Raw genomic sequence first — 112,064 nt, forward strand, 5'->3', positions numbered from 1 at the left:
GAATCCCTTCCCCGTTTCGGAAACGAAATCGGGCCCCCTGGCGCGTCGTTCCGCGGAACGCCTTCCACGAGTCCCCCATATTTCTTTGACGCGCCGCACCTGCGCGATTCTGAGGGGGTGGGAAAATCTCCGCAAATTCGACTATCAGCCGACGGTGAGGGCCGTCCTGGCCATGCCGCCGTTCGCGCAGGAAACCGTCACGTTTCCGGACCTGGCCGACGGCTGCCGCCTGGTTTCGGCCACCCCGGTCAGCGGCTACACCGCCAAGATCGCCCGCGCCGACGGCTGGATCAGGGTGGACCTGGCCAAGGACGGGCACGGCACGGGCGTGTTCTGCATCGGGCACGAGCGGCGCACCGACACCTGGGAGTACTGACTGGCCGGCTACAGCGGACGAGGTAGCGGCGCCGCCTCCCTGAGGACGATTGCCGCGCTGCCGTCCGGTGCCACTGTGGAAGGATGGACGCACTCCGCAGAGCACTCGGCGCGCTCTCCTGCCTCTACGCGCTGATCTTCTTCTCTTTCGCGCTCTCGCACGCGGGGATCGGCCTGTTCCCGCTGGGCGAGCCCGTGATCGTCCCGGCCGCGATCGTGGAGACGCTGTGCGGCGGGGCGGTGCTGGCCGGGGCGTACGGCGCGCTGACCGGCCGCGAGTGGGCGTGGGACGGGCTGATCTACACCCACGCGGGCGCGCTGGCGGGCGTGCTGCTCGGCATCGTGGCGGTGGCGCTGGGGGCGGCGAACGAGGTGACGGGGCTGCTCATGTGGTACCACGGCATCATGGCGACGGCGCTGGCCGCTGGTCTGGCGGGCTCGTTCTACGTCTCCAGGGTGCGCAGATAGGCGGCGGCCTCGATGATCTGCTCCTCGGTGAAGACCCGGATGCCCTCGCCTTCCAGCAGCGCCGTGGTCACGCCCTGCCCGGCGACGCGCCGTCCCGCGAACGTGCCGTCGTAGACGGCCAGGGTGCCGCACGACGGGCTGCCCTCCTTCAGCACCGCCAGCCGGACGCCGGCCGCCCGTGCCGCGTCGAGCGCCGCCCGCGCGCCCGCCACGAACGCGGCGGTCACGTCGGAACCGTCGGCCGCCAGCACGCGGGCCGCTCCTGACAGCACGGCGGCCCCGCCCGCGCCGCCCTCGATCTCGGCGGCGGGCCGGGGGATCGGCAGCCCGCCCTCCACCTCGGGGCAGAACGGCACCAGCCGCCCCTCCTCGCGCCACCTGGCGAGGAGGGTGTCGGAGCTGGTCTTCGCGCCGCCGTCGTAACGCACTCTGCGGCCCATCAGGCAGGCGCTGACGAGGATTTTCTCCACGACTTCGATCCTATGAGCGCGATCGGCACCAGCGAGACGGAGGTCAGCACGATCGCGCACCAGAAGGCGTAGGTGAACGGCTGCGCCACGTCCGCCCTGGTGAACACCTGCAGCAGGACGGTCAGCGCCGCGACGCCGAGGGGCGCGGCCAGCCGTACCACGATCGTGCTCAACGTGGTCGCGCCGGGGATGGCGGCCGGCTCCAGCGTCTTGAACGCCGCGGCCATCACCGAGGCCGACACCAGCCCGTGCCCGAGCCCGAGCACGAAGATCGGCATGGGACCGCCGAACACCACGAACGCCACCACCCCCGCCACGGCGACCACCACGCCCGTCGCGCCCACGCCGCGCGGCCCCCTGCTGTCGGTGAGCTTGCCCGCGAGCGGCATGGTGATCGCCGCGCCGATCCCCATCGGGGCCAGCAGCAGCCCGGCGTCCAGGGCGCTGCCGCCCCGCGCGAGCTGGCTGTAGAGCGGCACCAGCACCGTGACGCCGAACGTCGCGGCCGAGTAGCACGCGAGCGCCGCCACCGCCGAGGCGAACGTGCGGTCGCCGAACAGCCGCAGGCCCACCAGCGCCCCCGGGACCCGTAGCGCCCGCACCGCGAAGGCGACGACCAGGACCACGCCGATCCACAGCGCCGGGTGCAGCAGGGAGGCCCCGTTTCCCACTTCGGTCAGGCCGTAGACCAGGGCGGCCAGTCCGGGCGAGAGCAGGGCCAGGCCCAGCACGTCGAGCCGCTGCGGCTGCGCGCCGCCCGTGCGGGGCAGCAGCAGGAGCGCCGCCAGCAGCGCCGCCGCGCACAACGGCACGTTGACCAGGAACATCCAGCGCCAGCCGAGGCCCTCCACGATCACGCCGCCGAGCGGCGGCCCGAGGACGGGCGCCAGCATCGCGGGGACCGAGATCATGCCCATCGCGCGGCCCATCCGCTCCTTGCCCGCGGCCTGGGCCAGCATCATCTGGCCCACGGGCAGGAGCAGGCCCCCGCCCAGGCCCTGCACCGCGCGGAAGGCGACGAGGCTCCCGACCGACCAGGCCGTGGCGCACAGCGCGGAGCCGGCGATGAACAGCACGAGCGAGACGAACCACACCTTCGCGCTGCCGAACCTGCCGACCGCCCACCCGGTGACCGGCACCGTCATCGACAGCGCCAGCAGGTAGCCGGTGACCACGCCCTGCATGCCGGCGGGCGTCGTGCGGAACTCGCGGGCCAGGGTGCCGAGCGCGACGTTGACGATCGTGGTGTCGAGCATCGTCATCACGACGCCCAGGAGGACGACCAGGCCGGTCGCCACAAGAGGATCTCGTACGCTGTATCGCATGTCGTACAACGTATCACTTTCGTACAGTGTCTAGAATTTTCTCGTGAGCTCGATCTGGAACCGCCCCGCGCCGCCCCGCCGTCCCGTGCTGACCAGGGAGGCGATCGTGGCCGCCGCCATTCAGGTCGCCGACGCGGAAGGGCTGGCCGCCGTCTCGATCAGGCGCGTGGCCGGCGAGCTCGGCGCGCGGGCCATGACGCTGTACTCCTACATCGAGCGCAAAGAGGACCTGCTCGCGCTGATGCTCGACGAGATCGCCACCGAAGTGCTCGTCGAAGGGCCGCTGCCGGACGACTGGCGGCAGGCGTTGCTGACGCTGGCCACGCATGAACGCGAGCTGGTGCGCCGCCACCCCTGGCGGGTCGAGCTGATCTCCCACCGCCTGGCCGTCGGGCCCAACGGGCTGCGGCACGTGGAACAGAAGCTGGCCGCCATCGACGGGCTGGGCGTCGACCGGCTGACGGCCTGGCGGTTCCTGGCCGCCTTCAACGACTACATGACCGGGTTCGTGATCAGGGAGTCGGCCGAGCGCGGGGCGCCCAGACAAGAGGGGATCAACGCGGCAGAACGGGCGGCCGTGGCGGAGCCGTACATCAAGGAACTGGTCGAGGGCGGCGAGTTCCCCCGGCTGGCGCCGATGATCGAGCAGGGCGTGCAGGGTGCCGACGACAACTTCGAACGCGGGCTGAACTGGGTGCTCGACGGGATCGCGGGCGAGCTGGCCGCCAGGAAGTCACCGTGAGGCATTCCGGAATCGGGGGCGACCCGGCCGGGCGGTAGCCTTACCCCCGATGAACACCGTCGTCTCCACGATCGTCATCGTCATCGCGCTGCTGCTGATGCTGGCGAGCCTGATCGTCGCCATCCGCGACCGGCCGATGGGCATGGTGCTGCTCGTCGGGTTCGCCGTGCTCGAGGTGGCCGTGCTGGTGCAGGCGGGTTTCGTGATCGCGGCCGTGGCCGGCGGCGCGGGGCCCGACGACAAGGTCACGCTGTTCGGCTACGTCGGGGGCGAGGTGCTGATCCCGCCCGCCGGGGTGTTCCTGGCGCTGGCCGAGCGGAGCAGGTGGGGCTCGGCGATCCTGGCCGTGGCCGGGTTCGCGATCGCCGTCATGACCGCCCGGCTGCTGCAGATCTGGCAGGGGATGCCGTGACCACCTCGATCGGCGCAGGTCCCGGGCGCGCGCTGATCGCCGTCTACGGGCTGTTCTCGCTGGCCGCGGGGGCCAGGGCGGCCGTGCAGATCGCGAGCAGGTTCGGTGAGGCGCCGCTGGCGTACTCGTTGTCGGCCTTCGCGGCGCTCGTCTACATCCTGCTCACCGTCGCGCTCTGGCGTGGCGCGCGCCGTCTCGCGCTGGTCGCGCTCGGCATCGAGCTGGCGGGCGTGCTGATCATCGGCACGCTCAGCCTCCTCGATTCCGCCGCCTTCCCCGACGCGACCGTCTGGTCCGCCTACGGCAAGGGTTACCTGTTCATCCCCCTCGTGCTGCCCTTCGTGGGTCTCTACTGGTTGCTGCGCCGGCGCTGACCCTCGGCTCCCATACCCAGGAATAAAGGGATATTTCGGTCCTGTTAAGGTGGTGATTCGTCCCATGATTTGATGAGTGGAGGATTTCCCCCGCATGAGTGTGCTCGCCCAAGAGTCCAGAGCAAGGACCGCGCCTCTCGCCTGGCTCCTCGTGCTGGGAATCGTCCTCGCCGCGCTGAACCTGCGTACCGCGGTCACCAGCGTCGGCCCGCTGCTCGACCAGCTCGCCGGCGCGCTCGGCATGTCGAGCGTCGGCACCGGCCTGCTCACCACGCTACCCGTGCTGGCCTTCGCCGGCGTGGGCGCGGTCACGCCCGCGCTGTCCCGGCGGGTCGGCGAGCACCGGCTGCTGCTGCTCGCCCTCATCACGCTGGGCCTGGGCATGCTGGTCAGGTCGCTGGTCGGCTCCGCGCCGGTGTTCCTGCTGAGCAGCGCGGTCGCGCTTTCCGGCGGGGCCGTCGGCAACGTGCTCATCCCGACGCTGATCAAGCGGCACTTCCCCGCCCGTACCGGGATCATGACCACCGTCTACACCACGGCCCTGGCGGTCGGCACCATGCTCGCCGCCGCCGCGACCGTGCCGATCGAGCGCGCCTCCGGCGACTGGCACATCGCGCTCGGCGTGTGGGCGGCGCTGGCCGCAGTCGCCGCCATTCCGTGGCTCGCGCTGCTGCGCAGCGAGCCGGAGCGGAACACGGCCGGACGGGGCACGGGCCTGCGCGCGATGGCCAGGAGCAAGCTGGCCTGGATGGTCGCGATCTACTTCGGCACGCAGTCGATGATCGCGTACATCATGTTCGGCTGGCTCGCCACCATCCTCACCGACAGCGGCTTCACCACCGCGCAGGCCGGGCTGGTGCTCGGCATCTTCACCGCGCTGAGCATCCCCGTCTCCATCCTCGTGCCCGTGGTCGCCTCCCGCTTCCGCGACCAGCGTCCCGTGGTGGTCGGGCTCGTCGCGTTCTACGCGATCGGCTTCCTCGGGCTCTGGGCGGGGCCGATCTCGCTGGCGCTGGTCTGGGTGGTGTTCGTGGCTGTGGGGATGGGCTCGTTCCCGCTGGCGCTGATGATGCTGGCGCTGCGCACGCGCACGCCGGAGTCCACGGCCGCGCTGTCGGCCTTCGGGCAGAGCGCCGGCTACCTCATCGCCGGCGCGGGCCCGCTGCTGGTCGGGGTGCTGCGCGAGCTGGCCGGCGGGTGGGCGCTGCCGTACGCCATGATCTTCGTGGTGCTGGCCGTGCAACTGCTGACCGGCCTGTACGCGGGCCGCGAACGCTACCTGGAGGACGAGACAATGACCAGGTGAAATCCACAGACGTCACCTTCCCCGGCGGCCGGACCAGCGGCCGCTCCCCGCTCGTCGGGGCCGTGCCGGTAGGGGACCTGCACGGCCTCGTCGTCGCCGAGACACCGTTCCACCCGCTCGACCACACCTGGCCCGACCAGCCCGCCGACAGAGGCGTGATCGGGGGCCTGCCGGTCGTCGACTGCGTGACAGGGGCCCAGTCGAACACCGGTGAGGTCTTCCTCGGCGACGCCATCCCGGTGCGGCGCGGCAGCGAGGGCTGGCAGTGGCTGGTCGTGCACGTGGCCGAGACGCCGCTGCCGGTGGGGGAGGAGGTGGACCTGGAGGTGGACGCCGCCTTCCGCGCGGCGCTCTCGGCAGGTCACACCTCCTGCCACCTGGCGGCGCTGGCGCTCAACGCGGCCCTGGCGCAGTGCTGGCGCAAGGAGGCGCCGCTCGACCGGCTCGGGCATCCCGACTTCGACCAGGCGGCGATCACGTCCTCGCGCATCTCGCCGCACGGCAGCGTGGACGTCTACCGGCTGGGCAAGTCGCTGCGCAAGAAGGGGTTCGCCGTCGACGCGCTGGACTGGGCGGAGGTCGCGGGGCGGGTGAACGAGCGGCTTGAGGCGTGGGTGGCCGCCGACGCGCCGGTCCGGCTGGACGTTCCCGGGCCGGGGCTGACCGCCCGCCGGACGTGGCACTGCTCGCTGCCCGAGGGCGAGGCGTCCATTCCGTGCGGGGGCACCCACGTAGGTCGTACGGGGGAGCTGGGGCGGGTCGAGGTGGAGTTCACGCTGGAGGAGGCGGCCCTGACCATGCGCACTGTCAGCATGTGTTGACAAGAGACGCCTCTGTCAGCATATGCTGACACCATGGAGGTCAACCAACTCGCCGAGGCGGCCGCCGGTCAGGACCCCGGCGTAGGGCTGCCGGCGGTGTCCGCGCTCAAGACCGTGCTGGAAGAACTCGAGGCCATGCACGTGTCGAACGCCCGCGCTCAGGGCTGGTCGTGGGAGCAGATCGCCGACGCGCTCGGGGTGCGGCGGCAGACCGTCCACCGCAAACACGCACGCAGGACGGGGAGGTAGTCACATGTTCGCCAGATTCACCCAGGACGCCCGCAGGGCCGTGGTCAAGGCCGGGATCCTCGCCCTCGACGCCGGCAAGCCCGCGCTCGACGCCGACCTGATGCTGCTGGGGCTGGCCGAGGTGCGGCCGTTCGCGCTGTCGTCGTTCACCGCCTCCGCCGTCGACGTGCGGGCCCGAGTGGACGTCGGCGACGCCCGCGCGCTGCTGGCCACGCTGGGCATCGACCTCGACCAGATCCACCGCCGCACCCGCGCGGGCACCGACGACCCCCGGCTGTGGCGCCTGCGCCGCTCGCGGCTGCGACCGTTGCGGGTCACCCTGTACGGGCCGCTGGGGCAGCTCCCGCTGGCCATGCACGCCAGGAAGACGATCGAGGTGGCGATGTGGCGTCCCGGGCCCGTCACGGGGGAGCGGCTGCTGTGGGGGCTGCTCGCCGACCACGCCAACGGCGCCGCACGGATCCTGCGCGAGGCCGGGGTGGACTTGAGCGCGCTGGTACGCGAAGCGGGCATCCCGTTCCGCCGCACCGCCTGATCGGACGGCTCACTCGTCGGGCCGTCTGTTTGGACGGCTCACTCGTCGGCCCGTCTGCTTGGACGGCTCACTCGTCGGCCCGTCGGGTCGGGCGACTCACTCGGCCGCCGTCCGGCCGGATGGCTTTCCTGGCCGCCGCCTGATCAGGTGGCTCACCTGGTTGGTGGCGACAGATGGGCGATCTTCTCCGGGTTGGCGACCAGGTAGATCGTGTCGATCCTGCCGTCCGAGATCAGCAGCGAGACCACCGTGACCACCCGCCCCTCCGCCGAGAAGATCACCGCGGGGGCGTTGTTCACGGCGCCCATCCCGAAGGACAGGCCCGCGCCCTCGGCCATGCCGATCGAGACCAGGAATCGGCCGAGGTTCTGCGGCGTGTTGATCGACAACAGATATCTGCCGACGTTCTCGGCGCCGGTGATCGTCCGCAGTGCCGCCCTGGCCTTGCCGCCGCCGTCGCTGACCATCGTGACCTCGCTGGACAACAGCTCGATCAGCCCGCCGAGGTCGCCTCTGGCGGAGGCGTTGACGAACCGCTCGGTGATCCGCCGCCGCTCGTCGCCGTCCACCTCGAAGCGCGGACGCTTCTCCCGTACGTGCTCGCGCGCCCGCCGCGCGAGCTGCCTGGTCGCCGGCTCGGCCCGCCCGATGATCTCCGCGATCTCCGAGAACGGCAGGTCGAACGCCTCCCGCAACACAAACACGGCCCGCTCCAGCGGCGACAGCGTCTCCAGGACCACCAGCAGCGCCATCTCCACCGAGTCGGCCAGCTCGGCGTGCTCGGCGACGTCGGGCTCGGTGCTGATCGGCTCAGGCAGCCAAGGACCCACGTACGACTCACGCCGCGACTTCGCCCACCGCAGCCGATCGATGGCCAGCCGCGAGGTAACCCTGACCAGGTACGCCTTGGGCTCCACGACAATCGACTCGTCCACCGCCGACCACCGCAACCACGCCTCCTGGACGACGTCCTCCGCGTCGGCCACACTGCCCAGGATCCGGTAGGCGACTCCGGTCAGCAGGCTTCGGTGCTCCTCAAAGGTCGGCATGAACCTATAGACGTATCACGGGGCCTTCGGCGTGACACGAGGGCTCCCGGACTCCGATACACTTGGTGATCGCAAGGGGCTATGGCGCAGTTGGTAGCGCGCCTCCATGGCATGGAGGAGGTCTGGGGTTCGAATCCCCATAGCTCCACTCCAATCAGGCGGCGGTGTCCTTCGGGCATCGCCGTTTCGCATGTCTGTGCATTGCGGACGTTCAGGAGTGAGGGCTATGGATTCGGTGGGCTCGTCTGAGGCCGGGCCGAATTGAGTCTGGGGTGGCTGCCCACGATGGCTGTGTCCTTCGCACGTGGCGATGCTGCGGCGGTAGGCGATCGCCGGCGTTCCCAATCTTGGAAATCAAGATCGGTATCCGATATGACGCAACAGAATCCGCAGCCGGCGCTCGATCTGTACAGCGGTCAGGTCTTCCGGATGCTGGAGCAGGACGGATCCGATTGAGCTGGCCAGGATGTCCATGATGACGCTCGGGTCGGTGTCCGCTGGGAGGTGACCGGCGTCGATGGCCTGCTGCGCGATTTGCGCCAGAGCGTTCAGCCGTGGCTGCAGGTAGCGCTCGGTGTAGGCGGTCACCAGTTTCGGGTAGTCGACTGAGGCGCCGATGACGCGCGCCATCAGCGTGCGGAAGCGAGGGCGGCTGAGAAGTTCGGCGATGGATGAGATCAGTTCATCGATCGACTCCCCGGCCGGGGCAGCGTCCATATCGGGGGCGCGGGCGTGTTCCAAGGCGGCCATCAGGAGGTCGTCTTTGGCCCGCCAGCGCCGGTACACGGTCAGTTTTGCCACGCCGGCGCGTTGGGCGACCGCTTCAATGCTGGTGCCCGCCGCGCCGCGTTCGATCAGCAGGTCCAACGCCGCCTCCAGGATGGCGGCATCGTTCTCTGGATCGCGTGGACGGCCGTGGCGTTCTATGCCGGCCACAGCACCTGATTCAGCCATGCCATCAGTTTGTCGGGTGCCGGATGGTCACGCCAACCGATGTGCCCGTCGGGGCGGATCAGCATCACGTTGGGCGAACTGGGCTCCACTGGCGTGAGCGCGACGATCAGGTCGGCGCCCAGTCGTGCTGCGGCGGCCTCGGCGTGGCGGGCGGCGACGTGCTGATCACCGGCGAGCACCGCCCAGCGTCCGGAGATCGCGGCGTGCAGCGTGGTCTGGCCGCCGTCAAGTTGTCGGCAGGTGAGGTCGGGCATCCGGTCGCCGGGGCGCAGCCCGGGCATCCACCGGTGCGCGGCAGAGGCCAGCGGTCCTCCCCGGTAGCTGATGCCGAGTTGGGAGGCGGCCAGCCACAGTCGGCGCTGTACTGCGGGCAGGCGGACGACCGGCAGGACGACGTTGTCGCGCAGCAGGCGTCTCCAGTGGGCGTGCGGCAGCATGATGCCCACGGCGGTGCTGGTGGCGCGCAAGACTTTGCGGGCCAGCGGCCGTCGTTCGCCTTCGTAGGTGTCAAGCAGTCGCTGGTCGGCGCGGCCACGGGTGACCAGCACCAGCTTCCAGGCCAGGTTTTCCGCGTCGCCCAGGCCGGTGTTCTGTCCCTGGCCGCCGGTGGGGCTCTGGATGTGTGCCGCATCGCCGGCCAGCAGGATCCGGCCGCGCCGGTAGGAGTCGGCCAACCGGCGGTGGATACGGAACTCCGAGGCCCAGGGGATGTCCGTGACCGTGTCGAGGGCGACGCCACTGCGGCGGGAGAACTCGCTCAGCACCCGGTCGCTGATCTCGCGTTCGGACAACTGGTCCGGCAGATCCGATGGTGGTTCGGTGAACACGCGCCAGGTGTCGTCCGGCAGTGCGGTGACCGACAGCATGTGACCGGCCTCCATCCAAGTCGTACTGCCGTTCTTGTCCAACGGCCACTGGGCCCGCACGTCGACCATCAGCAGGCGTTCGAGGAGTTTGCGGCCGGGAAAGCCGATGCCGGCGAGCTTGCGTACGGTGCTGTGCGCGCCGTCGCAGCCGATCAACCAGTGGGTCTCGATGTGGTGCTCGGCGCCATCGGCCGTCTGCACGGTGGCGGTGACGCCGGTGTCGTCCTGCCGAGCCGCGACCAGCCGGGTGTCCCACTCCACGTGGCCGCCCAGTTCGGCCAGGCGTTGCCGCATCGTGCCCTCGACCTCGGCCTGCGAGATCAGCAGCGTCTGTTTTGGCTGGTCAGCGACGGCTTGGCCGACGTGAAGGCGCAGCACGGTGCGCGATCCCTCGTTGTAGGACATGTTGAGCGAGGACTGGGAGCGCTGGGGCAGGTCGCCGAGCGCGCCGATGCGTTCCAGGACCTCGACGCCGCGTGGTTGCAGGCCGAGGGCGCGGGAGGTGGCGGCGGGGCCTGGGGCGGCGTCGATGACGCGGACGGGGATGTCGTGTAATGCCAGGTGGATGGCCAGGGCCAGCCCGGTGGGGCCGGCGCCCGCGATGAGTACGGTGTCAGTCACTTAGTAAACGATACGGTACCGATTACTAAGTCGGGAGTCGGGTATGTGTGATCACAGTCACCGCGCGTCGGTCGGAGGCTGCTCGGCGATACCGTGGAAATCCACCTGCGGCGCCGGGTTCGAGTAGGCGGTGACACCGGCCTGTCGCAGTGTGCGGGAAGTGGAGCGCCTGCTACAAGCCGGTCTGCTGAGTGGGCGCAGGGTTGGCAGGGCCCACCTGATCCGGGCCACGGTTCCTGGCCGCTATGCCCGGCCTCTCACGGAACTCCTGACGTTGGCCTTCGGGCGCACATTCTCATCGAACAGGAATTCGCCGCCCTTCCCGATGCGGGCGCGGTGGCGATCTTCGGCTTCTGGGCGAACCGATATCTGGGCGAGCCCGGCCCGCCTCCGAACGATATCGATGTCATGGTCATGGGCCGTCCGTCTCGAACCGATGTGTACGAGGCCGCTGAGCGAGTGGAGGCGAGGCTGGGTATCTCGGTCAACCCCGTTATCATCACTCGTGATCGTTGGACGCAAGCCACGGACCCCCTTGTCAAACAGATCCGGTCGTCACCGCTGATCTGGGTAAAGGGACACCCCGAGGAGGGCGCGTGATGCGCTGGAGTCGAGGCGAGGCGCTGGTGGAGCGTCTCCTCGCAGAGGGACGGCTCCAGAAGGTCACGGGTTCGGCTGCGGATGGCACTGACTGGGTGGAACGTGCCCGCCGCACCTTGCAGACCGCACAGGGGATCGCCGACGATCCCGACAGCGCTTTCATCCTTTCCTATGACGCCGCCCGGCACGCTTGTACGGCGGTTCTGGCGCATCAGGGCCTTCGACCTACCACGGCAGGCGGGCACTATGTTGTGGAGGAAGTGCTGCGAGCGCAGTTCGGTGCTGCCTTCAGGGAATTCGGCGCGCTGCGCCGTCGCCGTAACGAGATCGAATATCCGATGCGTCCTGGCGATGACGTCGAGCAGGCCGAGGCTGAGGCGGCGATCGCCACGACTGAGCGGCTGATCGACGCGGTCGTCGGCGTCAACCATGGAGCTCAATATCTGGGCTTGATCACCCGCACACCGTCTCCCTGGACGTGAACCCCACCCGGCACGACAGCCGGGCAGTCCCGCTGGCGTACAGCAAGAAAATCGGCCTCCAGCCGAACCTCGAAGCCGACCAGATCAAGATCGAAGCGAGCCTTGTGGCCCGCCCTCACCCGTCGATTTCCGGGACATCAGATATCGGTGACCAGCTTGATGGGCTGCCTCGTCACGACCGCTATGGTCATGAAGTCGCGATCGTCGCACAGCACCGTGAGGTTTTCCCGTTCCGCGGTGGCGGCAATGAGCAGGTCGGCTGGACCGGCCGACCTGTGCTGTCCAGTCTCGGTGAGTAGCTGCTGTACCTCGGCCGCGCGCTGCCAGGCGTGTTCGTTCATCGGTACCCAGCCGAACAGATCGTGGAGCAGACGCACCTTCTCCAGGCGGTCCGCAAGCGATCTCGCGGAGAAAAGGAACTCCAATTCGACGACCGGACAGGTTGCGATGACACCGGCGGCGAGCTGATCGGACCACGCCTGCCGCAGTTTGGGCTCCTGCAAGATCCGGAACATGCCGGAAGTGTCGATGAGATATAGGGCGGGTGTCACCGGCGGTAGGCTGCCTTGTTGCCGACGAAGTCATCGAAGTCTCCGCGGTCGGCCATCTCGCCAAGTGCGGTCAGGGCTCGCAGTCGCACCAACCGCTGCCCCACCTCGCGGAGAGCTGCGTTGACCGTGTCCTTCTTTGTCTTGGTGCCGAGAACTTCGGCGGCTATCGCCAGGGCCTCTTGGTCGATCTCGATCGGAGTCTTCACCATGGCCATTGGATCACCATCCTTCACGCACTAAGGATATCACGGATATCCGTTCTTGGTGTCTCGGATATCTCGACTTTGGATCAGTAGTTCGATCGCTCAGCCCACCCTCTCTAGTAGTGTCCATCGGGGCGCCGCCGTTTACGCACTGTCCGGCCGCCCAGACGGTCGAAGAGCTCGTGGGCCGGGCGTCCGGACCGTGGATGTCAGGAGCCGCGTGGGGTTACCAGGCCGGATTCGTAGGCGAGGACCACGAGTTGGGCGCGGTCACGGGCATGGAGCTTGGTCATGGCCCGGTTGATGTGGGTTTTCGCGGTCAGCGAGCTGATCACCATGCGCTCGGCGATCTGGTCGTTGGACAGGCCCTGCGCGACCAGGGCGACCGCCTCGCGTTCGCGGTTGGTCAGCCCCTTCAGCCCCGTGCCGGTGTGGAGCGGCTGGGTGACGTAGCGGTCGATCAGCTTGCGGGTGATCGACGGCGCCAGCAGGGCGTCACCGCGCGCGGCGACGCGTACGGCGTGCAGGAAGTCGTCCGGCACGATGTCCTTGACGAGGAATCCGGCCGCGCCGGCGCGTAGCGCGTTGAAGACGTACTCGTCCAAGCCGTAGTTGGTCAGGATGACGACGTGCACCCCGGCCAGGGCCGGGTCCGCGGCGATGCGGCGGGTGGCCTCGATGCCGTCGACGACCGGCATCTGGATGTCGATGAGCGCGACGTCGGGCAGGTGCTCCTTGACCAGAGCCAGGCCCTCCTGTCCGTCGGCGGCCTCGGCCACCACCTCGATGTCGTCTTCGAGGTCGAGGAGCGCGCGGAATCCGCTGCGAAGGAGCGGCTGGTCGTCGACCAGCAGGACACGGATCATGACGTTCGGTCCACGGGAAGTTCGGCTTGGACGGAGAAGCCGCCCTCGCCACGCGGTGCCGCCCGCAGGCGACCGCCGAGGGCGGTGACGCGTTCACGCATCCCGAGCAGCCCGACGCCGGGTACCGGGGCGGTGCCCGGTGTGGCCTTGCCGTCGTCGTCGACGCGCACCGCGAGGATGTCGGGACGGTAGTCGATCCGGACGGACGCCGTCGCGGCGGCGGCGTGACGGGCGATGTTGGTGAGGGACTCCTGGACGATCCGGTAGGCGGTCCTGTCCACCGCCGCCGGCACGTCATGACGTTGTCCCTCGATCGTCAGCGTCGCGTCCAGGCCGGTCGCCCGAGCCCGCTCGACCAGTTCCGCGACGTGGTCGAGCCCACGCGGCGGGGCCGTGTCGTCCTCGCGCAGCGCCTCCAGGGTCGCGCGTAGCTCCCTGGTCGCCTCACGTCCGGCCTCCTGGATCGCCAGCAGGGCGTCCGGCACCTGTTCGCCCCGCTTACGGGCCACGTGGACGGCGACTTCGGCCTGCACCTTGATGATCGAGATCTGGTGGGTGAGCGAATCGTGCAACTCCCGCGCGATGCGCAGCCGCTCCTCGTCGGCGCGGCGCCGCGCGGTCTCCTCCCGCGTGCGCTCGGCTTCCTCCGCCCGCCGCTCGGCCTGGCGCAGCGCTTCGCCGGCGGCGCCGGCCGCGACCAGCCAGGCCAGTTCGAGGGCGCCTCGGGCCTGCGCGAACGCCTCGCCCGTGTCGTGCAGGCCCGAGGCCAGGGCCGCGAGGGGGAGAAGGACCAGCATGGTCACGCTCGCCGCCACCGTGATGGCGCGGTGTCCCGCCCGCACGGCCGCGTACACCGCGAACAGGAACGCGACTGCGGGCACGTCGAAACCGGCCGCCTGGTAACCCACGGCGCACAGCCCGGTGACGGCCAGGACGGGTACCGGCGCGCGGCGGCGCGCGGCCAGCCCCAGGCCGCCGGCCGTCAGCAGCACGTAGCCGAGCAGGGCGGGGTACGTGGCGGGGTGTTGCCCGGACAGCCCGGTGACCAGCAGCGTCGCCGCCACACCGACGGCGATCGTCCAGTCGATGACGCTGATCCGTCCCCTGCTCATGCGCGCACTTTAACCGAACGCCCGCGCGGGCGACTCCTGCGCGCGGACGATCGGCCGGCTACCGCGGACGCGGTACTTTCGCGGCTCGTGCGGCGTCCGTGGCAGCCGGCTACGGGATCGGCGGCAGCGCGAAATTGTCCGCGTTCGGAAGACGACCGGCGGTGGGTCCACCGGACATCATCAGGCGACCGACCAGTCACAGGAAGACGAGGAGCGTCTCATGTCCGTCCGTCATCTGCTCGCCGCCGCAGTCGCCCAGGTCGGAGGGCTTGCCACTCCGGCGGTCGCGCACGTACTGGCGCCGCCGGACCCCGTCAGTGCCTACGCCTTGACCGCCGGGCGTCTCTGGTCCGTGGTGGCCGCGCTGCTGGGGCTGGCAGGCGTGGTCATCGGCGGGCTGGCTCTGGCCCGCCCCGCCGGCCGTCTCGGCACCGGCAACGGAAGGCGCGGGGCCATCGTGGCCCTGGCGGCGGGGCTGGTCGGCGCGGTCGTCGGCGGACTCGTCGTGGGCGCCGCCGAGGGCGGGCCCGGCACCGGCTACGGAATAGTCGGGGGCTACGTGGCCCTGGTGGTGGGGCTGATCGCCATGCTTCTGGGCGGGCTCGCCCTGGCCCGCGCCCGCCGCGTCTGACGGTCGTCACCCACGCTGCGCCACCAGCAATCGCTGCCCTGGCGCCCGCTGCGAGCACAGGCCCCCTTCCGGGGACGGCCATCGCTCACGGTCAACGGCGGTGTCCTTCGGGACACCGCCGTTTTCCATCCCATAGACGGCCGTTGGTTGTCGATCGTCCTCCCTCGACAAGAGGAATGACCAACCGGGATCGTCCCTTACGGGGTCAGATGGTGACCTTGCAGGTCGCCGTCGCCGTCTTGGCCGGGTCGCTCTCCGAGGTGGCGGTCAGCTTCACCGTGCCGTCGGCGGCGGCGCCCGAGGCGTGCTTGGCATAGACCTCGACGGTCGTTTGCTGGCCGGCCTTCGCGGTCGCGAGGGCGTTGGGCAGCCAGGCCGACCATCCCGTGCCGGACGCGGTCGCCGACAGCCGGTAGACGTCGGAGTCGCTGTAGGGTGCGGTCCCGCGCGTGCCGGTGTTGGCCAGTGGCAGGGTGCACTTGACCCACTTCGCCTGCGGTGCGGCCACGCCCTTACCGGAGGTCAACCGGACTCCGCGGCCCTGTGCTCCCGCGCCGTCCAGCGATCGGATCGCAACCGTGTACGACAGGATCCCCGTCGTGTCACGCTTGACGTTGAGAACATAGAAGTGCAGCCGGTTGGCCTGGTCGATGTATTCGTACTGGCTGCCGGAGTCGGTGCCGGCCTTGAAGAGCGCGTCGGAGAGTTGCCGGTAGTCACCGATGGTCATCTTCTGCGGGGTGCCGTTCGGCAGGACGAAATCGGTCTTGTCGATGTCCTGGGGGTTGGCGTCGATGGTCCAGATGAACGGGGCCGTGTCGGCGTTCTTGGTCTTGGCCAGCAGCACGCCGTTGTCCGGGGTGAAGGAGTCGGCCCCCATCCGGTCGACGACCTCGACGGTGTAGTTGTTGTAGCCGCCGCCGTCACAGTAGGGGTCGGTCGCGGTGTCGCAGGCAGGGCTCTGGTCGCTGTTCATGGCCAGGTTGATCCCCGCCAGTTCGCCTGTGCCCGGTTGGGCGGCGCGGGCCTTCACCTGGGCCACCACCACGCCCGAGCCGCTCAGGCCGTCGCGCGTCAGGCTGAGCACGTTCGCCTGGTCGACGATGCCCATCCTCAGCTTGTTCCTGAGCATGTGCTGCGCGCCCATCGAGCTCCCGGCGGTGCCGGGGATCAACCAGCGGCTGTGCGGGCCGCCGGGGCCGTTGAAGGAGCCCCGGGCCAGCATCTCCCAGGGCCCCGAGTAGTCGCGCCGCGGCGGGACCGAGTAGGGGTTGTTGTAGTTGTCGGCGATGCCCAGGATGTGGCTGAACTCGTGGGCGAAGACCGCCTGTCCGTTGCTCTCCGTCTGAATGGAGCTGCCCACAGTGGTTTCGGTGGGGAAGCGGGCACTCGGCCAGATCGTGGCCGTGGACCGCCAGGAGGTCCAGGGCACGTAGCGGGTGCGGTTCCAGTTGGGCAGCGCGGTGTCGGGCGGTCCCCACTCGTCGGGGACGTCCTCCTTGGTGTTGAACTTCATCTGTCCGAACTCCTGCCAGGTGGAGGTCTCGTCCTGACCGGGGGTGAGGTAGAAGATGAAGTCGAACTGCGCGGCGGCCTCCTCACCGATGTCGGCGGTCCACGCCGGCATCGCGTCGGTCCGGAGGTCACGGCTGCAGGTGTCGCCCGCCGGGCACCCCTCGCCGCCCTGCATGGTCGCTTCGATGCCGTACTCGTGGCTCTTGCCGGGCATCCGGTAGGTGCCGAACGCGGTCAGGTCGATGCCGTAGCGACCGCCCGAGTCCTCCATCCAGTACTCGTGGAGGGTGTGCCCGCGGTTGAGCTCGCCGGGTTTGTTGAGGAAGTCCTGGTAGAACTTGGCGACCTGGTCCGGTGGAATGTCACCGGCCGTGGTCGGGTTTCCGTAGATGGTGGAGTTCTTCGGCTGGGTCACGACGAAGGGCTGGTCGGGATAGTCCACCAGGACGACCGCGCCCTTGAAGTTCTTGATCGACCCCTTCTTCGCCGGGTCGTTCCAGCGGGTCCCCGGGACCGCCTTGTAGTCGTCCCAGGTCATCGTGTCCGGCAGTTCGTAGTCCTGCGCGTCGATGGGGGACGGCGCGTCGGCCGCCAGCGTGCGCGTGGCCTGCGCCTGCTGCCAGGGCTGGGTCTGTGGCCAGTGCCGCATCTGCCAGGGGTTGGCGGTGGGCGGCGGTGGGTCCGCCGGTGCCGCGACGGCGGGTGTGACGGGCAGCAGCACGGCCCCGGCCATGGGCAGCGCCCACAGCCTTCTCCACTTGCTTAACCTGCCCTTGGCGCGGATCCCGCGCGGGTCAGGGGTCTTGCCGGTATTGCCCATTCCAGGTCCTCGTCTTCAGGGGGTTCTGTGCGGCGGCAGGCAGGTGAGGCGTCCGGTGACGCCGCCACGGGGCCGGCGCACGACGGGCCCAGAGCGGTGATCAACGAAGCGCCCCTGAGAGTGGATGATCTCTGACAACCTGCTTTACCATCCCGCAACGACTGGTCGAAACTATACAAATGCAGCGGGCTGTTTCACCGTGATCGTGACGAAGATCATGATGTGGTGGCAGCCCCATTGGCGTGGACCGCTCCAGAAAACGTGCGGGATCGTGGGACATATGAACGACGACGTCTACTCGGGGCACCACTGGCGTTCCCTGTACGAGAGCGTTATCGGCCACGAGGGCGACGGGCTGACCGACATGCTGCTGGGGTGGCTGGATGAGCATCCGGCGCACGTGATGGAGCTGCGGGAGGCGGGCAGGCCGGAGAGCCACCTGATCCCTTTGGGGAAGCCTTCTCAAAGGGGTTACAGCTCGCTGTGGCGGTTGTACGCCGTGAACCGCATCCTCGACCTGCTCATCCTGAACTACCAGGATCCCCCTGACGATTCGGCGGCGATCACGGATGAGACCTATCCCCCGGTCGGTGTCTATCCTTCCTTCTGCGAGGCGCTTGGCGCGGACCGGATCGGTCGGCGCGGATTCCACCCGTTCTTCCACGAGATCGTCGAGGTGCGGCAGGCCGACGACCCTGATCAGCCACCCTCCATCGTCCAGGAGCGCTGGCCCGGTTACATGTTGGGCTCGATGCTGTTGATGCGGGCCGGGGTGGTTGTCACTGCCGGGGCGCGGCACCTGGTCGCGGGGGTGGCCGACCGGTCCATCCTGTACTGGACCTTCTGGCGCCGGTCACGATCCACCCACGACCTCTCGCACGACTGGGGGCATAACTCCCAGTGGAGGACTGACTTCCGCCGCGACTACCTCGTCGACGGCCGAATGCATTACAACGTGGACAAGGTCCTGGATCCGGACGATGAGGATGAGGACTGGGAAGGTGACGAGGAGGTCCTGGATCCGGCTTCGATGATCGAGGTTGTCCGGTACCGGTGCAGCACCGTTGTCGATCACGGTGGTGACCTCTTCCCCAACAACGATCACCATGTCGAGCCGGCCCCCGCGGACTGACCGCCGCATAGCTGGAGGCGGACTCCATCATTCACGTGTCGTACAGCGCCAGCTCCTCGTGCCCCGGAGGGTCGAAGAGCGTGGCTGCCCAATGGTCGAGCAGGTCCGGGCTGATCGGCACCGTACCCCATTCGCCGGTTGCGTTGCGGCGTTCCAGCCGGCGGTGCAGCTCTTCCAGCGGTGTGGCGAGGTAGCGCAGTTCGACGGCGGCGCCGAGGGCGCGGGCGGCCAGGCGCAGCTCGTCCCGCTCCGCGCGCGACCAGAAGCCGAACTCCAGGACCACGGTCAGGCCCAGTCCGAGCAGGTTCTGCGCGTGCCGCCAGAGCTGCTGCTCCAGGCGTTCGCGGGCGGGCTCGTCGTAGTGGTCGATGCCCAGGTCGGCGAGCCATTCGTCGGGGCAGAGCCGGACGGCCGGCAGGTCGGCGGCCAGCTGCCTGGCCAGGGTGGTCTTGCCCGACCCCGGCAGGCCGCACAGCAGGATCAGTCGTCCTCCGGTCACGCGCGTCAGGCTCCGAACATGTGGGCGAGTTGCTCGGGGAGCTCGTCGCGGTTGGCCGGGGTCACGGTGATCAGCTCGGCGTCGATGCGGGCCTTCAGCGTGGAGTGGCTGCGCTCGTGCACGGTGGCCACGAGCGGGATGCCGGCCGAGAAGAGCGCCTCGCAGCGCGGCATGAACGCCGGCGACAGCAGCTCCATGGGCCCGATCTCGTCGATGAGCGTGACCGCCCCCTTCGTGGTCAGCGCCCGGTCCATGGCGGGAAGGGCGATGTGTTCGAACGCGGGGACGTTGACTCCGTAACGCCCGATCCGGGCACCGGAAATCCAGGAGACGTGGGCCATGACCGCCTTGCGCCCGCCGAACTCCTCCACGGTGAAACCCGCCCGCCGGCCGCGCTCGCGTATCTCGTCGGTGAGGAACCCGCGGACAGGCACGTCCGCCGCCCGCAGCAGCTCGGCGAGGCGGCGGATGACGGTGGTCTTGCCGGTGCGCGGCGGAGCGGTGAGCAGGATGCGTGGCCTGGACACGGGTCCAGGATCGCAGACCCCGAGGCTTCTCCAAAGTGCTCATCGGCTGAGCGCTTAAGATGCGTTCCATGCGAGCCGATCGTCTTGTGGCCGTCCTGCTGCTGATGCAGGCTCGTGGCCGGGTGACGGCGGCGGAACTCGCCGAGGAACTGGAGGTCTCCCTGGCCACGGCGCGCCGTGACCTCGAAGCGCTGTCCGCGGCGGGCGTGCCCGTCTATCCGCAGCCGGGACGCGGGGGCGGCTGGTCGCTGCTGGGCGGCGCGCGTACCGACCTCAGCGGGCTGACCGCGAACGAGGCGCAGGCGCTGTTCCTGCTGGCGGGCCCGGCCGCGGCGGTCGCGCCCGAGGTCAGGTCGGCGCTGCGCAAGCTGGTGCGGGCCCTGCCGCAGACGTTCAGGGCCGACGCCGAGGCGGCCGCGGACGCGGTGGTGATCGACCCCGCGCGCTGGGGCGCGCGTGACGACGGCGAGCGGCCCGAACTGGTGCGCATCCTGCAGGACGCCACCGTACGCCGTCGCAAGGTCGGGCTCGTGTACGAGGACCGCACCCGCGAGCGCACCCACCGGCTGGTCGACCCCTGGGGCCTGGTGGACAAGGACGAGGTGTGGTACCTGGTGGCCGGGACCGAACGGGGGCAGCGCACGTTCCGGGTGGACCGGATCATCGAGGCCGAGGTGACGGAGCTGGCCTTCGAGCGGCCCGCCGGGTTCGAGCTGTCCGAGGCGTGGGGGCAGGTCGTGGCCGAGGTCGAGCGGCACCGTTCGCTGCTGTCGGCGACCGTGCTCATCGCCGAACGGTTCCTGCCGGTGCTGCGCGACCACTTCGGCCGCCACTGCCAGGTGGAAGGGCCTGCGGCGGACGGCAGGGCGAAGGTGCGGGTGGCCGCGCCGAACGCGCTGATGATCGCCCAGCAGCTCGCCGGGTGGGGCGCGCTCGTGGAGGTGGTCGAACCCGCCTCGGTCAGGGCCGAGCTGGTCAGGATCGGCACCGAGCTCGTGGCCCGTAACAGCCCATGAGGCCCTGACGTCAGTCCTGAGGTCCCAAGGCTTGGCGTCAGTGCTCCGGGTCGCCTGGGAGTGTGCGGGACAGGGCCGCGTGCTCCCATCGGATCTGCTCCCACGCCCGCTCCACGTGCCGCCGCTCGGTGGCCACGCCGCCGATGGCCATCCGCAGCTCGACCCGGCCGTCCACCCGGGTGTGCGTCAGGTACATGGACCCGCTCGTGTTGAGCAACTCCATCAGCCGCATCGTGGCCCGGTCGGCATCGGCGGCGTCCAACTCCTGCCACACGGGACGGAAGCACACGAGCCCGAGCGGATGCGGCTCGCGCACCTCGAAGCCGGGCTCGGCGGCGATCCACGACGCGAGCTCCTGCGCCAGTTCCACACCCTTGCGGATGTGGGCGCGCAGCCCCTCCGCGCCGTACCAGCGGAGCACCGTCCACAGTTTCAGCGCCCTGAACCGCCGGCCCAGCGGCACCTGCCAGTCGCGGTAGTCGATGACGGAGCCGACCGAGGTGGCGGTGTTCTTGAGGTACTCGGGCAGGATCGACAGCGCGCCGAGCAGCGGCGCCCGGTCGGCCGTCCAGAGCACGGTGCAGTCGAAGTTGGTGAGCAGCCATTTGTGCGGGTTGGTGACGTAGGAGTCGGCGTACTCGGCCACGCCGTCGTTCAGCCAGCGCAACTCAGGACAGAGCGCCGCCACCCCCGCGTAGGCGGCGTCCACGTGAAGCCAGACGCCGTGCTCGCGGCACACCTCGCCGATCGCGGCGACCGGGTCGACGGCGGTGGTCGAGGTGGTGCCCACCGTGGCGCAGACCATGGTGGGCACGGCGCCCGCCGCCGCGTCCTCGGCCAGCAGGGTCCGCAGGTGGCCGGGGTCCATGGCGAGCGTACGCGGATCGACCCGCACCGCCCGCACGCCGACCGACCCCAGCCCCGCGATCCGCGCCGCCTTCTCCAGCGACGAGTGCGTCTGGGACGACACGTACAGCGTGTACCGGCGGGTGACGCCCTCGTCCGCGACCCGCCCGTCGCCGGCCCGGTGCAGCGCGGCCAGCAGCGCGACCAGGCTCGCGCTCGACGCCGAGTCCTGGATGACGCCGCCGCCCGCGGCGTCGGTGCGGAAGCGGGCGGGCAGAGCGAGCAGTTCGGCGAGCCAGTCGACCACCAGCGTCTCCAGCTCTGTGCACGCCGGGCTGGTCACCCACGACATCCCCTGCACGCCGAGCCCGCTCGACAGCAGGTCACCGAGAATGGCCGGGCCGCTGGCGTTGGACGGGAAGTAGCCGAAGAAGCTCGGATGTTGCCAGTGCGTGACCCCCGGCATCAGGACGCGCCCCAGATCCGACAGCACCGCCTCGAACGGCTCGCCCCGCTCGGGCGGCCCCGACGGCAACGCCCGGCGGATCTCCCCGGGCTTCACCTGGGACATCACGGGATAGGACTCGACACAGGCGAGGTAGTCCGCGATCCAGTCGACGACCTGCTTGCCGTGGCGGCGGAACTCCTCCGGGCTCATGTGGACGCTCATGCGCTCACTGTGCAATCCAGCGCGGCGTTCGGAAAGGGGATGTTCTCCCCTTTCCGAACGGTCACCGATCGCGCAGGGTCTTGCGCCAGTGGAAGCCGCCGGGCAGGTTGACCGACAACGTCCGGCGGCCGTCGGCCGTGCGTGTCACCCGGAACAGCCGGTTGCCCCAGCTGTGTCCGACACCGCGGCGCGACAGGTTCAGCCGGAACGGGCCTAACTTGATCGACTTGCGGTAGCTCCAGCCCATCGCATTCCCTCCAAGAGATCGCGAAGGCGTTCAGCTACCCGGAAATCCCGGATTTAGTAATGTCCACGGTACTTGGGGCTTCCGAACGTCTTACCGACGTGGAAGCCGCCGGGCAGGCGCAGGGTCACATGACGGCGTCCGTCGGGGGTGGTCGAGACGTGGAACCGCCGGCCGCCCATGCCCGAACGGTGGCGCGAAAGGTTGATCCGGAACGGTCCCACCTTGACGGATCTGTTGTAGTGCCAGCCCAATGCCCCTCCTCTGCCGTCATGCGCTCTACGTTGGACAACGGCCGGCCCGTGGGCTGAGTTCCACCGGCGCACCAAGTGCCACCAGGTGAACACGTTCTCGACGGCGGCGGCCGGGTCACGACTCACTTCCGGGCGGTCACCGTTCGCGTAACCCGACCGTAATCAGCGGGGCCCTTGACGGGTCGGTTGTTAACGTTCACAGTCGGGCCAAGCCAGGAGAGGAGCACGCGTGAGATCCAGCCTGGGACGCCGCCTGCCGGTCATGGCCGACGTGGCCAAGGAGGCCGGGGTGTCGCATCAGACCGTTTCACGCGTGCTCAACGACCACCCGAACGTACGCAGCGAAACCCGCGCCCGGGTGCTCGAAGCGATCGACAAGCTCGGCTACCGCCGCAACCTCGTCGCCCGCGCCCTGGTGACCAAGCACTCCAGAACGCTCGGAGTGGTCAGCTTCGACACCACGCTGTACGGCCCGGCCAGCACGGTCTACGGGATCGAGCGGGCGGCCAGGTCGGCCGGCTATTTCGTCAGCATCGTCAGCCTCAGGTCCATCGACAGGGCCGGCGTCCGCGACGCCCTCGACTACCTGGCCGACCAGGGCGTGGATGGCATCGTCGTGGTCGCGCCGCAGCGTTCGGCGGCGCAGGCGCTGGCCGACCTGCCGCTGGGCATCCCCACCGTCGCCGTCGAGGGCGGCGAGGCGGGGGAGGTCTGCGTGGTCTGCGTCGACCAGGTCGCGGGCGGCAGGCTCGCCACCGAGCACCTGCTGTCGCTGGGCCACGAGACGGTCTGGCACGTCAGCGGCCCTTCCGACTGGCTGGAGGCAGAAGGGCGCGTGTCCGGGTGGCGGGCCGCGCTGGAGCAGGCGGGCCGCGAGGCCCCGCGCCCGCTCGCCGGGGACTGGAGCCCACGCTCGGGGTATGAGGCGGGGCGCAGCCTGGCGAGCATGAAGAACGTGACCGCGGTCTTCGTCGCCAACGACCAGATGGCGCTCGGCGTGCTGCGGGCGTTCACCGAGCAGGGGGTGAGGGTGCCCGAGCAGGTGAGCGTCGTCGGCTTCGACGACATCCCGGAATCGGAGTTCTTCTCGCCGCCGCTCACGACCATCAGACAGGACTTCGACGCGGTGGGCAGGCACGGCATCGAGGTGCTTGTACGGCAGCTCGAAGGCGGTCATCAGGAACGGGAGCGGCTCGTGGTGCCGCCGACGTTCGTGCATCGGGGCAGCACGGCACGGGCGTAGGCGCGGACGTCGCGGCCCGCGGTGGTCGCCGGACGCGGCGTGGATCGGACTGGACAGGAAGGCAGGAGGCGCTGACGCCCGCCCGGGAATGTTAGCGTTCACATCAGAAGGGAACCCCCCACGTGTTAAAGAGGATCTCGGCGTTGGTGGTCGCCGGGCTCACCGCGATGTCGGTGACAGCATGCGGCTCAGGCAGTGGCGGCAGCGGCGGCGGCGACTCGATCACCATGGGCTTCTCCCAGGTCGGCGCGGAGAGCGGCTGGCGGACCGCGAACACCAAGTCCGTCCAGGACTCGGCCAAGAACGCGGGCGTCACGCTCAAGTTCTCCGACGCCCAGCAGAAGCAGGAGAACCAGATCAAGGCCATCCGCTCCTACATCCAGCAGAAGGTGGACGTCATCGCCTTCTCGCCGGTGGTGGAGTCGGGCTGGGACACGGTGCTCAAGGAGGCCAAGGACGCGAAGATCCCGGTCATCCTGACCGACCGCGCCGTCGACTCCAAGGACACCTCCCTCTACAAGACCTTCCTCGGCTCGGACTTCGTCGAGGAGGGCAAGAAGGCCGGCCAGTGGCTGGTGGAGGAGTACAAGGACGCCAAGGACCCGGTCAAGATCGTCGAGCTGCAGGGCACGACCGGCTCGGCCCCGGCCAACGACCGCAAGTCGGGGTTCCAGGAGGTCATCGGGGCCGACGCCAAGTTCCAGATCATCGCCTCGCAGACCGGTGACTTCACCCGGGCCAAGGGCAAGGAGGTCATGGAGGCGTTCCTGAAGTCCAACCCCGACATCGACGTGCTGTATGCCCACAACGACGACATGGGCCTGGGCGCGATCGAGGCCATCGAGGGCGCGGGCAAGGCGCCCGGCAAGGACATCAAGATCATCACCGTGGACGCCGTCAAGGACGGCATGCAGGCGCTCGCCGACGGGAAGATCAACTTCATCGTCGAGTGCTCCCCGCTGCTCGGCCCGCAGCTCATGGACCTGGCCAAGAAGGTCGTCAAGGGCGAGCAGGTGCAGGCACGGGTGGTGACCGAGGAGACCACGTTCACCCAGGACCAGGCCAAGCAGGTCCTGTCCACCCGCCAGTACTGACCAGGCGACCGGGCCGGTCCGCGGGTCGGCCCGGTCTTCGACGGAAGGGAAGAGGCCGATGGCCGTACCCCCGCCGGTCCTGACGATGAGCGGGATCGGCAAGCAGTTCCCGGGCGTGCGGGCCCTGGACGGCGTGGACCTGCGACTGCTGCCGGGCGAGGTGCACGCGCTCATGGGAGAGAACGGCGCGGGCAAGTCCACCCTGATCAAGGTGCTCACCGGCGTCCACCCCGCCGACACGGGCACGATCGAGCTGGGCGGCGCGCCCGTCGCCTTCGGCAGCCCCCTGGAGGCGCAGCAGGCCGGTATCAGCACCGTCTACCAGGAGGTCAACCTCTGCGCGAACCTCTCGGTCGCCGAGAACATCTTCATCGGCCGCGAGCCGCGCCGCCTCGGGCGCATCGACTGGAAACGCATGCGGGCCAGGGCGGGCGAGCTGCTGTCGCGGCTGGAACTGAGCCTGGACGTCTCCGCGCCGCTGTCGTCCTACTCCCTGGCCATCCAGCAGATGGTGGCCATCGCGCGGGCCGTCGACGTCGACGCCCGCGTGCTCATCCTGGACGAGCCCACCTCCAGCCTCGACGCCGATGAGGTCGAGCAGCTCTTCAGGGTGATGCGCCGGCTGAAGGAGGAGGGCATCGCCATCCTGTTCGTCTCCCACTTCCTCGACCAGATCTACGAGATCTCGGACCGGATGACGGTGCTGCGCAACGGCCGGCTCGTCGGCGAGTACCCGACGCGGGAGCTCCCGCAGGTCGAGCTGGTGGCCAAGATGATCGGCCAGGAGCTGGCCGCGCTCGAACGCATCCACGGCGCGGCCAAGGTCTTCGACCGTCCGCTGGTCGAGGCGCGCGAGCTGGGCCGGGCCGGGGCCATCGAGCCGTTCACCATGACCGTCCACGAGGGCGAGGTCGTGGGCCTGGCCGGGCTGCTCGGCTCCGGGCGTACGGAGATCGCCCGGCTGCTGTTCGGCGCCGACCACGCAGGCACGGGCGAGATCACGATCGGCGGCGCGCCGGTCTCGCTGCGCACGCCGCGCGCGGCCATGAACCACAAGATCGCCTTCTGCTCGGAGAACCGCAAGGAGGACGGGCTCGTCCCCGACCTCACCGTGCGCGAGAACATCATCCTGGCCCTGCAGGCCACCAGGGGCTGGACCAGGCCGGTGCCGCGCGAGCAGCAGGACGAGCTGGTCGGCCGGTACATCAAGGCGTTGAAGATCAGCCCGCCCAACCCCGAGCACCTGGTACGCAACCTCAGCGGCGGCAACCAGCAGAAGGTCGTGCTGGCGAGGTGGCTGATCCTCGCGCCCCGGCTGCTGATCCTGGACGAACCCACCCGCGGCATCGACGTCGGCGCCAAGACCGAGATCCAGCGCCTGGTCGCGGAGCTGTCCGACGGCGGCATGGCGGTGCTGTTCATCTCCGCCGAGCTGGAGGAGGTGCTGCGGCTCAGCCACAAGATCGAGGTGCTGCGCGACCGGCGGCTGGTGGCCGAACTGCCCAACGACGACGAGCTGACGACGGACGTGCTCATGGAGACGATCGCGAGCGGAGGCCGGGCCTCATGAGACGGCTGCTCTGGCCGGTGGTGGTCCTGTTACTGCTGCTGGCGCTGAACGTGTTCTTCACGCCCGGCTTCTTCTCGATCCAGGTCAGGCAGGGCCACCTGTACGGCAGCCTGATCGACATCCTCCGCTTCGGCGCGCCGTTGATCCTCGTCTCGCTGGGGATGACGCTGGTCATCGCGACGGGCGGCATCGACCTGTCGGTCGGCTCGGTGGTGGCGATCTCGGGCGCGCTGGCGTGCCTGCAGATCAGCCAGGACGCCGGCGTGTTCACCGCCGTGGCCGCGGCGCTCGGGCTCTGCCTGCTGCTGGGGGCGTGGAACGGGTTCCTGGTCGCGGGCGTCGGCATCCAGCCGATCATCGCCACGCTCATCCTCATGGTGGGCGGACGCGGCCTGGCCCAGCTCATCACCGGCGGCCAGATCATCACCGTCAACAGCCCGGCGTACAAGGTGATCGGCGGCGGCTACCTGCTGACCGTGCCGTTCGGCATCCTGATCGTGATCGCCGTGCTGGCCGTCACCGCCTTCCTGACGCGGCGGCTGGCGCTGGGCATGCTGATCGAGTCGGTCGGCGGCAACGCCGAGGCGAGCCGGCTGGCGGGCATCAGGGCGCGCGGGATCATCATCATGGTGTACGCCTTCGCCGCCCTGTGCGCGGGCGTCGCCGGGCTCATGATCAGCTCGAACGTCTCCAGCGCCGACGGCAACAACGCCGGCCTGTGGATCGAGCTGGACGCCATCCTGGCCGTCGTGATCGGCGGCACCTCGTTGTCCGGCGGGCGGTTCTCGCTCGGCGGGACCGTGCTGGGGGCGCTCATCATCCAGACGCTCACCACGACGATCTACTCGATCGGGGTGCCGCCGGAGACGACGCTGCTGTTCAAGGCGCTGGTGGTGACGGCGGTCTGCCTGATCCAGTCGCCGTCGTTCCGCGAAAAGCTCTTCCGCCGGCGTCCGTCGCCCCCGAACCCACCGAGTCAGAAGAAAGTCCGAGAAGAGGCGGGAGCGGCTTGTGGTGACTGAGCGCGTGAGTGCGTTCACGGTGGGGCGGGTGCCGGCCAAGTACCTGCCGGTCCTGGTGACCGGGTGCCTGTTCGTGGCGATGTTCGTGGTCGGCGGGATCCGTTATGAGGGGTTCGCCAGCGGCCAGGTGATACTCAACGTCTTCATCGACAACGCCTTCCTGCTGGTCGTGGCGGTCGGGATGACGTTCGTGATCCTCACCGGGGGCATCGACCTGTCGGTGGGTTCGGTGGTGGCGCTGTCGACGATGATCTCGGCCGGCCTCATGGCGGGGCCGGGGTGGCCGCCGTACCTGGTGATCGCTCTGGTGCTGGTCATCGGGTCGGGGCTGGGGCTGGTGATGGGGTACATCGTCCACGCCTTCGACATCCAGCCGTTCATCGTGACGCTGGCGGGCATGTTCCTGGCCAGGGGGCTGTGTTACACGATCGGGACGGACTCGATCCCGATCGAGGATCCCATGTTCACGGCGTTCGCGCAGACGCGGATCGACCTGTTCGCCGATCTGTGGATATCACCGAGCGTGATCGTCGCCGTGGTGGTCGTCCTGGTGGCGGCGTACGTGCTGCACTACACGCGCCTGGGCCGGTCGGTCTACGCGACGGGCGGCAGCGAGCAGTCGGCGCTGCTGATGGGCCTGCCCGTGGGGCGGACGAAGATCACGGTCTACACGATCAGCGGGTTCTGTTCCGCGCTCGGTGGAGTGTTGCTCTCCTTCTACATGCTCTCGGGTTACGGGCTGCACGCCGTGGGAATGGAGTTGGACGCGATCGCGGCGGTGGTGATCGGCGGCACGCTGTTGACCGGCGGCAGCGGCTTCCTGTTCGGCACCGTGCTCGGGGTGCTCGTGCTCGGACTGATCCAGACGGTCATCAGCTTTGAAGGGACATTGTCCTCATGGTGGACCAAGATCTTCATCGGAATGTTGCTCTTCGTCTTCATCCTGCTACAGCGCCTGTTCTCGGCCCGATCGCGCCGCTGAGCTGGGCGAAAGTTACGTGAAAGTTTCCGGTCGGTTATCCGCGACCGTTGACATGGAAGTTGTTAGCGATAACAATCGGCGGAAGCGAACGCGAATCTTGTTCTAGTTCATCACGTTCAGTGATCGAATCCTTCGCTATCGGCAGCAGTTCGCGTCCACGCACTGCGAGCTGTCCGCTGCGCGTTAGCGCGATCCCCATCGCAAGGAGATTGACATGAGGTTGGGACGAATCGGGGGCGTGGTGTCCGCCCTCGCGCTCGCCGCGACGATGACGGCCTGTGGTTCGAGCACGAAAACCGTCGACGCCGAGGCCTCCTCCTCGGCCGCCGCCGGTAACGCGGGCGCCCTGATCGGCGTCACCATGCCCACCAAGTCGTCGGAGCGCTGGATCCACGACGGCGACAACGTCAAGCAGCAGCTCGAGAAGCTCGGCTACAAGGTCGACCTCCAGTACGCCGAGAACGACATCCCGACGCAGGCCAACCAGATCGAGAACCAGATCACCAAGGGCGCCAAGCTCCTGATCATCGCCTCGATCGACGGCACGGCCATCACCTCCCAGCTCCAGCAGGCGGCCGACGCCAAGATCCCGGTCATCGCCTACGACCGGCTGATCCGCAAGAGCCCGAACGTCGACTACTACGCCACGTTCGACAACTTCAAGGTCGGCGTGCAGCAGGCGACCTCGCTGGTCAAGGGCCTCGGCGTCGAGGAGGGCAAGAAGGGCCCGTTCAACGTCGAGCTGTTCGGCGGCTCGCCCGACGACAACAACGCCACGTTCTTCTGGGAAGGCGCCATGTCGGTGCTGAAGCCGAAGATCGACGACGGCACCCTGGTCGTCAAGAGCGGCCAGACCGACTTCAAGACCGCCGCCATCCTTCGGTGGGACCCGGCCACCGCGCAGAAGCGCATGGAGGACATCCTCACCAAGACCTACACCGGCGGCACCAAGGTGGACGGCGTGCTCTCCCCGTACGACGGCCTGTCCATCGGCATCCTGTCGGCGCTGAAGAGCTCCGGCTACGGCACCAGCGGCCAGCCCTACCCGGTCGTGACCGGCCAGGACGCCGAGCTCGCCTCGGTCAAGTCGATCATCGCCGACGAGCAGTACTCCACGATCTTCAAGGACACCCGCAAGCTCGCCGAGCAGACCGTGAAGATGGCCGACGCCGTCCTCAAGGGCGGCCAGCCCGAGGTGAACAACACCAAGGACTACGACAACGGCAACAAGGTCGTCCCGTCGTACCTGCTCGACCCGGTGATCGTCGACAAGGGCAACTACAAGGACGTCATCATCGGCGGCAACTACTACACCGAGGACCAGCTCAAGTAACGGCACCGGCCCCGGGGATCGCCGGTCCCCGGGACTCCCGGGCAAGCACGTTCCCGGGGCCGCCGCCGGAAACCCGCGCCTGATCCGCGGATTTCTTCTTTATGAGCGAGGGGCACATGACCGAGCACATCCTGCGGATGAGCGGGATCACCAAGACCTTCCCCGGCGTCAAGGCGCTGCAGGACGTCAACCTGTCCGTACGCCGGGGCGAGATCCACGCGATCTGCGGCGAGAACGGCGCGGGCAAGTCGACGCTGATGAAGGTGCTGTCCGGGGTCTACCCGCACGGCGACTACGAGGGCGAGATCACCTTCGAGGGCAGGATCTGCGAGTTCGGCGGCATCCGCGACAGCGAGCACGCCGGCATCGTCATCATCCACCAGGAGCTGGCGCTCAGCCCGCAACTGTCGATCGCCGAGAACATCTTCCTGGGCAACGAGCGCGCCAGGCGCGGCTTCATCGACTGGAACCGCACCAACTTCGAGGCCGCCGAGCTGATGAAGCGGGTCGGCCTGCGCGAGAACCCGACCACCCCGATCGCGGACATCGGCGTGGGCAAGCAGCAGCTCGTGGAGATCGCCAAGGCGCTGTCGAAGGAGGTGCGGCTGCTCATCCTCGACGAGCCGACCGCCGCGCTCAACGACGACGACTCCGCCCACCTGCTCGACCTGCTGCGCGGGCTGCGTGACGAGGGCATCACCTGCGTGATCATCTCGCACAAGCTGAACGAGGTCATCGCGATCGCCGACTCCGTCACGATCATCCGCGACGGCCGGACGATCGAAACCCTCGATATGGCGGCCGACGCCGTCACCGAGGACCGCATCATCTCCGGCATGGTCGGGCGGGCCCTCGACAACCGTTTCCCGCCGCACGAGCCGACGATCGGTGAGGAGGTGCTGCGGATCGAGGACTGGACGGTCTACAGCCCCAGCCAGCCCGGCAGGAAGGTGGTCGACAACGCCGCGCTCTCGCTGCGCCGAGGGGAGATCGTGGGCCTGGCGGGCCTGATGGGCGCCGGGCGTACCGAGCTGGCGATGAGCGTGTTCGGGCGCACGTACGGCGTGCACATCTCCGGCAAGATCTTCAAGGACGGCAAGCCGGTCGAGATCCGCAACGTGCAGGACGCGATCAGGCACGGCATCGCCTACGCCACCGAGGACCGCAAGAGGTACGGGCTCAACCTCATCGAGGACGTCAAGCGCAACATCAGCGCGGCCGGGCTGAAGGGCCTGTCGAGCCGGGGCTGGGTCAACGAGCACGAGGAGTACCGGGTCGCCGAGCGCTTCCACAAGAGCATGAACATCAAGGCGCCCAGCGTGTCGAGCATCGTCGGCAAGCTCAGCGGCGGCAACCAGCAGAAGGTCGTGCTGTCCAAGTGGATCCTGACCGAGCCGGACGTGCTCATCCTCGACGAGCCCACCCGCGGCATCGACGTCGGCGCCAAGTACGAGATCTACACGATCATCAACCGCCTGGCCGACCAGGGCAAGGCGGTTCTGGTGATCTCCTCTGAGTTGCCTGAGCTGCTGGGCCTGTGCGACCGCATCTACACACTCTCCGAAGGTCGCATCACCGGCGAGGTGCCTCGCCGGGACGCCACGCAGGAGAACCTCATGCACCTCATGACCAAGGGACAGGAGTAGCTCTGATGAGCAGCATCACGCCCGCCGACGTGGAGGTCGGCGCCCAGGGCGACGGGGGAGCGCCACGGCAGCCGGGCCGGGTGTCGCTCGGCGGCATATCGCTCAACCTGCGATCCAGCGGCATCTACATCGCCTTCGCGCTGATCGTCGCGCTGTTCTCGGTGCTGACCGACGGCGCGATGCTCCAGCCGCAGAACATCTCGAACATCATCGTCCAGAACTCCTACGTCCTGATCCTCGCGATCGGGATGATCCTGATCATCATCGCCGGGCACATCGACCTGTCCGTCGGCTCGGTGGTCGCGGTCACGGGAGCGCTGGCCGCGGTGCTCATGGTGAACATGGGCCTGCCCTGGCCGCTCGCCCTGCTGATCACGCTGGTCGCCGGGGCGCTCATCGGGGCCTGGCAGGGGTACTGGATCGCCTACTTCGGCATCCCCGCGTTCATCGTGACGCTGGCGGGCATGCTGCTGTTCCGGGCGCTGACCCTGACCGTGCTGGGCAACCAGGGCATCGGGCCGTTCCCCGACCAGGTCCGCACGCTGGCCAACGGCTTCACCAATGGCTACCTCGGCAACATCGGCCTCGGCCCGCTCGGCGGCGCCGACCTGTTCAGCCTGCTGATCGGCATCGTCGCCATCGCCGGCATGGTCGCCACGAGCTGGCGCACCCGCAACGCGCGCCGCGGCTACGGCCAGTCGGTGGAGCCGATGGCGCTGTTCGTGCTGAAGATGGCGGCGGGGGCCGCGCTGATCCTGTTCCTGGTTGTGCAGCTGGCCAGGTTCAAGAATCTGCCGTGGGTGCTGGTGCTGCTGGCGGTGCTCGTGCTGGCGTACTCGCTGATGGCCAACAGGACCGTGTTCGGCCGGCAGGTCTACGCCATCGGCGGCAACCTGCAGGCGGCCGTCATGTCCGGCGTGAAGGTCAAGTCGGTGGTCTTCTGGATCTTCGTGAACATGGGCGTGTTGTCGGCCGTCGCCGGCATCATCTTCGCCGGCCGGCTCAACCAGGCGGGCCCCACGGCGGGCAACAGCTTCGAGCTGGACGCCATCGCCGCGGCCTTCATCGGCGGCGCGGCCGTGCAGGGCGGCGTCGGCAAGGTCGTGGGCGCGATCACCGGCGGTCTCATCATGGCGGTCATCAACAACGGCATGTCCCTGATCGGCTCGCCCAGTGAGCGGGTCATGCTCGTCAAGGGCGCCGTCCTGCTCGCGGCCGTCGCGTTCGACGTGTGGACCAAGCGCAGGGCGGGCGCCTCGCGCTGAGTCCGTTCCGTTACGATTCCGAGAGCTCAGCGGAAGGAGAGACCGTGACCACCCCCAAGCGCCGCCTGCCGGTCATGGCCGACGTGGCCAAGGAGGCGGGCGTGTCGCACCAGACGGTCTCCCGGGTGCTCAACGACCACCCGAACGTCCGGGCCGACACCCGCGCCCGGGTGGAGGCGGCGATCACCCGGCTGGGCTACAGGCGCAACCTGGTCGCCCGCGCCCTGGTCACCAAACGCTCCAGGACGCTCGGCGTGGTGAGCTTCGACACCACCCTGTACGGCCCCGCCAGCACGATCTACGGCATCGAGCAGGCGGCCAGGACCGCGGGCTACTTCGTCAGCATCGTCAGCCTCAAGTCGATCGACGCGGCGGGCGTCCGCGACGCCATCGACTACCTCGCCGAGCAGGGCGTCGACGGGGTCGTGGTCGTCGCGCCGCAGCGCTCGGCGGCCCGCGCGCTGGAGAGCCTGCCGCCGGGCATGCCGGCCGTGGCGGTCGAGGGCACCTCGCGCGAGCCCGGCGTGTCGGTCGTCTGCATCGACCAGGTCGAGGGCGCCAAACGCGCCACGCGCCACCTGCTCGAACAGGGCCACGAGACCGTCTGGCACGTCAGCGGCCCCTCCGACTGGCTGGAGAGCGAGGGCAGGCTCGAGGGCTGGCGGGCCGCGCTGGAGGAGGCGGGCCGGCCGGTGCCCGAGCCGCTGGCCGGCGACTGGAGCCCGCGCGCCGGCTACGAGGCGGGCAAGAGCCTGGCCGCGATGGACGGCGTCACGGCCGTCTTCGCCGGCAACGACCAGATGGCGCTCGGCGTGCTGCGCGCGCTCAGCGAGGCGGGCGTGCGGGTGCCCGGCCAGATCAGCGTGGTGGGATTCGACGACATCCCCGAGTCGGAGTTCTTCTCGCCGCCGCTGACCACGGTCAGGCAGGACTTCGACGTGGTGGGCCGCCACTGCATCGAGGTGCTGCTGCGGCAGATCGACGCGGGGCCCGCCTCGCACGAGCGGCTGGTCGTGAAGCCCGGCTTCGTGGTCAGATCGAGTACCGCCCCGCGACCCTGACCGGCCACGACAGTGGATGATGAGCATGCCCCCGGACAAACCCCTGGAGCTAGTGTGAACGCTAACAAATACGTTGTCGGAGTGGACTTCGGCACGCTGTCGGGGCGTGCCGTCGTCGTCCGCGTGAACGACGGCGCCGAACTGGGCAGCGCCGTCCACGAGTACACCCACCGCGTCATCGAGACCACCCTGCCCGGCACGGACGTCGGGCTCGGCCCCGACTGGGCGCTGCAGTCGCCGCAGGACTGGATCGACGTGCTCAGGACCGCCGTGCCCGAGGCGGTCGCCGCCGCCGGCGTCGCGCCCGAGGACGTCATCGGCATCGGCACCGACTTCACCGCCTGCACCGTGCTGCCGACCACCGCCGACGGCACGCCGCTGTGCTTCGAGACGCCCGCGCAGCCGCACGCCTGGCCCAAGCTGTGGAAGCACCACGCCGCCCAGCCGCACGCCGACCGCATCAACGAGCTGGCCGCGACCCGCGGCGAGAGCTGGCTGCCGCGCTACGGCGGCAAGATCTCCTCCGAGTGGGAGTTCGCCAAGGGCCTGCAGGTCCTGGAAGAGGCCCCCGAGGTGTACGCCAGGACCGAACGCTGGATCGAGGCCGCCGACTGGATCATCTGGCAGCTCACCGGCGTCGAGAGCCGCAACATCTGCACCGCCGGCTACAAGGGGATCTTCCAGGACGGCGACTACCCGTCCGAGGACTTCCTGGCCGCGCTGAACCCCGGCTTCGCCGGATTCGCCGCCAAACTCGCCACGGGAACGGTCGGCGACAAGGTCAACGGCACGACGCTGGCCCCGCTGGGCGGCCTCGCGGGCCGGCTGACCGTCCGCGCCGCCGAGTGGACCGGCCTGCCCGAGGGCGTCGCCGTGGCCGTCGGGAACGTGGACGCCCACGTCACCTCCGCCGCCGCCGACGCCGTCGCGCCCGGCCAGATGGTGGCCATCATGGGCACCTCCACCTGCCACATCATGCCCAGCGACCAGCTCGCCGAGGTGCCCGGCATGTGCGGCGTCGTCCGCGACGGCATCGTGCCGGGACTGTGGGGGTACGAGGCCGGGCAGTCGGCCGTCGGCGACATCTTCGCCTGGTTCACCGACACCTTCGCGCCCGGTTCCGACCACGAGCGCCTGACCGCGCTCGCCGAACAGCAGGCCGTCGGGCAGCACGGCCTGGTCGCACTCGACTGGTTCGGCGGCAACCGCTCGGTGCTCGTCGACCACAACCTGTCCGGGGTGATCGTCGGCCAGAGCCTGGCCACCAAGCCCGAGGACGTCTACCGGGCGCTCATCGAGTCCACCGCGTTCGGCGCCCGCATGATCGTGGAGACGTTCGAGAAGGCAGGCGTGCCCGTCGAGGAGTTCGTCGTCGCGGGCGGCCTGCTGAAGAACCGCTTCCTCATGCAGGTCTACGCCGACGTGCTGCGCCGGCCGCTGTCGGTCATCGGCTCCGACCAGGGGCCCGCGCTCGGCTCGGCCATCCACGCCGCCGTCGCCGCCGGCGCCTACCCGGGCATCGAACAGGCAGCCGCGGCCATGGGCAAGCGTACGGAGGCGGCCTACGTACCGGACGAGGCGCGCGCCGACGCCTACGACCGGCTCTACGCCGAGTACCAGAGGCTGCACGACTTCTTCGGCGACGGAAAGCTGCTGCACACCCTGCGCGCGATCAGGAACGAGGCCCACTCATGAGGAAAGCAGTCGCCGATCTGCATGCGGAGCTGGTCCGCTACAACCTGGTCGCCTGGACGGCCGGGAACGTCTCGGGCCGGATCCCCGGCGAGGACCTGTTCGTCATCAAGCCCTCCGGGGTCTCCTACGACGAGCTGACGCCGGAGAACATGGTCGTGTGCGACCTCGACGGCAACCTCGTGGAAGGTGAGCACTCGCCGTCCAGCGACACCGCCGCGCACGCCTACGTCTACCGCAACATGCCCGACGTCGGCGGCGTCGTGCACACCCACTCCACCTACGCCTCGGCCTGGGCCGCCCGAGGCGAGGCCATCCCGTGCGTGCTGACCGCGATGGCCGACGAGTTCGGCGGCGAGATCCCGATCGGGCCGTTCGCGCTGATCGGCGACGACTCCATCGGCCAAGGCATCGTCGAGACGCTCAAGGGCCACCGGTCGAAGGCCGTCCTGATGCGGAACCATGGCGTCTTCAGCATCGGCAAGGACCCGAAGGCCGCCGTGAAGGCCGCCGTCATGTGCGAGGACGTGGCGCGCACCGTGCACGTCGCCCGGCAGCTCGGCGAGCCGCTGCCCATCCCGCAGGACGACATCGACCGCCTGTACGACCGCTATCAGAACGTCTACGGACAGAGGAGCCCGCGTTGAACATCTGGTTTCTGACCGGCAGCCAGGGGCTGTACGGCGAGGACACGTTGCGCCAGGTCGCCGAGCAGTCTCAGCGCATCGCCGAGCAGCTGCCCGTGCCCGTGGAGTGGAAGCCCGTGCTCACCGACGCCGCGGCGATCAGGCGGATCATGCTTGAGGCCAACGCCGACGACTCGTGCGCCGGCGTGATCGCGTGGATGCACACCTTCTCCCCGGCCAAGATGTGGATCTCCGGGCTCGACGCGCTGCGCAAGCCGCTGCTGCACCTGCACACGCAGGCCAACGTGGAGCTGCCGTGGAGCTCCATCGACATGGACTTCATGAACCTCAACCAGGCCGCGCACGGCGACCGCGAGTTCGGCCACGTGCAGACCCGCCTGGGCGTGCCGCGCAAGACCGTGGCCGGGCACGTCAGCGACCCGTCGGTGGGCGAGCGCATCCAGACCTGGGTCCGCGCCGCCCGGGGGCTGGCCGAGGTGCGCACGCTCAAGCTGGCCAGGTTCGGTGACAACATGCGCGACGTGGCCGTCACCGAGGGCGACAAGGTCGAGGCGCAGCTCCGCTTCGGCGTCTCGGTCAACACCTACGGCGTCAACGACCTGGTCGAGGTCGTGGACGCCGCCTCCGACGCCGACGTGACGGCGCTGGTCAAGGAGTATGCCGAGCAGTACACCGTCGCCCCAGAACTGCTCGGCGAGCGCAACGAGTCGCTGCGGTACGCGGCCAGGATCGAGCTGGGCCTGCGCGCCTTCCTGGAGGCGGGCGGCTTCAAGGCGTTCACCACGAACTTCGAGGACCTCGGCGGCCTGCGTCAGCTTCCCGGTCTGGCCGTGCAGCGGCTCATGGCCGACGGCTACGGCTTCGGCGGCGAGGGCGACTGGAAGACCTCGGTGCTGCTGCGCACGCTCAAGGCCATGACGCCGGGCGGCACCTCGTTCATGGAGGACTACACCTACCACCTGACGCCCGGCGAGGAGCTCATCCTCGGCGCGCACATGCTGGAGGTCTGCCCCTCGATCGCCGCGGGCACGCCGTCGTGCGAGATCCACCCGCTGGGCATCGGCAACAGACAGGACCCGGTCAGGCTCGTGTTCGACGCCGAGCCCGGGCCCGGCATCGTGGTCGGCCTGGCCGACATGGGCGACCGGTTCCGGCTGGTGGCCAACGAGATCGACATCGTCGCGCCGCCGCACCCGTTGCCCAAGCTGCCCGTGGCCCGCGCGGTCTGGAGCCCCCGGCCGAACCTGCGGACGTCGACGGAGTCGTGGCTGACCGCCGGCGCCCCGCACCACACGGTGCTGTCCACGGCGGTGGGCAGGGAGGCGCTGACCGACCTGGCCGACATGCTCGGCGTGGAGCTGCTGGTCATCGACGCCGACACCACGACCGAGCGGTTCGCCAAGGAGCTGCGCTGGAACCAGGCGTACTACCGCCTGGCCCAGGGCTTCTAGTCCTCCTTCTTCGGGGCGTTCCTGCGCTGCTCCTCGGCCCGTTCGCGGCAGCGGCGCAGGAACTCCGCGTCGTCGTCGGGGCTGGTGGCGGCGAAGCGGCCCGGGCGGTCGTACTCGGGGAAGGCGCTGGGTTGCGTGGTCGCCTGCGTGCGTTCCGGGCGGCCGGCGATCAGCCAGATGATCGAGCCGACCAGCGGGAACAGCAGCACGATGAGCACCCAGGCGATCTTGGGCAGGTTTCTGCAGAGCACCTCTGGCGTGGTGATCGCATCGAACAGGCAGTAAAGCCAGAGTACGAGCGTCACCAGGCCGATGAGCTCGGACAAGTAGAGCACGGCACACCTCCGTCAGCGGCACATGAAACTAGCGGCACCCGGCGGAGCTGACAAGATGTGCCTATGGCAGGGTATGGGCCGTGACGCTGACCAATTGGGCGGGGAACACCGCTTTTCGGGCAAAGGTTGTCCACCATCCCACCTCGCTGAGCGAACTGCAGTCGCTCGTCGCGGGCAGCCCCCAGGTGCGGGCGCTGGGTAGCGGGCACTCGTTCAACGACGTCGCGGACGCGCCCGGAGACCTCGTCGTGCTCGACAGGATGCCGGACGCCGTGGAGATCGACAGCGCGGCGGCCTCGGTGCGCGTGCCCGCGCGCACGACGTACGCGCGGCTCGCCCCGATCCTCCACCAGGCCGGATTCGCGCTGGCGAACCTGGCCTCGCTGCCGCACATCTCCGTGGCAGGCTCCGTCGCGACCGGCACCCACGGCTCTGGCGACGCCGTGCAGGGCCTGGCCGCCGCCGTGTCGGCGCTCGACCTGGTCACCGCCGACGGTTCCGTCCTGACGCTGTCGCGAGGGGACGCCGACTTCCCCGGGGCCGTCGTGTCACTGGGCGCGCTCGGCATCGTCACCACCCTCACCCTCGACCTGGTCCCGTCGTTCGAGATCCGCCAGTACGTCCGCGAGGGCCTGAAAGTGGACGCCCTCGCCCACTTCGACGAGATCATGGGCGGCGGCTACAGCGTCAGCCTCTTCACCGACTGGCGCGACACCCGCGTCTGGGTCAAGACCACCGGCGAGCTGACCGCCGACGACTGGTACGGCACCCGCGCCGCCGACGGCCCCCGCCACCCGCTGCCCGCCATGCAGGCCGAGAGCTGCACCCTCCAGCTCGGCGTCCCCGGGCCGTGGCACGAGCGGCTGCCGCACTTCCGCCCCGACTTCGAACCCAGCGGCGCGGGCGACGAACTGCAGACCGAGCTCATCCTGCCCAGGCGGCACGCGGTCGAGGCGCTGCGCGCGCTGTTCGCGATCGGCGAGCGCATCCGCCCCGTCCTGCACATCTCAGAAGTGCGCTCGATCGCCGCCGACGACCTGTGGCTGAGCCCCTTCCGCGGGCGCGACAGCGTCGGCATCCACTTCACCTGGATCAAGGACGTGGCCGCCGTCATGCCGGTGGTCGAACTCGTGGAGCGGACGCTGGCGCCGTTCGAGCCGCTGCCGCACTGGGGCAAGCTGTTCACCCGCCGGCCCGGCTGCCCCGACGACTTCCGCGAGCTGGCCCGTCGCCTCGACCCGGCCGGCAAGTTCGCCAACGACTTCACCCGAATACTGCTGGGGGAGTAGCGCCTTTCGCGGGTGTGCTCCTGCGGATGTAGCGGTTCACCGGTCCGGCGGACGATGTGCGCCGCCCTCCGGCGCGCGATCGTGGGTCTATGACCGATCACCCGTTCAGGTTCGGCGCGGTCGCCGGACAAGCCGCTGACGCCGAGGAGTGGGCCGGCCTGGCCCGCCGGGTCGAGGGCCTCGGCTACTCGACGCTGCTGGTGCCCGACACGCTCACCACGCTGTCCCCCTTCACGGCCGCCGCCGTCGCGGCGCCGGCCACGACGACGCTGCGAGTCGGCACGTTCGTCCTGAGCGCCGCGCTCCGCACTCCCGAGGCGGTCGCCTGGGAGACCGCCACCCTGCACAAGCTCACCGGCGGCCGCTTCGAGCTGGGCCTGGGCGCGGGGCGGCCGGACGCCGAACGGGACGCCGCCGCGCTCGGACTCCCGTTCGGCACGCCGAGCGAGCGGATCGAGCGGGTGTCCCGCACCATCGACGCCGTCACGGACGTGCGCGTGCTCGTGGCCGCCTCCGGCACCAAGCTGCTCAAGGTGGCCGCGGCCAAGGCCAGCACGGTCGCGCTCGGCGTGCCGCCGCACTACTCGCAAGCGCAGCTCGCGGCCAAGCTGGACGAACTGTACGAGCTGGCCGGGGACCGCTTCCACGATCTCGAACTCAGCCTGAACCTCGTCTCCGCCGGCGCCGAACCGCCCTCCTGGCTGGCCGCCCGCCACGGGCGCACCGGCATCAGCATGCTCGCCGGCAGCCCGGCCGAGATGGCCGACACGCTGCTCAGGCGCAGGGACAAGCTCGGGATCTCGTACGTGAGCGTGAACGCCCAGTACCTCGACCACTTCGCGCCGGTCGTGGAACGCCTCGCCGGTACCTGACGTGATCTGACAGGTATGTCCAGGACCATGATCCCATGACTGCCAAGGGAACCTTCGACACCGCCGGCTGGAACGCCCAACCGGCCCTGTCCGACCGCGACGGCGTCCAGTTCGGGCTCGTGACCATGTCCAAGACCTTCCACGGAGACCTGACCGCCACTGGCGTCGTCCACCTCCTGGTGGCCTCGACCCCCGTTGAGGACTCTCGCGCTTACGTGGCCATGGAGCGCGTCGAAGGGACGCTGGACGGACGTGCGGGCTCGTTCGTGGTCCAGCACAACGCCGTCGACGACCGCGGCGAGCAGTCGCTGACCGTCACGGTGGTGCCCGATTCCGGGACGGGCGAGCTCCTCGGGCTCAGGGGCACCATGGACATCATCATCGGCCCGGACGGCGGCCACTCCTACACCTTCGACTACCACCTCTGATCAGGCCGGCTTTCGGCCCGAAGGGGGTACAACCATAAATCGGTGGTCGCACGTGTGCGATCTGTGAAACGGTCGGGTTCTGATGATCGAATGGACCGAGGCGGGGCGGGAGCGGTCGGCGCTCTGGCGTTCCGCGCTGGGCGTGCCGCCCCCTGAACGCGTGCGGGTCGCCGACGACCGGATGAAGGCCGACACCGCCTACCGGCTGGCCTGCGAGGGCACCGCGCTGCTTTGGCGCGGTGACTTCCAGAACGCCCGCCAGCTCCTGGCGGCGATGGGCCGCCGCTGCAAGCCCGCCGCCCCCGGCTCCGATTTCCACCGCTACCGCCAGGCCCAGGCGCAGCGGGCCAGGACGCTCGGCATGCTGCTCATCCCCTACGACGAGGGCCACGTGGTGGCGCTGCGCAGGGCGCCGGACGTGCGGGAGGCCTGCGCCGAGGTGTACGGCCCCGAGGCCCCCGCGGCGGTGGGCCCGCTGCGGGAGCTGCTCGGCCTGATCGGCGCCCACGAGTGGCGGACGAAGGGCGTGTGGGTCCCCGCCCTCGGCGCCCGTATCCACCCCCACCACGGCGTGTTTCCCCCGACCAGGAGCGAGTACGTCGATCTCGTCGCCGAGGCGCCGCTTCCCGGCGAACGGCTGGCCTTCGACATCGGGACCGGCACGGGGGTGCTGGCCGCCGTGCTCGCCAGGCGCGGCGTCGGCCACGTCGTGGCCACCGACCTGGACGAGCGGGCGATCGTCTGCGCCGAGGACAACCTCGCCCGGCTGGGGCTGTCGGAGCGGGTGGAGGTCGTCAAGGCCGATCTGTTCCCGCCAGGACGCGCGCAGCTCGTCGTCTGCAACCCGCCGTGGCTGCCCGCCAAGGCGGCCTCGCCGCTCGAACAGGCCGTCTACGACCCCGGTGGACGGATGTTGCGGGGCTTCCTCGACGGGCTGGCCGGGCATCTCGAACCGGGGGGCGAGGGCTGGCTCATTCTGTCGGATCTTGCGGAGCATCTCGGCCTGCGCACCAGGGCTGAGCTGCTGGAGGCGTTCGAGCGGGCCGGGTTGCGGGTGGCCGGCCGGCTGGACGTCGCGCCCCGGCACCACCGTCCGGCCGACCCGGACGATCCGTTGCACGCGGCCCGCGCCGCGGAGATCACGTCCCTGTGGCGGCTGACGGCCTGAAGGCCCGCCGCCACGGCGACGGCAGGCCCCGCATGTTAGCCGCGACCTCTCAGCGGCAGGAGAGATATATGCACATTGCGGGGGTACAGACAGTTTTGCCCGTTCACCGCTACGAGCAGGCGGAGATCACCGAGGCGTTCTCCCGGCTGACCGACTGCGACGAGGAACTGCTGCGCCGCTTCCACGAGGCCACCGGGGTACGGGGCCGCAATCTCGCACTCCCGCTGGCCGACTACGCCAAGCTGGACTCCTTCGCCCGCGCCAACGACGCCTTCGTCGAAGTCGCCCTCGACCTCGGCGAACAGGCCATGATCGGCGCCCTGGAGAAGGCGGGCGTGGCCCCGGAGAAGGTCGATCACCTGCTGTTCTGCTCCACCACGGGCCTGGCGACCCCCTCACTCGACGCCGGGCTGGCCCAGCGGGCGGGGCTGCGGCCCGACGTCAAACGGGTGCCCGTGTTCGGGCTCGGGTGCGCGGCGGGGGCCGCGGGCCTGGCGCGCCTGCACGACTACCTGCGCGGCTGGCCCGACCACGTGGCCATGCTGGTCTGCGTGGAGCTGTGCTCGCTGACGATCCAGCGCGACGACACCTCGATCGCGAACCTGGTGGCCAGCGGCCTGTTCGGGGACGGCGCGGCGGCCGTCGTGGCGACAGGGCGCGGGCGCGGCCCCGAGGTGGTCGCCACCCGCAGCAAGCTCTATCCCGGCACCGGGCACCTCATGGGCTGGGAGGTGAGCGATCACGGCTTCCGCATCGTCCTGGACGCCGACCTGACCGACTTCGTCCAGCAGGTGCTGGCCGGCGACATCAGGGCCTTCCTGGCCGACTACGGCCTGACGCCCGAGCAGGTGGCGACCTGGGTGTGCCATCCCGGCGGCCCGAAGGTCATCGAGAAGATCGTGGCGACCCTGGGCCTGCCGCCCAGGGCCCTCGAGGTGACCTGGCGGTCGCTGCGCGATCACGGCAACCTGTCGTCGGTCTCGGTTCTGCACGTGCTGCAGGAGACGCGCGGCAAGAGCGGCGCCCCCGCCGTGCTCATGGCGCTGGGACCCGGCTTCTCCGCAGAGCTGCTTCTGCTCCATTGGTGAGCTCCTACCTGGCAAGATGAGCCGCATGAACGAGACCCTTCCTCTGCTGAGGCTGGCGGCCGAGCGCACGTCCACGCTGGTGCGGAGCCTGAGCGACGACCAGCTCGCCCTGCCCACCCCGTGCTCCGAGTACGACGTCAAGGAGCTGCTCAACCACCTGGAGTGGGCGATGTCGGGGTTCGAGTCGCTCGCCGGCGGCGGCGGGTTCCCGCCGCCGAAGGAGTACACCGGCGACTTCCCCGAGCGGGCCGAGCGCGCGCTGAAGGCCTGGGACCGGCCGCAGGCGTGGGAGGGCACGAGCGAGGCCCTGCACGGGCTGCCGATGATCATGATCGCGAAGATGTTCCTGGTCGACGTCGTCGTCCACGCCTGGGACCTGTCCAAGTCCGTCGGCCGGCCCTTTGAGGTCGATGACGAGACGGTGGCCGCCATCCTGGCCTTCGCCGAGGAGTCGGCGCCGATGCGCAAGGGCTCTGCCGCCTTCGGCGATCCGGTCGAGGTGCCCGCCGACGCGCCGGCGTTCGACCGGGCGGTGGGGCTCCTCGGACGCGATCCGGCCTGGACGCCCTGATCGCCCTTCGCCACGGCGACGGCTTAGCCGGGCGCGCCCCGATCGCCTTTACCGCGCCGACACCTGAAACCGGTGGGGCACGATCCCACGTGCCCCACCGGTAACAACTGATCACGTGTCGATCGCGGTTTGTGCTCGCTTACGTCACCGGCCAGGCCAGCGCGGATCACGCTCCGTCGTATGGCGTGGAGGTGGTTGCGATGAAATTTCGGCCTTTAGCGGCAGGCGTCGGAATCGTTGCGGTCCTGGCCCTGGCAGCCTGCGGTGGCGGTGGCGGCTCGACGAGCGCCGAGCGGGCGCCCCATCCGGCCGGCGCGAACGACGGGCGGGCCAATCCGCTCCGATCGGCATCCCCTGAATCGAACGCCGACAGCGAGAAGGACACGACCACGGCGCAGATCTCCACGTTCGCGCTCGACGTGGACACGGCCTCGTACGGCTACGCCCGCCGTACCCTCCAGGAGGGCCGCTGGCCCACCCCCGGCGAGATCCGGCCGGAGGAGTGGGTCAACGCCTTCAGACAGGACTACCCGCAGCCGACGGACGACGGGTTCGCCGTGCGGGTGGACGGCGCCAGGCTGCCCGCGCGCGACGAGGCCGTGCTACGCGTGGGCCTGCAGACGCGCGCGTCCGAGGCGGCCGAGCGGCGGCCCGCCAACCTGACGTTCGTCGTGGACGTGTCCGGCTCGATGAACGAGCCGGGCCGGCTGGACCTGGTCAGATCCGCATTGCGGACCCTGATCGACCAGCTCGCGCCCGGCGACCAGGTCTCGATCGTGTCCTTCAGCGACGAGGCCAGGCTGCTGGCGTCGATGACCCCGCTGACCGCCAGGGACGAGCTGCACCGGGCGGTGGAGCAACTCGTCACCGAGGGTGGCACGAACCTGGAGGCCGGGCTGGTCACCGGCTACCAGGAGGCGTCCAAGGCGTTCCGCCCCGCCGCCACCAACCGCGTGATCCTGCTGTCCGACGGCCTGGCCAACCAGGGCAACACCAGCTGGCAGGCCATCCTGGAGCAGGCCAAGGAGTACGCGGCCAGGCAGGTCACGCTGCTGACCGTCGGCGTCGGCCGCGAGTACGGCGACGAGCTGATGGAGCAACTGGCCGACAACGGCGACGGCATGGCCGTGTACGTCAGCTCCGAGGAGGAGGCCGCCAAGGTCTTCACCACGCAACTGCCCGCCACCATCGAGCTGCGCGCACGCGACGCCAAGGCACAGGTCGTCTTCAACCCGTCGGTCGTGGAGAGCTACCGGCTCGTCGGCTACGACAATCGCGCCCTGACCGCGGAGGAGTTCCGCGACGACAGCCGCGACGGCGGCGAGATCGGCCCGGGGCACTCCGTCACCGCCCTGTACTCGCTCAAGCTCAAGCCAGGGGCGCAAGGCCAGCTCGCCGAGGCCACCGTACGCTGGCAGGACCCCGACACCAGGTCACCCTCCGAAGTGAGCGAGGCGCTGAAGGCCGGCGACCTGGCGGCGTCGATCTGGGAGAAGGCGCCCGTCAGGCTGCAGGTCGACGTGCTGGTGGCCGCGTTCGCGCTGCACATGCGCGACAAGAAGACATCCGGCGGCCCGCGCGGCACGTTCGGCATGGACCTGCCCGAACTGGGCGAACACGCGGACCGGCTGGCGCGGGCCGCCGAGGACCCCATGGTCACCGAGCTCGTCTCCCTCATCGAGAAGGCACGATCGGTGGGCTGAGCCGGGCCGGATCGGGGTGGCGCGCTCAGCCGCGCCGCCCCTCGGCCGATGGGGGGTGTGCGGACTTTTATCCGGGCGTCGATGGTCGCGAAGTCGGCTACACTCGTACATGTTGCAAGGGGCTATGGCGCAGTTGGTAGCGCGCCTCCATGGCATGGAGGAGGTCTGGGGTTCGAATCCCCATAGCTCCACCCAAGCGAATTCGATCAACGGCGGTGTCCTTCGGGGCATCGCCGTTTTTGCGCGTTCGGGTCAGGGCCTGGCCAATGAAGCCCGTGCTGAGAGTGAACAGTGCAACACAAACGGTCACGATTTTGTAGTATGGCGCGGTACCCTGCGGTGCACTTGAGCCATGGATGTTCCAAGGCCTCGTTCGATCGAGGCGAGCGTGCGCCAGTTCGTCAACGACACTGGTGGCGTCACGCGCGGCCTGCGTGAGGGAAAGCGGTACATTTTGACGCTCAACGGTGAGCCGCGCGCCGACGTAGAACCGATCATGCGTCGCCGGTTCGTTCCTACAGCTGAGGCGCAGGCCGTCTTCGCCACCGCCCCGGCTATTGACTGGGACGAGGTGCGGGTCGATCTGGACGCGATGATCGATGACGAGCTACGTGTGGGTCGCGGTGCTCCAGTATGCCGAGGCGGCGTTTGGTGATCCGCTGCCGTACGACGCACTAAGCGGCAATCAGGTCCACCCCGGCAGACGGCGGCATCCATCAGGAGCCGCCGTTTTTTCGTGCCTCTGGCGTGCACGTTCCGTTACGATCGTTTGACCCTCGGTGCCTGGACGGGAGGCTGATGCGCACCCACTCACGCGAGCTCCTTCTCGTGCTCGGCGGCGCGGTCGTGCTCAGCCCGATCTTCGGTGTCTTGGCCGGCGTCTACGTCAACTTCGCCACCGACAGCGAGCCCGAGCTCAACCCCGTCTACATCCTGCCCGCGATCCTGTTCGCCTGCGGCGGCGCCCTGCTCTCGTCGTTGGGCGCCGGGTTGCCGTGGTCGCGGCCCAAGGCCGACCTGCCGGCGTTCAAGGGGCGGCTCAAAGAGCGGCGAAAGGAGGCGGGGACACCCAAGTTCGCCACCCTCCAGCCGCGCGCCGCCCGGCGCGGGTTCGCCTTCGAGCAGGCCGACCTGAGGAAGGTCACGGGGAAGGGCGTCGGCTGGCTGAAGGAGCCCCAGACCGCCGAGCCCGTCATCCTCGCCTTCCTCTTGGTGCACGACGTGCCGGACGCCGAGGCGGAGCAGTGGCTGGAGTCCTACCGGGGCCTGGCCGGGCCGCCGCCCACCCGGCGCCGCCGCGTCAGGCTGGTCCTCGGGGTGGCGCTGCCGGTCGTGCTCGCGGCGGCGGCCTGTCTGCTGTACGTCGACACCCGCATCCCCGGCTGGCTCGCCCGTGCCGACCAGACCATCCTGTCCGCCTACGCCCACGGCAAGCCCCTGGTCGTGAACACCTCCAGCAGCGCCCCGCCGCACGCCAGGCTGGGCGAGTCGATCACCCATGAGGTCCCCGGACAGGCCCAGCGATGGGATTTCGAACCCGCCAGGCGCGACGGCGTGTTCCTCTTCCGGATCCGCAACCGCGCGAGCCGGCTCTGCCTGACCCCCGAGGCCAGCGACGTCACCGAGGGAAGCTTCGTCACCGAGGCGGCCTGCGACGCGGGCGACCAGCTCTGGCGGCTGCCGGGCGACCACGCGCTCGCCATCGCCTCACCGCGGGGCGAGATGTGCGCCGAGCCCAGCAGGGGCGTCACCACCGAGGGCACTCCGCTGATCCTGCGGGCCTGCGCCGACCGGCCCGCTCAGCGCTGGCTGATCACCACCCGCCTGCCGAACCTCGGCAGTTCGCTGGCCAGCGCCCAGAACGGCCACTGCGTCGACGCCGCAGGCCCGGCCGGCCTGCTCCTGTGGGAGTGCCACGGCGGCCTCAACCAGGCGTTCGGCTACCAGCCGAGGGCCAGGGGCGAGTACGTGATCACGAGCATGGGCAGGTGCCTGGCCGCCACCGGCCCGGTCGGCGGCCGCCGTCCCGTCCGCGAGCCGTGCACCGGCTCCGGCGGCCAGCTCTGGAGGTTCGACCCCCGCGACCACTTCAACGACTGGCAGTACTGGGAGGTCCGGAACGTCGCCACCGACCTCTGCCTCCACCTGGAGTCCGACCTGCGCTCGCTCTACCTGCGCCCCTGCACCCGGGCGAACGTCCAGCAGTGGCGCACCCCCGACTGGCTGCGCCCGCCGGACGCGCCCGCCCTCCCCTGAGGGACCACGGTCACCGCGCAACAGGGCCCCGGTACCGGTCCGAGATCATCCCGTCGACCGAAGCTCCCGACCGCGCCGGACAGCACGCTGGAAAGCACAGCGGCTACCGATCGGAGGGGTCAGTTGAGGTGGGCGGCATGGCGGACGCTGCGATGGCATCCGGGCAGCGTCATGGGGGCGTTCGTCACCCTGGTCGTCGCGGCGACCGTGGTCGGCGCGTTGTGGTTCGTCGTGGACTCCACGGACCGGCAGCAGGTCCCGGTGGAGCGGTACGCGGGTGTTCCCCTGGTCGTGGGCACGGGCGGCATCGCGGGGGCGGTCTCGTCCGAGCTGGTGGCGGCCGTCGGTGGCGCGGAGCGCGGGGCGCAGGAGAGCAATACGCCTCCGCCGGCCCCCTTCAACCTCCTGTGGTTCGCGGTGTGGCTGACGGTGCTGGTCGCGACGGGCATGGTCGCGGCCGCCATGGGGGTGTCGATCCGGCGCAGGAGCATGGAGGTCGCGGTGCTGCGGGCCATCGGGGCGCGGCCGGGCTGACGCGGCCCACGTCGGGGTCGGTCAGCGTGGGCGGGGCCGACCTGACGGGGCTGGGCGAGGCAGAGCTGGCGAGGGGTGCGTGGGCAGCGGGTCGGGTTGTCTTCCAATGGCAGTTAACTGCTGTCGATTGAGTGTCCATGAGAGCCTGCCCGTTGCCGTGGGTGTCGCAAGGTCTCGCATTGCGAACGTGAGGGAACGCGTTGCCGGTCCCCGCGGAACGGATGGGTCCGTGCACGATCCCGGTCGCCATCAACGCGAACGCCTCGCGATCTGCGACCAGTGTGCGGGATCGGAGGAGAAGGGTGAACCGCCGCCGCCCCTGTGCCTAAAAGTAATCGTTAAACCACTAAGAGTGCTGTATGGTTTTACCTTGTGAGCCTGACCGGACGAACGCATGCGCAGGCGATCGCGACACGCACCGCCTGCCGCCGGTTCCGCGGGGCACGTTACAGGACCCCGCGCAACAGGTGGGTCCGCGCATGTCAACGGCGCGTGACCCCGGTCTCCGTCGAGGCGAACATCTCGCGGTCTGCGACTGGTGGGGTGGGTCTGCACGCCCGTGTCTCATCCCACGACCGGAAATCCGATCTGGGGCGTCAGATTTCCCGGTTGGCAGGGTGGGGGGCGAAGGCTGATCACCGCTCCGCGCAGCACCGCGCCCGCAAGGCACTGGAAGCCGCGGCGGCCGCCAGTGGCTGAACCGACCGAGAAGAGCGAGCCGACCGGCAGGCAGCTTCGCGCGATCGAGGTGCCGTTCGTCGCGGACGGGCCCTCCGGGGTGGCGATTCGCGACCGCCTCAAGAACCTCACCCCCGCCGATGAGGAGGTTCTGCGCGTCGTGGGCGGGCATCTGGGCTCGCTGGCGTCCGGTGATCTCAAGCGGCGTTGTGCGGACGGCTTCGCGCACTCTGCCGACAGGTGGGCGGTCCGCAAACGGGGGCCTGACCGGGCAGTCGTCCTCCCGCTGGGCCGGGTCGATCACCAAGGCCAGCCACGACCAGTGGGCGCTGGCCCGCCGCGGCCAACTCGCCCACATCCAGAACCTTGAGGCCGGGATACGCACCCTGCAACACCGCCTGTCCCTCCCCCTCGGAGCCAAGGGGAACAAGCGGGCCCCGGGCGGATACCGCAGTCGGCACGAATGGTTCGCCAAGTCCCGCCGTCTGGCGGCGCTGACCGACCGGCTGGAGCGGGAACGCGCCGACTTCCAGGCCGGTGTTGTGCACGTGGTGCGCGGCGGTAAACGACTGCTCAACACCCGCCACCACCTCGACGAGGCGGGGCTCACCGAGCAGGAGTGGCGGGAGCGCTGGGAGGCGGAGCGGTGGTATCTGGCCGCTGACGGTGAGTCCGGCAAGCGGTACGGCAACGAGACCATCTGCGTCACCCCCGACGGCGAGGTCAGCATCAAGCTCCCCGCACCATTCGCCTATCTGGCCAACGCCGGGCACGGCCGGTACGTCCTGGCGGCGCGTGTCGTCTTCGCCCACCGGGGAGAGGAGTGGCGTGACCGTGTGGCCGCAAACCGGGCGGTGGCCTACCGCATCCACCACGACGTGCGGCGCGGCCGCTGGTACCTGACCGCCTCATGGCAACACCCCACCGTCCAGGCGATCCCGCTGCAGACCGCGCTTGCTGACGGCGTGATCGGCGTGGACACCAACGCGGGCCATTTCGCCGCCTACCGCCTCGACCGGCAAGGCAATCCGGTCGGCGACCCGCACCGCTTCCGCTACGACCTGACTGGCACGTCCGCCCATCGGGATGCGCAGCTCCGGCACGCCATCACCCGCCTGCTGCACTGGGCCAAACGCTCCGGCGTGGCCGCGATCGCCATCGAAGACCTCGACTTCGCCGCCGAGAAGACCCGCGAAAAACACGGCCGCAGGAAACGGTTCCGGAAGCTGATCTCTGGCCTCCCCACCGGAAAGCTCAAAGCGCGGCTGGTGGCGATGGCTTCTGAGGTGGGCGTGTCCATCGTGGCCGTTGATCCGGCCTACACGTCCCAGTGGGGTGCCCAGCACTGGCAGCAGCCCATGGCCGCGTCCTGCCGCACCGTCACCCGGCACGACGCTGCGAGTATCGCCATCGCACGACGCGCCCTCGGACTCCCGATCCGGCGACGGACGGCACCGCCCCCCGACGACCGGAGCGATCGTCGCGGGCATCGGACCGCCCAGGCCGGACCAGGGGACCGGGGGCGTGAGGAAACCCGCCGCCCTGTCACGGAACGTGCACACGATGCGCGCCCCCGGACAGGGAACCCCCAAAGAACGCGGGCGACCAGCGCATCCAAAACCGTTCGGGATGCGCGCAGTGCCAGGGACGTGGGTCCACGACTCACTCCTGAACACTGATCAGGAACGGTTCAACCTGCTTCCTGCGCGGGAGAACGTCGAGCTGCCGCTCCGCCTGGCGCGCCGCAGGGCGGAACCTGACTGGGTGGAGGAGCTGCTGGAGCGGACCGGGATCGCCGAGCACGCGCACCGGCGCCCGCACGAGCTGTCCGGCGGCCAGCAGCAGCGGGCGGCCATCTGCCGCGCCCTGGTGGCCAGGCCGGAGGTCGTCTTCGCCGACGAGCCCACGGGCAACCTCGACACCGCCTCGGGCCACGGCGTCCTGACCGTGCTGCGCTCGCTGGCCGACACGCTGGAGCAGACCGTCATCATGGTCACCCACGATCCGGCCGCCGCGTCGTACGCCGATCGGGTGCTCTTCCTCAGCGACGGCGAGATCGTGGCCGCCGTCGACGCCCCCACGCCCGAGACGATCGCCGCTCACGGGTCGCCGGGGGTGACCAGGCCGGCCTCGTAGGCGACGATCACGGCCTGGGCGCGGTCGCGGACGCCGAGCTTGGCGAACAGGTCGCTGACCCGGTTCTTGACCGTCGAGACCGCCAGGCCGACCTCGGCGGCGATCCGCTCGTTGGACAGGCCCCGCGCGATCAGCTCCAGCACCTGGCGCTCGCGCGGGGTCAGCTCGGACAGCGCCGCGGGGACCTCGACCGCGCGGGGCCTGGCCGGGCGCACGAACGTGCCGATCAGGCCGAGCAGCAGCCGGGGCGCCACCGTGGCCTCGCCCCTGTGCACGATCCTGATGCCCTCCATGAGCTCCTCCGGCGAGGCGTCCTTGGGCAGGAATCCCGACGCGCCCGCCCGCAGCGCCGCCACCACGTGCTCCTGCAGGTCGAACGTGCTCAACGCGAGCACCTTCGTCTCCGGCAGCTCGGCGACGATCCGCTCCGTGGCCGCCACTCCGTCCATGACCGGCAGGTGCAGGTCCATCAGCACCACGTCGGGGCGCAGGGCGTGGGCCTGGCGTACCGCCTCGGCCCCGTCGCCCGCCTCGCCCACTGCGGTCATGTCGGACCCGGTCTCCAGCAGCAGGCGCAGCCCCGCCCGGACGACCGCGTGGTCGTCCACCACCAGTACGTTGATCACGTTCGCTCCATCAGGGGGATGCGGGCGCGTACCACGAACCCGCCGGACGGCGCGGGCCCCGCCCGCAGCTCGCCGCCGCACAACGACACCCGCTCGGCCATCCCGGCCAGCCCCAGCCCCAGCCCGGCGCCGCCGGGACGCGCCCGTCCTTCGTCGGCGACCTCGACCTCCACGACGCCGGCCTCGTACGCCAGCCGCACGATGGAACGGGCCCCGGCCGCGTGCTTGCGCGTGTTGGTGAGCGCCTCCTGGACGACGCGGTAGATCGCGTGGTCCACGGTCGCCGGCAGGTCGACCGCCTCGCCCGTGACCTCCAGTTCGGCGTTGCCCGACTCCTCGACCAGGGCGGGCAGCCGGGCCACGCCGACGCCCGCGTGGTTGTCGATCGGCTCGCCGTCGGTGCGCAGCACGTTGAGCAGCACCCGCATCTCCGTCATCGCCTGCCGGGCCATGCTCTCGCCGGTGAGCAGGGTCTGCTGGGCGCGTTCCGGGTCGATGGGGATCGTCCTCCTGGCCACGCCCATGTAGAGGCCGGCCACGCTGACGTGGTGGGCGATCACGTCGTGCAGCTCGCGGGCGATGCGGCGGCGTTCCTCGCGGATCGCGCGCTCGGCCACCTGCTGCCGCGTGCGCCGGACCAGCTCGCCGCGCAGACGGACGATGTGCCCGGCCGCCACCGGCGCCGCCGGGAACAGCGCGACGGTCAGGGGCACCCAGAACTCCGGCCCCCATATCGGCCAGGCGAGGTAGACACCGCCGGCCATGGCCGCCGCGGCCACGGCGGCGGAGACGGGCGCCGAGGTGTGGCGGCCCACGGCGTAGAGCGCGATGAGCATGGCGCTGACCGGCGCGTCGTACAGGGGCGCCTGCGTGCCCGCGAGGTAGAGCAGGCCGACGAGCAGCGCCACGGCGACGGGGTGCTCGCGCCGCAGCAGCATGAGGCCGGAGGCGGCGAGCGCGATCAGCACGACCTCGACGTGGGGCGTCCTGTGGCTGAGCTCCGCCAGCAGCACCAGTAGGGCCACCGCGACGTCCCCCATGCGGGGATGGCCCACCCATCCCCGCATGATCGCGAAAGACATGTCTCTCAATGCACCACACAGGGGACCGTTGCGCAAATGTTCGCGCAATATCGAACTTGTGTTCGTATAATGGTAGGCATGGATCTCAACACGCGCGAACTTCCCGAGCTCTGGCGGCCGCCCATCGTGGAGCACGCCGCCGGCGAGAACCGCTATCTCCTGGCCTGGGGCGACGACACCGACGGGGTTCGGTGGGGATTCCTGCTCTGGCCGCCCCAGGCGCGCGGCGAGACGCGGTGGGTGCGCTGGGAGGAGATTCGCCCGGTGGCGGGCGAGGACTACAGCGCGGTGCCCGTCGCCGACCCGCTGATGTGATCTTTTGAAATGTTGCGTAGTCAGAAAAATTGCGGGATCAGAAAGTTCTGGCTAGCCTGAAGGCATGAGCGGGCTGAGAGAGCGCAAGAAACTGGCCACGCGCGAGGCGCTGATGACGGCCGCGCTCCGGCTGGCCCTGGAGCGTGGGTTGGAGAACGTGCGGGTCGAGGACATCGCCGCCGAGGTCGGCGTCTCGCCCCGGACGTTCAACAACTACTTCTCCAGCAAGTACGAGGCGATCGCCGCCCGCCACACCGACCGCACCAGGATCGCCGTGGCGGCGCTGCGCGCGCGTCCCGAGGGCGAGCCCTTGTGGGAGGCGCTGACGGAGGCGATGGCCGCGCCGTGGGAGCAGCACGGCGGGACGGGCGTCGCCCCGAGCCCCGAACTGCTGGCGAGCATCACGATGCTGACCGAGGAGCCCGCGCTGCGCGCCGAGTCGCTGAAGGTGGCCTTCGCCGCCGACGGAGAGCTGGCCGAGGCCATCGCGGCGCGCACCGGCACCGACGCCGCCCGCGACCTCTACCCCTACCTGGTCGCCGTCACCGTGACCGCCGCCGTGCAGGCCGCCGTCGGCCACTGGCTGCGTTCCGACCCGCCCGTCCCGCTGGCGCCGCTGGTGCGCGACGCGCTGCGCGCCCTGGCCGAGGGACTGCCCGCCCCTTCCACAGACGCTTGATGCGGCGCTGGAGACGTGGTTCGGCGAGTGCCTGGACGGTCAGGCGGGTACGCGGCCCACTCCGGCCAGGATGCCGGACTTGACGAAGTCGTAGGAGCCGTCGGGGGAGGCGTCGGCCGTCCAGTCGGCGACCCGGACGATGCCGGGGCCCAGCAGGTCGAGGCCGGCGAAGTAGGGGGCGATGTCGTCGTAGCCGCGCGCGGCGATGCCGCCGGAGGCGGTGCCCGAATAGACCTTGTTGCTGGCCTTGGCGGCGGCGCCGTCACTGGCGTTGCCCTCGTACAGGTGCGACAGCACCAGATGGCCGCCGGTCCCGAGCCGGGCGCGGACGCGGGCCGCGATGCGGTCGGCCTCGGCGTTGTCGGGGATGAAGTGCAGCACCGCCACCAGCAGGATCGCGAACGGCTGGGTGAGGTCGAGGTGGCCGGTGACGCGCGGGTCGTCGAGGATGGCGTCGACGTCCTTGAGGTCGCCCTCCACCGCGAGGACGTCGGGGTCCCTGGCCAGCAGCGCCCTGGCGTGGGTGAGCACGATCGGGTCGTTGTCCACGTAGACGATGCGGGAGCCGGGGGCCTGCCGCTGGGCGACCTGGTGGACGTTGTCCTGGGTGGGCAGCCCGGCGCCGATGTCGATGAACTGGCGCACGCCCGCCTCGGCGAGCATGCGTACGGCCCGGCCGAGGAAGCCGCGGTTGGCCAGGGCGATCTGCCGGGCGTCGTTGCCCATCGCCCGGCCGATCTCGATCATCTTCTCGGCGGCCTCGCGGTCGGAGGCGAAGTTGTCGCGGCCGCCGAGGTAGTAGTCGTACATGCGGGCGACGCTGGGCACGTCCGGGTTGATGCCGGCCGGTACGCGGTCAGCCTCTGCCATGTGACGACCTTTCTCTATGGAGATCTTGGCGCAGATTCTAGGGGCAAATCAGGGCAAATGCGTTCAGGTTCGGCGGAAGGTGTGCCGGTATGCCAGGGGCGCGACCCCGACGGCCGCGTGCAGGTGCTGCCGCAGCGAAACCGTCGTGCCGAACCCCGACCGCCTGGCCACCTCCTCCACGCCGAGATCCGTCGTCTCCAGCAGGTGCCTGGCGTGCTGCACCCGTTGCGCGTTGAGCCATCGGGCCGGGCTGAGGCCGGTCTCCTCGCGAAAGCGCCTGGTGAACGTGCGCACGCTCATCCTGGCGTGCTCGGCCAGCGCGCTCAGGTCGAGGGGGGCGTCGAGGCCGGCGAGCATCCACTCGCGGGTGGCCGCCGTGCCGCCGCCGTTCGGGTACGGGAGCGGCCGGTCGATGTACTGCGCCTGGCCGCCGTCCCGCCACGGCGGCATCACGCAGCGGCGGGCGGCGCGGTTGGCCACCTCGCTGCCGTGGTCGCGCCTGATCACGTGCAGGCACAGGTCCAGCCCCGCAGCCACCCCGGCCGAGGTCAGCACGTCACCGTCGTCCAGGAACAGCACGTCGGGATCCAGCTTGACCTGCGGGAACAGCCTGGCGAAGCGCGCCGCCTCACGCCAGTGGGTGGTGGCGGGACGGCCGTCGAGCAGGCCCGCCGCCGCCAGCACGAACGCCCCCGTGCAGATCGACATCGTCCGCGGCCGGCCGTGCAGCGCCTGCCGCAGCGTGTCCGAGATCGTGCCGTCCTTCATGACCCGGCCGCCGTGGATGCCGGGCACCAGGACGGTGTCGGCCGTGTCGAGCACGTCGAGGTCGTGGTCGGGCAGGACGCTGTAGCCCGCCGTGCAGCGGACGGGCGCGCGGCCTTCTGAGCAGGTCACGACCTCGTACAGCTTCTCGCCCTCCGGCGTCTCCGCCGTCCAGAACACCTGGCCGGGCACACCGAGGTCGAGCGGGGCGAAGTGGTTGAGCACCACGACGGCGATGCGGTGGGCCATGGCCCGATTCTTTCACATATTGGCTATCCGGCCACTCGTGCCCATCCAACGCGATAAATCAGGATTGGCGCATGACTGTAAGCACCCCCCGCGTGCACCGGGCCTGGTTCGTGGCGGGCGTCGCCTTCGTGGCGATCCTCGGCGCCGCCGGATTCCGCGCCACCCCCGGCGTCCTGATCATCCCGCTCCAGCGGGAGTTCGGCTGGTCGGCCGGGACGATCTCGCTGGCCGTGTCGGTCAACCTGGTGCTCTACGGTTTGACCGCCCCCTTCGCCGCCGCGCTGATGGACCGCTTCGGCATGCGCCGCGTCGTCGCCCTCGCCCTGCTGCTGATCGCCCTGGGCAGCGGGCTGACCATGCTGATGACGGCGAGCTGGCAGCTCCTGCTCTGCTGGGGCGTGCTCGTGGGGCTCGGGACGGGGTCGATGGCGCTGGTGTTCGCCGCGACGGTGGTGGATCGCTGGTTCGTCCGCCACAGGGGCCTGGTCACCGGCGTGCTCACCGCGGGCGGCGCCACCGGGCAACTCGTCTTCCTGCCCGTGCTGGCCCAGCTCGCCGAGGGGCCCGGATGGCGCTTCGCCTCGCTGACCGTCGCCGCCGGGGCGCTGGCCGTGGTGCCGTTCGTGTGGTGGCTGCTGCGCGACCGTCCCGAGGACGTGGGCACGACGGCGCTCGGCGCCGAGCCGGGCGCGGTCAGGACCAAGCCGTCCACGGTCAACGCGGCCGTCAGAGCGCTCACCGTGCTCGCCTCGGCAGCGAGGACGCGGCCGTTCTGGCTGCTCGCGGGCGGCTTCGCGATCTGCGGCGCGAGCACGAACGGGCTGGTCGGCACCCACTTCATCCCCGCGGCGCACGACCACGGCATGGCCGAGCCCGTCGCGGCCGGGCTGCTGGCGGTCATCGGGATCTTCGACATCGCCGGCACGATCGCCTCCGGCTGGCTCAGCGACAAGATCGACCCCAAGGTGCTGCTCGGCGTCTACTACGCCCTGCGCGGGCTCTCGCTGATGGTGCTGCCGAGCCTGTTCGCGGCCACGACCGAGCCCAGCATGCTGATCTTCATCGTCTTCTACGGCCTGGACTGGGTGGCGACCGTGCCGCCCACCGTCGCGCTGTGCCGGCGGATCTACGGGGCCGACGGCGCCGTGGTGTTCGGCTGGGTGTTCGGCTCCCACCAGGTCGGGGCCGCGATCGCCGCCGTCGGCGCCGGCATCACCCGCGACCAGCTGGGCGCCTACGACCTCGCCTGGTACGGGGCCGGCGCCCTCTGCCTCATCGCCGCCGCCATGTCCCTGGCCATCAGGCATGCTAAGAAGGACGAACCTGCCGCCACCCTCCACAGCAGGGCGGCAGGCTGACTGTTTGCTGAGGCCGATGAATTCCGAGCTTTTCGTTCTGCCCCTGGTCGTCAGGATCGAGCGGGCCGCGCCGCCCGAGCGTACCGACGCGCTGGAAGCGGCCGCGACGGCCGTGCTGAGCCTGCTGGACGACCCGGGGGAGTGGGCCGCCGAGCTGCACGCCTGGCAGTCCACCGGCAAGATCCGCAAGGTCGTGCGCCGGGCCAGGGGCGCCGAGTGGCGCAGGGCGGCCGCACTGCCAGGGCGCACGATCGAGCACCGCACGGCCGAGGTACGCGTGCATCCGCCCGTGCCGCTCGACGACTGGCCGCGCGACCTTGCCCGGCTCCAGGTGGGCGGCACCGAGCTGAACGACACCGCCGAGCCGCCGCCCGCCGGGCCGCCGGTCCTGTGGGCCAACCCCGAGCTGACCATGTCGGCGGGCAAGGCCATGGCCCAGGCCGGGCACGCCGCCCAGCTCGCCTGGTGGGCCAGCGAGGCGGCCGAGCGGGCGGCCTGGCGCGAGCGCGGCCTGGCGGTGTCCGTGCGCACGGCCGCCTCCCGGGACGACTTCGCCGCCATGGTCGCCGCCGGGCTGCCCGTCGTGCGGGACGCCGGGTTCACCGAGATCGAGCCAGGTTCGTGCACGTTCGTCGCGGACGCGCCCTGGCTCGCCGGCCGGGTCGCTAGATCGTGAACACGTCCGCCAGCACGCCGCCCGCCGCCGTGATCCGCCCGGGCGACGGGCTGTCGTAGACGACCATCAGGCGGCGTCCGCCCAGCAGGGCCAGCCCCTCCGGATGGTCGCAGCCCACGCCGAACGGCAGCTCCAGCACCGTCTCCAGGGCGTCCTGCGGCACGACCTGGCGCGGTTCGGGGCCGGGGCGCCAGCGCAGCACGCGTACCGGGCCGTCGAGGTCCATGGTCGGCCCGGCGAGCAGCAGCAGCGAGTCGCCGTCAGGGCACAGGTCCCGCACGCCCAGCCCGGACAGGTCCAGGAAGTGTTTGCGGTACGGCTCGCGCAGCCGCAGCTTCCCCTTGCCCGTGTCCTCGACGCGCAGTTCGAGCAGCACCGCCCAGCCCCGCAGCACGGGCCCGCGCAGCCCCAGGTAGACGCGCTCGCCCACCACGGCGATGCCCTCGACGTCGAGCCCGTTGTCCTTGCCGGGCAGCGCCAGGAACGGTGCGAGATGCCGGTCGCCGGCCAGGTGCGTCGTCAGGTTGCGCCCGCCCGCCATGATCGCCCCCGGTTCTGGGATCTCGGTGCCCTGGCTCAGCGGCAGGCGTACCAGGATGAACCGGTTCTCCTGCCTGACCACCGTGGCCAGGCGGTCGGCGGCCTTGTCCGGGTCCTTGGACTTGACCCGCCTGCGCTTGAGGCTGTGCGAGCCGACCATCCACAGGTGACCGTCGGCCCTGGCCAGGCCCTCGATGTCGGCCTCTTCTTCGCGGCCCGCGGGCAGGTCCACGTAGTCGGCCAGCGGATAGGTGCGCTGGGCGCCGAAGTGGTCGCCCACCCATGTCAGGTGCTCGAACGTCGCTGTCTCGTCGCCGGCGATCCACAGGCCGGTTGGGCTCCGTCGGATCGCGGAAAGGTTGGTATGTGTCTGGGACTCCTGGGATGCCTGGTCGAAACGCAGCTCAACCTGTTCCACGAAGCCATGATTGCACTTCGGTCGCTTCCGAGGCGCAATGGCGGGATATGTCGTACGCTCCCGTCGTGCTCGCTGGGGAAGATGGGACCGAGGGTTCCCGTGTGACGACTGCCACCCGTTTGGGAACCACTGCTTCTCCGCCCAAACGCTCCCGCATCGGAGATATCCGGATGCGGGTGGTTTACCGGGTGCTCGCCGTGATCGTCGCCGTCGTGGCCGCGGCCGTGACGCTGGTCGTGGTGCTCCCGTCGGAGCCGGACGAGGTCGTCGCGGGGCCGGTTACCGCGCCGCCGGCCGCGCCCGCCTCGTCCGGCCCCGCTTCCTCGTCCTCACCCTCGCCGTCCCCGTCCCTTTCGCCTTCGCCCGTAGTCGCGCAGGCGTCGTCGTCCGCTGCCGCGGAGCCGTCCTCGGAGGCGACCGCGCCGTCGCCCGGGGTCTCCCTGGCGCCCGGGTACACGGCCATGGAGGCCCTGTACGCCGACCCGCGCATCCCCCGGCTGACCCGCAAGGTCAAGCGGATGGCACTGCCCAGGCCGGCCAGGCGGACCGTCGCGGACGAGCGCGTGGGGCTGGCCGTGCCGAAGCTGGCCAGGCCGTGGAAGGTGTCAGGGGTGGCGCCGTTCACGTCCAAGCAGGTGCTGCCGAAGACGCGCGGCACGAGCGTGCGCGGGATGTTCGTCACCTGCCCGTTGCCGATCATGGAGCAGAAGTCGCCGCGTAACACGGCGCTGCTGGCCGCCCGCTGGACCCTCACCCACCACCCCCGGGGCGCCAAGATCCGCTGGCTGGCATCGCAGCCGGTCAAACACGGATGGATGCTTGTTTATCGCGTTAAATACGGAAAGCACACGTCACGTGCAGCCGTGGTTGTTATGGACGGGGGAATGAGCAAGCCTGGCCTGGCGTTCGTCACAGTGCCTGACACGCAGCGAAAGCGGTGGCCCGATATCGGCCGCGTGGCCTCAGGGGTGCGTGTTCTAGGCTAGAAGATCATGATGGGCGGCGACGTGGGGAGTGACGCCGTGGAACGCTCTGGACCGCCGCAGGCACCGGACAAGGGCAAGGGCAAGCCGCCCTGGCGCTCGGAGGGCCTGCCAGGCACGCCAGGGGGACGGCCCAAAATCAACTGGTGGCGGTTCGTCGTCACCCTGCTCGTCGTCTACGCGGCCTTCTTCGTGGTCTCGTCGTTCGTCGACAGCGAGTCCGTCGAGACGATCTCGTACACCGAGTTCAACAAGCAGGTGAAGGCGAAGAACGTCAAGGACATCTACGCCCAGGGCCTGTCCGTCGAGGGCGACCTCAGGGCCTCGGCCAAGAACCCCGAGACCAACGAGAATTACACCAAGTTCGCGACCGAGATCCCGGCCTTCGCCAACACCGACCAGCTCGACCAGCAGCTCGCCGCCGGCAGCGTGGAGATCACCTCGCAGCCGATCACCCGCGGCTTCCTGTCCAACCTGCTGCTGTCGCTGCTGCCCGTGCTGCTGCTGGCCGGCCTGTGGATCTGGATCATGCGCCGCGGCGCCAGCATGATGGGCGGCGGCGGCCTGGGCGGTCTCGGCAAGTCGAAGGCGGCCAAGCCGGTCGAGGCCGGGCAGGTGCGGGTCACCTTCGACGACGTCGCGGGCATCGACGAGGTCGAGAACGAGCTCGTCGAGATCGTCGACTACCTCAAGGACCCGGACAAGTACCGGCGGCTTGGGGCCAAGCTCCCCAAGGGCGTGCTGCTCGCGGGGCCTCCCGGTACCGGCAAGACGCTGCTGGCCAGGGCCGTCGCCGGCGAGGCCAAGGTGCCCTACTTCTCGGCCTCGGCCTCCGAGTTCATCGAGATGATCGTGGGCGTCGGCGCCTCGCGCGTGCGCGACCTGTTCGAGGAGGCGCGCAAGGTGGCGCCGTCGATCGTGTTCATCGACGAGATCGACGCCATCGGCCGGGCCAGAGGCGGCGCGGGCGGCGTCGGCGGCCATGACGAGCGCGAGCAGACGCTCAACCAGATCCTCACCGAGATGGACGGCTTCTCCGGGGCCGAGGGCGTGATCGTCATCGGGGCCACGAACCGTCCCGAGATCCTCGACCCGGCGCTGCTGCGTCCGGGGCGCTTCGACCGTACGGTGCAGGTGGGGCTGCCGGACGCGGCCGGCCGTACCGCGATCTTGCAGGTGCACACGCGGGGCGTGCCGCTGGACGAGGGCGTCAGCTCCGACCAGCTCGCCAAGACTACTCCCGGTATGACCGGAGCCGACCTGGCCAACCTCGTCAACGAGGCCGCCCTGCTCGCCGCCAAGCGCGGCAAGGAGAAGGTCACGATGGCCGACTTCGCCGACGCGCTGGAGAAGCTGCAGCTCGGCGCGGCCCGCAGCATCGTGATGCCGCAGGAGGAGCGGGTCAGGACCGCCTACCACGAGGCCGGGCACGCGCTGCTCGGGATGCTCCAGCCGGGTGCCGACCCGGTCAGGAAGATCTCCATCATCCCGCGCGGACGGGCGCTCGGCGTCACGCTGTCGACCCCCGACACCGACCGGTACGCCTACGACGAGCCGTACCTGCGCGGCCGCATCACCGGCGCGCTGGGCGGCATGGCGGCCGAGCAGGTCATCTTCGGCGTCATCACGACCGGCGCCGAGAACGACCTGGAACAGGTCACCATGATCGCCCGCGGCATGGTCGGTCGCTGGGGCATGTCCGACAAGGTCGGTCCGCTGACCATCCTGCCCAGCGACGGCCAGCATCCGCAGGCCTCGCCCACCACGCTCGCCACCGTCGATGAGGAGGCGCGGCGGATCGTGGACGAGTGCTACGAGCGCGCGGTCCAGGTGCTCACCGAGAACAGGGGCAAGCTCGACGCCATCGTGGAGGCCCTGCTCGAGCACGAGACCCTCGACGAGGCCGGGGCATACGCCGCCGCAGGGCTCCGTAACCGACCTAGCGGAGATTTTCCCGAGAATTAGGGCAAAACGGGCGTTGGCGCGTTTCCGTCAGGGCAGCTTTCCCTACAACGATCGGGGGACTGTCGTGACACTGAATGACGAGCTTGCCGCGCAGCTCGGAGACTCAGGACTGGAACAGATCGCCGGGATGCTCGGCACGGACGCGATCACGGCCACGACCGTGCTCCAGGCCGTGTCGGGCACCATCGTCGGAGGAATGGCGCGCAACGCCCGGCACCTGGACGGAGCCGACGCCCTGCGCAGCGCGCTCGACGACCACAAGGACACCGACCCCTTCAACGGCGATGTGGCCTCACTGACGCGCGACGGGCACAACATCCTCGGACACGTGCTGGGCGGGCAGGGCACCGAGCAGGCGGCGACGGAGCTGGCGCGCTTCGCCGGAGTCGACACCGGCACCATCATGAAACTGCTGCCCCTGGTCGCCCCCATGATCATGTCGCTGCTCGCCGACCGGGACATGGACCCCACCACCATGGCAGAAGACCTCGACCGCGAGCAGACCGCCATGGCGGGCGGGCTGGGGGACGTGCTCGGGCGGCTGCTGACCGGCATCTTCGGCGTCGTGCCCGAGCAGGGCCTGCCGTACCGGCCGTATGAGACGAAACCGCAGGTCACCAGGGGGACGTCCAACAGCGACTGGTGACGCCGGTAGGCTTGTGCGGTGATCGTTCTGGCTTCAGCGTCCCCCGCCCGCCTGGCCCTCCTGCGCAGCGCCGGTCTCGACCCCAAAGTGATCGTCAGCGGGGTCGACGAGGAGGCCTTCTCCGCGCACACCCCGGCGGCGCTCAGCCTCGTACTGGCCCGGGCCAAGGCGGCGAAGGTGGCCGCCGACCTCGAAGAGGGGCTGGTCATCGGCTGCGACTCGATCCTCGAACTCGACGGGCGCCCCTACGGCAAGCCGGCCACCCCGGAGGAGGCCGTCGAGCGCTGGCGGCTCATGCGGGGCCGCACAGGCAGGCTCGTAACCGGTCACTGCGTGATCGACGTGTCCGCGGGCAAGCAGGTGGCGGAGGTCGCCACGACCGTCGTGCGCTTCGGCCAGCCCTCCGACGACGAGATCGCCGCCTACGTCGCGACCGGCGAGCCGCTCAGCCTGGCCGGGGCGTTCAGCATCGAGGGGCGCGGCGGATGGTTCATGGAGGGCATCGAAGGCGACCACGGCAACGTGCTCGGCCTGTCCCTCCCGCTTCTTCGCGAGCTGTTCGCCGATCTGGGCTACGCGGTGACGTCGTTCTGGCGCTAGCCTGCCGGGCATGCGATCTCTGCGTGACTTCACGTCCGGTGTCGGCTTTTTCCTCCAGGGGTTCGGGTGGGTCGCCAGGAACGGGCGGTGGTGGCTGTTCGGGCTGATCCCGGCATTGATCGCGTTCGCCGTGTACGTGGTGGCGCTGGTCTTCCTCGGCACCAACGCCAGCGGCCTGGCCGAGGCGATGACGCCGTTCGCGGATTCGTGGGGCTGGCGGGAGCTGTTTCGGACACTGGTGGGGATCGCGCTGTTCCTGGGCGGGCTGGCGCTGGCGGTGCTGACGTTCGCGGCGATCACGCTCACCATCGGGGGGCCGTTCTACGAGCGGTTGTCGGCCGAGGCCGACCCGCTGTCTTCGGAGGATGAGCAGCCGTGGTGGCGGACGTTGCCGCGCTCGATCAGGGACAGCCTGGTCACGCTCTTCTACGTGCTGCTGTTCACCGTGCCGCTGTTCTTCCTGGGGTTCGTGCCCGTGGTGGGGCAGACGGTGGTGCCGGTGATCGGCGCCGTCATTTCCGGATTCTTCCTCACCATTGAGCTCACCACGCTCTCCTTGGAACGGCGTGGCATGCTCCGCAAAGACCGCTTCGCCCTGCTGCGCACGAACATGGCCAGCGCGCTGGGATTCGGGGTCGCGGCGTTCCTGTTGTTCCTGGTGCCCTTCGTCGCGGTGATCGCCATGCCGGCCGCAGTGGCCGGCGCCGCCCTCCTCGTCCGCACCCGCCTCGCCCCAACGCCCTCCTGACCTGCGGGGGCCGAGGGCCGGCTCGCACGCGTCGCCGTCCGCGTGCCGGCTGGTTGTCCACAGCCTTGGCGGCCCCCGCGCCCCCATCCACAGAATCCCGTTCGGCCCGCTGCCGTCCCCACCTCTCCGGCACCCTAACGATCCATGACGACCGCTGACACCACCCCCCAGCCCTGCCTCACCCTCACCAGTCCCCTCGACATCCTGGCCGCCGTCCCCTACCTCGTCGGCTTCCACCCCAGCCAGAGCCTCATCATCATCGGCCTGGCCGGGGGTCAGGCCAAGGTGGTGACCAGGTGGAGCCTCCCCATCCCCCCGGGCACCCTCGCCTCATTGACCCCCCTCTTCGTCCGGGAAGCCATCACCGAAATGGTCGTCGTCGGCTACGGCCCAGGCGAGGCGGTCACCCCGGCCGTCGACGAAGCCCGACTGCTGGGCGGCAACTCCGGGGTTCGCGTCGGTGAGGCGCTGAGAGCCCACGAGGGCCGCTACTGGTCGTACGTCTGCGACCTGCCCGCATGCTGTCCCCCTCAAGGCACCCCGTACGACCTGTCCACCAGTCGCATAGCCGCAGAAGCGACGGTACGCGGCCTGGTGGCCCTGCCCGACCGCGAGGCCCTGGAACGTACCATCGCCCCGGTGACGGGCCCGGTCCGGATGGCGATGCGCCGCGCCACCTCCGAGGCGATCGCGGACGTCCGGGCGGGGCTGACAAGGGCAACCGACCCCGACGCTTTCGCGCGGCAATTCATCGCCGAGGGCCTGGCCAGAGTCCGATCGGTCTTGTCCGTCCACGCCACGGGCGGCCGCCTGACCGACGCGGAGGCGGCCAGGCTGGGCCTGGACCTGACGATCACCAGGGTTCGGGACGAAGCCTGGACCCTCATGCATGAGTCCCACGCCTGCCTCTGGAAAGACCTGACCCGCAGGCTGGAACCCCGATTCATCCCACCCGCCGCGTCCCTGCTGGCCATGTCGGCCTGGCACGCGGGCAACAACGTCCAGGCCACGATCGCCCTCGAACGCGCACTGACCATCGACCCCGGCTACTCGATGGCCAATCTCCTCATGCACGCCCTTCAGCAACTGCTCTCGCCCGCGGTCCTGGGCGAGCGCATGCCCACGCCCGCCGAACTCGACGCGGCGATGGGGCAGCCGCACGCGGCCTGGCTGTCGCCTCTGGCCAACCTCCTCGACGAAGACGAACCGCCGAGCCCACCCGGCTGACCGGGCGGACTCGGCGGTCAGCCGGGTCAAAGGCCGGTGTTGCCTTCTTCCCTGCGCCGGCGCTCGTTGTAGGCACGCATGCGTTGCGGATATCCAGTGAGCTGGACGTCGTACACCGGCAACGCAAGATCGCGGGCGACCTTGTGGATCACTGCGGGGGAACCGACTCTGCGCCTTGTCCACTCGCCGTCGTCAGCCACCGCCACGGCGGTCGTGTCGGTGGCAAACGTCTCCGGCTCGACGTAGAACTCGACGCCACGCCGCGAACGGGCAAAGGCGATGAGCGCTTCGATGTCGGCGTCTGTCGCCTCTCGGTCGAACTTCGCGACCTTAGGGCCGCGGCGCCGACGAAGGCCGTAGCGGTCTCGCCATCTCATGCATCCTTTTTATACCGTCTGGAGCCGATGCGCGTCGGGGATGATCTAGGGGACACCTCCGGGATTCTCCCGATGGCACCCCGGCCCATGGCGACGCAGTATGAGAAGTGACTGCTCGATTTCTCTAAGGAGAGGCATGGCGATTATGGCTGGGGTACCGACAACCCCTGGGCCGGGACAGGTGCCGCCAGCTCATCTGCGCGTCACCACCCAGGACCGAGAGGACGTGGTCGAGCACATCAAGGCCGCCTACGCTGAGGGCCGCTTCGACAAGCTTGAGTTCGACGACCGGCTGGAACGCGCGATGACGGCGCGCACCCATGGCGAGCTGGTGCCCATCATGACCGAGCTGTACGGCTCCAAAGCCTTCCCTCGGTCGAGCCCCGCACCACGTCCGGCCGCCGTTTCCGAGCGCGCGCCGGAGAGCAACGAGCGCCTCGGCGCCGCCGTCGCGCACATGCTGCCGATCGTCGGGTTCCCCATCGTGGGCCCGCTCATCTTCTTGCTCACCGGCGGCAAGACGTCGCCCTACATCCGCAGGCAGGCCTTGGAGGCGCTCAATTTCCAGATCACCGTAGTGGGGGCCTCGGTGCTGCTGCCGCTCACGATCGTCGGCGCCATCCTCGTCCCGTTCATCTGGGTCGCGGCCATCGTCCTGTCGATCGTCGGCGGCGTCTCGGCACTCTCGGAAAGCAATTTCCGCTATCCCATGACGATCCGCTTGGTGAAATGAGCCAACCAACCACCCAGACGCGGCCCGGCGCGTGATCGACCGACCTCGCCAAGCGACGAGGATCCTCACCCCGATCAAGCAACCCTTGGCGGGCAACGGGGAGACCGCGCCAACGGAACGACAAACCTCAGTCGGCCGAACGGGGAGTCCGCCGACCGGAATGCGAGCTTCAGCCAGTTGAGTGGGGGGATCTTGCTGACGGGACCGGGCGCCCCAGTCGGCCGAACGGGGAGTCCGCCGACCGGAATGCGTGCCTCAGCCAGTTGAACGGCGGAATCTCGCTGACGGAACGATGAGCGTCCCAGCCGGTCGAACGGAGGAGTTCGCCAACGGAACCGCGAGCCTCGGCCGACTGAGCGGGGGGAATCTCGACAACGGAATTCCCCGCCCCCGGTCGGCTGAACGAGGCTGCCTGGCAACCGAACCACGAGCTTGGCAGCAGGATGGAGCAACCTCGACAGACGAATTGAGAAACCGATCCGACCATGTGCCCATCGCCGTCGTACCGTTCCGCCAGATGGGGGGTGTCGCGGCCGCCCTACGAATGTGCCACGGGAGGGATCATTTCGCGGCCAGAACCTCGTACGTGACCCTCATCACGCCGGTGCTCGTGCGTCCGATGGCGGAGAACGCGGCTGCGGAGAGATCGAGACAGCGGCCACCGACGTACGGGCCGCGGTCATTGATGCGGACCGTGACTGATTTGTCGGTGTTCGGATTGGTCACGCGGACCTTGCTGCCCAACGGAAGGGTCTTGTGGGCGGCGGTCATGGCCGAAGGATCGAAACGCTCGCCACTGGCTGTCATCTGGGGTTCGTCGTAGTACGAGGCCCCGCAGGAACCGGAGGAGATCACCCGCTGCTTGGGCTTCGTCACCTCCGTCTTGGCCCTGGGCTCGGCCGCATCCTCCGACTTGGAACCCGTCGGTCCAGAGGCGGTGCTCTTGGAGGTCGCGGACCCGTCGGCCTTCGGCGCGGAGCTGGTCGATGCGGAGGCCGTCGGCTCGGCGACGTTCGGTCCGGAACTCCTCCCTTCTGAGCCCGCGCTCGGTTGCGGCCGAGCACCCGCCGGAGGCTTGGGCGCGGCGGACGGGGTGGACTGGCGAGCGGCCTCGTTCGGGGTCTTGAACCGGTCGGCACCGTCCATGCCCGACTTGGCCGAGTCGGCCGCGTTCAGGCTGTGCTTGGGGGAGTCGTCGTTGCCCATGGCTGCCCACGCGGCGGTGGAGGCGGTGGCGATGACGGCCGCGCCTGCGGCAACGGCGGTCCAACGGCGCTTGCCTGAGGACGGCTTACGGTCCAGAGGAGACTTCTTGTACGAGTGCTGGCCCAAGGCAAACCACGGTCCTAGCTAGGGGATAGGGCAAGGAAAGGCCTGGCCAAAGGGTGTGATGTGGGGGATGTCGGCCAATCCGTAGGCGCGGGCGAGGGGCCCGGGCGGTGACGACGAACATATGCGACAAACAACAAGTAAAGACAACTTAATGGGACGTTCAGTGATATATCTCACTTAGGTCACAAGATTGCCCAGAACGCCGAGCGTACGCCGAGGATCTTCACGTTTCCGACGAACAGGAAAATGCGCATCACGCAACCGCCGGTCGCCCACCCTTGACGATCAACCGCACCCTCAGCCACCAACCGCAGGCGCCCCAACTCACCCGCAAAACCGCACAGCCGCCACCCGCCGCCGTCCAAGCTTCAAGAGGTTCCCGCGCCTCGCCGCTCAAGCTCGGGGAGATGACCCGAGCCCTCAGACGATTCGCACGACCCGAACCCGGGCGTTGGCCAAGTCCTCAGGCGGCTCGCACGCCGTGCGGTCCGAGCCTGAGCGTGCGGGAGATTTGCGGGGGCTGTGCGGTCGGAAGGTTGGGTGTTGGTCCTGGCTACGTTCTCAGGTGGTTCGCATACCGTGCAGTTCAAGCCTGGGGCGGCCCGAGCTCTCGGGTGGTTTGCGCGGCCCGCGCCTGGGTGATGGCCGCGTCTTCGAAGGCGGTTCACGGGCGTCGGCGCCCGAGCCCGAGCTCGCGGGGGGTTCGCCTGCCGTGTTGCTTGCCTCGGTGAGGGCGAGGTCGAGAATGAGGTCGGTTTGGTGTGTGACCGGGTGTCAGAGCATGAGGGAGCGAACCGTGTCGACGGTGTCGGCGTCCTCGACGCGTTTGTCCGGGCGGTAGCGCAGTACGCGGGCGAAGCGCAGGGCCATGCCGCCCGGGTAGCGGGGGGAGCGCTGGACGCCGTCGAAGGCGATCTCGACCACCAGCTCCGGCCGTAGGTTGACCATCCAGTTGTCGGTCGGGCCCTCGGCGATCTCCAGGAAGCGCTCGGTCTGCCAGGCCAGCAGTTCGTCCGTGAGTCCCTTGAACGTCTTGCCGAGCATCACGAACCCGCCCTCCGGGTTGCGCGCCCCCAGGTGCAGGTTGGAGAGCTTGCCCTGGCGGCGGCCGTGGCCCCATTCGGCGGCCAGGACGACGAGGTCGAGGGTGTGCCGGGGTTTGACCTTGATCCAGCCCGCGCCCCGGCGGCCGGCCGCGTACGGGGAGGAGAGCGACTTGACCACCAAGCCCTCATGGCCCGCCTTGACCACATCGGCGAAGAAGTTCCCCGCTTCCGTCGCATCACCCGTGACCAGCCGTGGGGTAAGGAGGGTCTGCGGGACCGTACGGGCCAGAGCCTCCTGGCGCGCGGAATAGGGCAGGTCGAGCAGGTCGGCGCCGTCCACGCGCAGAGCGTCGAAGAAGAAGACGCTCAGCGGCGTCCGTTCGCGGAGCTGGGGGACGTTGATCTTGCTGGTCACGCGGCTCGCCGTCACCTGGAACGGATGCGGCCGTCCGTCGGGACGCAGCGCGATCACCTCGCCGTCCAGCACCAGATCCTCTGACGGCATCTCCAGCACGGCCTCGACCAGCTCGGGCACCTGCGGGGTGATGTCGTCGAGCGTACGGGTGAAGACCCGGACCTCCGAGCCCGAACGGTGGGTCTGCACGCGGACGCCGTCGAGCTTCCACTCCAGCGCCGCCGGCGTGCCCGCCTTGTCCAGCGCGGCGGCGACATTGGGCGCGCTGCCCGCCAGCATCGGCGCGACCGCCCTGCCCACCTCCAGCCGGAACTCGTGCAGCGCCGCCACCCCACCCGACAACGCGGCGGCCCCGACGGCGGGCAGCCAGCCGCGGAGCGTGAGCGCACGCCGTACGTCGGCCGACGGCGCCCCGGACGCCTTGGCCACCGCCTCGATCATGACGCCGTCGAGGGCGCCCTGGCGCAGCTCGCCGTGGAGCAGCCGCCGCATGAACTGCTGCTCCTGGCTCGTCAGCCCCGCGAACAGCTCGGCCACCAAAGCCTTGCGCGCCGCCTGCGACCCCTGTCCGGAAACCGCCTTGATCCTGGACAGCAGCTCGTCGACCATGGTCAGCGTGGCGGTGGCGGCCAGCTTGGGCTGGGGGAGGTCCTCCAGCGTGCGCCAGCCCACACCCACCTGCCGCTGGGGCAGCTCGCCCGAGAGGTAGGAGATCGCGATCCCCGCCTCGTCCGGGCCGACCCGGCCCAGCAGCTCTGCCAGATGGCCGATCTTGCCCAGCCTGGCGGAGGTGCGGGTCACCGCGTCGGAAACTCGGACCACGTCGATCAGAAGCACACGCCTATGGTGCCTCACACTGCCGACATTTCCCCAGCCGATATCTGGTGTTGGTGTTGGTGTTGGGCTGCGTTTGATGGTTGGTTTCGGGGCTGATGTCGGTATCGCGGGCGGTGTGGTGAAAGGGGACTCGCACAACGTGTCTGAGGTTTTGGGGAGATTTGGGAGACTTAGTGCCGACGTGCGCCGTTTCTGGCGGACGCCGACACCCCAGCGGGGTAGTCGACTGCTGGCGGGCGGTGACGGCTTGAAGGCAGTTGTAGGCCGCCAGCTCGCGCCGTACGACCAGAGCGCATACCGTACGGCCAGCTCGTGTCCGTGCGACAAACCCGTGCCCGTGCGACCAACTCATGTCGCACAGTCCGGGTCGGTATGGCGATCGACCGTGTTGGCGAGTTTGCGGCGGCCGTCCAATCGGACCGTGTGGTGGTCGTGCTGGCCGACCGCCGACCGTGCGGTGGTGCAGGCGGACCGTGCGGCAGCCGCCCGACTGGAGCGTGCGGCTGCCCCGCTGGCCGACCGTGCGGTAGTCGCCTGACCGGACCGCATCATGGCCACGTGAGCGACCGTGCGGCAGTTGTCGGCATCGACCGCGTGATGGTCGTGTCAACGGCCGTGCGACGGCTGCCTGATCGGACCGTGTGGCGGTCGTGTTCGGCGACCGTGTGAAGTCCGCGTTGGCGGACGTGCGCAGGCCGTGTTGGCCGGCCGGGTTAGCGGACGGCGAGGAGGTCGACGACGAAGATGAGCGTCTCGTTGGGCTTGATGCGGGCACCGGCGCCGCGGCTGCCGTAGCCGAGGTGCGGCGGGATGACCAGCTTGCGGCGGCCGCCCACCTTCATGCCCGCGACGCCCTGGTCCCAGCCGGCGATGACACGGCCGCCACCGAGCGGGAACTCGAACGGCTTGCCGTGGTTCCACGACGCGTCGAACTCCTCCCCGGTCGAGAAGGCGACACCGACGTAGTGGACCTGGACGTTCTGACCCGGCTTGGCCTCGGAGCCCTCGCCGACGACCATGTCGGTGATTTCGAGGTCCTTGGGCGGGGTGCCCCCGGGGAAGTCGATCTCGGGCTTTTCGAGTGCCACTATGTGCTCCCTGGTTATCAGCTACTGGCAATGAGAACGGACCCGACGACTCTATGCGGTCGGGATATCGTCATCGTCCATGGCCGCCCTTTCTCCCGACGCGATTCTGCTCACCGGCCGTGTCGCCGTCGTCACGGGGGCGGCCAGGGGCATCGGGCTGGCGATCGCGGAGGCGTTCGCCGCGTTCGGCGCTCATGTGGCCGTTTGCGACCGTGACAAGCCGAGCGCCGAGCTGGCGATGACGCTCGACGTGCGTGATCACGCGGCGGTCGAGGTGTTCGCCCGGGCCGTACGCGAGCGCTGGGGGCGCGTCGACGTGCTGGTCAACAATGCGGGCGGGACCTTTCACGCCGGGTTCGGCGACACCTCGGCGCGCGGTGAGCAGATCCTGATCGAGGAGAACTTCACACAGGTCACCGGGATGATCCGGCAGTTGCTGCCGATGATGCCTCCGGGATCCTCGATCATCAACGTGACCTCCAGCGAGGCGCATCAGGCGGCGCCGGGGTTCGCGGTGTACGCGGCGATGAAGGCCGGGCTGGAGAGTCTGACGAAGACGCTGGCGCTGGAGTTGGCGCCGCGCGGCATCAGGGTGAACGCGATCGCTCCCGACGCGCTGCGCACCGAGGGGGAGGAGGGGGTGCGCGAGCGGATGCTGGCTCGGCCGCTGCCCTACGATCCCGTACGCGTGCCGCCCCTCGGACGCCTCGGCGACCCGAAGGACGCGGCGGGGGCGGCGGTGTTCCTGGCCAGTGAGCTGGCGAGCTTTGTCACGGGGACGACGGTGCACGTGGACGGGGGGATCGTGGCCGCTGGGGGTTGGCGGCGCACATGAGCCCCTGGGGTTCTTGGCCCCAGGGGCCCTGGGGTGCCGTGCTTCCGGGTTCTTGGGGCGCGGCGCTCCTGGGGTCCGGTGTTGCAGCGCTCCCAGGGCACCGGGGCCCCGGGGCGGCGAGTCGGGCTGGTGGGCCGGGTGGTTCTGGGGATTGGCCCAAGGTGGGCTTGGAGGGCTCCTTTGGTGGCCTGGGGGGAACTGGTGACTCTTGGGGGTGGAGGACCCCGGTTAGGGGTGTGAGTGAGCGGGTGGTTTTCGGGGGTGGAGGGCCCTGGGTTGGGGGTGTGAGTGAGCGGATGGTTCTCGGGTGACGTTGTGTGGCCGAGCAAAAGCGGGGCTGGTGGGGGCGGGGAGTTCGGTTCGGGGTGGGTACGCCCGTGTGGCCGGACGTCCCCTCGGGTCACCAGCTCTGGTGGAGTGGCATGCCCTCGGCGTAGCCCGATGAGCTCTGGACCCCGATGACGGCCTGCTCGTGGAACTCCTCCAGGTTCGCCGCCCCTGCGTACGTGCACGACGACCGCAACCCGGCCACGATGGCGTCGATCTGGTCCTCGACGCTGGGCCGCTTCGGGTCCAGGTACATCCTGGAGGTCGAGATGCCCTCTTCGAAGAGCGCTTTCCTGGCCCGTTCGAATGCCGAGTCCTCGACCGTCCTGAGCCGTACGGCCCGTGCCGAGGCCATGCCGAAGTTCTCCTTGTACTTGCGCCCGTTGGCGTCGGTGTGGGTGTCGCCGGGCGATTCGTAGGTTCCGGCGAACCAGGAGCCGATCATCACGTTGGCGGCCCCCGCGGCCAGGGCCAGGGCGACGTCACGCGGGTGGCGGACGCCGCCGTCCGCCCACACGTGCCGTCCCAGGCGGCGTGCCTCGGCGGAGCATTCCAGCACGGCCGAGAACTGCGGACGCCCCACCCCGGTCATCATGCGGGTGGTGCACATGGCGCCGGGCCCCACTCCGACCTTGACGATGTCGGCCCCCGCCTCGATCAGGTCGCGTACGCCGGCGGCGGTCACCACGTTGCCGGCCGCGACGGGCACGCCGGGCCCGAGGGCCTTGACGGCGTTCAGTGCGGAGATCATCTTCTCCTGGTGGCCGTGCGCGGTGTCCACGACCAGGCAGTCGATCCCGGCTTCCAGGAGTTCCTTGGCCTTGGCGGCGACGTCGCCGTTCACGCCGACCGCCGCCGCGATGCGCAGCCGGCCCCCGGCGTCGACCGCCGGCTGGTAGAGGGTGGCGCGCAGCGCGCCCGTACGGGTGAGGATGCCGACCAGCCGCCCTGACTCGTCCACGATGGGCGCGAGGCGGTGGCGGCCCTCGTGCAGCCGGTCGAAGGCGTCCCGAGGGTCGAGCCCGGCGGGCAACGTCAGCAGTTCGCTGGACATGACGTGCGAGAGCTGCGTGAACATGTCGACGCCCTGGCAGTCGGCGTCGGTCACGACGCCGACGGGCCGGTTCTCCCAGTCGACCACGATGATCGCGCCGTGGGCCCGCTTGGGCAGCAGTTGCAGCGCCTCGCCGACGGTTTCGTGCGGTGTGAGGGTGAGTGGGGTGTCGTGGACGAGGTCGCGCTTCTTGACCCAGTCGACGACGTTCGCCACGACGTCGAGGGGGATGTCCTGCGGGATCACGGTGATGCCGCCCCGCCGTGCCACGGTCTCGGCCATGCGCCGGCCTGCGACCGCGGTCATGTTCGCCACGACGACCGGGATGGTGGTGCCCGTGCCGTCGTGAGTCGAAAGATCGACTGCGAGCCGGGAACCGATCGAGGAACGCGACGGCACCATGAACACGTCGCTGTAGGTCAAATCGTGAGATGGCTCGAGGTCGTTAAGAAACTTCACGTTCATCCATCATATGTGCTGACACGGTCACCCAGGAGTTTCCCCTTTCTCCCGGCCTTATGATCGGCCGGGATACTTTTGGGGGAGGGAGGGCCTGTGAACGTCACCGATCGAGCCGAGTTGATTGTGGTCGGCTTGGCCGTACGCACCACGAATGCCGATGAGATGGACCCTGAGCGGGCCAAACTGCCGGTGTTGTGGGGGCGGGCGGGCGCGCCGGGTGCTTTCGCGCACGTGCCCGGACGGGCTGACGAGAACCTCTACGCGGTGCTGACCGACTATGAGAACGATCACAATGGCGCCTACACGCAGATCGTCGGCATCGCCGTGCGCACCGTGCCACGGCTGCCGGAGGGGATGGTGGCCGTGCGCGTCCCGGCCGCCCAGACGCTGATGTGGGAGGCGCGCGGCCCGATGCCGCAGTCGCTCGTCGACGTCTGGCAGCAGGTGTGGAAGCACACGGAGTCGGGCGGTACGCCGGCGCGCGCGTTCACCACGGATCTGGAAGTCCACCACCCCGGCGGCGTCAACCTCTACGTCGCCGTCTGAGTCGTCAAGCCGGCGCTCTGTGGCCGAGGGTGGGGATGGGCGCGGTCAGCGGCCGTCCAACGGAGGGGCCGCGCCCGCGTTGTCCGGCAAAGGGCCAGGGCGCGTCATACGGCTAAGCCGGGCACGTTTGGAGCGGGCCCGGCGAAGGGGGCGGGTGGTCAGGGGAGGGCGAGGGCGGCGGCGGCGGCTTCGACGGCCGTCGGTTTGACCTCGTTCAGCGGCAGATCCGCAAATTCGACGGCGCAGTCTGACATCCCGCCCAGCGCCACCGTGGCCCTGATCCGCTGTGCCGTCGTCGGCTCGTCCCCGAACAGCAGGGCGATGATCTGCCGCCGCCACCCGAACATGCGCTCGCCCAGATCGAGGTACCCCAGCGCGGACAGGTCCCGCACCATCATGACGATCACCTCGCGATGCCGCCAGATCAGCTCGAAGTAGTCTTCGAGCAGCACGCGGGCGTCGCCGGGCCCCCGTGTGGCGGCGAACCGCTCGATGTCCTCCACCAGCGGTTCCACGATGCTGCGCACCAGGTCGTCCCGTGAGGCGAAGTGGTAGTAGAGCGCGGGCTTGGTGATGCCCAGCCGGTCTGAGATCTGGCGCAGGCTGGTGTTCTGCACGCCTTGCTGGACGAACAGTTCGCGGGCCACCGCCTGGATGCGTGACTTGGTGTCGCTGGGCATGGTCCAAGAATAGTCCTTACCTTCCGTTAAGTAAGCCCCGCGTGCTAGCCTGAACTTACCTTCCGTTAAGTAAGGAGTGCGTCATGAGAATCCTCATCTCGGGAGCGAGCATCGCGGGCCCGGCGCTGGCGTACTGGCTCACCAGGTACGGCTGCGCCGTCACGGTCGTCGAGCGCGCCCCCGCGCCGCGCAAGACGGGCGGCCACGCGATCGACCTGTTCAGACCGGCGATGGACATCGTCGAGCGGATGGGCGTGCTGGAGCCGGTCCTGGCGAGGAAGACCGGCACGGAACACCTGTCGATGTACCGCGAGGGCCGCAACAAGCCCGTCGAGCTGGAGCTGCGCCGCGTGATGACCGCCATGTCCGACCGGCACGTCGAGATCATGCGCGACGACCTGAGCGAGATCTTCTACGACGCCACCCGTCACGACGCCGACTACGTCTTCGGCGACTCCATCACCTCGATCTCCGACGACGGCGAGGTGACGTTCGAGCGGGGAAAACCGGCCACGTTCGACCTGGTGATCGGCGCCGACGGCCTGCACTCCAACGTGCGCCGCCTGGTCTTCGGCCCGGAGGAGCGCTACACCCACTGGATCGGCGCGTACCTGGCCGTCGCCTCGGTCCCCAACTACCTGGGCCTCGACGGCCGCATGGAGATCGTCGCGGGCATCGGCAGGATGGCCGGCATGTACGGCGCCGCCCACCTGCCCGACGCGCGGGCGGTGTTCCTGTTCAGGACGGAACGGGAGCTCGACTACCACCACAGGGACGTCGCCCGGCAGAAGGAACTGCTCAAGGAGCGCTTCGACGGCCTGGGCCGGCAGGTGCCCAGGCTCATGGCGGAGCTGGAGCACACGCCCGCCTTCTACTTCGACTCCATCACCCAGCTCCGCCTCGACTCCTGGTCACGCGGCCGGGTGACGCTCGTCGGCGACGCCGGCTACTGCCCGGGTCCGGCCGTCGGCGGCAGCACGAGCCTGGCGGTCGTGGGGGCGTACATCCTGGCGGGTGAGCTGGCCGCGCACGGCGGCGACCACACGCGGGCCTTCCCCGCCTACGAGGCCGAGATCGGGGACTACGTCCGGCGCGGCCGCACGTTCGCCGTCAACGCCGCCAAGAGCCTCGTGCCCGGCACCCGGTTCGACCTGTGGGCGCTCACCCAGGGCGTGCGGCTGGTCGGCCGCCTGCCCGCGGGGCTGACCAGGGCGGCGGTCAAGCTGGGCAGCAAGGGCGTGCGTCTGCACGACTCGATCACGCCGAAGGACTATCCGGCGACCGTGATCGGGAACGACGTCACGCCCCTGACGAACGCGTTGGGCAGGATGCGCGGCCCCTCCTGATCGGCCCACCCGGCCGAGCCCACCCGGTCGAGCCACTCCTCGAAGAAGATCCGCAGCTCCAGCCTGGCCAGCGCCGCCCCCAGACAGAAGTGTGTGCCCAGCCCGAACGCGATGTGCCCGCCCGGCTTCCTGGTCACGTCGAAGACGCCGGGATCGGCGAACACCTCGGGGTCCCGGTTGGCCGACCCGTACATGAGCAGCACCTGCTGCCCCGTGGAGATCCGCTGCCCGTGCAGGGAGGTGTCGCGGGTGGCCGCGCGGCACATGTTGAGAATCGGTGTGGTCCACCTGATGAACTCCTCCACCGCCCCCTCCATCAGCTCACGGTTCTCGCGCAGCATCCGCCACTGCGCCGGGTGGCGGATGAGGGCGTCGATCGCGGTGGCGATGACCGTCCTGGTGGTCTCGGCGCCGCCGTCGAGCAGCAGCAGGGCCTCGTTGGCGAGCTGGTCGTCGTCGTAGCCCCCGGCGCACCACAGGGACACCAGGTCGTCCCTGGGCCGGGCCCGGCGTTCTGCGGCCAGCTCAAGCACCGCCGCGCCGTACTCGACGGCGGCCACGGCGGCCTCGTGGGTGACGTAGCGCAGCCCGCCGCCGGCCACGATCGTGCTCTCCGACCAGTGCTTGAGCCGCGGCCAGTCCTCGTCGGGGAAGCCGAGCAGCCGGCCGATCACGCGGGCGGGAAGCGGCGCGGCCAGGTCGGCCACCGCGTCCACGGTGCCGTGCTCCAGCGCCCGGTCGATCAGCTCGACGACAAACTCGCGGATGTGGCCGGAATGGCGCTCACGTACGTGGCGGGGCGTGAAACGGCGGTAGAGGAGGCGGCGGCGCTCGGCGTGCTCGGGATCGTCCAGGCCGATCATCGACGGCTCGGAGGGCAACTGGGGACGGTAACCGACGGTGCTGGTCCACAGCTTGGGGTCGCGCTCGATGGCCGCGATGTCGGCGTGGCGGGAGATGCCCCACAGGCCGTTGCCCACGTCGTGATAGGCGGGGGCGTGCTCGCGCAGCCAGGCGTAGACGGGGTCGGGGTCGCCCGCGTACAGGTCGCCGTCGAGTAAGTCGAGTGAGCCGGTCACGCCAGCACCCCCTGCGCGCGCAGCTTGTCGGCCTCCTCCCGCGACAGGCCCCACTCCGACAGGTCGTCCAGGCGGGTGGCGGGGGACAGGTCCCGCTCGGGGACGCCGAGCAGGCGGGGCGCGGGGCGCGGCTGGGTGACGCCGCCGACGTCGGCGAACAGGCCCCTGGCCACGTTGTGGGGGTGGGCGGCGGCCTCGCCCATGGACAGCACGGGCGAGACGCAGGCGTCCGAGCCGTCGAAGACGGTCTCCCACTCGGCCCGCGTCCTGGTCTTGAACGCCTCGGCCAGGCGGGCCTTCAGCGCGGGCCACTGCGTCCTGTCGTTCCTGTCGGGCAGGTCGGTCAGTCCCATGCGGGTCACCATCGCCTCCCAGAACTGCGGTTCCAGCGATCCGACGGCCACGTGCAGGCCGTCGGCGGTCTCGTAGGTGTCGTACTGGGGCGCGCCGGTGTCGAGCAGGTTGGTGCCCTGCGGGCCCCACGCGCCGCTCTGCACGGCCTGGTAGAACATCGAGAACAGGATCGCGGCCCCGTCCACCATGGCCGCGTCGATCACCCGGCCCCGCCCGGTGCGCTCCCGCTCGAACAGCGCCAGCAGCACGCCGTAGGCGAGCATGAGCCCGCCGCCGGCGAAGTCGCCGAGGATGTTGATCGGCGGCGTCGGCTTGTCGCCCTGCCTGCCCAGCATCGACAGCACGCCGGAGATCGCGATGTAGTCGATGTCGTGCCCGGCCGTGGGGGCGAGCGGCCCGTCCTGGCCCCAGCCGGTCATCCGGCCGTAGACCAGTCGCTCGTTGACGGCGTGCAGGTCCTCGGGGCCGATGCCGAGCCGTTCGGCCACGCCGGGCCGGAACACCTCGATCACGACGTCCGCGTGGCGTGCCAGTTCCTTGAACGCGCGAACGCCTTCCGGGGACTTCAGGTCCAGGCCGATCGTGTGTTTGCCGCGGTCCATGACGTCCCTGCGCGGCTTGTCGGAGACCGCCTTGACGCGGTCCACCCGCAGCACCTCGGCACCGTGGTCGGCCAGCATCATCCCGGCGAACGGCCCAGGTGCGAGGCCGGCCAGTTCCAGCACGCGTACCCCGTCGAGCGGACCCGCCATTAGGATCTCCTTTGGTGTGGACTCCGCCTCAGTAGAACAACATTCGGTGAGCTGTGGCAAGCCGCCTTCCCGTCCTTCCGGCGAAGACCTGGGAGGTGTGGGAAACTTGCCCACTGATCGGGTGGTCTACAGGGGTAGGACATGGTTTCGGATAGCAACCAGCTCATCGCAGGGCGCTACCAGTTACTGCGCGAACTGGGCCGCGGCGGCATGGGCGTGGTCTGGGAAGGCCGCGACACCTTGCTCAACCGGCAGGTGGCCATCAAGGAAGTGCTGCTGCCGGACACTCTGTCGCCCGGCGACCAGGAGCGCCAGCTCTTAAGAACCGCACGTGAGGCGCGCACCGCGGCCAAGCTCAACCATCCGTCCGTCGTCGCGGTCTACGACGTGGTCGAGGAGGGCGGGCGGCCGTGGGTGGTGATGGAGCTGATCCGTCACCCCTCGATCGAGCAGATCGTGCTCACCTTGGGCGCGCTGCCGGTGCGGGAGGCGGCCGACGTGGGCCGGCAGGTGCTGTCCGCGCTGCGGGCCGCCCACGAGGCCGGGATCCTGCACCGGGACGTCAAGCCCAGCAACATCCTGATGACCGACGACGGCCGGGCCGTGCTGACCGACTTCGGCATCGCCACGCTCGAGGGCGACCCGTCGCTGACCAGCACCGGCATGGTGACGGGCTCGCCGAGCTTCCTCGCGCCGGAACGGGTCCGCGCGGCCGACTCCGGCCCCGCCTCCGACCTGTGGTCGCTGGGCGCCACGCTGTACGCCTGCATGGTCGGACGCTCGCCGTTCGACCGGGGCGACCCGATGGCGACGCTCAACGCGCTGCTCACCGAGGAGCCCGACTACCGCAGGATCCCGCCGGCCATGCACCCGGTGCTGAAGGGCCTGCTGCAGAAGGAGCCGGAGGACCGCATCGGCGCCGAGGAGGCCGACCGGCTGCTGGCCGCCATCGTCGCCTCCAGGCCCGCGCACGCCGACCGGGACGTGCCGGAGAAGAAACCGCGCCGGGGGCGGGGCAGAGCCCTGCTCGCGGCGGCCACGGCGGCGATCGTGGTGGTCGCGGGCGGCACGGTCGCCTACTTCAGGCTCGCCTCCCCCGCGGAGGGCGCCCCGCGCGCCACCGCCCAGCCCGCCGCCGCGACCAGCCCGCTTATGCCGGTCACCGCCTCCGCCACGCCGAGCGCGACGCCCACACCCACGCCGACGCCGAGCGTGACCAGGATCGTCCCCGCGGTACGCGCGTGGAAGTCGCGCGACGGCTGGTCGATCCTGCGGCCGACCGGCTGGAAGGGCGCCCTCCAAGAGGCCAACACCGAGTGGACGCGCAGGGACAGGAACGCCCACCTCGGCGTCGAGGCCAGCTACTCCGTGGTGGATCCCAATGAGCTCATGCGCAGCTCGGAGGAGACGCTCCGGCAGAACGCCCAGAACGTCGTCGACCGCGGCCGCAGAAGCGTCGTGCACCAGGGCGCCAAGGCCGTGGAATGGGAGTTCTCCTGGACGGCGGGCCAGGCGGGCGACCCGCGCTGGGCCACGCCGGGCACCCGCTACCGCGAGATACGCCGCGCGGTGACCGCCGGCAACACCGCCTACATCGTGTCGTGGACGGTCAGCGAGGCCCAATGGCTGCGTAACAGGGCACTCATGCGACAGGTGATCAGTAGCTTTACTGTGAGGGCATGACCGAGCTTGTCGAGGGCATCAGTAAGCAACCAATCATGAGGCCGACGAAGGAGGGCTCATGAGTCCCTGGAACCTTCTCGCCCTGCCTCCGCTGCCCGAAGAGCTCATCCGCCACCTGCTCGCCCCGCTCGGCGATCAGGTGGCGGTGTGCGTGCCGGCGGAGCGTGACAGGGACGCGCTGCTCGCGGCGCTGCCGAAGGCGGAGATCGTGCTCGGCGACTGGACGGGCACGCTCGTCATGGACGCCGAGGCGGTCGCCGCCGCGCCGCTGCTGGCGTTCGTGCAGCAGCCGTCGGTGGGCGTGGACGGCCACGACCTCGACGCCCTGGCGGCCGCCGGGGTGCCGCTGGCCAACACGCCGGGCGTCAGCGCCGCCGCGGTCTCCGAGTGGTGCCTGGCCGCCGCGTTGTCGTTGTCGCGCAAGCTGGGCGCCGCCGATGCGGCCGTACGCGCGGGCGAGTGGCCCCAGCAGGGGCTGCAGCCGTACGAACTGCACGGTCGCCGCGTCGGCGTCGTCGGATACGGCTCGATCGGCGCCTCGTGCGCCAGGATCTTCCGCGCCCTGGGCTGCGAGGTCTCCTACTGGACCCGCACGCCCCGCGCCGACGCCGGCTTCGAGGACCTGGACACCCTGATCGCCGGCAGCGACGTCGTGGTCGTCGTGATCGCCCTGTCCGAGGAGACCCGCGGCCTGGTCGACCCGCGCAGGATGAAGCAGGGCGCCCTGCTCGTCAACGCGGCCAGGGGCGGCGTGGTCGACCAGGCGGCGCTGGCCGAGAGCCTGCGCGCGGGCCGGCTCGGCGGAGCGGCGCTCGACGTGTTCGACGTCGAGCCGCTGCCGGCCGACGACCCGCTGCGCGATCTGCCGGGTGTCCTGCTCTCGCCGCACGTGGCCGGCGTCACGCCGGAATCCACAAGTCGCCTGCTCACGGCCACTTTGGACAATCTCGCCGCCGCGATAGAAGGCCGCGAGGTCAACTCTGTACTTAACGGATTAATGTCTACGATCCGTAGAAAGTTTCCGTAATCACCTTCCAGGTGCGCGTTTCACCTGGCACTATGAACAGTTTTCGTGTCTTTAACGACCCCGCTCTATTCCGGGTCGCCCGAGGGAGATACGGTCTTACGGACGATCTCTGCCAGCTCAAGGGGGTGCTTTCGTGACGACGACGATGTCGACACACCAGAGGGCCGTAGAGCAGATCCGGCAGTCCTACGCCGAGATCCCCGGTGACGCCGCGCCCCGCCTGGCCAAAGCCACGTCCAACCTGTTCAGGTTCCGCGACTCGGGCAAGAGCGCCAAGCTGTCGGCCAGAGACCTCGACGAGGTCATCAGCGTCGACCCCGAGACCATGACCGCCGAGGTCCAGGGCATGACCACCTACGAGCACCTGGTGGACGCCACGCTGCCGTACGGGCTGATGCCCTACGTGGTGCCGCAGCTCAAGACCATCACCCTCGGCGGCGCCGTGACCGGGCTCGGCATCGAGTCCACCAGCTTCAGGGACGGCCTGCCGCACGAGTCGGTCGAGGAACTGGAGATCCTCACCGGCGACGGGCGCGTCGTCGTGGCCCGCGACGACAACGAGCACCGCGACCTCTTCCGCGCCTTCCCCAATTCCTACGGCACGCTCGGCTACGCCCTGCGCATCAGGATCAGGCTCCGCCAGGTGCAGCCGTACGTGCACCTCACGCACGTCAGGTTCACCGACGCCGCCAAGTGCATGCTGGCCATGCAGGAGATCTGCGACAGCATGGTGCACGACGGCGAGAACGTCGACTTCGTGGACGGCGTCTACTTCGCCCCGGGCGAGATGTACATCACGCTCGGCCGCTTCGCCGACCGCGCCCCCTACGTCTCCGACTACACCGGCATGCGCATCTACTACCAGTCGATCAGGCAGCGCAACCGCGACTGGCTGACCATCCGCGACTACCTGTGGCGATGGGACACCGACTGGTTCTGGTGCTCGCGCGCGTTCGGCGTGCAGCAGCCGGTGGTGCGCTCGCTGATGCCGCGCCGCTGGATGCGCTCCGACGTCTACCGCCGCCTGGTGGCACTCGACCGCAGGTACGGCGTGACCGCCCGCGTCGACCGGTGGCGCGGCCAGCCCGTGCAGGAGTCCGTCATCCAGGACGTCGAGGCGCCGATCGAGCGCGGCGCCGAGTTCCTGGAGTTCTTCCATGACAAGGTCGGCATGACGCCGGTGTGGATGTGCCCCCTGCGCGCGAGCTCGCGCTGGCCGCTCTATCCGCTGGAGCCCAAAAAGCTGTATGTCAACTTCGGTTTCTGGGGTATGGTGCCGCTGCCGCGGGGGCAGTTCGACGGCTACTACAACCAGCTCATCGAGAACGAGGTGCACGAGCTCGACGGCCACAAGTCGCTCTACTCGACCTCGTTCTACGCCCGCGAGCAGTTCTGGCGCCTGTACAACGGCGACGCTTATTGGCCGGTCAAGCGGGAATACGATCGAAAGGGTCGCCTGCTGGACCTGTACGAAAAGTGTGTACGGGGAAGGTGAGTCGATGGCTCTCGCATCCATCTTTGAGAAGATCGTCAGTGCCGACGCCAACATCTCGTTCATGGCGTACGACGGCAGCAAGGCCGGACCCGACGGGGCCGACGTGACCCTTGAGGTCAAGTCCCCCATCGCGGTGGCCTACCTGGCACACGCCCCTGGAGAGCTCGGCCTGGCCAGGGCCTACATCGCCGGGCACATCGACGTGCACGGCGACATCTACACGCTGCTCGACCGCATGTGGAACATCACCACGAACGACCTGAGCACGACCGAGAAGCTCGCCGCCGTGCGCTCGCTCGGCGTCAAACCGCTCCTCATGCGCGTCCCGCCGCCTCCGCAGGAGATGCGGCAGAGCGCCCTGGCCCGCCTGGGCTCCCGCCACGCCAAGCAGCGCGACGCCGAGGCCATCCACCACCACTACGACGTCTCCAACCGCTTCTACCGGTGGGTTCTCGGCCCCTCCATGGCCTACACCTGCGCCGTCTTCCCCGAGGACGGCTCGACGCTGGAGGAGGCCCAGTACACCAAGTTCGACCTGGTGGCCCGCAAGCTGGGCCTCAAACCGGGCATGCGGCTGCTCGACGTGGGCTGCGGCTGGGGCGGCATGGTCATGCACGCGGCCAAGCACTACGGCGTCAAGGCCCTGGGCGTGACGCTGAGCAAGCAGCAGGCCGAGTGGGCGCAGAAGGCCATCGTCGAGGCCGGGCTGCAGGACCTGGCCGAGGTCCGCCACATGGACTACCGCGACGTCGAGGAGGGCGACTTCGACGCGGTCAGCTCCATCGGCCTCACCGAGCACATCGGCAAGGACAACGTCCCGTCCTACTTCGCGTTCCTGTACGGCAAGCTGCGGACCGGCGGACGTCTGCTCAACCACTGCATCACCCGGCCGACCGGCAAGGAGAAGACGTTCAACAAGGGCGGCTTCATCAACCGCTACGTCTTCCCCGACGGCGAGCTCGAGTCGGTGGGCTGGCTGGTCCGGCAGATGGAGGACCTCGGCTTCGAGATCAGGCACGAGGAGAACCTGCGCGAGCACTACGCCAGGACGCTGCGGTTCTGGTGCGACAACCTGGACGCCAACTGGGATGAGGCCGTCCAGGAGGTCGGCATGGGCACGGCCCGGGTGTGGGCTCTGTACATGGCGGGCTGCATCGTCGGCTTCGAGCGCAACAAGGTCCAGCTCCACCAGGTGCTGGGTGTCAAGCTGGACCGGGCGGGCCACTCCGGGGTGCCGCTGCGGCCGGCTCGCGCGTGGCCGTGACCCGTTAGGGTTCCCAGGGTGCTTCGTGATCTGCGAGGCGTCCGGGTGCCCACCGCGCCGGGCTCGGACCAGCCGATGCTCCGCCGCCGGCCGTTCGTCGTGCTGGCCTGCGGGCTGCTGATCTGGCAGGCGCTGTTCTTCGCCGTCAGCGGCGGGTTCGGCATCCTGGCCGTGCCCGTCGCCGCGCTGGTGGCGGGGCCGGTGTTGTGGGCCTGGCACCGGCCCGTGGCCGCGTGGGCGGCCATGACCGCCGCGGCCGTCGTGCCCACCGGCCTGGGGCTGGTGCTCGACAGCCTGATCGTGCCGCTGCCGTGGTATTTCGACCAGATGCTGGCCCAGTTGCCGGTGATGTACGTGCTGGCGCTGTCGGCCGGCGTGCGCGTGACGGCCGCCGCATTCGTCCTCACGCTCGCCGCCGGGGCCGCCGTGGCCCTGCCGCAGGACATGGAGCCGGACCGGCTGGCCAGAGGGCTGTTGTCCTGGGCGCTGGCCCTGCTGACGGCGGTGATTCTCGGCTACGCCAGGCGGGTGCGGCGGCTGGCCACCTTACGCGTCGCCGAGGAGGTCGGGCGGCTGCGCATCCTGGAGGAGCGGGCGCGCATCGCCAGGGAACTGCACGACGTGGTGGCCCACCACATGTCGGTGATCGCGGTGCGGGCAGCGAGCGCGCCGTACCGCATCCCGGGCGGGGTGAACGAGGAGGTGGCGCGGGAGTTCGCCGACCTCAACGCCGCCGCCCGCGCCTCCATCCAGGACATGCGCCACCTGCTCGGCGCGCTGCGCGGCTCCGGCGACGCGCCTCGGTCGCAGGGGCCTCAGACCGAGCCACAGCCGGGGCTGGACGACCTCGGCAAGCTCGTGGAGTCGGTGCGCCGCGCGGGCGTGCCCGTCCGGTTGTCGGCCGCCGACCTGGAGCTGTCGCCGGTCCAGTCCGTCACCGTGTACCGGGTCGTCCAGGAGGCGCTGAGCAACGTCGTCCGTCACGCGCCGGCCGCCGAGACCACGGTCACCGTCGCCGCCGCCGATGACCGCGTCACGGTGGAGGTGGAGAACCGGCCCCCGCGCCGTCCGGCCGCCCCCGCGCCCGCGGGATCGGGGCTGGGGCTGATCGGCATGCGCGAGCGGGTGGCGGCGCTGGGCGGGCGGCTCACGACGGGAGCGACGGACGAGGGCGGCTTCGCCGTACGCGCGGAACTGCCGAGGGGAGACGGTGGATGATCACGGTGCTCGTCGTCGACGACCAGGCGATGATCAGGGCCGGGTTCGCGGCGCTGCTCGGCGCCCAGCCGGACCTGACGGTGGCAGGGCAGGCCGCGGACGGCCTGGAGGCGGTGGCGGCGGCCCGCGACCTGCGCCCCGACGTCGTCCTCATGGACGTGCGCATGCCCAACCTCGACGGCCTGGAGGCCACCCGCCGCATCACCGAGGCGGGCCGCCGGACCAAGGTGCTGATCCTGACCACCTTCGACATCGACGACTACGTCTACGCGGCGTTGCGCGGCGGCGCCAGCGGCTTCCTGCTCAAGGACGCGCCGCCGGAGGACCTCATCACCGCCGTCCGCGTCGTCGCCGCCGGCGAGGCCCTGCTCGCGCCCTCGGTCACCCGCAGGCTCATCGAGGAGTTCGCCGCCAGACGGCCCATCGACGAACGGGAGGCGCTGCGGCTGAACGCGCTGACCGCCCGCGAAAGGGACGTGCTCAGGCTGGTGGCCTCAGGCCAGGCCAACGCCGAGATCGCCGTGGAGCTGACGATCGCGGAGGAGACCGTGAAGTCCCACGTCGGCCGCATCTTCGCCAAGCTGGGCCTGCGCGACCGGGCGCAGGCGGTGGTGCTGGCCTACGAGAGCGGCCTGGTCGTGCCGGGCACTCCCTCCCCGGGGGCACGTCGCGGGCCGGAACTGCGCTCCTGAGGGTGATCCGTCCGGCCCTGTCCTGTTCCTACCGTCGTCGGCATGAACAGAGTGAGAGCCGCGGCGGCGATGCTGCGGGCGGGGGCGACCGTGTCGCTCAGCGAACCCGAACTGCTTGGCCTGTCCCGCTACGTCCGGCCTGGGGCGATCTGCTTGGACATCGGGGCCGCCTACGGGATGTACACCTATCCGCTGGCCCGCCTCGCCGGCCCGGCCGGGCGGGTGCACAGCTTCGAACCGCTGCCGGTGCCGTACCGGATCCTTTCGGCGGGCCGGCGCGCGACGGGCGCACACAACGTCGTGGTCACCAACGCCGCGCTCGGATCGACGACCGGGTATCAGCGGCTGCGGCTGCCCTACCGGTTCGGCCTGCCCATCCACGGCTGGGCGCACCTGGGACACGGGCTGAAACACCCGGGCAGGTTCACCTCGGGCAAGACGCTGGAGGTGCCGGTGTACACCGTGGACCGCGTCTGCGAACTGCGCGAGATCCCGCGCGTGGACTTCATCAAGATGGACGTCGAAGGCGCCGAGGCGCAGGTGCTGCGCGGCGCCGCCTGGACCATCGAACAACACCGGCCGACGCTGCTGCTGGAGATCGAAGACCGCCACCTCGACAAGTACGGCATGAACTCATCGGAGGTGGCGGGTTCGCTGATCGGGCTCGGCTACCGCATGCACGTCTGGCACAGCCATCGATGGCACAGAACGGACGCGGTGCGCCCACGACGGCGCAATTACCTGTTCACCGCCGCCACCTGAACGCCTACTTCTCGTCCTTGGAAGCCGCGGCGTGCTTGCCGCGGCTCTGATGGACCTCGTCCTGGTTGGAGCCTTCTTGGGCGTCGTCCGGCTGGTCCTTGGCAGTGTGGGGCTTCTCATGCCGTCCCACGGGATCTCCTTTGCCTCGCCTGACTGCTTAATGTGATCGTAAGATTACAATCAGCATCCGTCGAGTGCGAATCAGTTTCTCATTCTGTTATGCCGCTCTTTCTGAGAAACGCAGCGGAGCGGTCAGCGGTTCAGCGCAGGGCTTCGAGGGTCTGGCTCAGGTAGGTGAAACTGTCCTCGGCGTCCGGCGTGCGCCCATGCGGTGCGCGGAACCAGGCCACGAACTCCGCCACGTCGTTCAGCGCCCACCGCAGCCGGTAGAGGTCCATGACGGCCGGGTCGGGGGCGCGGCCGGTGGCCTCGGCGTACCTGGCCAGGTCATCGGGCCCCCGTGCGACCAGCCACAGGTCGCGTTCCGGCGCGGCCAGCCCGACCGTGTCCCAGTCGACCAGCAGCGGCCGCCCGTCCGCCCGCAGCACGTTGCCCGGGTGCGGCTCGCCGTGCGTCACCACCGGCTGCCCGGCCTTCTCGGCCGCCCGGTCGAACTCCTCCAGCCTGCGCCGCAGCGTCCCCGCGTGTTCGGCGATCAGCTCCCTGGCGGGTTCGGCGAGCGGGCCGCCCAGCCAGGGCCGTCCCGCGTCCGCCAGCGACTGCTCAAGCCCGGCCCGCCCCTCCAGCTCCACCGGCCGGTCGGGGGTCGAGAGCGGGGCCGGGGTGCGGTGCAGTTCGGCCAGCAGGTCGATGATCTGGCCGCGGTCCTCCGCCGGCGGCTCGTGCCCGAACTCCCCGGCGACGCCGTCCATGTACGGGAAGACGCTCATGGCGTATCTGTGGCGGTCGAGCCGCAGCAGCGTCGTGCCGTCGGAGGCGCGCAGCGGCGCCACGACGAAGCCGAGGCCCGCCTCCTCCCGCAGCGCCGCCGCCGTGTCCATGGCCGGCCGCAACCCGTCGAACGACCGGCGCCGCACGTCGGCCACGGTGACGAACCACCGCCCGTCGGCGACCCAGTGGTAGTCGCCGAATCCCACCGGCGCGTAGTCGATCCGGGCGGCCTCGATGCCCCACTCGCTCAGCGCGGGCCGCAGCAACCGTTCGTCGAATCCCTCGGGTCGATCTCGCATCCGGCCACGCTATCGGCCCTGGCTGTCCGGATTCATCCTGATAAGCAGCTCGATGGCGGCGATCGCGTCGGTCACCACGTGGTCGGCCGCGCACTGCCCGCCCAGCCCGCGGTCGATCCAGACCGTCCCCAGCCCGGCAGCCCGGCCGCCGGCGATGTCCGCGTCCGGGTTGTCCCCGACCATCCACCCGCCGTCGCCCAGGACCGCGCCGCAACGCCCGGCGCCGATCTCGAACAGCCGCCGGTCCGGCTTGGACACGCCCTCCGCCCCGGAGATCGCCCACCCGTCCACCCGCCCGGCCAGCCCGCTGTGCCGGATCTTGCCGGTCTGGCTGTCCGCCGCGCCGTTCGTCACGATCCCGACCGCCCACCCGGCGGCCCGCAGCCGGTCGAGCCCAGACAGCACCTCGTCCGGGCACGACACCAGGAACGGCAGCCGGACCCGGTAGGCCCGCCACAGCTCCTCCACTGGCTCGGCCAGCCCGAACCGGTCGCGGACCCCCGAGAGGAACGTGTCCCTGGGACAGTAGCCGTCGGCGTCGAGCGCCTCCATCCAGGCGACGTCGGCCTCGTCGAGCCCACGCTCGGAGGCGAACTCGGCGGCCCAGCGGCGGAACGCGTCGAGCCGGTCGATCAGCGTGTTGTCCAGGTCGAAGAGGGCGAGCAAGCGGGTCTCCTCCAATGGCCGGGCTTGGGGCGGAGGCGCGGGACGGTCAGCGTAGTTCGCGCTTGAGGATCTTGCCGGTGGCCGTCATCGGCAGGGAGTCGCGGAACTCGATGGTCCGGGGGTATTTGTAGGCGGCCATGTTGTCCCGGCTCCAGGCGATCAGCTCGTCCTCCGTGACCTCCGAGCCGGGCGTGCGGATGACGTACGCCTTGATCTCCTCGCCGTGCGAGTCGTGGGAGACGCCCACCACGGCCGCCAGCGACACGGCCTCGTGGGTCATCAGGACCTCTTCGACCTCGCGCGGGTAGACGTTGAACCCGCCCCGGATGATCATGTCCTTGGCGCGGTCGATGATGGTGTAGTAGCCGTCGGCGTCGCGGGTGGCGATGTCGCCGGTGCGGAACCAGCCGTCCCGCATGACCTCGGCCGTCGCCTCGGCCCTGCCGTAGTAGCCCTTCATGACGTTGTGGCCGCGGACGGCGATCTCGCCGGGCCCCTCGCCGTCGACGGTCTTCCAGTCGCCGTCGACGAGCTTCATCTCCACGCCCCAGACCGGGGTGCCGATCGTGCCGGGCTTGGTGGGACGGCCCATCTGGTTGAAGCTGGCCACCGGCGAGGTCTCCGACAGCCCGTACCCCTCCAGGATGCCGATCCCGAAGGTCTGCTCGAAGTCCCTGAGCACCTCCACCGGCGAGGACGCGCCGCCGGCCACGGCCACGCGCAGGGAGCGGGGCACCTCCACACCGTCCGCGTGGATCTTGGTGAGCATGCCCCAGTACATCGTGGGCACCCCGGCGAAGAACGTGACGTTCTCCTTGGCCATCAGGGACAGGGCCTCGCCCGGGTCGAAGCGCGGCAGCAGCACCACGCAGGCGCCGCGCAGGAAGCCGGTGTTCATGACCACGCTCTGCCCGAAGGAGTGGAACAGCGGCAGCACCGCAAGGAAGGTGTCGGAGCCCTCCTCGTTCCTGGGGAACATCCGGTCGTTGACCAGGGCGTTCATCAGCATGTTCTGGTGGCTGAGCTCGGCGCCCTTGGGCTGGCCCGTCGTGCCCGAGGTGTAAAGGATCACCGCGGTGTCGTCCGGGGCGGTCTGCGCGGTCTCGAACTCGGCGGCCATCCCGCCGAGGGCGGCCCAGATCGACTCGCCGTACTCCGACTCGGTGGCCAGCGGGGTGGCAGGCAGCACGAAGAAGTGCTCGCAGCCCGCCGCCGCCTCGAACCCCGCCTTGCCGCGCTCGCCCAGCGGCAGCTCCGGCGTGCCCTCGAAGCAGAACAGCGCCTTGGCGTCGCTGTCGTCGAGGTGGTAGGCGATCTCGCGGGACTGCAGCAGCACGTTCAGCGGCACGACGGTCGCGCCGGCCTTCAGGATGCCGAAGTAGACGAACGGGAAGTAGGGCAGGTTGGGGCAGGCGACGGCCACCTTGTCGCCTTTGCCGATACCGCGGGTGACCAGCAGGTTCGCGACCTGGTTGGCGACAGTGTCGATCATGGAGTACGGCAGCCGCATGTCACCGAAGACGATGGCGGTGCCGTCGGGGTTGTTTCTGGCGCTGTCCTCCAGGACGACCGACAGATTGAGCATGACGCCTTCCTCCTCTAAGCCGACTTCGGCGCCATCTTCGCAGTAGCGGCAAACTGACCGGTAGGTAACGCAGGTTACAAGTGGATATGGACGCACCCGCCTACGTGGAGTAAGCAAAGGAGGACGTTTCTCAGCCCTCGGGGAGGGGTCATGGAGTACGACTACGTGATCGTGGGCGCGGGGTCCGCGGGGTGTGTGCTGGCGGGCCGGCTCTCGGCCGATCCCGGGACGTCGGTGGCGCTGGTCGAGGCGGGAGGCAAGGACGACAAGCTCGAGATCCGCATGCCGGCCGCCTTCGCCAAGCTGTTCAAGACCGACTACGACTGGAACTTCACCACGTCCAAACAGGGTGAGATGTCCGGCCGCGAGCTGTACTGGCCCCGGGGCAAGGTGCTCGGCGGCTCCTCCTCGCTCAACGCCCAGATGTGGGTGCGCGGCTGCCAGCGCGACTACGACCAGTGGGGGGTGCCCGGCTGGGCGTACGACGACGTCCTGCCGTACTTCGTCAGGGCCGAGCACCGCGTCGGCACCAACCAGGGCGAGGTGTACGGCACGTCCGGCCCCCTTTACATCTCCGAGTTGCGCAGCCCGAACGTCACCACCGCCGCGTTCCTGAGTGCGTGCGAGGAGCTCGGCCTGACCCGGCTCGGTGAGCTGAACGGCCGCTCGAACGAGGGCTACTGCCCCACTCCCGTCACCCAGAACCGCGGCCGCAGGTGGAGCTCGGCCGACGCCTACCTGCGCCCGGCGATCTCGCGGCCGAACCTCCACGTCATCACCGAGGCCGCCGTCGGCAGGGTCGTGTTCGAGGGCAGGCGGGCCGTCGGCGTCGAGCACAGTGGCGGCGCCCAGGTCAGGGCCAGGCGCGAGGTCATCCTGTCGGCGGGCACGATCGGCTCCCCTTGCCTGCTCATGCGCTCGGGCGTGGGCGCCGCCGACGAGTTGCGCGATGCCGGGGTGACGGTCGTGCGCGAGTCGCCGGAGGTCGGCAAGAACCTGCAGGACCACCTCTCGTCCGGCGTGTACGTGGAGTGCAGGCAGCCGGTGACGCTGACCAAGGCCGAGTCGATCGGCAACCTGCTGCGTTACATCGTGCTGCGTTCCGGCATGCTGACCACGAACGTCGGCGAGGCCGTCGCGTTCATCAGGACCTCGGCCGAGGAGCCCGCGCCCGACATCGAGCTGATCTTCGCGCCCGGCCCGTTCGTCGACCACGGCCTCACCCCTCCGACCGGCCACGGGATCACCGTCGGCGTGGTGCTGCTGCAGCCGGAGAGCCGCGGCAGGGTCGGGCTCAGCGGCAGGGACGTGGTGATCGACCCGGGTTACCTGGCCGAGGAGGCCGACGTCAGGCGGCTGGTCGCGGGGTTGAAGACGGCCAAGCGGCTCCTCGCGACCGCCGCGATGAAGCCGTTCGCGGGCGGGCCGATGGCGCCTTACTGGGCGCCGGAGAGCGATGAGGAGCTGGCCCGGTGGATCCGCGAACGTGGCGAGACCCTCTACCATCCGGTCGGCACCTGCCGGATGGGCGCCGACGAGGGCTCGGTCGTGGATCCCTCGTTGCGGGTGCGCGGCGTCGAGGGGCTGAGGGTCGCGGACGTGTCGATCATGCCGACGCTCAACCGCGGACATACCCATGCTCCCGCTACCATGATCGGAGAAAAGGCGGCAGACCTCATCAAGAACGACACTTGACGTAAGTGGTCACTTGCTTGAGTCTTTGAGAGTATGACGCTGTCAGCCGATCTCGACCTGTCGCAGCTCCCGTTCTGGGGCCTGCCGCAGGCCGAGCGCATGGAAGCCTTCCGCAAGCTGCGCGCTCTCGACCACCCCGTGTTCGTGCGGGAGCAGGCCGTGCCGTTCGTCGGCGGCGGCGACGGCTACCACGCCCTCGTGCGCCACGCCGACGTGACCGAGGCCAGCAGGAACGCGGCCGTGTTCAGCAGCGAGCCGTGCTCCAACAGCATCCCCGACATGCCGCGCTGGCTGAGCGTGTACTTCGGGTCCATGATCAACATGGACGATCCGCGGCACGCGCGGTTACGGCGCATCGTCTCCAGGGCGTTCACGCCGCGCATCCTGTCGAAGATGGAGGAGGACCTGGCCGCGGCCGCCGCGCAGATCGTGGATGAGGCGATCGAGGCGGGGCCGGGCGACTTCGTGGCGCAGGTGGCCGCCCGACTGCCCGTACGGGTCATCTGCGACATGATGGGGATTCCGCCGAAATTTCATGACCTGGTGTTGCGGCGGACCAACGTCATCCTCGGCAACGCCGACCCCGAGTACACCGGCATCAACCCCGACTTCAGCCGCGTCAACGTCGCCCGCAGCCTGGCCAAGCTGCTGCGCGCCGGCTTCTCGCTCAACCGGATGGCCGCGCGCCTGGGCGACGAACGGCGCAGGCGGCCCACGGGCGACCTGGTGAGCCTGCTGGTCAACGGCGAAGAACGGCTCACGCCGCAGGAGCTGGGCTCCTTCTTCATCCTGCTGGTGGTGGCGGGCAGCGAGACGACCCGCAACGCGATCGCCTACGGGCTCAAGCTGTTCACCGACCATCCGGAGCAGCGCGCGTCCCTGCTGGAGGACTTCGACGACCGTATCGTCCGGGCCTGCGATGAGATCGTCCGCTACACGACGCCGGTGATCCAGTTCCGCCGGACGGTGACCAGGGATCACGAGATGAACGGCACCGCGTACAAGAAGGGCGACAAGGTGCTGCTCTTCTACAACTCCGCCAACCGCGACGAGTCGGTCTTCACCGACCCCGACGTCTTCGACATCAGCCGCGACCCCAACCCGCACGTCGGCTTCGGCGGTCCCGGGCCGCACTACTGCCTGGGCGCCCACCTGGCACGCAGGGAGATGACCGTGATGTTCAGGGAGCTGTTCACGCGCCTGCCGGACATCAAGGCCGTGGGGGAGCCCGACTTCCTGCTGTCGAACTTCATCAACGGTGTCAAACACCTGCGGTACAGCTTCTGACATGCGCTGTAAGGAGTCTGACCCTTCGCTGTAGAGGTACTCCGGAGGCGGGCCGAATGCTAGGTTTCGCAGTCATGGAGATCAGGACTATCCACGCCAACGGGGTGGAGTTCGCGTATCTGTCGTTGGGGGAGGGACCCCTGGCGCTGTGCCTGCACGGCTTCCCCGACACCGCGCACACCTGGAGGCACCTGATGCCCGCGCTGGCCGAGCGCGGCTACCGTGCGGTCGCGCCCTTCATGCGCGGCTACGCCCCCACCGAGGTCCCGGCCGACGAGGCGTACGAGGACGCCGCGCTCGTCGCCGACGTCCGCGCCCTGCACGAGGAACTCGGCGGCGACGACGACGCGGTGATCATCGGCCACGACTGGGGCGCGTTCCCCGTCTACCAGAGCGCCGGGCGCTTCCGCCGGGCCGTCACGCTCGCACTGCCGCCGCCCGGCTCGCTCGGAGCCGGATTCCTGGACTACGAGCAGCTCAAGCGTTCCTTCTACGTCTTCCTCTTCCAGACGCCGCTGGCCGAGGCCGCCGCCGCGCGCCCCGACTTCCTCGCGGGCCTGTGGCGCGAATGGTCACCCGGGTACGACGCGACCGAGGACCTGGCGTTCGTCCGGCGCAGCATCGGCGAGCCCGCCAACCTGAGCGCGGCCATCGGCTACTACCGGGCCATGCTCGGCACCACGCCGCCGTCCGGCCGCCACCCGGCCGTCGAACCCGTCGCCGGCCCCGTCCTGTACCTGCACGGCGTCCAGGACGGCGCCCTGGGCGCCGAGCTGGCCAAGGCCGCGGAGAGCATGCTGCCGGCCGGGTCGCGGGCCGAACAGGTGGCGGGAGCGGGGCACTTCCTCCACCTCGAACGGCCCGGCGAGGTCAACCGGCTCATCCTGGACTGGCTCGGCCCCGCTTCGTAGGACGCCTGCTGAGGACGGCGAGCACCGGGTGCTGTCCCGACAAGCTCACCCGGATCGCCTCCTCCACCGCGAACCCGCGCGGGATCCCGTCGTGGACCAGAGCCACGACCAGGCCGTCCGCGGCCACCACCCGGCGCACCTCCCGCCACAACGGGCCCAGGCCCCCGGCGAGCAGCCCCCGAGGCGGCACCTGACGGCCCCAGGGCGGGTTCACGAGCACGCGGTCGGCGCTCCCGCCGGCCACGGGGATCCGCCCGCCATCCGCCACCCCGAACCGCCCCACACCCGGTGGGCACGGAGTCCGGCCGCGTTCCATGGCGGTTCGGGCGTTGACGGTGGCGGCGTGGACGGCGGCCGGATCGTGGTCGAAGCCCAGCAGGCGTGCCCGAGGCGCGCTCGCGGCCGCCTCGATCAGCGTGGTTCCCGCCCCGCAGCAGGGGTCGAGCACCGTGCCCGCCCCCGGCAGCCGCGCCAGCTCCGCCATCGCCGCCGCCACCGGCGGATGCAGCGTCCCGCGTACCGAGGCCGACTTGTAGGCCCTGCGGTGCAGCGGCCGTTCGGCCAGGCGCAGCGCGATGACCGCCCGGTCGTCCTCGATGGTCACCCGCCAGGCCATCGCGCCCGCGGGCGGACGCCGTCCGTCCCGCCTGGAGTGGTAAGGCAGCCGCAGCGGCCTGGCCGGCTCGACCCCCACCGCGTCCTCGATCTCGAACCTGGTGTAGTTGCGCCGCCCGACGAACGACGCCGACACCTCCACTCCGTTGCCTGTCCTGGCCAGCGCCCCCACGTCCAGTGTCCGGGCCGCGGCGGACAGCCGGCGCAGCGCCGAGCGCCCGTGACCGATCCCGTCCACGACGGCCGCCGCCAGCAGCACGTCGTCCGCCGTTCGCAGCCCCAGCAGGTCGGCCTCTGGGCGGGCGGTCTCGAACCACACCTCGCGATGGCGCACCCCGCGCACCACGCCCAGCCCGGAACGTCGAATCTCCGTGGCCACCAGGGGTTCGATGCCATGCACCGCCCTGGCCACGGCAAAGGTATGCACCGTGGGCCGCGTCCAGCGGCCCACGGCAAGTAGCGGAGTTTGCACTTACGTGTCCTTCTCCCACGTAGCGACTCGGGACGGCGCTCGCTCGCGCGCCCGCATCGCCGGCGGTGGGTCGTCCGCGAGCCCGCCGGCGGGTCGCTACCTTCGGAAGAAGAACGTCATGGGTCCGAACCCTAGGGCATGGCCGACACAGGTTGGTGCCGGGCGTACGTACGGGGTCGAACCCATTGACGTAAGTGTCTGCTTTTCACAGGATTGCCCCATGAGTGTTCTGGACTTCGACCTGTCGGACAGCGCCTTCTGGACCAAGCCCATGGCCGAGCGAGAGCAGGCGTTCGAGCGCCTGCGCCGGCGCGAGAGCCCGGCCTTCTTCGAGGAGATGGAGCTCTCCTTCGCCGCCAAGGGCCCGGGCTACTACGCGCTGGTCAAGCACGCCGACATCCTGGAGGCCAGCCGCAACCCCGAGGTCTTCTGCTCCGGCGACGGCGGCGCGACGAGCATCCCCGACATGCCGGCGGAGTTCACCGAGTACTTCGGCTCGATGATCAACATGGACGACCCGCGCCACGCCAGGCTGCGCAGGATCGTCTCCCGCGCCTTCACCCCCAAGATGATCAAGCAGTTCGAGGCGGACGTGGAGGAGGCCGCCGTCCGCATCGTGGACGACCTCCTGGACAAGGGCCCCGGCTGCGACTTCGTGGCCGAGGTCGCCGCCCGCCTGCCCCTGAAGATCATCTGCGACATGATGGGCATCCCCGAGCGCGACTACCAGTTCGTCTTCGAGCGCTCCAACGTCATCCTCGGCGGCTTCGACCCCGAGTACGCCGGCGACGACCTCGACCAGGTCGCCGAGCGCCTGCTCACCGCCGGCATGGAGCTGCAGCAGCTCGTGCGGGACCTGGCCGCCCACCGCGCCGGCAATCCCACGAACGACCTGACGTCGTCCCTGGTCAACGCGAACATCGACGGCGAGCAGCTGACGTCGCAGGAGCTGGGCTCGTTCTTCATCCTGCTCGTCGTGGCCGGCAACGAGACGACCAGGAACGCCATCTCCTACGGCCTGCGCCTGCTCACCAACAACCCCGGCCAGCGCGCGCTCTGGCTGGAGGACCTCGAAGGACACGCCCCGGGCGCCGTGGAGGAGATCGTCCGGCTGGCCTCCCCGGTCAACTTCATGCGCCGCAAGGTCACCAGGGACTTCGAGATGAACGGCCACCTCTACCGCGCGGGCCAGAAGGCCGTCCTGTTCTACTGGGCGGCCAACAGGGACGAGGCCGTGTTCGACGACCCGTACCGCTTCGACATCACCCGCCAGCCCAACCCGCACGTCGGCTTCGGCGGGCCCGGGCCGCACTTCTGCCTCGGCGCGCACCTGGCCAGGCGGGAGATCACGGTGATGTTCCGCGAACTGCTGCGCCGCGTGCCGCAGATCGAGGGCGGCAAGCCGGACCGGCTGCACTCCATGTTCATCAACGGGATCAAGCACATGGAGTGCGCCTTCTAGCCCCTACGCGGTCAGTTTGAGCTGGCCCATCACCCGGCGGATGTCGGGCAGGAGCTGCTTGCCGTCCGAGGGGATCGACATGTAGATGATGGCCGGGACCTCGCCGCCGGTGTTGACGGCCATCGTGACGATCGTGGCCTTCTCGGTCTGCGAGGTCAGCGAGTACGCGACCAGCCGTCCCGTGGAGTCGCCCACCTTGATCGGCTGCTGGGCGATCTTGCGGACCTTGTTGTCCTCAGGGAAGAAGCGCTTGCGGGCGCTGAGCACCACCTGCCTGATGACCGGCTCCAGGTTGTCCTGCTGGTAGTGCTCGGCCAGCCGCGGCGACAGCGGGCCCGACATGAGCTGGGCGTACCGGTCCGGCGCGAGCTGGACGTACTGGCGGGTGTCGAAGCCGTAGGTGCCCTTGACGGTGACGGTGCCGCGCTGGTCGAGCAGCCACTTGCCGCCCAGGCGCGGGAGGGAGATGCGGGCCTGGGCGTCGGTGACCCTGCCGATCACCGGGGACGCCTTGCCCGGGTACTGCGGCAGGGCGCCGATCGTGGTCGAGGACTTGGTGGCGGTCGGTTTGGGCGGGGTGGTCGCCTTCTCCTCCGTCGCGGCCGAGCTCGCCGCGTCCTCGGGGGCCAGCGGACCCGCCAGGAACGCCCACAGCAGCGCGCCGACCAGCGCGATCGCCACGGAACCGCCGAGCGCGTAGATCCAGACGGGCTTGCCCTGCGGCTCGTCGTCCAGCGCGCGGTCCTGGTCGGCGCGGTCCTGCTGGTCGCCGAAGACGGTGTTCCAGAGCTCCTGCTGGCGCTCCGGCGGCGGGGTGCGGGAGCCGCTGATCTGGCCGGCGGTCACGAACCGGCGGTCGGGGTCGGAGGGGTCGCGGTTGAGGTTGGAGCCGGGGCGGGGGCCCTGGTCCTCGGTGGGGGGTGTGCCGGCGTTGGCGGAGTCCATGGCCTTGGAGGGGGTCGCGCGGTCGTCGAGCAGGCCTTCTGAGTGCTGACCGTAGTTGACGGTGCGCTCGTCGGCGGGGTGCGTCTGGGGCGGCGGGTGCTGGCCGGGAGGGGCGTCGGCCTGGCCGTGCACCATCGTGCGCTCGGCGTCGGCGGAGGGGCCTGCGGGGGGCCAGACGGGGGCGTCGCCGGGGTCGCGGTCGCCCATGGGCCTGGCCGGGGCGTCGGCGGGGGCGGGGCTCGGCGGCCAGACGGGAACGCCAGGAGGGGTGCGGTCGGCCGCCGGCGAGGAGTTCTTGGCAGGACGGTCACCCCCTGAAAGCGGGTCGTCCGCGCGGCCGCCCTGGGGCCACGGCGCGGGGGAGGACAGGTTCGACCAGGCGTCGGGCGACGGGGCGGGCGGCTGCGCCCACGCCGGGACCGGATCGGGGACGGGCGGCTGCTCCGTATGGGAGGCGGCGCCGCTCGGCGGCGGCACGTCCGGCCATGACGGGCCCGTGGCGTTCTGCGAGGTCTCCGGCCAGGACGTCGGCACGTCCCGCGAGGTCTCGGGCCACGACCTCGGAACCTCTCCGACGTCCGGCCGCGTGCCCTGCGTGTCGCGCGAATCCGGCCAGGAGGTCGGCACGTCCGTTCCCCGCGCCTCTCGCGACTCGGGCCAGGAGGTCGGCACGTCCCTCCCCGGCGCGTCCGGCCACGAGGGCGAGGTGGTGCTGCTCGGCGGCGGCACCTCCGGCCACGAGGAGTTCGACCCCGGCGCGGAGCCCGCGGCGTCATCACGGGCTGAGCGGCGCGGCGGCGGCTCGGGCCAGGAGTCGTCCTTGCGCGGCGGCTCGGGCCAGGAGGGGTCATGGGCGGGCGCCGAGGACTCCGGCCACGACGTGGGGACCTCAGAGGAGCGCTGCGGTGCCTCTGGCCAGGACGATGGCAGGTGAGGTCCGGAATTCTCCGTTGCCATTGCTGCCGGCCCTCCCGAGGTTGCGTCCGGATCTGCCCTTATATCCGGATTAGACGTTCCAGGCATAATCTCATGGGATTTTCCAGGAGATGCTGGTGGTTCCGCAGCCAAACTAGCGAAGCCGCGTGGATCGGTCGGTGGATCCTGCAGCGGCAGGCCCCCGTCCGGTCGATCAGGCTCAGCTGGGTACACCACGGTGACAACTGTATGCTTATGGGACGAATGGGATCACAACGGGTACATCACCTTCAGGTCTCGCCGGACCCGAAGACTCCATTGTGCCCTTGGACCTCGATCGGCTGCCTGCATTCAGGCGAAGACGTGCGCTACCCTTGACACGTGCGTTCCGCGACCCTGCTTCTTAGCGGGCCGCGACGGCCCTAGAAGATATCGCCGTCGCGGCTCCACCCCTCGTTGTGTGCACGAGGGGTTTTCTTATGGGTCCGCATATCAAGCCAGAAGGGCAGTAGCCGTGAGTGAGTACGATCCGCAGGCGCTGCAGGCCAAGTGGCAGCAGCGATGGGAGGAGCAGGACACCTACCGGGCCGGCGAAGACCCGGCCGACCCCCGTGAGCGGCGCTACATGCTCGACATGTTCCCCTACCCGTCGGGCGACCTGCACATGGGTCACGGCGAGGTGTTCGCCATCGGCGACGTCATCGCGCGCTACTGGACGCAGAAGGGCTACAACGTCCTGCACCCGATCGGCTGGGACTCCTTCGGCCTGCCCGCCGAGAACGCGGCGATCAAGCGCAACGCCCACCCCGCCGAGTGGACCTACGCCAACATCGAGACGCAGGCCACCTCGTTCAGGCGCTACGGCATCTCCTTCGACTGGTCGCGCCGGCTGCACACCAGCGACCCCGAGTACTACCGGTGGAACCAGTGGCTGTTCAACCGCTTCTTCGAGCGCGGCCTGGCCTACCGCAAGGGCGGCCTGGTCAACTGGTGCCCCAACGACCAGACCGTGCTGGCCAACGAGCAGGTCGTGGCCGGCAAGTGCGAGCGCTGCGGCGCCGACGTCGTACGTCGTGAGCTGACGCAGTGGTACTTCAAGATCACTGACTACGCCCAGCGCCTGCTGGACGACATGGAGCAGCTGCGGGGCTGGCCCGAGCGCCTGCTGACCATGCAGCGCAACTGGATCGGCCGCTCCGAGGGCGCCGACGTGCTGTTCGAGATCGAGGGCCGCGAGGAGCCCGTCCACGTCTACACCACGCGGCCCGACACCCTGTACGGCGCCACGTTCTTCGTGGTCGCCGCCGACGCCGCGCTGGCCGACGAGATCGTCACCGACGAGCAGCGCCCGGCCTTCGAGGCCTACCGCGCCGAGGTCGCCAAGCTGAGCGACATCGAGCGGCTGTCCACCGACAAGGACAAGAGCGGCGTCTTCCTGGGCCGCCACGCGATCAACCCGGTCAACGGCGAGCGCATCCCGGTCTGGGCGGCCGACTACGTGCTGAGCGACTACGGCCACGGCGCCATCATGGCCGTGCCCGCCCACGACCAGCGCGACCTGGACTTCGCGCTGAAGTTCGGGCTGCCGGTGAAGGTCGTCGTGCACACCGGCCTGGCCGACCCGGGCGAGACCGGCGAGGCCACGCCGGGCGAGGGCACGCTGGTCAACTCAGGGCCGCTGGACGGCCTGTCCAAGACCGAGGCCATCGCCAAGATCATCGAGGTCCTGGAGGTCGAGGGCAGGGGCGCGGGCGCGGTCAACTTCCGGCTGCGCGACTGGCTGCTGTCCCGCCAGCGGTTCTGGGGCACGCCGATCCCGATCATCCACTGCCCCGACTGCGGCGAGGTGCCCGTCCCCGACGAGCTGCTGCCGGTCACGCTGCCCGACATGCGCGGCGAGGCACTGGCGCCCAAGGGCGTCTCCCCGCTGGCCAGCGCCACGGAGTGGGTCAACGTCGAGTGCCCCAAGTGCGGTGGCGCGGCCAAGCGCGACACCGACACGATGGACACCTTCGTCGACTCCTCCTGGTACTTCCTGCGCTACTGCTCGCCCGGCTACACCGACGGCCCGTTCGACGTCGAGCAGGTGCGCAAGTGGGGGCCGATCGACCAGTACGTCGGCGGCATCGAGCACGCGGTCCTGCACCTGCTGTACTCCCGCTTCTTCACCAAGGTCCTGCACGACATGGGCATGCTGGACTTCACCGAGCCGTTCGGGCGCATGCTGAACCAGGGTCAGGTGATCAACGGCGGCAAGGCCATGTCCAAGTCCCTGGGCAACGGCGTGGACCTGGGCAAGCAGATCGACGACTTCGGCGTCGACGCCGTACGTTTGACCATGATCTTCGCCGGGCCGCCAGAAGACGACATCGACTGGGCCGACCTCTCACCGGCCGCCTCGCAGAAGTTCCTGGCCCGCGCGCTGCGCGTGATGTCGGAGGTCGACTCGGCGCCCGAGGCGCCGTTCGCGGCCGGCGAGGTCGAGCTGCGCAAGGTCACGCACCGCACGATCGACGAGGTCACCAAGCTGGTCGAGTCCCAGCGGTTCAACGTGGCGGTGGCCCGCATGATGGAGCTGACCTCGGCCGCGCGCAAGGCCATCGACACCGGCCCCGGCGCGGGCGACCCGTCGGTGCGCGAGGCCGCCGAGGCGCTGGCCGTCATGCTGTCGCTGGTGGCCCCCTACACCGCGGAAGAGGGCTGGGAGCGGCTGGGCCGCACCGGCTCCGTGGCGTTCGGCGGCTGGCCGCAGGCCGATCCCGCGCTGCTGGTGCAGGAGTCGGTGACGTGCGTGGTGCAGGTCGCTGGCAAGGTGCGCGACCGCCTGGAGGTCTCGCCCGACATCGGCGAAGAGCAGCTGCGGGAGCTGGCCCTGGCCTCCGACAAGGTCGCCCCCTACCTGCAGGGGGCTCCGCGCAAGGTGATCGTCAGGGCGCCCAAGCTGGTCAACATCGTCGTCTGACTACAGGCCGCGCAGAGCCGGCAGCAGCTCCTTCTCGGCCCAGTCGAAGAAGGGCTGCTGCCGGTCGTGCCCGATCTGGACGAGCGCCACGTGCGTGTACCCCGCGGCGGCGAAGTCCGCGACGGCCCGCACGACGGCGTCGATGTCGTTGCCGCACGGCACGTTCCTGGCCACGTCCTCCGGGCGGACGGTGCCGGCCGCCGCCGCGAAGTTCACCGGGGCGGGCAGTTCGGCCATCACCTTCCAGCCGCCGGCGGCGGCCCAGCGCCACAGCCGGTGCGCGCGGTCCCTGGCGGCCTCGGGGTCGGTGTCGTAGGCGATCGGGAGCTGGCCGTAGACCGGCTTGCCCTCACCGCCGCACGCCTTGAACTGCCGCACCACGTCCGGCAAGGGCTCGTTGACGACCAGCACGTCGCCGAACTGGGCGGCGATCTCCGCCGACTGGCCGCCCGAGGCGGCGATGCCGATCGGCACCTGCCGCTCCGGCAGGTCGTACAGCTTGGCCGAGTCCACGTCGAAGAACTCACCCTGGTGGGTGACGTAGTCGCCGCTGAACAGCTTCCTGATGATCTGGACGGCCTCGGCGAACATCCGGTGCCTGGTGTCCACCGGCGGCCAGCCCTCGCCGACGACATGCTCGTTCAGGTTCTCGCCCGAGCCGAGGCCCAGCGTGAACCTGCCCTGGCTCAGCACGCCCATCGTGGCCGCCTTCTGCGCGACCACGGCCGGGTGGTAGCGCATGATCGGGCACGTCACGTAGGTCATCAGCGGCAGCCGCTCGGTGACCTGGGCCACCGCGCCGAGCACCGACCAGCAGTAGGGCGAATGCCCCATCTCCTCGATCCAGGGAAAATAGTGGTCGGAGATCACCGCGTAGTCGAAGCCGACGCGCTCGGCCGTCGCGGCGTAGTCGACGAGTTCGCGGGCCGGGGTCTGTTCGGACATCAAGGTGTAGCCGATTTGTACCATGCGCCCCGGCTACCCCACTTCTTCATCGTTAGCGGCCAAGGCCCGGAGATCATCGATGGCAGAGTTCTTCGAGGACCAGCGCCAGTCCGATGCCCAGCAGCCAGACGTCCTTGGCGATCGACAGACCCTGAGCGGTGGGGCGCAGGCTGCCCTCCTCACGCAACCCCGGCGTCTTGAGATAGAGGCCGAGCAGGCCCGCCGCGAACCCCGTCAGCCCGGCTCCGACCAGCAGTGACGGCACGAACGGGACCAGGGCCGCGGCCCCGAGGGCGATCTCGCCGCGCGAGACCAGCCGGGTGAAGACCGCCGGGTCCATCTCGCGCAGGAACGGGTAGGTGCCCGCGGCCATGCCGTGCAGGGAGGCCGCGGTCTGCTCGTCGGCGCCCGCCTTGTTGAGGCCGGAGTTCAGGATGATGGAGCCGGCGGCCAGGCGGGGTGGGATCTGGTGCATACGCGCAAGAATCCTCATATTTCACAGACTTCCCGTACATTTCCGGCGCACCCCGTACTTGACCGTTCCCGGGACGCGGCAGGTCCGCTGAAGGGAGAATTCATGGGCTGACCTTGATGTTTGGCATTACTGTGCACCTGTGACAAATGGCGCATACCTGAGATATCCGCACCTGCATGGTGACCTCGTCACCTTCGTCGCCGACGACGACGTCTGGCTGGCTCCGCTGGCCGGGGGGAGGGCCTGGCGGTTCACCGCCGACCGCGTCCCGGTGACGCATCCGAGATTCTCGCCCGACGGCGCCCGCATCGCCTGGACCTCCAACCGGGAGGGCTCCCCCGAGGTGTTCGCGGCCGGGATCGACGGGCCCGAGGGCGAGCGGCTCACGTACTGGGGAGCCGCGACCGGCGTCCGAGGCTGGAGCGACGAGGCGAACGTGCTGGCCGTCAGCACGGCGAACGAGTGCGGGTGGATGGTCAGGAACTGGGCCTACACGGTGCCGCTCGACGGCGGCCCTGCCACGCGGCTGCCGTACGGATGGGTCAGCGACCTCGCCGTCAGCGACGCGAAGGTCGCCACCGTCTCGCCGATGTGGCGCGAGCCGTCCCAGTGGAAGCGGTACCGGGGCGGCACGGCCGGCAAGATCTGGGTGGACGCCGAGGGGGACGGCGAGTTCACCCGGCTGTTCGCCGACAGCCCGGCGCAGTACTGGGCGGTGAGCTGGGTGGGCGAGCGGATCGTGTTCCTGGCCGACATCGACGGCGCGGGAAACCTGTACTCGGCCCTGCCCGACGGGTCCGACCTGCGCAAGCACAGCTCCCATGAGGAGTTCTACGCCCGTCACGCGGCCGGCGACGGGCAGCGGGTGGTCTACTCCCACGCCGGGGACCTGTGGCTGCTGGAGAGCCTGGACGCGGAGCCGTACAAGCTGGATGTGCGGCTGGGCGGGCCGAGGCCGGGCCGCGCCAGGAGGCCCGCGCCGATGCGGATCGGGGCGTACTCGCCGGACGCGAGCGGGCGCGCCAGCGCCGTGGAGATCCGCGGCACCGCGCACTGGGTGACGCACCGCGACGGGCCCGCGGGCGTGCTGCGGGCCCAGCCCGGCGTGCGCGTGCGGCTCCCGTGCGTCCTGGACGCCGACGGGCGGGCCGTGTGGGTCTCGGACGCCGGCGGCGAGGACGGGCTGGAGATCGGCACGCCCGGCGGCGAGGTGCGGACCCTGGTCGGCGGGCAACTCGGGCGGGTGCTCGAACTGGAGGCCGCGCCCGACGGCAAGCACGCGGCCGTGGCCACGCACGATGGACGGCTGCTGATCGTCGACCTTGAGTCCGGAAATATCCGGCAGCTCGACAGGACCACAGAAGGGGACGTCAGCGACCTGACCTTCTCTCCCGACTCGGGCTGGCTGGCCTGGGTCCACCCGCACCGCAGCCCGCTGTCACAGATCAAGATCGGGCGGGTGGACGGCACCTCGGTGACCGACGTGACGCCGGTGCGGTTCGCCGACTCGGGCCCGGTCTTCACCAAGGACGGCAAACACCTGGCGTTCCTGTCGGTGCGCACCTTCGACCCCGTCTACGACGCGCACGTCTTCGATCTGTCCTTCCCCGTGGGGTGCAGGCCCTACATCGTGCCGCTGCAGGCCACCACGCCCTCGCCGTTCGACCCGTCGCTGCAGGGACGCGGCTTCAACGGCGAAGACGACAAACCCGCCAAGGACGACAAGAAGGACGACGCGCCGCCGCGTACCGAGGTCGACCCCGAGGGGATCGGCTCCCGCGTGGTGCCGGTCCCGGTGCCCGCCGGGCGCTACGGCAACCTGCGCAGCGCCAAGGACGCCCTGCTCTGGCTGCGCTACCCGCTGGCCGGGCAGCTCGGCGACGGCACCGAGACGACGAACGAGATCGTGCTGGAGCGCTACGACCTGAAGAAGCGCGCCAAGGGCGAGCTGGCCAGGGAGGTGCGTTCCTTCGAGGTCAGCGGCGACGGCGCCAGGCTCGTCACCAACGGCAAGAACGGCCTGCAGACCCGCGCCGCCACCGAGGGCGACGAGGTCGTCACCATCGACATGGACCGCGTCACCGTGCAACTCGACCCGGTCGCCGAGTGGCGCCAGGGCTTCCGCGAGGCCGGGCGGCTCATGCGCGACCACTTCTGGCGCGAGGACATGAACGGCGTCGACTGGCAGGCCGTGCTCGACCGGTACGAGCCGCTGGTCGAACGCATCGGCACCCACTCCGAGCTGATCGACGTGCTCTGGGAGACCCAGGGCGAGCTGGGCACCTCGCACGCCTACGCCACCGCCTCCCACGGCGGCTACGACCCCCGCCGCCGCCAGGGTCTGCTCGGGGCGGACCTGGACAGGGACGCCGACGGGGTGTGGCGGGTGCGGCGCATCCTGCCCGGAGAGTCCTCCGACCACGACGCCCGCTCGCCCCTGCTCGCCCCGGGCGTCGCCGTCCGTCCAGGGGACGCCATCCTGGCCGTCGGAGGGCGGCCCGTCGACCCCGTACGCGGACCGCTCGCCCTGCTGGCCGGGACGGCGGGACAGCCCGTGGAGCTGACCGTGCGGCCCGCGTCCGGCGGGGAGCCGCGGCGCGTCGTGGTCAGCCCGATCTCCGACGAGACGCAACTGCGCTACCACGACTGGGTGGAGGGCCGCAGGGCGCTGGTCCGCGAGGCCTCGGGCGGCCGGCTCGGATATCTGCACGTACCCGACATGGTCGCCTCCGGATGGGCGCAGTTCCACCGCGATCTGCGGACCGAGATGGCCTACGACGGGCTCGTCGTGGACGTCAGGGAGAACGGCGGCGGGCACCTGTCGGAGCTGGTGCTGGAGAAGCTTTCCCGCAAGGTCACCGCGTGGGAGCGGGCCAGGGGGTTCGAACCGACACGGTACCCGCAGGACTCGCCCAGGGGGCCGATCGTGACCATCGCGGACGAGTTCTCGGCCTCCGACGGGGACATCGTCAGCGCCGGGATCAAGGCCCGGGGGCTCGGGCCGCTGGTCGGCACCCGGACGTGGGGCGGGGTCATCGGAATCGACTCCCGGTACACGCTGGTGGACGGGACCAGGGTCACCCAGCCCCGGTACTCCTTCTGGATCGACGGGCCCGGGTGGGGGGTGGAGAACTACGGGGTGGATCCCGACGTCGAGGTCGTGATCACCCCGCAGGACCGGACGGCGGGGCGGGACCCGCAGCTCGACAAGGCCATCGAGCTGGCGATGGCGGCCCTGGACGAACACCCGCCGGCCACCCCGCCGGAGCTGCCGCCGCTGACCTGACGCGCGGCCCGGTGTCAGGGGGTGCGGGCCAGGCGTTTGAGGATCTCGGCCAGCACGGGCTCGGTGGTGGCGAAGTTCAGCCGGACGTGGCCCGCGCCCCCGGGCCCGAAGCCGGCCCCGTCCGTCAGCCGTACCCGGGCCTCCCGCTCGATGACCTCCGCCATCCCCGGACGCCCGACCCCCAGCCACGCCAGATACGTCGCCTCGGGGAGGCGGTAGGTGAACGGTTCCGGGAGCAGCCGGGCGATCGTCCGCCGGTTGCGGTCGAGCAGGGCCCGGGTGTCCTCCAGCCACGCGTCCCCGTGCCGCCAGGCGGCCACCGTCGCCTCGACGCCGAACAGGTTCGCCGAGCCGTACAGGAAGGGCGGCTGCGCCGACAGCGCCTCGCGCATGCCCCGATGCCCGAGGTGCGCGACCGAGCAGCGGATGCCGCCCAGGTTGAACGCCTTGGTGGCCGACGTGATCGTCACGGTGCGTTCCGGGAGAATCGTGGCGAACGGGATGTGCCGGTGCGGCTCGAAGGTCAGGTCCGCGTGGATCTCGTCGGCGATGACGAGCAGGTCGTGGCGTTCGGCCTGCTCGGCCAGGTGGGTCAGCTCGTCGCGGGTGAAGACCCTGCCGGTCGGGTTGTGCGGGTTGACCAGCAGCAGGACGCGGCAGCCGGAAAGGTCGGGAGTCTCGAAGCGCCAGGAGGTCCCGTCGGGTTCGAACCTGATGGGCCGCGGCGGCCGCCCCATGGTCTCCAGGGTCGTCAGGAACGGGGGATAGGCCGGGGTGTGCACGGCGACCGCGTCCCCCTGCCGGGTCCAGACCTGCAGGAGCACCTGGAGGGCCTGGTTGAGGTCGTTGAACGAGCGTACGAGCGAGGGGTCCGCCTGCCAGCCGTACCTGGCGGCCATGCGCTCGGCGAACGCTTCGGCCAGGGGCCCGGCGTTGGGGTCCGTCAGCCAGGAGGGGTAGCCGAGATCTCCGGCGGCCCGCCGGCGCAGCGTCTCGATCACTTCGGGGGCGGTGGGCAGGTCCATGTCGGCGATCCAGGCCGGGATCACACCGGGCTCGACATCCGTCCACTTAAGCCCGTCATGTGTGGACTTGAGGTATTCCGGGGTATATGCCTCATTCACTCCGTCATTTTAGGATTTTTCAATGTGATGAGGCGGCGAGGTCGATTGTGGCAGGCTGGGCGGCCATGACGCCCCACCCGAAGATCGACGCCATCGTGGAGACCTACCTGTCGGTGGCCGACACGGAGGCTCCCGGGCTGGTGGAAGGGCTCTATCTGGAGGGCTCCGCCGCCCTGGGCGACTATCGGCCGGGGACGAGCGACGTGGACTTCGTGGCGGTGACCACGGCGGAGCCGCCGTTCGAGGTGCTGGAGCGCATTCACCTCCGGCTCGGGGCGTATCCGTTCGAGGGCGTCTACCTGACCTGGGACGACCTCAACCGCGACCCCTCAGAGCTGGGAGTACGGCCCAGGGCGCACGCCGGCCGGCTCAACCGCAGGGGCGGCGTCAACCCGATCACCTGGCACACGCTGGCCCAGCACGGCCTCACCTGCCGTGGACCCAAACCAGACGAGCTGGAGATCTGGAACGATCCGGGTGCCCTGGCCGCCTGGACGGACGACAACCTCGACCTCTACTGGCGCCGCCTGGTCGCCCGCGCCTCCCGCCTGGCCTCACCCTGGGGGCTGACCTGCCTCGGGGCGTACGGGGCGATGTGGGTGGTCACGGGCGTCGCCCGCCTGCACTACACGCTGTCCACCGGCGAGATCACCTCGAAGACGGGCGCGGGCCTGCACGCGTTGGAGGCGTTCCCCGAGCGTTGGCACCAAGTGGTGAACGAGGCGCTGCGTCTGCGCGAGGACGACAGCGCGCTGCCCTCGCTCGCGGGCGCGGTCTCGGGGCTGGCAGACCACTTCGGCACGCCCCGGCGCTCGCTGTACGCCTCGCCGTTCGAACGCCGGCGTGACGTGCTCGCCTTCGCCGACGAGGTGATCAAATCCGCCCACGCCCTCTACACCCGCCGCCCCCGGTAGCCGCGCCGTCCCAACTGCCGGGCTGCAGTAGTACTGCACAGCGGCGTCAGGCGCATTGACGGCGGATCCCGCCCTGACGAACCCGGCCACCCAGACCTCCCAGGTCCAGGGTCCGCACCCCCTGGATCTGGCTGGACAGGGAACCTCGCGGGCTTCGAGGGAGCGTGCGAGGGTTCTGCGGAGCGCGGTGTAGAGATGCCGTCAATATTCGGGCTGCGGTCGTATGAATCTCGTCAAGGGCGGTCGAAACCCTCCAATATGGGGATTTACTGGGTTTAGGCGTCCGGATTACGACGGCCGCCGCGGCTGTTGACCGAGGCGACGCTCGACGCGCCGGGGGTGATCGCGTGGAGCGGTCCGGCTTCGGCCGCTGCTGTTCCCTTCGATGAGAACGACAGGCGTCCGGATCCGCGACGTTGACAGAAACAGGCGTTGACGAGGAATAGGCGTACTGGACGGCGTTCACCGGGCCGAAGGCCACGGAGTTCGTCTCCGGCCGAACCTCACCATCCCGCTCCAGGCTTCGGCCGTGCGGGCTGGGCCTGGCGGGGGGTGGAGACCCCTGAGGCGTCTTGTCCGAACGGGCGGTCATGCCGACGGCCCGCACCTTTCGGAGAATGGACATGAACGCAATTCGCGCGGGCCCGCCTACGGAGAAGGATCTGGCTCAGCGCCGGTTCGCCGCCGCCGTCGCCCATGAACTACGTACGCCTCTCGCCGGGCTCAGGGCTGAGATCGAGGAGGCCCGGCTGCATCCCGGCGAGACCGATCTGCCACGGCTGTTGGACGCGGTGCTGCGCGGCGTCGCCCGGCTTGAGGCGATCACCGCCGATCTTTTCGTGCTCACGCAGGTCGCCGACGGTGGGCACGTGCGGCGCCGCCCGATCGACCTTTCCGCCCTGGCCCGCGCCCACGCGGCCACGCCGGACACGGGCCCGCAGATCCGGTTGCGGGCCGCGGACGAGGTCATCGTCGATGCGGTGCCCACGCTCCTCGACAGACTGGTGACGAATCTGCTCGACAACGCCCTTCGGTACGCCAAGTGCTCGATCCAGATCCAGGTCCGCCGGCACGGGGCCACGGCCGAACTCATCGTCACCGACGATGGGCCCGGCATTCCCGCCGCGGATCGCGAACGCGTCTTCGAGAGCTTCGCCCGGCTCGACAGCGCCCGCTGCCGCCGCCGCGGCGGTGCCGGCCTCGGCCTGGCCATCGCCCGCGACATCGCCCACGCGCACGACGGCACCCTTCACGTGGAGAGCGTCACCAGGGGCGGAGCCCGCTTCGTGCTCCGCCTCCCTGCCACTCGGCATGCCGACGGCCAATCATGATCATTTGCCGCAGGTTGCCAGCGGGCCTCCCACGCGTGGAGGAGGCGCGGATCCCGCTTGCCGCTATCCTAAATGACTGCATTGGCGATTTTGGTCATTTAGGAGGTTGGCTATGGTCCGCCCCAGCGTCGACACCCATGTCATCCTCGACGCGGCCGCCCTGCTCATCGCCGAACAGGGCTTCGGCCGGGTGCGGATGGACGCGATCGCCGCACGCGCCGGGGTCGCGAAAGGCGTGCTCTACCTGCGGTTCGCCGACAAGGAAGAGTTGCTGCGCGCGGTCGTCGACCGCGAGCTCGTCCTGGCGACCCGTCGCTCGATCGAACTGGTGGAGGCAGACCCCCGCGGCGGCTCGTTCTCCCGCCTCTACCTCCACGCGGTGACCGCGCTGCACTCGCGCCCGGCACTGCTGCGCCTGTACCAGGAGTCCACCTCCCCGCTGCGGGGCCTGGCACAGGACGACGAGCGTGTCCGGGCACGAGAGCTCCTCGGGGCCGAGTTCATCCGCGCTCTCCAGGCGGAGGGGATCGTGGCGGCGGACCTGGATGCCGACGTCCTCGCCGCGAACCTCACCCTGTGGAACCAGGCGCTCGTCGCGCAGGCTCCCCGCACCGGCATCGACGCCCTCATCCTCGGTATGGGCGAACTGATGGCACGCGCCGTCGACATCGGCGTGGCCGACACGAGTGCGGGCAAACGCGTCTTCGTCGCCTTCGCCGAGGCGCTGATCTCCGAACGGGAGCGACCATGACCCACCTGATCCCCTCGGGCGCACGGGAACATCACATCTCCACCGGTGCCGGACGGCTTCGCGTGCTCCACGCCGATCCGGCCCAGCCGGACGCCGTCCCACTCGTGCTCATCCACGGGGGCGGGACGGACAACGCCGCGATCTCCTGGTACCGGCTCATCGAGCCACTGTCGGCCGACCGCGAGGTGTGGGCGCCGGACCTGCCCGGATTCGGCGGCAGCATCGACGCCGCGCCCGCCGGTGGCCCGCGCGAGCTCGCCCGCGTCGTCGCCGAGGCCATGACCGCGCTCGGGATCACGCAGGCCGTGGTGGCCGGTGTCTCCATGGGCGGCGACATCGCCCTCAACCTGGCCCTGGAGCATCCTCGTCGCGTCGCGGGCCTCATACTCGTCGCCCCGGGCGGGCTCGTACCGATCTTCCGCAACCGCACCGCGCACCTCGGGGCGTGGGCGGCGGCGCAGGCCCCCGACTGGTTGCTGCGACCGGCTTCCCGTTTCGCCAACCGCTTCTCGGGCGCCGCCATCCGGGCCATCGTCAAGGACCCGGCCGCGCTCCCGGCCGAGGTCGTCGACGAGTTCGTCCGCGAGGCCCGCAAACCGCGGGCCGGCCTGGGCTACGCCCGCTACAACCAGGCCACCCTCGGACGGCGCGGCATGCGCAACGACCTCACCGACCGGGTACACGAGATCAACGCGCCCACGTTGATCTTCCACGGCCAGGACGATCCCATCGTCGACCCGACCGGCTCGCGGCGCGCCGCCGACCGCATGCCCCATGCCCGTCTCGTCACCGTCCCTGACTGCGGGCACTGGGCACAGCTGGAGGCGCACGACCGCTTCTTGGCAGAGACGCAGGTGTTCCTCGACCAGTTCGCCTGAGCCGCTCCGATCGCCGGCTCGCGCTGTTTCCGCGCGATGCCGGGATGGCTTCTTCCGCCACCGGGACGAGCCACCCAGCTCCTTCAGGGGTCCTCGTCGGGTTCCGGGTCGCCGACCTCCCGCTGCGCCTGCAGCGCGGCGGCGTAGAGCTCATCGGTGAAGTCGCGCAGCGCGGCCACGCAGTTGGAGGGGATGCGCGTCGCCGGGCTTGGTGGCCTTGACCGCGTACGCCCGACGGCCTACTGACACTTTCGTGGCGGAGTCACTGACATTCAGTGGCAACGCACGACACTCTTGTGGCACTGGGCAATCAGCCCGTTGGCGGCCGGCCGGGGGTTGCCCGGCCGGCCAATCGGTTGTCATCGGCCAGTCGGCTACAACCGGCGTAGGACCGCTACCACCTTGCCCAGCACGCTGGCCTCGTCGCCGGGGATCGGCTCGTAGTTGGCGTTGTGGGGGACCAGCCAGACGTGGCCGTCCTTGCGCTTGAAGGTCTTGACCGTGGCCTCGCCCTCGATCATGGCGGCCACGATGTCGCCGCTCTCGGCCACAGGCTGCTGGCGTACGACCACCCAGTCGCCGTCGGCGATGGCCGCGTCGATCATCGAGTCACCGGCGACCTGCAGGAGGAACAGCGTGCCCTCGCCGACAAGCTGCTTGGGCAGGGCGAAGACGTCCTCGACGCTCTCCTCGGCCAGGATCGGCCCACCGGCGGCGATGCGGCCGACGAGCGGAACGTAGGCGGCCGTGGGACGGTTCACCGTGGGTTCGACGTCGGTGGCGTCGGGGTCGACCCACATCACCGGCTCGCCGGGCAGGCGCACCTCGAGGGCGCGCGGCCGGTGCGGGTCGCGCCGTAGGTAGCCCTTGCGCTGCAGCGCCGTGAGCTGGTGCGACACGCTGGACGTGCTGGTCAGTTGAACCGCTTCGCCGATCTCGCGCATGGAGGGCGGATATCCGCGCTGTTGTACCGAGTCGCGGATCACTTCCAGGATCTTGCGCTGCCTGGGGGTGAGCCCCAGGGAGTCGCGTCGGCGCACCGCGAGGTCGCTGACCCCGTTTGCGTCATCCCGCTCGGTCATGCTCTTCCTCCTCGCCTGGCGGCCCGCCTCACCGGCGAACCTCCCGGTCCGTGGTCTCGATGTCGCACACAGCGACCGTATCGCTGTTGAAGATCATCTTCAAACAATTGTTCGAGTCTTCCTCGAAATTGTCGCCAGCGTGGTGTACAACATCGTACGGGAGTTCGATCGACACCGTGTTCGATTTGCTGATCTTTATTTGGCCTTTTCCTCGGGCCACACGGCAGGAGGTCAACCATGCGAACACCCATAAATGTGGACACAACCAGCCAAGACAGCAACCAACTCACACGTATCGACGACGCCACGCAGAGTAACGATCGACGGGGAGACAATACGCGTAAGGAGGCCGGTGTTTACGGGAAATCCGGTAAGAGGTTGGGGTTCCGTTCGAGTGGCGGAGGAAGGCGTGGGGGCTCTTCTTCCGGTGGGGGTACGGCTAACGAACGAAGAAGGTCCCATTTGCGATTGGTTCCACCACCTCGTCTGGACGCCGACACCGACCGCGACGACACGCTGCCTCAAAGGCGAACGACCGGGACGTCTCCGCCTCACCCCGACGACACGCCGACCACGACCACCAGTCGCCCCCGCATCGGAGAACTGGTAACCGGCGGCCGCACACCACCCACCTCCGACACGCCACCCACCACCCGAAAGCCCAAACCGAGCACCGCCTCCATCACGGGGACGACCACCCGCACCAACTCACGGGACAGTGCCAGTCGGTCTGGAGCCTCACGGAATGGGGCCCCGCCGGCCGGGACCTCACGGGACAGTGCCTCGCGAGAGGAGAATTCACGGGAGCGGATTTCACGGAACA

The 112,064-nt window shown here is 69.9% G+C and carries 109 protein-coding genes and 2 tRNA genes; 72 read left to right on the top strand and 39 right to left on the bottom strand.

The features are described from left to right. The first annotated feature begins 154 nt into the window (after nt 1-154). Together ACFOY2_RS03805 and ACFOY2_RS03810 are read left to right on the top strand one after the other, a co-directional pair. Nucleotides 155-376: a hypothetical protein gene (locus tag ACFOY2_RS03805; protein ID WP_379526497.1), complete on the top strand. Its 222-nt coding sequence runs from the start codon at nt 155-157 to the stop codon at nt 374-376. An 83-nt stretch (nt 377-459) separates the two neighbouring features. Beyond that, nucleotides 460-843: a hypothetical protein gene (locus ACFOY2_RS03810; protein ID WP_379526498.1), complete on the top strand. Its 384-nt coding sequence runs from the start codon at nt 460-462 to the stop codon at nt 841-843. On the opposite strand, the gene ACFOY2_RS03815 is transcribed toward ACFOY2_RS03810, so the two are convergent. Further along, the gene (locus ACFOY2_RS03815) at nt 819-1,313 is read right to left on the bottom strand and encodes a DUF523 domain-containing protein (protein ID WP_379526499.1); all 495 of its coding nucleotides are present in this window, start codon (nt 1,311-1,313) and stop codon (nt 819-821) included. The genes ACFOY2_RS03810 and ACFOY2_RS03815 overlap by 25 nt on opposite strands. Next, nucleotides 1,283-2,638 (bottom strand): DHA2 family efflux MFS transporter permease subunit, encoded by a 1,356-nt coding sequence (locus ACFOY2_RS03820; RefSeq protein WP_379526500.1) that lies wholly within the window; start codon nt 2,636-2,638, stop codon nt 1,283-1,285. The genes ACFOY2_RS03815 and ACFOY2_RS03820 overlap by 31 nt, the downstream gene beginning before the upstream one ends. A 43-nt stretch (nt 2,639-2,681) precedes the next feature. Here ACFOY2_RS03820 and ACFOY2_RS03825 point away from each other — a divergent pair, with 43 nt between their 5' ends. From ACFOY2_RS03825 to ACFOY2_RS03855, 7 genes are all read left to right on the top strand, one after another. Next, nucleotides 2,682-3,380: a TetR/AcrR family transcriptional regulator C-terminal domain-containing protein gene (locus tag ACFOY2_RS03825; RefSeq protein ID WP_379526501.1), complete on the top strand. Its 699-nt coding sequence runs from the start codon at nt 2,682-2,684 to the stop codon at nt 3,378-3,380. A gap of 49 nt (nt 3,381-3,429) precedes the next feature. Next, nucleotides 3,430-3,792, top strand: coding sequence for a hypothetical protein (locus ACFOY2_RS03830; RefSeq protein ID WP_379526502.1), 363 nt, complete (start codon nt 3,430-3,432; stop codon nt 3,790-3,792). Beyond that, entirely contained in the window at nt 3,789-4,166 is a 378-nt protein-coding gene (locus tag ACFOY2_RS03835; protein WP_379526503.1) for a hypothetical protein, read from the top strand. Before ACFOY2_RS03830 ends, ACFOY2_RS03835 begins: the two co-directional genes overlap by 4 nt. A 94-nt stretch (nt 4,167-4,260) precedes the next feature. Beyond that, nucleotides 4,261-5,472 carry a CynX/NimT family MFS transporter gene (locus ACFOY2_RS03840; protein ID WP_379526504.1) on the top strand — a complete coding sequence of 404 codons (1,212 nt, stop codon included), beginning with the start codon at nt 4,261-4,263 and terminating at the stop codon, nt 5,470-5,472. Further along, on the top strand, nt 5,469-6,293 hold the full coding sequence (locus tag ACFOY2_RS03845; RefSeq protein WP_379526505.1) for a metal-dependent hydrolase: 825 nt from the start codon (nt 5,469-5,471) through the stop codon (nt 6,291-6,293). The genes ACFOY2_RS03840 and ACFOY2_RS03845 overlap by 4 nt, the downstream gene beginning before the upstream one ends. 33 nt (nt 6,294-6,326) lie before the next feature. Further along, a complete protein-coding gene (locus tag ACFOY2_RS03850) occupies nt 6,327-6,542 on the top strand; it encodes a helix-turn-helix domain-containing protein (protein ID WP_379526506.1) in 216 nt (71 codons plus the stop codon). Nucleotides 6,543-6,546: 4 nt separating this feature from the next. Next, nucleotides 6,547-7,077 (top strand): Clp protease N-terminal domain-containing protein, encoded by a 531-nt coding sequence (locus tag ACFOY2_RS03855; RefSeq protein WP_379526507.1) that lies wholly within the window; start codon nt 6,547-6,549, stop codon nt 7,075-7,077. Nucleotides 7,078-7,229: 152 nt separating this feature from the next. Here the strand turns inward: ACFOY2_RS03855 and ACFOY2_RS03860 are convergent, their stop codons facing one another. After that, nucleotides 7,230-8,126, bottom strand: coding sequence for an RNA polymerase sigma-70 factor (locus ACFOY2_RS03860; protein WP_379526508.1), 897 nt, complete (start codon nt 8,124-8,126; stop codon nt 7,230-7,232). Nucleotides 8,127-8,201: 75 nt separating this feature from the next. Here ACFOY2_RS03860 and ACFOY2_RS03865 point away from each other — a divergent pair. Then, nucleotides 8,202-8,274, top strand: a tRNA-Ala gene (locus ACFOY2_RS03865). Nucleotides 8,275-8,480: 206 nt separating this feature from the next. Here ACFOY2_RS03865 and ACFOY2_RS03870 read toward each other — a convergent pair. Both ACFOY2_RS03870 and ACFOY2_RS03875 read right to left on the bottom strand, forming a co-directional pair. Beyond that, a complete protein-coding gene (locus tag ACFOY2_RS03870) occupies nt 8,481-9,080 on the bottom strand; it encodes a TetR/AcrR family transcriptional regulator (RefSeq protein ID WP_379526509.1) in 600 nt (199 codons plus the stop codon). Further along, nucleotides 9,050-10,567 (bottom strand): FAD-dependent monooxygenase, encoded by a 1,518-nt coding sequence (locus tag ACFOY2_RS03875; RefSeq protein ID WP_379526510.1) that lies wholly within the window; start codon nt 10,565-10,567, stop codon nt 9,050-9,052. Before ACFOY2_RS03875 ends, ACFOY2_RS03870 begins: the two co-directional genes overlap by 31 nt. Before the next feature lie 336 nt (nt 10,568-10,903). On the opposite strand from ACFOY2_RS03875, the gene ACFOY2_RS03880 reads away from it, so the two are divergent. Beyond that, the gene (locus tag ACFOY2_RS03880; protein ID WP_379526511.1) at nt 10,904-11,167 is read left to right on the top strand and encodes a hypothetical protein; all 264 of its coding nucleotides are present in this window, start codon (nt 10,904-10,906) and stop codon (nt 11,165-11,167) included. Further along, nucleotides 11,167-11,649, top strand: coding sequence for a HEPN domain-containing protein (locus ACFOY2_RS03885; protein WP_379526989.1), 483 nt, complete (start codon nt 11,167-11,169; stop codon nt 11,647-11,649). The genes ACFOY2_RS03880 and ACFOY2_RS03885 overlap by 1 nt, the downstream gene beginning before the upstream one ends. 137 nt (nt 11,650-11,786) lie before the next feature. On the opposite strand, the gene ACFOY2_RS03890 is transcribed toward ACFOY2_RS03885, so the two are convergent. From ACFOY2_RS03890 to ACFOY2_RS03905, 4 genes are all read right to left on the bottom strand, one after another. After that, entirely contained in the window at nt 11,787-12,200 is a 414-nt protein-coding gene (locus ACFOY2_RS03890; protein WP_379526512.1) for a PIN domain nuclease, read from the bottom strand. Further along, nucleotides 12,197-12,433 (bottom strand): type II toxin-antitoxin system VapB family antitoxin, encoded by a 237-nt coding sequence (locus tag ACFOY2_RS03895; RefSeq protein WP_379526513.1) that lies wholly within the window; start codon nt 12,431-12,433, stop codon nt 12,197-12,199. Before ACFOY2_RS03895 ends, ACFOY2_RS03890 begins: the two co-directional genes overlap by 4 nt. A gap of 179 nt (nt 12,434-12,612) precedes the next feature. Further along, the gene (locus ACFOY2_RS03900; protein ID WP_379526514.1) at nt 12,613-13,269 is read right to left on the bottom strand and encodes a response regulator; all 657 of its coding nucleotides are present in this window, start codon (nt 13,267-13,269) and stop codon (nt 12,613-12,615) included. Further along, nucleotides 13,266-14,381, bottom strand: a complete 1,116-nt coding sequence (locus ACFOY2_RS03905; protein WP_379526515.1) for a sensor histidine kinase — start codon at nt 14,379-14,381, stop codon at nt 13,266-13,268. The genes ACFOY2_RS03900 and ACFOY2_RS03905 overlap by 4 nt, the downstream gene beginning before the upstream one ends. Nucleotides 14,382-14,601: 220 nt before the next feature. Between ACFOY2_RS03905 and ACFOY2_RS03910 the strand changes: the two genes are divergently transcribed. After that, nucleotides 14,602-15,012 (top strand): DUF6223 family protein, encoded by a 411-nt coding sequence (locus ACFOY2_RS03910; protein WP_379526516.1) that lies wholly within the window; start codon nt 14,602-14,604, stop codon nt 15,010-15,012. Nucleotides 15,013-15,217: 205 nt separating this feature from the next. On the opposite strand, the gene ACFOY2_RS03915 is transcribed toward ACFOY2_RS03910, so the two are convergent. Continuing rightward, a complete protein-coding gene (locus ACFOY2_RS03915) occupies nt 15,218-17,347 on the bottom strand; it encodes a M6 family metalloprotease domain-containing protein (RefSeq protein WP_379526517.1) in 2,130 nt (709 codons plus the stop codon). A 280-nt stretch (nt 17,348-17,627) separates the two neighbouring features. Here ACFOY2_RS03915 and ACFOY2_RS03920 point away from each other — a divergent pair, with 280 nt between their 5' ends. Next, nucleotides 17,628-18,479, top strand: a complete 852-nt coding sequence (locus ACFOY2_RS03920; protein ID WP_379526518.1) for a hypothetical protein — start codon at nt 17,628-17,630, stop codon at nt 18,477-18,479. A 31-nt stretch (nt 18,480-18,510) separates the two neighbouring features. Here the strand turns inward: ACFOY2_RS03920 and ACFOY2_RS03925 are convergent, their stop codons facing one another. Both ACFOY2_RS03925 and ACFOY2_RS03930 read right to left on the bottom strand, forming a co-directional pair. After that, nucleotides 18,511-18,978, bottom strand: a complete 468-nt coding sequence (locus tag ACFOY2_RS03925) for an AAA family ATPase (protein WP_379526519.1) — start codon at nt 18,976-18,978, stop codon at nt 18,511-18,513. A 5-nt stretch (nt 18,979-18,983) separates the two neighbouring features. After that, nucleotides 18,984-19,505: a nucleoside-triphosphatase gene (locus ACFOY2_RS03930; protein ID WP_379526520.1), complete on the bottom strand. Its 522-nt coding sequence runs from the start codon at nt 19,503-19,505 to the stop codon at nt 18,984-18,986. Nucleotides 19,506-19,573: 68 nt separating this feature from the next. Here ACFOY2_RS03930 and ACFOY2_RS03935 point away from each other — a divergent pair, with 68 nt between their 5' ends. After that, nucleotides 19,574-20,521 (top strand): helix-turn-helix transcriptional regulator, encoded by a 948-nt coding sequence (locus ACFOY2_RS03935; RefSeq protein WP_379526521.1) that lies wholly within the window; start codon nt 19,574-19,576, stop codon nt 20,519-20,521. Between the two features lie 37 nt (nt 20,522-20,558). Here the strand turns inward: ACFOY2_RS03935 and ACFOY2_RS03940 are convergent, their stop codons facing one another. From ACFOY2_RS03940 to ACFOY2_RS03950, 3 genes are all read right to left on the bottom strand, one after another. Further along, nucleotides 20,559-22,037 (bottom strand): pyridoxal-dependent decarboxylase, encoded by a 1,479-nt coding sequence (locus ACFOY2_RS03940; protein WP_379526522.1) that lies wholly within the window; start codon nt 22,035-22,037, stop codon nt 20,559-20,561. A 61-nt stretch (nt 22,038-22,098) separates the two neighbouring features. Continuing rightward, a complete protein-coding gene (locus ACFOY2_RS03945) occupies nt 22,099-22,284 on the bottom strand; it encodes a DUF4236 domain-containing protein (protein ID WP_357826447.1) in 186 nt (61 codons plus the stop codon). A 53-nt stretch (nt 22,285-22,337) separates the two neighbouring features. Further along, a complete protein-coding gene (locus tag ACFOY2_RS03950) occupies nt 22,338-22,661 on the bottom strand; it encodes a DUF4236 domain-containing protein (RefSeq protein ID WP_379526523.1) in 324 nt (107 codons plus the stop codon). 136 nt (nt 22,662-22,797) lie between these two features. On the opposite strand from ACFOY2_RS03950, the gene ACFOY2_RS03955 reads away from it, so the two are divergent. The 12 genes from ACFOY2_RS03955 to araA all read left to right on the top strand — a co-directional run bounded on the left by ACFOY2_RS03955 (nt 22,798) and on the right by araA (nt 37,541). After that, entirely contained in the window at nt 22,798-23,778 is a 981-nt protein-coding gene (locus tag ACFOY2_RS03955) for a LacI family DNA-binding transcriptional regulator (RefSeq protein ID WP_379526990.1), read from the top strand. Nucleotides 23,779-23,900: 122 nt separating this feature from the next. After that, a complete protein-coding gene (locus ACFOY2_RS03960; RefSeq protein WP_379526524.1) occupies nt 23,901-24,872 on the top strand; it encodes an ABC transporter substrate-binding protein in 972 nt (323 codons plus the stop codon). Nucleotides 24,873-24,930: 58 nt separating this feature from the next. Then, nucleotides 24,931-26,442, top strand: a complete 1,512-nt coding sequence (locus ACFOY2_RS03965; RefSeq protein WP_379526525.1) for a sugar ABC transporter ATP-binding protein — start codon at nt 24,931-24,933, stop codon at nt 26,440-26,442. After that, on the top strand, nt 26,439-27,464 hold the full coding sequence (locus ACFOY2_RS03970) for an ABC transporter permease (RefSeq protein WP_379526526.1): 1,026 nt from the start codon (nt 26,439-26,441) through the stop codon (nt 27,462-27,464). Before ACFOY2_RS03965 ends, ACFOY2_RS03970 begins: the two co-directional genes overlap by 4 nt. A gap of 4 nt (nt 27,465-27,468) precedes the next feature. Next, nucleotides 27,469-28,446 (top strand): galactofuranose ABC transporter, permease protein YjfF, encoded by a 978-nt coding sequence (yjfF, locus tag ACFOY2_RS03975; protein ID WP_379526527.1) that lies wholly within the window; start codon nt 27,469-27,471, stop codon nt 28,444-28,446. Between the two features lie 214 nt (nt 28,447-28,660). Continuing rightward, entirely contained in the window at nt 28,661-29,779 is a 1,119-nt protein-coding gene (chvE, locus tag ACFOY2_RS03980) for a multiple monosaccharide ABC transporter substrate-binding protein (RefSeq protein WP_379526528.1), read from the top strand. 116 nt (nt 29,780-29,895) lie between these two features. Beyond that, nucleotides 29,896-31,425: a multiple monosaccharide ABC transporter ATP-binding protein gene (mmsA, locus tag ACFOY2_RS03985; protein WP_379526529.1), complete on the top strand. Its 1,530-nt coding sequence runs from the start codon at nt 29,896-29,898 to the stop codon at nt 31,423-31,425. Nucleotides 31,426-31,430: 5 nt separating this feature from the next. Then, complete coding sequence (gene mmsB, locus ACFOY2_RS03990; protein ID WP_379526530.1) at nt 31,431-32,690, top strand: multiple monosaccharide ABC transporter permease; 1,260 nt, start codon at nt 31,431-31,433, stop codon at nt 32,688-32,690. 74 nt (nt 32,691-32,764) lie between these two features. Beyond that, on the top strand, nt 32,765-33,751 hold the full coding sequence (locus ACFOY2_RS03995; RefSeq protein WP_379526991.1) for a LacI family DNA-binding transcriptional regulator: 987 nt from the start codon (nt 32,765-32,767) through the stop codon (nt 33,749-33,751). 54 nt (nt 33,752-33,805) lie between these two features. Then, nucleotides 33,806-35,446 carry a ribulokinase gene (araB, locus tag ACFOY2_RS04000; protein ID WP_379526531.1) on the top strand — a complete coding sequence of 547 codons (1,641 nt, stop codon included), beginning with the start codon at nt 33,806-33,808 and terminating at the stop codon, nt 35,444-35,446. Beyond that, nucleotides 35,443-36,090 carry an L-ribulose-5-phosphate 4-epimerase gene (locus ACFOY2_RS04005; RefSeq protein WP_379526532.1) on the top strand — a complete coding sequence of 216 codons (648 nt, stop codon included), beginning with the start codon at nt 35,443-35,445 and terminating at the stop codon, nt 36,088-36,090. The genes araB and ACFOY2_RS04005 overlap by 4 nt, the downstream gene beginning before the upstream one ends. Next, complete coding sequence (gene araA, locus ACFOY2_RS04010; RefSeq protein WP_379526533.1) at nt 36,087-37,541, top strand: L-arabinose isomerase; 1,455 nt, start codon at nt 36,087-36,089, stop codon at nt 37,539-37,541. Before ACFOY2_RS04005 ends, araA begins: the two co-directional genes overlap by 4 nt. Here the strand turns inward: araA and ACFOY2_RS04015 are convergent. Next, nucleotides 37,538-37,876 (bottom strand): PLD nuclease N-terminal domain-containing protein, encoded by a 339-nt coding sequence (locus tag ACFOY2_RS04015; RefSeq protein ID WP_379526534.1) that lies wholly within the window; start codon nt 37,874-37,876, stop codon nt 37,538-37,540. The two genes, araA and ACFOY2_RS04015, sit on opposite strands and share 4 nt — an antisense overlap. Before the next feature lie 80 nt (nt 37,877-37,956). Here ACFOY2_RS04015 and ACFOY2_RS04020 point away from each other — a divergent pair, with 80 nt between their 5' ends. The 13 genes from ACFOY2_RS04020 to ACFOY2_RS04080 all read left to right on the top strand — a co-directional run bounded on the left by ACFOY2_RS04020 (nt 37,957) and on the right by ACFOY2_RS04080 (nt 50,599). Beyond that, nucleotides 37,957-39,165, top strand: a complete 1,209-nt coding sequence (locus ACFOY2_RS04020; protein WP_379526535.1) for an FAD-binding protein — start codon at nt 37,957-37,959, stop codon at nt 39,163-39,165. Between the two features lie 89 nt (nt 39,166-39,254). Next, nucleotides 39,255-40,037, top strand: coding sequence for an LLM class flavin-dependent oxidoreductase (locus ACFOY2_RS04025; protein WP_379526536.1), 783 nt, complete (start codon nt 39,255-39,257; stop codon nt 40,035-40,037). Nucleotides 40,038-40,072: 35 nt separating this feature from the next. Further along, nucleotides 40,073-40,465 (top strand): DUF3224 domain-containing protein, encoded by a 393-nt coding sequence (locus ACFOY2_RS04030; protein ID WP_379526537.1) that lies wholly within the window; start codon nt 40,073-40,075, stop codon nt 40,463-40,465. 82 nt (nt 40,466-40,547) lie between these two features. Beyond that, nucleotides 40,548-41,633 carry a methyltransferase gene (locus tag ACFOY2_RS04035; protein WP_379526538.1) on the top strand — a complete coding sequence of 362 codons (1,086 nt, stop codon included), beginning with the start codon at nt 40,548-40,550 and terminating at the stop codon, nt 41,631-41,633. A 32-nt stretch (nt 41,634-41,665) separates the two neighbouring features. Continuing rightward, a complete protein-coding gene (locus ACFOY2_RS04040) occupies nt 41,666-42,721 on the top strand; it encodes a type III polyketide synthase (protein WP_379526992.1) in 1,056 nt (351 codons plus the stop codon). A 25-nt stretch (nt 42,722-42,746) separates the two neighbouring features. Further along, nucleotides 42,747-43,292, top strand: a complete 546-nt coding sequence (locus ACFOY2_RS04045) for a TIGR03086 family metal-binding protein (RefSeq protein ID WP_379526539.1) — start codon at nt 42,747-42,749, stop codon at nt 43,290-43,292. Between the two features lie 200 nt (nt 43,293-43,492). Beyond that, nucleotides 43,493-44,995, top strand: coding sequence for a vWA domain-containing protein (locus ACFOY2_RS04050; protein ID WP_379526540.1), 1,503 nt, complete (start codon nt 43,493-43,495; stop codon nt 44,993-44,995). A gap of 118 nt (nt 44,996-45,113) precedes the next feature. After that, nucleotides 45,114-45,186 (top strand) — tRNA-Ala (locus ACFOY2_RS04055). A gap of 197 nt (nt 45,187-45,383) precedes the next feature. After that, nucleotides 45,384-45,650, top strand: a complete 267-nt coding sequence (locus ACFOY2_RS04060; protein ID WP_379526541.1) for a hypothetical protein — start codon at nt 45,384-45,386, stop codon at nt 45,648-45,650. 143 nt (nt 45,651-45,793) lie between these two features. Further along, complete coding sequence (locus tag ACFOY2_RS04065; protein ID WP_379526542.1) at nt 45,794-47,251, top strand: RICIN domain-containing protein; 1,458 nt, start codon at nt 45,794-45,796, stop codon at nt 47,249-47,251. A 123-nt stretch (nt 47,252-47,374) separates the two neighbouring features. Then, complete coding sequence (locus tag ACFOY2_RS04070) at nt 47,375-47,785, top strand: hypothetical protein (protein WP_379526543.1); 411 nt, start codon at nt 47,375-47,377, stop codon at nt 47,783-47,785. An 887-nt stretch (nt 47,786-48,672) separates the two neighbouring features. Further along, nucleotides 48,673-50,142: an IS200/IS605 family accessory protein TnpB-related protein gene (locus tag ACFOY2_RS04075; RefSeq protein ID WP_379526544.1), complete on the top strand. Its 1,470-nt coding sequence runs from the start codon at nt 48,673-48,675 to the stop codon at nt 50,140-50,142. Further along, nucleotides 50,093-50,599: an ABC transporter ATP-binding protein gene (locus ACFOY2_RS04080; RefSeq protein WP_379526545.1), complete on the top strand. Its 507-nt coding sequence runs from the start codon at nt 50,093-50,095 to the stop codon at nt 50,597-50,599. The genes ACFOY2_RS04075 and ACFOY2_RS04080 overlap by 50 nt, the downstream gene beginning before the upstream one ends. Here the strand turns inward: ACFOY2_RS04080 and ACFOY2_RS04085 are convergent. Further along, the gene (locus tag ACFOY2_RS04085) at nt 50,563-51,225 is read right to left on the bottom strand and encodes a response regulator (protein WP_379526546.1); all 663 of its coding nucleotides are present in this window, start codon (nt 51,223-51,225) and stop codon (nt 50,563-50,565) included. The two genes, ACFOY2_RS04080 and ACFOY2_RS04085, sit on opposite strands and share 37 nt — an antisense overlap. Beyond that, nucleotides 51,222-52,307: a sensor histidine kinase gene (locus tag ACFOY2_RS04090; RefSeq protein WP_379526547.1), complete on the bottom strand. Its 1,086-nt coding sequence runs from the start codon at nt 52,305-52,307 to the stop codon at nt 51,222-51,224. Before ACFOY2_RS04090 ends, ACFOY2_RS04085 begins: the two co-directional genes overlap by 4 nt. A gap of 78 nt (nt 52,308-52,385) precedes the next feature. On the opposite strand from ACFOY2_RS04090, the gene ACFOY2_RS04095 reads away from it, so the two are divergent. Together ACFOY2_RS04095 and ACFOY2_RS04100 are read left to right on the top strand one after the other, a co-directional pair. Further along, nucleotides 52,386-52,622 carry a hypothetical protein gene (locus ACFOY2_RS04095; RefSeq protein ID WP_379526548.1) on the top strand — a complete coding sequence of 79 codons (237 nt, stop codon included), beginning with the start codon at nt 52,386-52,388 and terminating at the stop codon, nt 52,620-52,622. A gap of 64 nt (nt 52,623-52,686) precedes the next feature. After that, the gene (locus ACFOY2_RS04100; RefSeq protein ID WP_379526549.1) at nt 52,687-53,301 is read left to right on the top strand and encodes a TetR/AcrR family transcriptional regulator; all 615 of its coding nucleotides are present in this window, start codon (nt 52,687-52,689) and stop codon (nt 53,299-53,301) included. Nucleotides 53,302-53,340: 39 nt separating this feature from the next. Here ACFOY2_RS04100 and ACFOY2_RS04105 read toward each other — a convergent pair whose 3' ends face one another. Both ACFOY2_RS04105 and ACFOY2_RS04110 read right to left on the bottom strand, forming a co-directional pair. Next, a complete protein-coding gene (locus ACFOY2_RS04105) occupies nt 53,341-54,171 on the bottom strand; it encodes an SAM-dependent methyltransferase (protein WP_379526550.1) in 831 nt (276 codons plus the stop codon). Nucleotides 54,172-54,234: 63 nt separating this feature from the next. Next, on the bottom strand, nt 54,235-55,185 hold the full coding sequence (locus ACFOY2_RS04110; protein ID WP_379526551.1) for a GlxA family transcriptional regulator: 951 nt from the start codon (nt 55,183-55,185) through the stop codon (nt 54,235-54,237). 71 nt (nt 55,186-55,256) lie between these two features. Between ACFOY2_RS04110 and ACFOY2_RS04115 the strand changes: the two genes are divergently transcribed. Both ACFOY2_RS04115 and ACFOY2_RS04120 read left to right on the top strand, forming a co-directional pair. Further along, nucleotides 55,257-56,543 carry an MFS transporter gene (locus ACFOY2_RS04115; protein ID WP_379526552.1) on the top strand — a complete coding sequence of 429 codons (1,287 nt, stop codon included), beginning with the start codon at nt 55,257-55,259 and terminating at the stop codon, nt 56,541-56,543. A gap of 16 nt (nt 56,544-56,559) precedes the next feature. Beyond that, nucleotides 56,560-57,219, top strand: coding sequence for a peptidyl-tRNA hydrolase (locus tag ACFOY2_RS04120; RefSeq protein ID WP_379526553.1), 660 nt, complete (start codon nt 56,560-56,562; stop codon nt 57,217-57,219). Here ACFOY2_RS04120 and ACFOY2_RS04125 read toward each other — a convergent pair. Next, nucleotides 57,209-58,177, bottom strand: a complete 969-nt coding sequence (locus ACFOY2_RS04125) for a DUF3616 domain-containing protein (protein WP_379526554.1) — start codon at nt 58,175-58,177, stop codon at nt 57,209-57,211. The genes ACFOY2_RS04120 and ACFOY2_RS04125 overlap by 11 nt on opposite strands. Before the next feature lie 170 nt (nt 58,178-58,347). On the opposite strand from ACFOY2_RS04125, the gene ACFOY2_RS04130 reads away from it, so the two are divergent. From ACFOY2_RS04130 to ACFOY2_RS04155, 6 genes are all read left to right on the top strand, one after another. After that, nucleotides 58,348-59,163 (top strand): hypothetical protein, encoded by an 816-nt coding sequence (locus ACFOY2_RS04130; protein ID WP_379526555.1) that lies wholly within the window; start codon nt 58,348-58,350, stop codon nt 59,161-59,163. Nucleotides 59,164-59,199: 36 nt separating this feature from the next. Next, nucleotides 59,200-61,125: an ATP-dependent zinc metalloprotease FtsH gene (gene ftsH / locus ACFOY2_RS04135; RefSeq protein WP_379526556.1), complete on the top strand. Its 1,926-nt coding sequence runs from the start codon at nt 59,200-59,202 to the stop codon at nt 61,123-61,125. A 64-nt stretch (nt 61,126-61,189) separates the two neighbouring features. Beyond that, nucleotides 61,190-61,771 carry a DUF937 domain-containing protein gene (locus ACFOY2_RS04140; RefSeq protein ID WP_379526557.1) on the top strand — a complete coding sequence of 194 codons (582 nt, stop codon included), beginning with the start codon at nt 61,190-61,192 and terminating at the stop codon, nt 61,769-61,771. Between the two features lie 18 nt (nt 61,772-61,789). Then, the gene (locus ACFOY2_RS04145; RefSeq protein ID WP_379526558.1) at nt 61,790-62,371 is read left to right on the top strand and encodes a Maf family protein; all 582 of its coding nucleotides are present in this window, start codon (nt 61,790-61,792) and stop codon (nt 62,369-62,371) included. Between the two features lie 10 nt (nt 62,372-62,381). Continuing rightward, on the top strand, nt 62,382-63,119 hold the full coding sequence (locus ACFOY2_RS04150; protein ID WP_379526559.1) for an EI24 domain-containing protein: 738 nt from the start codon (nt 62,382-62,384) through the stop codon (nt 63,117-63,119). Between the two features lie 144 nt (nt 63,120-63,263). Then, complete coding sequence (locus ACFOY2_RS04155; RefSeq protein ID WP_379526560.1) at nt 63,264-64,346, top strand: DUF4192 domain-containing protein; 1,083 nt, start codon at nt 63,264-63,266, stop codon at nt 64,344-64,346. A gap of 26 nt (nt 64,347-64,372) precedes the next feature. Here ACFOY2_RS04155 and ACFOY2_RS04160 read toward each other — a convergent pair whose 3' ends face one another. Beyond that, nucleotides 64,373-64,723 carry a hypothetical protein gene (locus tag ACFOY2_RS04160; protein ID WP_379526561.1) on the bottom strand — a complete coding sequence of 117 codons (351 nt, stop codon included), beginning with the start codon at nt 64,721-64,723 and terminating at the stop codon, nt 64,373-64,375. A gap of 145 nt (nt 64,724-64,868) precedes the next feature. Here ACFOY2_RS04160 and ACFOY2_RS04165 point away from each other — a divergent pair, with 145 nt between their 5' ends. Then, nucleotides 64,869-65,456 (top strand): DUF1707 and DUF4870 domain-containing protein, encoded by a 588-nt coding sequence (locus ACFOY2_RS04165; protein ID WP_379526993.1) that lies wholly within the window; start codon nt 64,869-64,871, stop codon nt 65,454-65,456. Nucleotides 65,457-66,017: 561 nt separating this feature from the next. Here ACFOY2_RS04165 and ACFOY2_RS04170 read toward each other — a convergent pair. The 3 genes from ACFOY2_RS04170 to ACFOY2_RS04180 all read right to left on the bottom strand — a co-directional run bounded on the left by ACFOY2_RS04170 (nt 66,018) and on the right by ACFOY2_RS04180 (nt 70,174). Continuing rightward, on the bottom strand, nt 66,018-66,788 hold the full coding sequence (locus ACFOY2_RS04170) for a septal ring lytic transglycosylase RlpA family protein (protein WP_379526562.1): 771 nt from the start codon (nt 66,786-66,788) through the stop codon (nt 66,018-66,020). A 774-nt stretch (nt 66,789-67,562) separates the two neighbouring features. Further along, complete coding sequence (locus ACFOY2_RS04175; RefSeq protein WP_379526563.1) at nt 67,563-69,086, bottom strand: ATP-dependent DNA ligase; 1,524 nt, start codon at nt 69,084-69,086, stop codon at nt 67,563-67,565. Between the two features lie 713 nt (nt 69,087-69,799). Continuing rightward, nucleotides 69,800-70,174 carry an FKBP-type peptidyl-prolyl cis-trans isomerase gene (locus tag ACFOY2_RS04180; protein ID WP_379526564.1) on the bottom strand — a complete coding sequence of 125 codons (375 nt, stop codon included), beginning with the start codon at nt 70,172-70,174 and terminating at the stop codon, nt 69,800-69,802. 79 nt (nt 70,175-70,253) lie between these two features. Between ACFOY2_RS04180 and ACFOY2_RS04185 the strand changes: the two genes are divergently transcribed. Beyond that, nucleotides 70,254-71,009 carry an SDR family NAD(P)-dependent oxidoreductase gene (locus tag ACFOY2_RS04185; protein WP_379526565.1) on the top strand — a complete coding sequence of 252 codons (756 nt, stop codon included), beginning with the start codon at nt 70,254-70,256 and terminating at the stop codon, nt 71,007-71,009. A 400-nt stretch (nt 71,010-71,409) separates the two neighbouring features. Here the strand turns inward: ACFOY2_RS04185 and ACFOY2_RS04190 are convergent, their stop codons facing one another. Continuing rightward, entirely contained in the window at nt 71,410-72,849 is a 1,440-nt protein-coding gene (locus ACFOY2_RS04190) for a GuaB1 family IMP dehydrogenase-related protein (protein ID WP_379526566.1), read from the bottom strand. A 96-nt stretch (nt 72,850-72,945) separates the two neighbouring features. Between ACFOY2_RS04190 and ACFOY2_RS04195 the strand changes: the two genes are divergently transcribed. Then, nucleotides 72,946-73,398 (top strand): GyrI-like domain-containing protein, encoded by a 453-nt coding sequence (locus tag ACFOY2_RS04195; RefSeq protein ID WP_357828646.1) that lies wholly within the window; start codon nt 72,946-72,948, stop codon nt 73,396-73,398. A 158-nt stretch (nt 73,399-73,556) separates the two neighbouring features. On the opposite strand, the gene ACFOY2_RS04200 is transcribed toward ACFOY2_RS04195, so the two are convergent. Further along, nucleotides 73,557-74,078, bottom strand: coding sequence for a TetR/AcrR family transcriptional regulator (locus ACFOY2_RS04200; protein WP_379526567.1), 522 nt, complete (start codon nt 74,076-74,078; stop codon nt 73,557-73,559). Nucleotides 74,079-74,161: 83 nt separating this feature from the next. On the opposite strand from ACFOY2_RS04200, the gene ACFOY2_RS04205 reads away from it, so the two are divergent. Further along, nucleotides 74,162-75,424, top strand: a complete 1,263-nt coding sequence (locus ACFOY2_RS04205) for an FAD-dependent monooxygenase (RefSeq protein WP_379526568.1) — start codon at nt 74,162-74,164, stop codon at nt 75,422-75,424. On the opposite strand, the gene ACFOY2_RS04210 is transcribed toward ACFOY2_RS04205, so the two are convergent. Further along, the gene (locus ACFOY2_RS04210) at nt 75,349-76,503 is read right to left on the bottom strand and encodes a cytochrome P450 (protein WP_379526569.1); all 1,155 of its coding nucleotides are present in this window, start codon (nt 76,501-76,503) and stop codon (nt 75,349-75,351) included. The two genes, ACFOY2_RS04205 and ACFOY2_RS04210, sit on opposite strands and share 76 nt — an antisense overlap. After that, a complete protein-coding gene (locus ACFOY2_RS04215; RefSeq protein ID WP_379526570.1) occupies nt 76,500-77,609 on the bottom strand; it encodes a CaiB/BaiF CoA transferase family protein in 1,110 nt (369 codons plus the stop codon). Before ACFOY2_RS04215 ends, ACFOY2_RS04210 begins: the two co-directional genes overlap by 4 nt. Nucleotides 77,610-77,750: 141 nt before the next feature. Here ACFOY2_RS04215 and ACFOY2_RS04220 point away from each other — a divergent pair, with 141 nt between their 5' ends. From ACFOY2_RS04220 to ACFOY2_RS04250, 7 genes are all read left to right on the top strand, one after another. Then, on the top strand, nt 77,751-79,292 hold the full coding sequence (locus ACFOY2_RS04220) for a serine/threonine-protein kinase (protein ID WP_379526571.1): 1,542 nt from the start codon (nt 77,751-77,753) through the stop codon (nt 79,290-79,292). A 58-nt stretch (nt 79,293-79,350) separates the two neighbouring features. Next, complete coding sequence (locus ACFOY2_RS04225) at nt 79,351-80,319, top strand: NAD(P)-dependent oxidoreductase (protein ID WP_379526572.1); 969 nt, start codon at nt 79,351-79,353, stop codon at nt 80,317-80,319. Between the two features lie 145 nt (nt 80,320-80,464). Further along, nucleotides 80,465-81,814 (top strand): FAD-binding oxidoreductase, encoded by a 1,350-nt coding sequence (locus tag ACFOY2_RS04230; RefSeq protein WP_379526994.1) that lies wholly within the window; start codon nt 80,465-80,467, stop codon nt 81,812-81,814. 4 nt (nt 81,815-81,818) lie between these two features. Continuing rightward, the gene (locus ACFOY2_RS04235) at nt 81,819-83,078 is read left to right on the top strand and encodes a class I SAM-dependent methyltransferase (protein WP_379526573.1); all 1,260 of its coding nucleotides are present in this window, start codon (nt 81,819-81,821) and stop codon (nt 83,076-83,078) included. 18 nt (nt 83,079-83,096) lie between these two features. Beyond that, on the top strand, nt 83,097-84,296 hold the full coding sequence (locus ACFOY2_RS04240) for a sensor histidine kinase (protein WP_379526574.1): 1,200 nt from the start codon (nt 83,097-83,099) through the stop codon (nt 84,294-84,296). Continuing rightward, nucleotides 84,293-84,988: a response regulator gene (locus ACFOY2_RS04245; RefSeq protein ID WP_379526575.1), complete on the top strand. Its 696-nt coding sequence runs from the start codon at nt 84,293-84,295 to the stop codon at nt 84,986-84,988. Before ACFOY2_RS04240 ends, ACFOY2_RS04245 begins: the two co-directional genes overlap by 4 nt. 42 nt (nt 84,989-85,030) lie before the next feature. Beyond that, on the top strand, nt 85,031-85,750 hold the full coding sequence (locus ACFOY2_RS04250) for an FkbM family methyltransferase (protein ID WP_379526576.1): 720 nt from the start codon (nt 85,031-85,033) through the stop codon (nt 85,748-85,750). 4 nt (nt 85,751-85,754) lie between these two features. Here the strand turns inward: ACFOY2_RS04250 and ACFOY2_RS04255 are convergent, their stop codons facing one another. The 4 genes from ACFOY2_RS04255 to ACFOY2_RS04270 form a co-directional block, all read right to left on the bottom strand. Then, nucleotides 85,755-85,880 (bottom strand): hypothetical protein, encoded by a 126-nt coding sequence (locus ACFOY2_RS04255; RefSeq protein ID WP_379526577.1) that lies wholly within the window; start codon nt 85,878-85,880, stop codon nt 85,755-85,757. 130 nt (nt 85,881-86,010) lie between these two features. Further along, the gene (locus tag ACFOY2_RS04260) at nt 86,011-86,940 is read right to left on the bottom strand and encodes a phosphotransferase (protein ID WP_379526578.1); all 930 of its coding nucleotides are present in this window, start codon (nt 86,938-86,940) and stop codon (nt 86,011-86,013) included. Nucleotides 86,941-86,949: 9 nt separating this feature from the next. Next, on the bottom strand, nt 86,950-87,606 hold the full coding sequence (locus ACFOY2_RS04265; protein ID WP_379526579.1) for an HAD family hydrolase: 657 nt from the start codon (nt 87,604-87,606) through the stop codon (nt 86,950-86,952). A gap of 46 nt (nt 87,607-87,652) precedes the next feature. Continuing rightward, complete coding sequence (locus ACFOY2_RS04270; RefSeq protein WP_379526580.1) at nt 87,653-89,191, bottom strand: long-chain-fatty-acid--CoA ligase; 1,539 nt, start codon at nt 89,189-89,191, stop codon at nt 87,653-87,655. A 150-nt stretch (nt 89,192-89,341) separates the two neighbouring features. Between ACFOY2_RS04270 and ACFOY2_RS04275 the strand changes: the two genes are divergently transcribed. The 3 genes from ACFOY2_RS04275 to ACFOY2_RS04285 all read left to right on the top strand — a co-directional run bounded on the left by ACFOY2_RS04275 (nt 89,342) and on the right by ACFOY2_RS04285 (nt 93,084). Continuing rightward, on the top strand, nt 89,342-90,886 hold the full coding sequence (locus ACFOY2_RS04275) for a GMC family oxidoreductase (RefSeq protein WP_379526581.1): 1,545 nt from the start codon (nt 89,342-89,344) through the stop codon (nt 90,884-90,886). A gap of 33 nt (nt 90,887-90,919) precedes the next feature. Beyond that, entirely contained in the window at nt 90,920-92,173 is a 1,254-nt protein-coding gene (locus ACFOY2_RS04280; RefSeq protein WP_379526582.1) for a cytochrome P450, read from the top strand. 74 nt (nt 92,174-92,247) lie between these two features. Further along, nucleotides 92,248-93,084, top strand: a complete 837-nt coding sequence (locus ACFOY2_RS04285; protein WP_379526583.1) for an alpha/beta fold hydrolase — start codon at nt 92,248-92,250, stop codon at nt 93,082-93,084. Here the strand turns inward: ACFOY2_RS04285 and ACFOY2_RS04290 are convergent. Beyond that, nucleotides 93,053-94,171, bottom strand: coding sequence for a TRM11 family SAM-dependent methyltransferase (locus ACFOY2_RS04290; RefSeq protein ID WP_379526584.1), 1,119 nt, complete (start codon nt 94,169-94,171; stop codon nt 93,053-93,055). The genes ACFOY2_RS04285 and ACFOY2_RS04290 overlap by 32 nt on opposite strands. Before the next feature lie 220 nt (nt 94,172-94,391). On the opposite strand from ACFOY2_RS04290, the gene ACFOY2_RS04295 reads away from it, so the two are divergent. Further along, the gene (locus ACFOY2_RS04295) at nt 94,392-95,633 is read left to right on the top strand and encodes a cytochrome P450 (RefSeq protein ID WP_379526585.1); all 1,242 of its coding nucleotides are present in this window, start codon (nt 94,392-94,394) and stop codon (nt 95,631-95,633) included. A 3-nt stretch (nt 95,634-95,636) separates the two neighbouring features. Here ACFOY2_RS04295 and ACFOY2_RS04300 read toward each other — a convergent pair whose 3' ends face one another. Then, complete coding sequence (locus ACFOY2_RS04300) at nt 95,637-96,785, bottom strand: hypothetical protein (protein ID WP_379526586.1); 1,149 nt, start codon at nt 96,783-96,785, stop codon at nt 95,637-95,639. On the opposite strand from ACFOY2_RS04300, the gene ACFOY2_RS04305 reads away from it, so the two are divergent. Further along, a complete protein-coding gene (locus ACFOY2_RS04305) occupies nt 96,784-97,512 on the top strand; it encodes a hypothetical protein (protein ID WP_379526587.1) in 729 nt (242 codons plus the stop codon). The two genes, ACFOY2_RS04300 and ACFOY2_RS04305, sit on opposite strands and share 2 nt — an antisense overlap. 495 nt (nt 97,513-98,007) lie before the next feature. Next, the gene (gene leuS, locus ACFOY2_RS04310) at nt 98,008-100,455 is read left to right on the top strand and encodes a leucine--tRNA ligase (protein WP_379526588.1); all 2,448 of its coding nucleotides are present in this window, start codon (nt 98,008-98,010) and stop codon (nt 100,453-100,455) included. Here leuS and ACFOY2_RS04315 read toward each other — a convergent pair whose 3' ends face one another. After that, nucleotides 100,456-101,424 (bottom strand): TIGR03557 family F420-dependent LLM class oxidoreductase, encoded by a 969-nt coding sequence (locus ACFOY2_RS04315; RefSeq protein ID WP_379526589.1) that lies wholly within the window; start codon nt 101,422-101,424, stop codon nt 100,456-100,458. Nucleotides 101,425-101,473: 49 nt separating this feature from the next. After that, nucleotides 101,474-101,893: a hypothetical protein gene (locus ACFOY2_RS04320; RefSeq protein WP_379526590.1), complete on the bottom strand. Its 420-nt coding sequence runs from the start codon at nt 101,891-101,893 to the stop codon at nt 101,474-101,476. A 121-nt stretch (nt 101,894-102,014) separates the two neighbouring features. On the opposite strand from ACFOY2_RS04320, the gene ACFOY2_RS04325 reads away from it, so the two are divergent. Beyond that, entirely contained in the window at nt 102,015-105,161 is a 3,147-nt protein-coding gene (locus tag ACFOY2_RS04325; RefSeq protein ID WP_379526591.1) for a S41 family peptidase, read from the top strand. Nucleotides 105,162-105,175: 14 nt separating this feature from the next. On the opposite strand, the gene ACFOY2_RS04330 is transcribed toward ACFOY2_RS04325, so the two are convergent. Beyond that, nucleotides 105,176-106,285 (bottom strand): MalY/PatB family protein, encoded by a 1,110-nt coding sequence (locus tag ACFOY2_RS04330; protein WP_379526592.1) that lies wholly within the window; start codon nt 106,283-106,285, stop codon nt 105,176-105,178. A 65-nt stretch (nt 106,286-106,350) separates the two neighbouring features. Between ACFOY2_RS04330 and ACFOY2_RS04335 the strand changes: the two genes are divergently transcribed. From ACFOY2_RS04335 to ACFOY2_RS04350, 4 genes are all read left to right on the top strand, one after another. Further along, nucleotides 106,351-107,199: a nucleotidyltransferase domain-containing protein gene (locus ACFOY2_RS04335; RefSeq protein WP_379526593.1), complete on the top strand. Its 849-nt coding sequence runs from the start codon at nt 106,351-106,353 to the stop codon at nt 107,197-107,199. Between the two features lie 623 nt (nt 107,200-107,822). Continuing rightward, the gene (locus ACFOY2_RS04340) at nt 107,823-108,530 is read left to right on the top strand and encodes a sensor histidine kinase (RefSeq protein ID WP_379526594.1); all 708 of its coding nucleotides are present in this window, start codon (nt 107,823-107,825) and stop codon (nt 108,528-108,530) included. Between the two features lie 112 nt (nt 108,531-108,642). Further along, the gene (locus tag ACFOY2_RS04345) at nt 108,643-109,281 is read left to right on the top strand and encodes a TetR/AcrR family transcriptional regulator (protein WP_379526595.1); all 639 of its coding nucleotides are present in this window, start codon (nt 108,643-108,645) and stop codon (nt 109,279-109,281) included. Next, nucleotides 109,278-110,159: an alpha/beta fold hydrolase gene (locus tag ACFOY2_RS04350; RefSeq protein WP_379526596.1), complete on the top strand. Its 882-nt coding sequence runs from the start codon at nt 109,278-109,280 to the stop codon at nt 110,157-110,159. Before ACFOY2_RS04345 ends, ACFOY2_RS04350 begins: the two co-directional genes overlap by 4 nt. Nucleotides 110,160-110,533: 374 nt before the next feature. On the opposite strand, the gene lexA is transcribed toward ACFOY2_RS04350, so the two are convergent. Further along, nucleotides 110,534-111,241 carry a transcriptional repressor LexA gene (gene lexA, locus ACFOY2_RS04355; RefSeq protein ID WP_357828733.1) on the bottom strand — a complete coding sequence of 236 codons (708 nt, stop codon included), beginning with the start codon at nt 111,239-111,241 and terminating at the stop codon, nt 110,534-110,536. Nucleotides 111,242-112,064 lie beyond the last annotated feature (823 nt).

The sequence above is a fragment of the Nonomuraea purpurea genome, assembly GCF_042650645.1.
GTDB classification, from domain to species: Bacteria; Actinomycetota; Actinomycetes; order Streptosporangiales; family Streptosporangiaceae; genus Nonomuraea; species Nonomuraea purpurea.

What these genes read in the sequence shown, in the direction of transcription:
- ACFOY2_RS04260 (WP_379526578.1), bottom strand. Translation starts at nt 86,940, where the DNA reads ATGCGAGATCGACCCGAGGGATTCGACGAACGGTTGCTGCGGCCCGCG.
- ACFOY2_RS03955 (WP_379526990.1), top strand. Translation starts at nt 22,798, where the DNA reads ATGGCCGACGTGGCCAAGGAGGCCGGGGTGTCGCATCAGACCGTTTCA.
- ACFOY2_RS04030 (WP_379526537.1), top strand. Translation starts at nt 40,073, where the DNA reads ATGACTGCCAAGGGAACCTTCGACACCGCCGGCTGGAACGCCCAACCG.
- ACFOY2_RS04305 (WP_379526587.1), top strand. Translation starts at nt 96,784, where the DNA reads ATGGGCCTGGCCGGGGCGTCGGCGGGGGCGGGGCTCGGCGGCCAGACG.
- ACFOY2_RS03885 (WP_379526989.1), top strand. Translation starts at nt 11,167, where the DNA reads ATGCGCTGGAGTCGAGGCGAGGCGCTGGTGGAGCGTCTCCTCGCAGAG.
- ACFOY2_RS04160 (WP_379526561.1), bottom strand. Translation starts at nt 64,723, where the DNA reads ATGAGATGGCGAGACCGCTACGGCCTTCGTCGGCGCCGCGGCCCTAAG.
- ACFOY2_RS04245 (WP_379526575.1), top strand. Translation starts at nt 84,293, where the DNA reads ATGATCACGGTGCTCGTCGTCGACGACCAGGCGATGATCAGGGCCGGG.
- lexA (WP_357828733.1), bottom strand. Translation starts at nt 111,241, where the DNA reads ATGACCGAGCGGGATGACGCAAACGGGGTCAGCGACCTCGCGGTGCGC.
- ACFOY2_RS03855 (WP_379526507.1), top strand. Translation starts at nt 6,547, where the DNA reads ATGTTCGCCAGATTCACCCAGGACGCCCGCAGGGCCGTGGTCAAGGCC.
- ACFOY2_RS04335 (WP_379526593.1), top strand. Translation starts at nt 106,351, where the DNA reads ATGACGCCCCACCCGAAGATCGACGCCATCGTGGAGACCTACCTGTCG.
- ACFOY2_RS03970 (WP_379526526.1), top strand. Translation starts at nt 26,439, where the DNA reads ATGAGACGGCTGCTCTGGCCGGTGGTGGTCCTGTTACTGCTGCTGGCG.
- ACFOY2_RS04115 (WP_379526552.1), top strand. Translation starts at nt 55,257, where the DNA reads ATGACTGTAAGCACCCCCCGCGTGCACCGGGCCTGGTTCGTGGCGGGC.
- ACFOY2_RS04215 (WP_379526570.1), bottom strand. Translation starts at nt 77,609, where the DNA reads ATGGCGGGTCCGCTCGACGGGGTACGCGTGCTGGAACTGGCCGGCCTC.
- ACFOY2_RS04340 (WP_379526594.1), top strand. Translation starts at nt 107,823, where the DNA reads ATGAACGCAATTCGCGCGGGCCCGCCTACGGAGAAGGATCTGGCTCAG.
- ACFOY2_RS03870 (WP_379526509.1), bottom strand. Translation starts at nt 9,080, where the DNA reads ATGGCTGAATCAGGTGCTGTGGCCGGCATAGAACGCCACGGCCGTCCA.
- ACFOY2_RS03935 (WP_379526521.1), top strand. Translation starts at nt 19,574, where the DNA reads ATGCGAGCCGATCGTCTTGTGGCCGTCCTGCTGCTGATGCAGGCTCGT.
- ACFOY2_RS03915 (WP_379526517.1), bottom strand. Translation starts at nt 17,347, where the DNA reads ATGGGCAATACCGGCAAGACCCCTGACCCGCGCGGGATCCGCGCCAAG.
- ACFOY2_RS04225 (WP_379526572.1), top strand. Translation starts at nt 79,351, where the DNA reads ATGAGTCCCTGGAACCTTCTCGCCCTGCCTCCGCTGCCCGAAGAGCTC.
- ACFOY2_RS04100 (WP_379526549.1), top strand. Translation starts at nt 52,687, where the DNA reads ATGAGCGGGCTGAGAGAGCGCAAGAAACTGGCCACGCGCGAGGCGCTG.
- ACFOY2_RS04230 (WP_379526994.1), top strand. Translation starts at nt 80,465, where the DNA reads ATGTCGACACACCAGAGGGCCGTAGAGCAGATCCGGCAGTCCTACGCC.
- ACFOY2_RS04040 (WP_379526992.1), top strand. Translation starts at nt 41,666, where the DNA reads ATGTTAGCCGCGACCTCTCAGCGGCAGGAGAGATATATGCACATTGCG.
- ACFOY2_RS04035 (WP_379526538.1), top strand. Translation starts at nt 40,548, where the DNA reads ATGATCGAATGGACCGAGGCGGGGCGGGAGCGGTCGGCGCTCTGGCGT.
- ACFOY2_RS03840 (WP_379526504.1), top strand. Translation starts at nt 4,261, where the DNA reads ATGAGTGTGCTCGCCCAAGAGTCCAGAGCAAGGACCGCGCCTCTCGCC.
- ACFOY2_RS04295 (WP_379526585.1), top strand. Translation starts at nt 94,392, where the DNA reads ATGAGTGTTCTGGACTTCGACCTGTCGGACAGCGCCTTCTGGACCAAG.
- ACFOY2_RS03965 (WP_379526525.1), top strand. Translation starts at nt 24,931, where the DNA reads ATGGCCGTACCCCCGCCGGTCCTGACGATGAGCGGGATCGGCAAGCAG.
- ACFOY2_RS03945 (WP_357826447.1), bottom strand. Translation starts at nt 22,284, where the DNA reads ATGGGCTGGAGCTACCGCAAGTCGATCAAGTTAGGCCCGTTCCGGCTG.
- ACFOY2_RS04205 (WP_379526568.1), top strand. Translation starts at nt 74,162, where the DNA reads ATGAGAATCCTCATCTCGGGAGCGAGCATCGCGGGCCCGGCGCTGGCG.
- ACFOY2_RS04105 (WP_379526550.1), bottom strand. Translation starts at nt 54,171, where the DNA reads ATGGCAGAGGCTGACCGCGTACCGGCCGGCATCAACCCGGACGTGCCC.
- ACFOY2_RS04120 (WP_379526553.1), top strand. Translation starts at nt 56,560, where the DNA reads ATGAATTCCGAGCTTTTCGTTCTGCCCCTGGTCGTCAGGATCGAGCGG.
- ACFOY2_RS04200 (WP_379526567.1), bottom strand. Translation starts at nt 74,078, where the DNA reads ATGCCCAGCGACACCAAGTCACGCATCCAGGCGGTGGCCCGCGAACTG.
- ACFOY2_RS04220 (WP_379526571.1), top strand. Translation starts at nt 77,751, where the DNA reads ATGGTTTCGGATAGCAACCAGCTCATCGCAGGGCGCTACCAGTTACTG.
- ACFOY2_RS04185 (WP_379526565.1), top strand. Translation starts at nt 70,254, where the DNA reads ATGGCCGCCCTTTCTCCCGACGCGATTCTGCTCACCGGCCGTGTCGCC.
- ACFOY2_RS04320 (WP_379526590.1), bottom strand. Translation starts at nt 101,893, where the DNA reads ATGAGGATTCTTGCGCGTATGCACCAGATCCCACCCCGCCTGGCCGCC.
- ACFOY2_RS04275 (WP_379526581.1), top strand. Translation starts at nt 89,342, where the DNA reads ATGGAGTACGACTACGTGATCGTGGGCGCGGGGTCCGCGGGGTGTGTG.
- ACFOY2_RS04150 (WP_379526559.1), top strand. Translation starts at nt 62,382, where the DNA reads ATGCGATCTCTGCGTGACTTCACGTCCGGTGTCGGCTTTTTCCTCCAG.
- ACFOY2_RS04270 (WP_379526580.1), bottom strand. Translation starts at nt 89,191, where the DNA reads ATGCTCAATCTGTCGGTCGTCCTGGAGGACAGCGCCAGAAACAACCCC.
- ACFOY2_RS04080 (WP_379526545.1), top strand. Translation starts at nt 50,093, where the DNA reads ATGCGCGCAGTGCCAGGGACGTGGGTCCACGACTCACTCCTGAACACT.
- ACFOY2_RS04345 (WP_379526595.1), top strand. Translation starts at nt 108,643, where the DNA reads ATGGTCCGCCCCAGCGTCGACACCCATGTCATCCTCGACGCGGCCGCC.
- ACFOY2_RS04235 (WP_379526573.1), top strand. Translation starts at nt 81,819, where the DNA reads ATGGCTCTCGCATCCATCTTTGAGAAGATCGTCAGTGCCGACGCCAAC.
- ACFOY2_RS04050 (WP_379526540.1), top strand. Translation starts at nt 43,493, where the DNA reads ATGAAATTTCGGCCTTTAGCGGCAGGCGTCGGAATCGTTGCGGTCCTG.
- ACFOY2_RS04045 (WP_379526539.1), top strand. Translation starts at nt 42,747, where the DNA reads ATGAACGAGACCCTTCCTCTGCTGAGGCTGGCGGCCGAGCGCACGTCC.
- ACFOY2_RS03810 (WP_379526498.1), top strand. Translation starts at nt 460, where the DNA reads ATGGACGCACTCCGCAGAGCACTCGGCGCGCTCTCCTGCCTCTACGCG.
- ACFOY2_RS04110 (WP_379526551.1), bottom strand. Translation starts at nt 55,185, where the DNA reads ATGGCCCACCGCATCGCCGTCGTGGTGCTCAACCACTTCGCCCCGCTC.
- ACFOY2_RS03830 (WP_379526502.1), top strand. Translation starts at nt 3,430, where the DNA reads ATGAACACCGTCGTCTCCACGATCGTCATCGTCATCGCGCTGCTGCTG.
- mmsA (WP_379526529.1), top strand. Translation starts at nt 29,896, where the DNA reads ATGACCGAGCACATCCTGCGGATGAGCGGGATCACCAAGACCTTCCCC.
- ACFOY2_RS04005 (WP_379526532.1), top strand. Translation starts at nt 35,443, where the DNA reads ATGAGGAAAGCAGTCGCCGATCTGCATGCGGAGCTGGTCCGCTACAAC.
- ACFOY2_RS03900 (WP_379526514.1), bottom strand. Translation starts at nt 13,269, where the DNA reads ATGATCCGTGTCCTGCTGGTCGACGACCAGCCGCTCCTTCGCAGCGGA.
- ACFOY2_RS03940 (WP_379526522.1), bottom strand. Translation starts at nt 22,037, where the DNA reads ATGAGCGTCCACATGAGCCCGGAGGAGTTCCGCCGCCACGGCAAGCAG.
- ACFOY2_RS04025 (WP_379526536.1), top strand. Translation starts at nt 39,255, where the DNA reads ATGACCGATCACCCGTTCAGGTTCGGCGCGGTCGCCGGACAAGCCGCT.
- chvE (WP_379526528.1), top strand. Translation starts at nt 28,661, where the DNA reads ATGAGGTTGGGACGAATCGGGGGCGTGGTGTCCGCCCTCGCGCTCGCC.
- ACFOY2_RS04280 (WP_379526582.1), top strand. Translation starts at nt 90,920, where the DNA reads ATGACGCTGTCAGCCGATCTCGACCTGTCGCAGCTCCCGTTCTGGGGC.
- ACFOY2_RS04350 (WP_379526596.1), top strand. Translation starts at nt 109,278, where the DNA reads ATGACCCACCTGATCCCCTCGGGCGCACGGGAACATCACATCTCCACC.
- ACFOY2_RS04300 (WP_379526586.1), bottom strand. Translation starts at nt 96,785, where the DNA reads ATGGGCGACCGCGACCCCGGCGACGCCCCCGTCTGGCCCCCCGCAGGC.
- ACFOY2_RS04315 (WP_379526589.1), bottom strand. Translation starts at nt 101,424, where the DNA reads ATGGTACAAATCGGCTACACCTTGATGTCCGAACAGACCCCGGCCCGC.
- ACFOY2_RS03910 (WP_379526516.1), top strand. Translation starts at nt 14,602, where the DNA reads ATGTCCGTCCGTCATCTGCTCGCCGCCGCAGTCGCCCAGGTCGGAGGG.
- ACFOY2_RS04155 (WP_379526560.1), top strand. Translation starts at nt 63,264, where the DNA reads ATGACGACCGCTGACACCACCCCCCAGCCCTGCCTCACCCTCACCAGT.
- ACFOY2_RS03905 (WP_379526515.1), bottom strand. Translation starts at nt 14,381, where the DNA reads ATGAGCAGGGGACGGATCAGCGTCATCGACTGGACGATCGCCGTCGGT.
- ACFOY2_RS04090 (WP_379526547.1), bottom strand. Translation starts at nt 52,307, where the DNA reads ATGTCTTTCGCGATCATGCGGGGATGGGTGGGCCATCCCCGCATGGGG.
- ACFOY2_RS04250 (WP_379526576.1), top strand. Translation starts at nt 85,031, where the DNA reads ATGAACAGAGTGAGAGCCGCGGCGGCGATGCTGCGGGCGGGGGCGACC.
- ACFOY2_RS04130 (WP_379526555.1), top strand. Translation starts at nt 58,348, where the DNA reads ATGCGGGTGGTTTACCGGGTGCTCGCCGTGATCGTCGCCGTCGTGGCC.
- mmsB (WP_379526530.1), top strand. Translation starts at nt 31,431, where the DNA reads ATGAGCAGCATCACGCCCGCCGACGTGGAGGTCGGCGCCCAGGGCGAC.
- ACFOY2_RS03995 (WP_379526991.1), top strand. Translation starts at nt 32,765, where the DNA reads ATGGCCGACGTGGCCAAGGAGGCGGGCGTGTCGCACCAGACGGTCTCC.
- ACFOY2_RS03820 (WP_379526500.1), bottom strand. Translation starts at nt 2,638, where the DNA reads ATGCGATACAGCGTACGAGATCCTCTTGTGGCGACCGGCCTGGTCGTC.
- ACFOY2_RS03920 (WP_379526518.1), top strand. Translation starts at nt 17,628, where the DNA reads ATGAACGACGACGTCTACTCGGGGCACCACTGGCGTTCCCTGTACGAG.
- ACFOY2_RS04095 (WP_379526548.1), top strand. Translation starts at nt 52,386, where the DNA reads ATGGATCTCAACACGCGCGAACTTCCCGAGCTCTGGCGGCCGCCCATC.
- ACFOY2_RS04065 (WP_379526542.1), top strand. Translation starts at nt 45,794, where the DNA reads ATGCGCACCCACTCACGCGAGCTCCTTCTCGTGCTCGGCGGCGCGGTC.
- ACFOY2_RS03860 (WP_379526508.1), bottom strand. Translation starts at nt 8,126, where the DNA reads ATGCCGACCTTTGAGGAGCACCGAAGCCTGCTGACCGGAGTCGCCTAC.
- ACFOY2_RS04165 (WP_379526993.1), top strand. Translation starts at nt 64,869, where the DNA reads ATGGCTGGGGTACCGACAACCCCTGGGCCGGGACAGGTGCCGCCAGCT.
- ACFOY2_RS04285 (WP_379526583.1), top strand. Translation starts at nt 92,248, where the DNA reads ATGGAGATCAGGACTATCCACGCCAACGGGGTGGAGTTCGCGTATCTG.
- ACFOY2_RS03850 (WP_379526506.1), top strand. Translation starts at nt 6,327, where the DNA reads ATGGAGGTCAACCAACTCGCCGAGGCGGCCGCCGGTCAGGACCCCGGC.